This window comes from Peribacillus alkalitolerans, assembly GCF_010882125.1.
In the GTDB taxonomy this organism is placed as follows: Bacteria; Bacillota; Bacilli; order Bacillales; family DSM-1321; genus Bacillus_BN; species Bacillus_BN alkalitolerans.
Genome location: NZ_JAAGVZ010000008.1, coordinates 57,672 through 173,014, shown reverse-complemented (window position 1 = coordinate 173,014; position 115,343 = coordinate 57,672). Strand labels below are relative to the sequence as shown.

The window sequence follows — 115,343 nt, the reverse complement described above, 5'->3', positions numbered from 1 at the left end:
CAAGCACCCAAACGAATGCTTGCAGTTACTTCTTATTTATAATTTGAGACAAGGATTTCATATCCATTTTCATTTTCTTCTATGAAGCATCTGTTAGGTGAGCCTAAGATGTTTTTTATGCTGATAAAGTCTGAAACACATAAGCCCATATGGAGGGACAATAAAATCGTAAAATAATGGGCATAATGTTCAAAAAGCAAAGCTCCAGCGGATAGACAGGCTGTAATAATAATAAATGGAGATATTAGTGCCAAAATAAATAAATTTTTATGGATAGGTTCAGTTACTCGGATAGAAAAAATTGGGAAATACTTATACGGTCCCATATACCATTTAACCTTATCGAGATTTTTCATCAATGGTAAATAGTGCAACAGTTTATGAAGTGGGTATATAATCAATATGCCAAGGAATAACCAAACATAACGATCGTCATTCAATTTTTCTGGGTTTATTCCCACACTCAAAAAAGTGTATATGACTGCAAATGATAAAAGCATTGTTAATAATGATAAAATCATAATCTTAGGTAAGCCATATTGTTTTGAGAGATTAATGGATTTCCAGCAATTCATAAGTTGTTTACAGCCTCCAAAAGGCAAAAATTTAAAAATCACTTACATACTTTATTATGATTGAAGCAAAAAATCAATAACAAAATTTGATTACTAGCCATGTTTTTTTGAGTGAAATGGAAATCATCTTTTAGTTGGAAAAAGGAGTTTAAAGATGAAGGATTCCAATTTGGAAAAGCTTTACGAAAAGGTCGAAACATTGCAGTTTCATCAACAGTTAATGTTGATGATGTTAGGGGATGTAAAGGACCAGCTTTATGTATTAATTATTAAAAAGAATTTATCCAAACAGGAAGCAGAGGAACTTTTGGAATTATGTGAAAACGTGAGCAAAGAATACAAAAAACAAAAAGCGGAGGGTTTTTTAAATTTTAATCCGCTTCTGCAAGAACTGAATAATAAAATGAACTCTAAAATAACTATAAAAGAACTGGTTGAGGCCTGTAGGAAACAAGGAGTTTACACAGAAGTCATGAATGAATTCCATTCAAAGTTTGTTTAGCCCTTAACAGTCTCAACTTCTTTTTCAGGGTCAATCTTGGATAGTTTTCCGTTCTTTTCTTCAAATTCTTTATCGATGTTTGCAAACGATTTCTCAAAAATCTTCATGAAGTCCTCGCCATAAATATTCCGGATTATTGCCATCATCTCAATCATATCAGGAAAACGACCATATAATTCATGTAATGGAAGGGCACCTGTAAAGACAGCGTTCTTGTTAGGTTCGTAGGATTCCATTAATTGAAGAAGAATTTCTTCACCTTCAGATGTGATCTGGATGTAAGTATTTCGCTTGTCATTTTCTTTTTTTGAGAACTTCAATAACCCTCTTTCTTCTAGTTTCTTAGAGAAATTGAAAGCTGTTGAAACGTGCATCACACCGAACTTAGCCACGTCAGAAATAGATGCTCCGTTCAAATGATAAGCAATCCAAAGAATATGGTGCTCATTTATGTTTAAATCGTAGGGTTTAATCCATTGCTGCCAATCTTTTTCAATCGATTTCCATAAAGCCTTGCTAAGTTGTGCAACGCGTTGACTAAATAGCATGGCTTCTTTCATAGAATAATGTTTTTCATGCATATTAATACTCACCTACTTTTAGGAGTCTTTATTATTTATTATGACAATAAAGTATTAAATAATAAAGAAAAAATTAACGAAATTTTTAGAAATTTTAATGTTTTTTTTATTTGCTATTAAAATATAGGATATGTTGAGAGGAGGGAAGGAAAATCCCCCCTTTTTTTGTTAGTTGGTTTGCCCTTTTTCCATTTCATTTTCAGATGGTGCGGATACAATGTATTCAAGTTCACCTAAAGCATTTTCAATTTCTTTAATACGATATTGAATTTCATCTTTATGTGGTTCTATACTTTCTTTCCAAGTTTGGATTAGCACCTTTACATCAGAAATAAATAATTTGATGGTATCTTTACTTACCTTAGAGGCATGGACTGTTTCATCCTTCATATCCAAGATTCTTTGTTTAATTTCTAATAGAATATCATTAATTTCGTCCTTATTTTCTTTGATACGAATTCGTAAATCCTTACCCGATGCTGGAGTGTACATGAGAGTGCTTACTCCAGCCACCACTGCCCCAGTTAAAAAGCCAAGAAATAGAGATTTTGCCTTCATTATGATCCTCCTCGATTTTTAGCTGTTCTACATTTTTCTACAAAAGTGTAAAAAATCCTTTTTTTCTATAGAAACTTTTTTACAGTAGTCAGCTTCGATAATTTATTTGTTCTCTTGTTATACTTGTATATCACATTTAAGGAAAATTAAACATTCTTTACCTATCCTTACATTATATAAATATAGTATCTGTAGGCTAAATCATAATTTTATTCCTAGAGCATAATTATGTAGGAATGAGATAAGAAAGAAGGGACGGGGAAATGGAGAAGTTTTACTTATTTTTATTCTTTCTTGGTGCTGCAATGCTAACAGGCTCAATTGTCACCTTCTTACAATCCTTAAATGCAGGAGTTTATCCTCCCAAACAATTGATCAGGAGAAAAGCGGCTTTGCTGTGTGTAGCTGGGGGTATAGCATTATTACTTGCTATGTTTTTTAGGAAAGTTGCATGAAGAACTCACTTTTAGGCTATTGTTGATTTTCTACTCTGTAGATTCGAGTTGATGGAGCGAGACTTCTCGAAAATGTATTCGCATTTCCTTCGTGCGGTATATTCAGGATGCTAGTTCAAAGTGCTGCGGGAAAAAGGCTCCCGAACCGCCCGCGGAATGTGAGCGCGTCTCGCTGCAATCAACAGGCTAGATTAACAGAGCCTACAATTAAGTAAATCAAAAAGCCCTTGGCAAGGAGCCAAGGGCTAGAACTTTATTATGAATGGACTGTAGCAATTTTCGTTTTGTTAACGATTCCTTTTACAATTGGATAGATTACAATCATCGTAATAGTATTGACTGCCGCGGCTGGAAGAACGACTGCAGCGAACAAACCTACGAATGGTCCTGGTAATCCTACAAGTGCAAATGCAGATCCGAGGAAAATGACACCTGAAATGATAGTACCGATTGCTGTTAACAAGCCAACTGTAAAAATGGATTTTTGTAGTTTATTTATAACGAGTAATAATCCAAGGAATAAAAAGGCTGTCAAAAATTTATCAATGATATTAGGAAGGAAACCACCAGGGAAAGTTGTCGTTATGGCGGAAATCAAACCAGTGACAATTCCAAGTAACAGGACGTTTTTCTTCTCGGGAAACAAAATGATCCCCAAAAACATCATTGTAAGCATCATGTCTGGTTTCATTCCAAGGAAGAAACCTGGGACAATCGTGTGTAGTGCGGCTCCTATACCCACCAATAGGGATAGGGATACCAAAGTTTTCGTATTCATTTTCTCATCTCTCCTCAACTAATCTAGCTAACTATTTTGTTTCTCCAACAGTGCTCTCTATGCCTGTTGCGAAAAACTTATCATTATTATATTACACCTCATGTGAAATGAGTAGGGAAAAGTTTTCTTTCTTAAAATTTACCATAAAATTGGCAAGTTTTTCGCAATGCGTAAGCGGTACTGCATTGTAAATTGATGCTCTGCACCCTCCAATTGAACGATGTCCTTCTAGACCGATAAAACCAGACTTTTTCGCTTCTTCAAGAAATTTCTTAGTAAGTGTTTCATTCGGAAGAGTAAATGTCACATTCATGAAAGAACGACTATCAGCTTTGGCATGACCCTGATAGAATCCTTCACTTTCATCAATGGTCGAATATATCAATGCTGCCTTTTGTTCGTTCAATTTTTCAATGGCCTCGACCCCACCTTGATTTTTGACCCACTCTAATACGAGTGAAAGGAGGTAAATAGATAATGTAGGAGGCGTATTATACAGTGAATGGTTATCTGCATGTGTTTTATACTGGAGCATCGTTGGGATATGATTTAAATCTGTCTTAATTAGATCCTTTCTGATAATCACGACTGTAACTCCTGAGGGTCCAAGATTCTTCTGGGCACCTGCATAAATTAGCCCGAATTTAGTAATATCCAATGGTTTGCTTAGGATGTCGCTTGACATATCGGCTATGAGTGGAATATCACCAGTGTCAGGAAAAATTTTCCACTGAGTACCATAGATGGTATTGTTGGAAGTAACATGCACATATGCAACATCTTCTGGTGAATCAATGCTATGTACGAGAGGGATATGGGAATAACCCTGTTCTTTTGACGAAGCAGCAACCATTACATTTCCGAGCTTTTTTGCTTCGTGAAAGGCTTTATCAGCCCAGACACCTGATAATACATAAGATGCCGATTTACCTTCCGATAAAAGGTTCATCGGAATCATGGTAAATTGAAGGCTAGCACCGCCTTGAAGGAATAAAATGTCATATGTATCTGGTATATTCAATAATTCCCGTAATAGGTCGTGTGCTTTGTTATGAATGGCATCATATTCTTTACTTCTGTGGCTCAACTCCATGACACTCATGCCTGAATTGAAGATATCCAGCCATTCTTTGTTCGCTTTTTGCAGCACTTCAAAAGGTAATGCTGCTGGTCCGGCATTGAAATTGTACGCTCTATTCATACATTTGTCCTCCTCCACTTTTGTGCATTAAAGCAAAACGTTTCCATAATATTAACAGAAAATGAGGAGGTGTTGTTAGAAAAATTTGAGTACTTAGCTATCGTCAGGATTTGCTTGTTGCCATCTCCCCCTATGAATAGCTACTTATAGACTTTCGCAAGAAAAAAAACTTCGATGGGAAATCGAAGTTTTTGCAGAATTAAATATGTTTTCCGATAGAGTCAGCAATATTTTTCAAATCTTGTGGTGTGTATTCGCTTGTATGTGTTTTCCATACAGCACCGAAGCCATCATGATCACCATATCGAGGAAGTAGATGCAAATGATAATGGAAAACGGATTGGCCAGCTTTTTCGCCATTGTTGTTTAAAAGGTTCATGCCAATCGGTTGGAATTCCGTATTTATGGCATTTGCAATTTGAGGAACTACTTCGAAAATTTGTTTTGCTATTTCTGGAGTCAGTTCAAACACGTTTTCTTTATGTACCTTTGGTATAACTAGAGTATGTCCTTTTGTGACTTGGCTAATATCAAGAAAAGCCATTACGTGTTTGTTTTCAAAAACCTTTGCAGCAGGTATTTCACCAGCAACAATTTTACAAAAGATGCAATCGCTCATTACATAGTCCTCCTCGAAAAAGTTTGCCCTAATTTTACCACTTTTCACAAATGAGGAAAAGAAAACATTAGAAAACTTGGCTAGGCCAAGCCCAGCTGCTTGCGATTGCCTAGTTGCACTTATACTAAAATTGGCCACGACGTCGACTTACTTCTTTGCTGCCAATTTATGTTTTCTTAAAGTAAAATAAAAGGGCAGAATGCAACGACTTGTGCATCCTGCCCCCCTTGAGGAAGCAATGTCAGCATACGCTTAGACTAATCTCTCTGCGATCAACACCTCATTTATAATGTAAAATGATTTATGTGTGATTTAGAGTATCCTTTTTATCGTTCAAAGTAACCATCCCCTATGTTTTATAAGTTTATCAACGTATAAAATAGTAGATGTATTTAACAAACACCTCATTTGAGAGTTTATTTAAATTAGTTGAAGGTGATCCTCAAACTTACGAATGAACGTTTTTTCCATGCAAGCTCATCATCCCCTTGCGTTTTTGGAAAATAAAATAGGTTTATAAGTCGGCTTCAATGTCTTTAACAGACACCTCATTTCAATGGTTGAAATCCTATACTGGAACTTCTTAAGCCATTGCGCTGGTTCATCGCTTCCTCCTTAATTATGATGTCCGCTTCTTTGAAAAATAAACTATGGTTTTTTATGGTAATTTTACTGATATGAAAATTTCGTTTATGTCTGATAAACTAAAGGAACCAATATCATTTGGAAAGGAATGAATTTATGTCACTTCTACAAATACATAATCTAACGGGTGGGTATACGAAAACACCTGTGTTAAAAGGGATCAGTTTCGACGTAAAAGCTGGAGAATTAGTCGGTTTAATTGGTTTAAATGGAGCAGGAAAAAGTACGACAATTAAACATATTATTGGACTAATGGAGCCTAAGGGGGGAGAAGTGAAAATAAATGGGAAATCAGCCCATGAACATATTGAAGAATACAGACGGGAATTCACCTTCGTACCTGAAACGCCTATTTTATATGATGAATTAACGTTAGATGAACATCTGAATTTGACAGCAATGGCTTACAATTTGGATGAACAGACTTATAAAGAGCGTAAGGCAGTTTTACTGAAAGAATTTAGAATGGAAAAAAGGCTAACGTGGTTTCCTGCCCATTTTTCTAAAGGGATGAAACAAAAGGTAATGATCATGTGTGCGTTTTTAGTCCAACCCTCTTTATATATCGTGGATGAGCCGTTTGTTGGGTTGGATCCTTTAGGAATTCAATCTTTATTGGATCTAATGAAAAAAATGAAGGAAAATGGTGCAGGGATATTAATGTCTACCCATATTCTGGCGACTGCAGAAAAATATTGCGATAGCATTATCATTCTCCATAACGGGGAAGTGAGGGCAAAAGGAACATTATCCGAACTACGTGAACAATTCGGGATGCCTTCAGCTAGCCTGGACGATTTATATATAGAGCTAACGAAGGAAGAAAATGAAAATGATTAGCAGAAGGATCTGGAAGGAACGATTTCAGAATTATACGAAGGAATTAATGAAATACCTTCGATATATATTTAATGGACACCTTGTGTTTGTGTTGTTGATTGGGATGGGAGGACTTGCTTACTATTATAGCGAATGGGTAGCTACATTGGGGCCGGGCTTCCCAGCAGAATGGATTATGTCTTTTCTTCTTGCATTGGTAATTACAACAAGTCCCATCCATACTTTTTTGCGTGAACCTGATATGATCTTCTTGCTTCCATTAGAAAAAGAATTAAAGGCATATTTCCAAAAAAGTATAACAGCAAGCCTTATCTTAAATTCATATGTATCAATCCTGATTTTAGCGGCTCTCATGCCAATGTATGTACAAGTGTTGAACGGAAGGTTTGGTGATTTTCTATACCTATTCGTACTCATCTTCATTCTTACGTTCATCAATATGAAGATGAGATGGAACATCCTAAAGTTCCAATATAAATCGACCTTGTATCAAGATTGGATCATTCGCTTTACAGTGAATGGTGTATTTATACTTTTCCTAGTCACAAAAGCCCCATATTATCTGCTTTTAGTCATGTGCATCATCATTGGTGGTTTATGGTTAGCTTATGAAAAAATGGGCAAGGTGAAACTTTTGAAATGGGAAAGGATCATCGAGTTAGAAAACAAAAGGATGATGAGATTTTATCAAATTGCCAATATGTTTACAGACGTACCGAAACTAAGGAATAAAGTTTCACGTCGCAGATGGCTTGATTGGGTGCTTTCATTTATTCCTTCCAAACATGAATCGACTTATAAATATTTGTTTGCGAGGACTTTGCTACGTTCGAATGATTACGCAGGACTGTGGTTAAGATTGACGGTAATTGGCGGATTGGTGATGGCTGCTTTCCCAGCAATCTGGGCAAAATTATTGGCGGTCATACTTTTTCAGTATTTAACTGGGTTTCAATTACTTACAATCAGCAAGCATCATGATACGAAAATATGGCTTCAATTATATCCATTACAACAAAAGAAAATCATGAATGGTATCTCTGAGCTATTAACTATCAGTTTAGTTATACAGGGACTAATTTTGGCATTGGTTGCAAGCATTTCTTTCGGGATTATGCCAGCTCTAATCCTATTGGGTGGATGTATTGTTTTTGTCTTCATTTTTTCATTGTATATGAAGCGGAAATTATAGAAATGAAACCTATTTTACTCCACATCCGTAATGAGTAGTAGAGGAGTGAAATGTTATGGCACATTCATATAATCAAATAGTTATGCAAGAATTGACCATTTGGAAGAATCAATTTTATAAAAAATCAGGCATGATCCATCGATTTTCCAAGCAGGTTCAAAATAAAGTGAATGCAGTCATTCCTGAGAAGGCCCATCAAATAGTGACTGAAGCAATTAAAGGAATGGTCAAAACCACTTTGACTGGTGCCACCTATACAACGAAAAAGAAAGATGTCGAATTCCTTTCACTTGAAGAAATGGATAAATTGTTGCTAGAGAAAGTAAGCACATTTCGAAAGACAGCCATGATTGAAGGGGCTGGAACGGGTGCTGGTGGAATATTATTGGGATTGGCAGATTTTCCACTGCTCCTTTCAATTAAAATGAAATTCCTATTCGAGGCAGCGAGCATCTATGGGTTTGATACAAAGAATATGGAAGAGCGTGTCTTTATCCTTTATGTCTTCCAATTGGCTTTTTCCAGCGATGAAAGAAGAAGAGAAGTTCTAGATATTATTGAAAATTGGGAGGAGAAGAAAGAGGAAGTTTCGAACATGGATTGGCGTCAATTCCAACAAGAGTATCGAGACTACATCGATGTTGTAAAGTTCTTTCAGCTTGTTCCGGTGATTGGAGCGGCAGTTGGTGCCTATGCCAACTATCAATTGCTACAACAACTAGGAGAAACTACTATGAATTGCTATCGGATGAGAAGGTTGAGTCAATAGAGAGCAGTAAACATAAGGGATAGACAATTTATCCGTGACTTAATAAAAAGCCGAACCAATCGTGGTTCGGCTTTTTTGGTCATTATTTTGAGTGACTAGTAATCGCGGCAGTAGCAAGAGTTTTCGCCGCAATCAGCATTGCTTTTTCATCAATATCAAAACGTGGATGGTGGTGTGGGTATGGTTTTTCCACCCCTTCAGGTTTAGCTCCTGTGAAGAAGAAGGTACCTTTAACGTTTTGTAGATAATAAGCAAAATCTTCTCCACCCATATGGGCTTCTGCTTCAACGATATTTTTTACTTCTTTTACTTTTTCTGCACACGATACTATAAATTCTGTTTCTTCCAGGTGATTGACTACAGCAGGGTAGCCGTAGGAGTAGTCATACTCATACGTGCAATCGTTCGCTAAACAGATTCCTTTTAGGATTTTTTCGATTTCAATTTCGATAGCCTTTCGTACATCCTTATTAAAGGTACGAACAGTACCAATTAATGTCGCTCGATCAGCAATGACATTAAATGCATTGTCGGCTACAAACGAACCAATTGATACTACAGCGGAATCGATTGGATTGACTCTACGGCTAACAATTTGTTGTAAATGAATCACGAGCTGGGATGCTGCAACAATCGCATCTTTCGTTTTATGTGGTTGGGCGCCATGACCTCCTTGTCCTTGAAGTTTAATCGTAAATCGATCAGCTGCTGCCATAACGGGGCCAACTTTATATTCAATCGTACCTGTTGGGGTTAAAGACCATAAGTGAGTACCGAAAATCACATCGACGCCTTCTAAACATCCATCATCTATCATCGGCTTTGCTCCGCCTGGGGAATACTCCTCTGCATGCTGATGGATAAACACATACTCTCCTTCCAAGTCTTCTTTTAATGTATGTATCGCTTTCGCTAACATAAGCAATGTAGATGTATGTCCATCATGACCACAAGCATGCATTACGCCGGGAACTGTCGATTTATATGGGACATCTTTTTCATCTTGGATCGGTAGAGCATCAAAATCAGCACGGAGAGCGACGGTCTTTCCAGGTTTGCCGCCTTTTATCCTTGCTACAACTCCATTTCCACCCACATTTTCTCTAACGTCGACACCAAGGTTGTGATAAAAATCGGTAATATATTTTGCCGTTTTATACTCTTTAAAAGAAAGCTCCGGATGTTGATGTAAGTACCTTCGAATTGAAACCATTTCCTCATATGATGAGTCAAGAAGTGAATGCACTTTTTGTAACATTGAATCTCCCCCTGTTGAATTTATGTAATAGTAAAAATATTCTATTTACAATTATATCATGATTGCTTTCTTACTGACTCTTCTATCAATGTTTTTATTTCGATTTAATTTATATTGGGTAAGCTATATAAGTGGGAAAATTATGGTTGTCTAGAATGAATTGGAATTGTATCATTCAAGTATTGGAAAGAAGGGGGAGCATTATGAATCAGCACGTTGAGCAAAAAACAACTTTTACATACGTTTATTCAATATTATTAATTTTGTCAGCTGCATTATTTTTTTATTTGTTTACAGGCGTTAGGTCTGGAGTCGATTTTGGCTGGGAAGCATCGGTCCAATCTTATTTCCAAGCATGGAATGTTGGTGTAGGTAAGGAGTTTTTCCATTCCATGACCGAATTTGGTTCGAAAATAGTGATTGGCTCAGGTACATTAGTTTTATTGGCTTTCCTATGGTTTAAAAAACAAAATTATGTAGCAATGGCTATGGTTGTTTTAGCAGTGGCAGGTGGGGATCAACTAAATAAAGCAATAAAAAAACTTGTAGAGAGAGAGCGTCCTCTCATTGATGCTTCTATAGATGCTCTAGGTTATAGTTTCCCTAGTGGTCACGCGATGGTTGGATTTGTTTTTTATGTGGTAGTGGCTTACTTTACTACTATGTATATAAAATCAAAGAATTGGAAAGCGGCAATCTGGATTTGGGCATCGTTGATGATCTTAATCGTTGGATTAAGCAGAGTTGTGTTAAGTGCACATTACCCATCAGATGTATTGGCAGGCTATGCAATTGGTTGCTTGTATGTACTAAGTGTTTTAAAGGTTTACAAAGAACTATATAAATTTATGAGTAAGGAAAAACAAATATAAATTGAAAAACTCGAACATGCTACTGAAGTATGCTCGAGTTTTTTTATTTTACATCAAGAACATCGCAACTATGGTTGTGACGAAAAGTCCAATTGTTACCGGCAGAAGATTTCTTCGAGCCAGTTCAAAAGGGTCCACTTTACAGATGGCGGCAGCTGGTATCAATGCCCATGGCACTAATGTCCCACCACCTACCCAAATTGCTGAAATTTGACCAAGAGCGGTCAATGTGGCAGCGCCTGCTCCTATGGCTGTAGCAAACAGGTTAGCAACAGAACCAGCTAATGAAATCCCCGAGAAACCCGAACCATCGAGGCCAGTTATTGCGCCTAATGAAGTGAGAACAATCGCTGCCATTTCCTTGCTTAAAGGTACAGAATGGGCGAGGGCGACACCTAAATCGTTGACGATTCCATGCGAGGCTTGTGGAAGGTGTTCCCCTAATATTTTTATGAAACCTGAATCTCCAAGATAGAAGAATGCTGCGATGGGAATGACTGGCCCGAACACTTTAAACCCAAATTGAAATCCATCAATTAAATAAGTGGTGGTTTGCTCTAACCCTTTATTTTTATGAGCCATTAAAGACAGGATAATGAGAATGAAAATAGACGTTCCACCGATAAGTGCTGTAGCGTCTCCACCTTGTAGTTTCAATATAGACATTGCAACAACATCCAAAGCAAAAGCGATTGGAATGAGGATGGCAAACAATCTGCGTTGCGATTTCGTTAATAGGCTTTCATCTGCTTTTACGATATCCGAAGAATCTTCGATCACACTGCTATCAGCAGTAAGACGCTTCAATCGCATATCTCTTTTTAAGAAAAAGAAAGCGCATACAGTGGTAACTAGACCCATGACGAAAACAAGTGGGACGCTTGCAGCCACTACTTCACCGACTGGAAGGCCTGCTGCGTCTGAAGTTAATTTAGGTGCTGCCTGAATAATGAAATCCCCAGAAAGCGCAATGCCGTGACCGAACAGGTTCATGGCCATTGCTACTCCTAGTGCTGGTAAGCCAACACGAATCGCAACTGGAAGCAAAACAGCCCCAAGAAGAGCGACCGCTGGAGAAGGCCAGAAAAACCAAGAGATAATCATCATTAATATACCAATTGTCCAGTAGGCTAATCCTGGTGAACGAATTAACTTAGCAAATGGTGAAATCATCACATCGTTTATTCCTGTTTTAGTCAACACTCGACTCATAGCGACGATAATAGAAATGACAAGGATGGTAGGAAGTAGCTCAGTAATTGCATATATAAAACTATTAAAAATCCCGCTGATGGAGCCTGATAAACTTCCAGTCGCAACGATTGCTAATGTGAAAATCCCGGCAATACATATTAAGGAAGTATCTCTTCTCATCACCATAAACCCGATGATTAACACGATGAACAAAACATAAATCCAATGAAGAGCTGTTAGTTCAATTCCCATTAATGTTCCCCCTTTCAGAAGATAAGAAAGTTAAAAGAATGGAGATTTGCCAACTAAACAGAGGCAAATGCCCTAAATTCTTATCTACACAATATGAAAGGGAAAAGATAATGGTGTTTCGTTTGCGAAACATTTTTAGTGTGTACAAATCAGACTCTAGACGGATAAGGAACAAGCCTTAGATACGTTTCAAAGAAATCTTGTCTTTACTATGATATAAAGAGGAAATATGTGAGATTAGTAGAATCATACTACTAATGGAAGGAGAGGCTGTCTTTGAAGGAACAGACAATGAAGCAGGTCGTAATTGCAATTCTTTTATTTGGGATTGGAATGCTTCTTTTATTGGTAAATGTTAATGTCATTTCCTTGGAAATAAAACAGATTTTTGTCGAGTATTTTCCTTTTCTAGCATTAGTGGTTGTCGGATTATGGTTTATTGGAAGTTTTAAAAACCCATTTGGAATCAGGATGTTAGTAAGCTTTTATTTAACGGTATATTTTGCTTTACTGTCTTGCAGTATTTTAGGTTTAGTAGAATTTTCATCGGGTATGTTCTTAGATTTATGGCCTCTTTTGATTATTTTCATTGCATTGAAGATGCTGATTACTAAACGGGGATTTAGAGCAAGGATTTCATTTGATAAAAAAAATCCTTTTGACTCAAGAGTCAGGAGGAAAGGAGATATTGAACCAATTAAAGGGTTCTCAATTGGATCTGTCGAGATGGTTGATTCAAATTGGTCATTAGAACCGATGCGGCTGTATAAGATGATTGGGGATTATCACATTGACATAACGAAGGCTTTTATCCCCGACCGAGAAATTCCTATTTCTATTGAGGGCTGGATTGGAAATGTAAACATCGTCATACCTGAAAATTTACCTGTACGTATAGAGGCAAATGTGAAAATAGGTAATCTTGATATTTTTAACCATACAATCGCTCAAGCAAAAGGTGAGGGATATTCATATAAAACTGATAAATATGATGAAGCAATACAACGCTTGGATTTGAAGATTAATGTAAACATTGGTTCGATAAGTATTAAAAAGGTGTAAAGGGGGGGCCGAATTGAAGGGGTTACGTTCATTCTTTTTTCAAAGCTATATGATGTTCGCCTTGATTAGTTCCCTCGTCTTTTTCGTTATCATTCAAATGTATATATTATTAGCTCATAAACCAGTGGTTTCCTTGACTGCAGCCATCTGGCTGTCTGCATTGGTACTTGGGTTATTGCTGTCTCTAGCGGCGTACTTTGGAATTCGTAATGCATATATTTTGAAAAGGGGACTCTGCGAGGTAAATGCTTTTATCCAAACCCTAAGGAGTGGTCGCCTCTCTGAACGAATTACTAAATTTGATTCTGATGAATTAGGGGCTCTTTTCAAAGAACTAAATGAGCTTGCGGATTACATTCAGGAGCATGTTCGCTCCATTCAGAGATTAGCAGAAGAAAAAGCAAAGTTAGCGCAAAGTGCCCAAGCAGCTGCTGTTTTGGAGGAAAGACAAAGGATTGCGAGGGAGCTTCACGATGCAGTAAGCCAACAACTATTTGCTTTGAATATGATGTCGGCCACTACCTTGAAAACCTTTGATGATGAACCTGATCAGACTAAGCAAGTGTTACAAGAGATTTCATCCATATCAATGAAAGCACAAAGCGAGATGAGGGCATTACTTCTTCATTTGCGACCTATTGAACTATCCGAAGATTCATTAAGCGATGGAATAATAAAATTGCTTAAGGAACTGAGAGATAAAACAAATATGCAGTTCCAGGTCAGCATTGATGATGTATTCCATCTTTCTAAAAGTGCAGAGATGCATATTTTTCGAATTGTTCAAGAGGCTGTCACAAATGTAATCCGACATGCAGAAGCTACCAAGATTCAAGTGGAACTTAGTGAATGTGATTGCTTTGTACAGCTCTATATCAGAGATAATGGAATCGGGTTTAATCCGTTTGACGAACGAATGGCTTCTTATGGAATAAGATCCATGAAGGAGCGTACGGACGAAATGGGCGGGGTTTTTCAACTTCGATCAAAACAAGATGAAGGAACCTATTTGTTAATTAAAATACCTTTCAAAGCAGGTGAACGTGATGGGAGCCATCCGATTGGCAGTCGTTGATGATCATGAACTAGTACGGAAAGGAATGCTTTCCTTTTTGAAAACAGAACGAGACATTGAAGTGGTCGGTGAGGGTAGGAGTGGAAAAGAAGCTATCCAAATTGCTAAAAATGTGAAGCCAGATATATTCCTCATGGATTTATTAATGGAAGACGGAACCGGCATTGACGCGACTAAAGAGATTCTTTCTTTTTTTCCGAGTTGTAAGATCATTATTTTGACTAGTTATTATGATGAAAAGGAGGTTCTTCCTGCTATTGAAGCGGGGGCTTTTAGTTACTTATTAAAGACTTCCTCTGCATTCGACGTCCTTTCAGCCATTCGGAAAGCTTACAAGGGTGAATCAGTCATTGAACCTAGGGTGACTAATGTGATGATGAAGAAGCTTAGGAGTTCAGAAAAGAAACTGCACGATCAGCTGACAGATCGTGAAATGGACGTGCTTTTATGTATTGGAGAAGGAATGACAAATCAGGAAATTTCAGATGACCTTTTCATTGGTATCAAGACGGTCAAAACACATGTCAGTAATATATTAAGTAAGCTTGGTGTCAGTGACCGTACCCAAGCAGCGGTATATGCCAATAGAAATAACTTGCGGAAAATAAAATAATTGGGAACGAATTAATAACATTACGAAATCAAGTTTATGTTCTTCCCATTAATATAAACAAGCCCCAAAACCATAAAGTGTTTTGGGGCTTAATCATTTGAAGTTAAAATGCTTCGTCTTCCAATACAGGAACGATATATTTTGATATATACGATGATCCTGAGAATATCTTCGTTGTCGAAGTGGTTTCTTGGCCACCTTCTTTTTGGCTGTGTGAATGCGCGAATGATTGTGAATTTTGCCATTCATGGAATGACTTTTCATTTTCCCATTGTGTTAGAATGATATAGGTATCTGAATGAAGAGGACGAAGAATACGAATTGCCCAGAATCCAGGTTGATTCTCAATTTGGCCAGGACGATTCTTAAAACGATGTTCAAAGATAGGACGTCCTTCTTTTGAAACAGGGATATTATTCATTACAATAAATCCTTTTTGTTTCAGTTCACCTACAGCATCAACATATTCGTAACTCCTAGGTTGACTAAAAACGGATTTTTTATCATTTGTTTCGTGGACTAAAAGTGTACCTTCCGCGTTTTGAAGTAAATACATGTTTTCTTCACGGTGTTGGTCGAGCTTTTTACGTAAAAAATCGAATGTTCCTGAAGTAATATGTACGAACATTTTCTTCACCTCATCAATAGTCTGGACTACTTCATATTATCTATCCTTACCACTTGTTTAAGAATGATAAACAATGATTCTTTCTTAAGCTTGACCAGAAAGATTTTAGGGTATAAATAAACATAGTGTTACATATAGGAAAGTTCGTCAATTTATTGACAATCTGTTAGGTTATCTATACAACGATAGTAGAAAAGGCTATATTGATATCATATGTTACGTGTTCGAAATAATTTCTGTTTTGTTACTGCATGAAAGGTGGAAATTCTTAATGTCTATGAAAATTAATGACACATTTTTAAAAGCTGCTAGGGGCGAAAAGACGGATTACGTTCCTGTGTGGTATATGAGACAAGCTGGTCGTTCGCAGCCAGAATACCGTGCAATCAAAGAAAAGTATTCTTTATTTGAAATTACTCATCAACCGGAGCTTTGTGCGTACGTGACTAAACTTCCTGTTGATCAATATGGGGTAGATGCTGCAATTCTATACAAAGATATCATGACTCCACTTCCAGCAATTGGAGTTGATGTGGAAATCAAATCAGGAATCGGTCCAGTCATTTCTAATCCAATTAGGTCTAGAGCGGACGTTGATAAACTAGGGGAAATTCACCCTGAAACAGATGTGCCATATGTATTGGACACAATCAAGCTACTAACACAAGAACAATTGACTGTTCCTTTAATCGGTTTTGCAGGTGCCCCATTTACACTTGCTTCATATATGATTGAAGGTGGGCCGTCTAGAAATTATAACAAGACGAAGGCATTCATGTATTCTGAACCTGAAGCATGGTTCGCATTGATGGATAAACTTGCAGAAACAACAATTACGTATGTTAAATCGCAAATCAAAGCAGGTGCTAAAGCTATCCAGATTTTTGATAGCTGGGTCGGAGCTTTGAATGTGGAAGATTACCGCGTCTTTATTAAACCTGTAATGAATAAAATATTCTCTGCATTACGTGAAGAAAATGTTCCTTTAATTATGTTTGGTGTAGGTGCTAGCCACTTAGCTATGGAATGGCATGACCTACCGCTAGATGTGGTTGGTTTGGATTGGAGACTACCAATTTCTCAAGCACGTGAGATGGGTATCACTAAAACGGTTCAAGGTAACCTCGATCCTTCTATTTTGTTAGCTCGTTGGGAAGTTATTGAAGAACGTGCGAAGGCGATCTTAGATCAAGGAATGGCGCAGCCTGGATACATTTTTAACCTAGGACATGGAGTATTCCCAGAAGTAAATCCTGAAACATTGAAACGTTTGACTGCTCTTATCCATGAATACTCAGCTTCTAAACTTTCAAATTAATAATGAAACGGATTATCTGCAAAGATTACATTTTATGAGGTGAATGACCTTTGGAAAAGAAGAAAATGGGCTTGCTAGTCATGGCGTATGGTACTCCATACAAAGAAGAGGATTTGGAAAGATACTATACGCATATTAGACATGGACGTAAGCCATCACCTGAGATGCTTGAAGATTTAAGAAGCCGCTATGAGGCAATTGGTGGAATTTCTCCGCTTGCGAGAATTACACAAGAACAAGCTACCGCTTTACAAGATCATTTAAATGCCATTCAAGACAAATTTGAATTCAAGGCATATTTAGGATTAAAGCACATTGAACCATTCGTTGAAGATGCGGTTACTGCAATGAAGGAAGACGGATTAGAAGAAGCGGTAAGTATCGTCCTTGCTCCACATTTCTCAACTTTCAGTGTCAAATCTTACAATGGACGCGCTGAAAATCAAGCAAACGAGATTGGTGGTCCTAAAATTACATTTGTTGAGAGCTGGTATGATGAACCAAAATTCATTGAGTATTGGGTGAATCATGTAAATGACACGTTTGCATCTATGTCCGAAGAAGAACGTAATTCAGCTGCGCTGATTGTGTCTGCCCACAGTTTACCTGAAAAAATTCTACAAATGGGTGATCCATATCCAAATCAGCTACAAGGAACAGCCGATCTAATTGCTAAAGGTGCTGGGGTGAAAAATTATTATGTAGGCTGGCAAAGTGCAGGAAATACTCCTGAACCATGGCTAGGTCCTGATGTGCAGGATTTAACTCGTGATTTATTTGAAGAAAAGGGTTATAAAGCTTTCGTCTACACTCCTGTTGGGTTTGTGGCTGATCATTTAGAAGTGCTTTTTGATAATGATTATGAGTGTAAGGTCGTTACAGATGAAATTGGAGCTTCTTATTACCGTCCAGAGATGCCTAATACAGATTCACTATTTGTAGACGCGATGGCAACAGTAGTTTTGAACAAATTAGAGCAAGTATAAGAAAATAATAAAAAAGGCGATGAAACAGTTATGCAAAATAGACAAAGGGTAGTGGTAATTGGAGGAGGAATAACTGGGCTGACAGCTGCCTATTATTTGCAAAAGGCTGCCAGAGAACAACAACTTTCTTTAGACGTGACGCTGATTGAAGCAGCACCACGCCTCGGTGGGAAAATCCAAACAGTAGTAAAGGATGGGTTCGTCATTGAACGTGGACCTGACTCATTTTTAGAGCGGAAAACGAGCGCATCTCGTCTAGCAAAAGAAGTTGGAATGGATGGTAATCTTGTCAATAATACTGCAGGGAAATCGTATGTACTAGTTCATAATAAACTCCACCCAATGCCAGGTGGGTCCATAATGGGAATTCCAACCCAGATTGGGCCATTTGTCACAACAGGTCTTTTTTCACCTGTTGGAAAATTGCGTGCTGCTGCTGACTTTATCCTGCCTAAGTCAAAGGAAAAGAATGATCAATCATTAGGAGATTTCTTCAGACGTAGGTTGGGGGATGAAGTGGTTGAAAACTTGATAGAGCCACTTTTATCAGGGATCTATGCCGGTGATATCGATCAATTAAGCTTAATGTCTACGTTTCCACAGTTCTACCAAGTAGAACAGAAATATAGAAGCCTTATATTGGGTATGAAAAAAGCGACTCCACCTTCTCCCAAGGTAAAAGAGGAATCAGGTACTAAAAAGAGCAAAGGTATCTTTTTAACCTTTAAGTCAGGGCTACAATCTTTTGTCGATGCGATAGAGGGTCACTTAGATAATGGAAGTGTCTTAAAAGGAACAAAAGTAGAGAGAATTGAAAAACAAAACGATGGTCGATACCAGTTGGATCTTAACAATAAAGAAACCATTGAAGCAGATGCAGTGATTGTAACAGTCCCACATCATGCGGCAATGAACATGTTTTCAAATCCTACTTACTTCCAAGAGTTCAAGTCCATGCCAGCCACCAGTGTCGCTACGGTAGCAATGGCATTTGACGAGTCAGCAATCAAACAAGAAATCGATGGAACAGGCTTTGTCGTTTCACGCAATAGTGACTATACCATAACCGCATGCACGTGGACCCATAAGAAGTGGCCACATTCTACACCAAAAGGAAAAGTATTACTTAGATGTTATGTAGGGCGTGCGGGGGATGAAGCAGTTGTGGAATTATCCGATGAAGAAATCACAAAAATCGTTCTCGAGGACTTGAACAAAACGATGAATATCACAGCATCTCCTGATTTTGTTATCGTATCTCGTTGGAGGGACTCTATGCCTCAATATACGGTTGGGCACAAACAACGAGTGAGTTCTCTAAAGCAAAGACTTGAAAATGATTTACCAGGTATCATTACAGCTGGTAGTTCCTATGATGGTTTAGGGTTACCTGATTGCATTGATCAAGGAGAAGATGCAGTCGAAAAGGTTTTAAACTACTTAAAAAGTAGAAAATTTGCTAGTCTCACTAAATAATATAAATACAAAACGGCAGCCAGTCTTTTGGCTGCCGTTTTCTATCGAAAAATATTTAGAATATTTTTAATATTTTAGCGAGATTTTCTACGATTCCTACTACTTTTGTTATATGATAGAAAAAAAGAAAATCGCAAAGTGGGGGAAAAGTATGAATAGAAAAGAACGTCAGCTAGTCACAAAGAATGAGGGATTGCTAAAGTTTCGGGACGGTTTAGTTACTTTTTTCCTGAACATTTGTTTTTTTGCTTTCGTAGCTTTTATTATTCTTTATTTTCTGTCCTAAATTATTTGGTTGTATTAAGGAATAGTATATGATAGTATAAGTAACGTACTAAGTGACCGAATTGTTCAATTGGTCAGTTGGTCAATTGAGTTGTTGTGAGGTGGAAACATGGCTACTGACCGTAAGAGGCTTATTTTGGATGCTGCTACTAAATCATTCACTTTGTTCGGTTATAAAGCGACAACGATGGAACAAGTGGCAAAGCTTGCCAATGTAGGGAAAGGAACTATTTATAATTTCTTTATAAATAAAGAAGAACTCTTTAAGGAAATTGTCCATAGTTTGATCATTGACATGAAAGAAGCAGCTGAAGAAGTAATCAGTTTTGAAAAATCTTTCTTTGAAAATGTGCATGCGGCCTTGTATCGGATCCTTGAGTATAGGATGAAGCACCAATTTACCATTAAACTTCTTCAAGAGGAAAAGGAAATAGGTACTCCAGCTGTTGCTGAAATGGCAAGTGAAATTGAAAAGGCAATTGTCAGCTATATTAAGTCCCAAGTCGAGAATGCGATAGAAAAAGGGGAAATCACAAAATGTGATCCAGAGATTACCGCTTTTCTCATGCTGAAAATGTACGTTGCCATGATTTTTGATTGGGAAAAAAATCACGAGCCGTTAGACAAAAATGAAATTGCAAAACTATTTGAGCTATATATTTTTAAAGGATTATCTAATGAATAATAAAAGATAATCCTTATATTTAGCTCTAAAATGACCAGTTGAACAAATTGGTCATTTAGACAAATCCGAAAGGGGAAGAGATAAAATGAATAAATCATTCTCAGCTGAGTGGCGTTCCATTCTAAGAAATCGAAAACTGCTAATCCCCATTTTAGCAGTATTATTTATCCCGATTCTCTATAGTGGGTTGTTTCTGTGGGCATTTTGGGATCCTTATGAACAATTAAATGATTTACCTGTTGCAATTGTAAATGAGGATAAGGGTGCCGATTACAATGGTGAACAGCTTCATCTTGGCCAAGATTTAACGGAAAAACTGAAAGATTCCAAGCAATTCAATTTCCGATTTGTGGATAAAGATGCAGGTTATTATCAACTGAAAAATCAGGATTACTACTTATTAGTAGAAATTCCGGAGAACTTCTCGGAAAATGCTACAACACTCCTTGATGAACATCCAAAAAAGCTTGAACTTAAATATGTACCAAATGAAAGCTATAACTTCTTATCTGCCCAAATTGGTGAAACGGCAATGGAACGTATTAAAGCTTCTTTGTCGGAAAAAATTACTGAAACATACGCAGAGTCAGTGTTTGATAAGGTTTCAGAAATGGCAGATGGATATGGTACGGCAAGTGAAAATGCTGGGAAGCTCTACGATGGAATTAAAGAATTGAAAAATGGCACAAAAACATTGGAAGAAAATCTGCAGGTCCTAGCAGAAAAGCAAATTGAATTTGAAAATGGTGTAGGCAAGATTGATACCGGTACTAAACAGATTGGTAAAGGTACTGCTGATTTAGCTAGTGGACTGGAGCAACTAAGCGCCGCCCAAAGTAAGTTGTTTGATGGATCGAAGAAGATTGAACAGGGGCTTATATCTTCATCCAATGGAAGTAAACAGCTCTCAACAGGCATTCAACATGCTTATAGTTCGATGGACACTATGATTAATGGAACTAAACAGATCCAGTCAGGTGCTAATCAATTAAGCACGAATCTTAATAGTTGGGCTGACGAAGCAAACAAAGCGTCAATTGGAGCCAATAACTTAAATAATGGTGTATCTCAGCTACAAAAGCAATTACAGCCTTATATGGCATCATTGCCAGCTGATAAACAAAAAGAATTGAATGCTGCGTTAGCTCAAATCCTTGCGGGTAGCACCCAGCTGTCAGCTGGAACGGGAGAATTGGCAGGTGCAGCTAATCAACTATCAGCAGGAGCATCAACGATAGACGAAAAAATTGGTGAACTTTCCAAAGGTGAACAACAGTTACAAGACGGACTTGGGAAGTTGAACGAGGGTAGTGGGCAACTTTCATCAGGGCTTGCACAATTGGAAAATGGACAGAACGAATATGTTAATAACTTTAGCGTTTTCGGTACGAAACTAGGGGAAGCAAATAATGGAGCCAATAAACTGGCTAGTGGAGCTAATGAACTTTCCGGTGGAATGGATTCTTTAAAGAAAGGATCCGAGCAGCTAGCGGATGGTTCTGAAAAACTGGCAAGCGGGTCTGAGAAGTTGACAGATGGAAGCACAAAAGTTGAAGAGGGCTCCAAAGAATTCAAGGATAAACTTGGTGAGGCAGCCGAGAAATCCAAATCAGTTAATCCGAATGAAGAGAACTTTAATATGATGGCAGGTCCAGTTAAGGTAGAAAAAGCACCAGTAACGGAAGTTCCGAACTATGGTACTGGTTTTGCACCTTATTTCTTATCGTTAGGATTATTTGTCGGGGCACTATTATTATCAATTGTCTATCCATTACGAGATCCGGCAGTAGATCCAAAGAATGGAGTTGCTTGGTTCTTTAGTAAATATGGTGTGATGGCTGGAGTAGGTATTATTCAAGCTTTAATTGCGGCAGGAATCCTATTAGTAGGATTGGGGATTGAGGTACAAAGTGTTCCATTGTTTATTTTGTTCTCGGTTATCACATCATTGTCCTTTATCGCATTGATACAGTTCTTGGTGACAACGTTGGGGGATCCAGGAAGATTCGTTGCGATTATTGTCTTAATACTTCAATTAACGACAAGCGCGGGTACTTTCCCATTGGAATTAATCCCAAAACAATTGCAAATGTTCAATGCATTCTTGCCAATGACATATTCTGTTCAAGGATATAAGGATGTTATTTCAAGTGGTTTATTTGAAGGAATGTGGCATAATGCATGGATTTTAATCTCGTTCATGGTAGTCTTTATGGCAGGAACTTTAAGCTATTTCATCATAAAATATAAAAAAACAGATTTCACATCGAGCAATCAGGAGTCTGCTTTGGAATAGGAAAAACATTTTCACTCCAAAAAATAAACCAGTCGCTATTTAGGCGGCTGGTTTTTGCTATTCAGGACTCACCTGAAACGTATATAACAGACTGGTTATACACTTCGCAACATTGAGGGAGTATGAGTCAGCTTCAATTCTGACATCATAAAATATGGTGGTGACAAACTGCCAAATGAGTCAGTTTGAAATTCCTGGATTTAATGGGAGATATGACTGCATCCTTCACATTTGTTGCCATAGCACTCATGTTGTTCTTCAATTTTATTGCCGCATTCTGCACATTGTTTAGGTGGAAGATTTTTAAAAAATTCTACGCTGCTTTGAATCATAGTATTAACCTCCATAAATTCGAATTTTTAAAAAACTAATGCTGTGACTGATTACGATTTGATAAATGTTTTATTAATATTAGTGTATTATAACAGATGTAAATTGTCAACGGATGTTTTATAACAAAATTCAAAAAGATACAAAAATAGGCACAGTTATATATATTTAAGAGAGAAGTTTAATCGTAAGGAGGAAGGTCAATGAGATTAAAAATTGTAGGTTTTTGGGGAGGGTATCCGGCAAAAAATGCTGCAAGCTCAGGATATTTACTTGAACATGATGGATTCTATCTGCTAATCGATTGTGGTAGTGGTGTTCTAGCACAGCTGCAAAATTATATACATCCCACAGAGATTGATGCAGCTATCATCTCTCATTACCATCCCGACCATACTGCTGATATCGGTGTCTATCAACATGCTTTATTAATTCAAAAGTTTCTCGGTAAGGGAAGAGAAAATATCCCTATTTATGGTCATGCTGAGGATCAAGCCGAATTTGGAAAGCTAAGCTATAAGGATCTTACAAAAGGAGTGCAATACACCGACCAACAGACATTGACTATTGGACCATTTGAAGTTTCGTTACTTAGAACAAAGCACCCAGTTCCATGCTTTGCGATGAGAATCGAATGTGAAGGAAAAGTGCTCGTTTATACTGCCGATTCTTCCTATATTCCTGAGTTCACAGAGTTTGCAAAAAACGCTGATATTTTGTTATGTGAATGTAATTTTTATGCTGGAATGGATGGAAGTGGGGCTGGACATATGAATAGTACAGATGCGGGACAGCTGGCGAATGATGCAAATGTGAAAATGCTCATTCTGACACACTTACCTCACTTTGGAGAATTGAAGCAATTAGTCAAAGAAGCTTCACAAAGATTCTCAGGCACGGTCCGTCTTGCTGAAACAGGAATGGAGCTGGAGTTCCTACCTCATTAAAGGAATCTTAGGAGGAAATCATACATGTTGTTCATTGATAATAAAGGTATCACAGATCCACAAATTAACCTGGCGATTGAAGAGTATGCACTAAAAAATCTAGATATAGATGAAACTTATTTACTCTTCTACATAAATGAACCCTCAATCATTATCGGGAAAAACCAAAATACCATTGAAGAAATCAATACCGATTACGTCGAAGAAAATGGCATCAAAGTGGTCCGAAGATTATCAGGCGGAGGTGCTGTATACCATGATTTAGGCAATTTGAACTTTAGTTTTATTACAAAGGACGATGGAGAAAGTTTCCATAACTTTCGGAAATTCACCGAACCAGTTGTACAAGCCTTGGCTAAGCTTGGTGTATCAGCCGAATTAAGTGGTAGAAATGATATTTTGGCGGAAGGAAGAAAAATCTCAGGCAATGCACAGTTTTCCACTAAAGGGCGCATGTTTTCTCATGGTACACTCCTATTTGATTCTGAAATAGACGCTGTAGTATCCGCTCTGAAAGTGAAGAAAGATAAAATAGAATCTAAAGGTATTAAATCAATTCGAAGCCGAGTGGCCAATATTTCTGAATTTCTTAAAGAGCCTATCTCTATTGAGACATTCAGATCTTTACTGTTAGAATCCATTTTTGACGGAAAAGAAAATGTATCCCAATACGTTTTAAATGAGGAAGATTGGGAGAACATCCACCAACTATCTAAGGAAAGGTATCAAAATTGGGATTGGAATTATGGACAGTCTCCAAGATTTAATATCCAACAATCACATCGCTTCCCTGTTGGACAAATTGATATCCGATTGGATGTTAATAAAGGAATGATCGAAAACTGTAAGATTTTTGGTGATTTCTTTGGAGTCGGTGATGTTGCCGAAATAGAGGCTAGATTAGTGGGAAAAAGATACGACAAGTCTGCACTGAAAGATGCCTTGTGTGATCTTGATGTAAAACATTATTTTGGCAATATAACGAAAGAAGAATGGATGGATTTAATCTATTAGAGATTTTGAAAATAGAGGGCTGCCACTTGGCAGCCTCAGACTGTAGACAAACTCGAAGAATTTCGAGTTTGCCTACAGTCTTTTTTCTTTTACAATGAAAGAAGTTTAACTAAGAACTAGAGAAGTTGATTGCAGCGAAGGGCGAACGCTTTCCGCGGGCGTGGCTTGAGCCTCCTCCTTCGCTACGCTCGTGCGGGGTCTCAAGGCTCACGCTTTTCCCGCAGGAGTCGTCGCCCGCCGCTCCAATCAACGGTGTTTGTACATAATTTTAGGTGATAAGCGATGATGACGAAAAATCAAATCAATGAACGTGAACAATTAGAAATACTGGCTATTGAACAACTTGTTCCTCAAGACCACTTAGTCCGAAAACTCGATGCAGTGATTGATTTTACCTTCATCTATCCGTAGTCGAACACCTCTATTCTAATTTAGGACGTCCTAGTATTGATTCAGTTGGATTCTTTAAAATGACGTTTGTTCAATATGTGTTTGGCATTCGATCTATGCGTCAAACGATTAAAGAAATTGAAATGAAGTGTTAAAGTATACAACGACAACGAAGGAAGGGTACGTAGAAGAAGCAAACCATTTAAGACATTTTGATGAAATTAAACAAATATATGCAAAGCGTAAGGAAACGATTGAACGGGTCTTTGCGAATGCGAAGGAAAAGCATGGTATGCGTTGGACAACTCTAAGAGGATTAAAAAAACTGTCCATACAGGCGATGCATCCATGAATTTAAAGAAACTGGCAACTTGTACATGGAAAGTTGCTTAAGGGTGATTAATAAAGCTTAATGAACAGGTTTTTAAGTTGATTATTCAAGGACACTGGTTGATTGGAGCGGAAGGCGCTTGACTCCTGGGGGATTAGCGTTACAGGCGAGACCCCGCAGGAGCGGTAGCGACGAGGAGGCTCGGCGAACGCCCCCCGGAAAGCAAGCGGCTGGAGCGGAAATCAACCTTTTCGCCTACCATACATATCAAAAATGTCAAAAGGTATCGAGAGAGCGTACTCTCGATACCTTTTGTCGACAATCTGGGGCTGCCACTTGGCAGCCTTTTTTAGGTTCTTATTTGCAAAAGTTTTATATTTTAAGTCTTGAAGTCAAAGGAATTGCAAATAAGCCATAATGACTAAAGTGTAAACTAAACCTCCTAACCCAGTTTGGTGTTTGTAGTTGTTTTTGTATTAAGCCAAATTCTTAAACCCTGCATGCTTACAATTAAAATATTTAGTATTTTTTAATATTTTCAACTTTTCAATTCTTTTTGTTGAATGGTTGAATTTTATTACGCTATAATAATAAGTGGATAAAATGAGTGACCATTCATTCACTGTGCAAAAGGAGGGGAAAAATATGAATTTATCACTTCGCTTACAAGATACTGCCACCAAGAATCCTGATAAAATCGCTTACCATTTTCTAAATCAAAGTAATACATATGCAGAATTAAATGCTGCTGTTTCAAAGTTTGCAGATGGCCTTCAAAAACTAGGTGTTAAAAAGGGGGACCATGTTGCTCTAATTCTAGGAAACACTCCACATTTCATCATCGGAATGTATGGAGCATTACGCTTAGGAGCAACGGTAATTCCAGTCAATCCGATTTATACACCGGATGAAATCGCTTTTATTTTGAATAATGGGGATGTAAAAACGGTCATTACTTTGGATGTGTTAGTCCCATTAGCTGAAAAGATGAATCCAGTCCTACCAAAAGTTGAGCACTTCGTCATTTGTCCAACAGGTCAAGTAAATGGGGACATGGATCTCGAAGCTCTCACTATTTATCCAAAAATGAAATCGTTTTCAGACATTCTGAGCTGGGGAGATCTGTATTATCAAGGCCCTATTCTTGATGACGAAGATGTAGCAGTCATTCTGTATACCTCTGGCACTACTGGAAAGCCAAAAGGGGCTATGTTGACCCACAGGAATTTGTACAGTAATGCAAATGATGTAGCGGAATATTTAAAGATTAATAGTGATGATCGTGTCATTACTACCTTACCAATGTTCCATGTATTCTGTTTGACAGTCGTGCTGAATGCTCCACTTATGGCCGGAGGTACCCTTCTTATTGCACCGAAGTTTTCACCAAAGGACATTTTTGCGATTGCCAAAAATCATGAGGCGACAGTATTTGCTGGTGTACCGACGATGTATAACTTCTTATATCAATATGAAGAGAGCAATCCAGAAGATTTAAAGACTTTAAGACTTTGCATCTCAGGTGGTGCATCCATGCCAGTTGCATTATTAACGTCATTTGAACAAAAGTTTAATGTTCTAGTATCAGAAGGTTATGGATTATCAGAGGCTTCTCCTGTTACATGTTTCAACCCACTCGATCGTCCTCGCAAACCAGGTTCAATTGGGACAAACATCCTAAACGTTGAAAATAAAATTGTTAACGAATTGGGCGAAGAGGTTCCAGTTGGACAAGTAGGAGAACTGATTGTCAAAGGGCCAAATGTCATGAAAGGGTATTATAAATTACCTGAAGAAACTGCAGCTACGATTAAAGATGACTGGCTGTACACGGGTGATTTGGCACAAATGGATGAAGAAGGCTATTTCTATATTGTGGACCGTAAAAAGGACATGGTCATCGTTGGTGGTTACAACGTCTATCCACGAGAAGTAGAAGAAGTCTTGTATTCACACCCCGAAGTTGTCGAAGCAGCCGTTCTTGGCGTACCTGATCCAAACTTAGGTGAAGCTGTCCAAGCATTTGTAGTTAAAAAGAGTGCTAGTCTATCTGAGCAAGAACTACTGGCATATTGTTCTATGCATTTGGCAAAATATAAACTACCTACCGTCATTGAGTTTATTGATGAGTTGCCAAAGAATACAACTGGGAAAATTCTTCGTCGAGCGTTGAAGGATGCGGTATTGAATAAATAAAATAGGTTTAGAGAGTGCCTTGGAAAATCGTGCTTTGACGATTTCCAGGCACTCTTTTTATTTCTGACTATTAGGTATAAAAATGCAGGTTGGAAAAATTTCTTAAGATTAGATCATACTGGTTACAAATGGATAGATAAGGAAAAAATTTTTTTGACATTAATGCTTATAGATAAAAGGATATGGGAATAGACAATTAGAAACGCATATGCGAAATTGACATCGAAAGGAAGTGAGCTTACATGTCTTCAGTCTTATATGAAGTGAATTCATACATTGCCCATATAACGTTGAATCGTGAAAACACTTTGAATGCAATTGACCAATCCATGCTGCAAAGATTGCAAGAAGTCATCATAGATATTAGAAATAATAGTCAAGTACGAGTGGTTATCCTCTCTGGAAGTGGAGATAAAGCGTTTAGTGTAGGGTCGGACATAAAAGAAAGAAATGCTTTTTCGAATTCGGCCGCACTCGAACAGTCCACTCGTTTGAATGAATTCTTAAGGATGTTAGAGCAATTGCCACAGCCTACCATTGCAGCCATTAATGGTTATGCATTTGGTGCAGGACTTGAACTTGCACTTGCTTGCGACTTCAGGATTGCAGTTAATCACACTCTGATTGGATTTCCAGAAACGAGCTATGGGACCATACCAAGTGGAGGAGGAACACAACGTCTACCCCGACTCATTGGTGAGGCACGTGCCCTTGAAATGATACTGACAGGAAGGAGGATTTCAACAGTAGAGGCTTGCCAATTTGGTCTTATTCTTTATACTGTGCCAAAGACACAACTCGATGAAACTGCCATTGAATTAGCCAACAGAATTATATGTAATGCTCCACTTGCGGTCCAGAAAGCTAAGCTTGCCATTAAATCCGGACTTCAGTCAGACTTTTATTCAGGTTTGAGCCTCGAACATAAATGCTACGAAATGATTTTACCTACAAGAGATCGGAAAGAGGCACTCTCGGCTTTCATGCATAAAAGAAAACCTGTTTATTATGGATATTAATTTAAATAGTCCTAGTAATGATTAAATTTTTAAGTTTTCCTCCATATTTCCATTATTCTAATTGCAATTTATTTAATATTCTAAGAAAATAATAGAAAATTAGTTTAGTTGGAGGGATGGTCGTGGCTGTTCGTGCTGTAGATTCACCAGTTTCACATTTCAGACAAGGAACACAGGCAGGATTGAGCATTGCCATCGGTTATTTTCCGATTGCTCTGACATTCGGATTATTGGCAAAATCCACTGGTTTGTCCATGATGGAGACCGTGTTGATGAGTCTTATTGTGTTCGCGGGTGCTTCACAATATATTGCGTTGAACTTGATTTCACTTGGGACAGGTGTATTTGAGATTGTGTTGACGACATTCATTGTGAATATCCGCCATTTCCTTATGAGTACGACCTTAACGGAAAAAGTGGAAGAGGATACCTTGTGGGCAAAAATCACATATGCTTTTGGTTTGACAGACGAAACCTTCTCGGTGATTGCTACTAGAGAGGGGAAGGCAGCTACTGGTTTTGTCTTCGGTGTTATTGTTATGGCATATGGGAGTTGGGTCATTTTCTCGGGGATAGGCCATGTGTTTGGAGCGGGATTGCCACAAACACTCCAGGAAAGTATGGGAGTAGCTTTGTATGCGATGTTTGTCGGTCTGCTTGTACCTTCGCTAAAAGGGAATCGTAAGTATGCTTTCCTTGCATTGGTAGCAGCTGTTTTTAATACCATCTTTACTTTAGGAGAGTTATTTTCCACAGGGTGGTCGATCGTGTTGGCGACCTTATTATCTGCCATTCTGGTTGAATGGGTCGTATACATAAAGCAGAAGGGGGGAGTGGCACATGGACAGTAAAATGATTCTGTTGCTTATCATCCTCATGGGTTTTGTCACATATATACCAAGGATGCTACCTTTCGTTTTATTTAAAGGTAAGGAACTTCCACCTTTTATACAAGGAGTTCTTAAAAACATTCCTTACGCAACATTAGGGGCACTTATATTCCCAGGGATTCTGCTGTTTAGTGATGATTTAGTTTTCGGAATGATAGGTGCACTCGCAGCCTTTGCCTTTGCTTTTCTTGGAATGAATGTGATCGTCGTTGTCCTTGGATCCATTGCAGTCCTTAGTGCTTACACTTATTTGATTGGTTAGTAGTATAGGAACAGATCAAGTGGGAACCTTACATATTTTCTAGGTAATGTTCGTTACTCATTGAAACATAATAAGCTCCGCTTCCTGACTGAACAGGGCGGAGCTTTATTTAATCTATTTCTTTTATGATGGCATTGAAAACTTTCTCTTTATTAAAGCTTTTTTCACCCATGCCAAATACTTCAATGACGTGGTTGTCTTTATTTAACAGGTAAGTCGCGCTCGTATGGACAAATTGTCCTGTACCAGGATCACGGTATTGGAAGTTAAAGTTATCTGCAAGTTTTTTAACATCCTCATCATTTCCCCGTAATAAGTACCACCCAGGAAGTTTATCCATTTCAAACGTATTTGCGTATTCATGTAAAACTTCTTCCGTATCACGTTCCGGGTCAAAGGTAATCGTTAGGAACTCGACATCATTCCCGAAAACACCTTCATTCTCCAATTCATTTCGTAAGTGTTTCATTTGGAAAGTCGTATTAGGACATACATCAGGGCATTGGGTATACATAAATTCCACAAGTCTTACCTTAGGTTCCATATTTTTAAAACTGTATGCTCCACCTAGATGACTCTCTAAAGTCACTTCATCTGGGAAGTTCATTTTGGATTGTCGGTATTCTGTGAAATAATAAATGCCAGAACCTATTCCAATGACTAAAAGTAGAATAAACACTACATAATATTTTTTCATCTTTCCACCTCTATTAAGAAAAGATAAGTATTAGTGCTGTATGAATGTTGTTTATATATTAATCATACATGAGCGATCTAGATTTAGTTATGTCATTTATTGAAGATTGTTTGAACGTTTCGTGTTTGTCCCAAGATATTGTTCTAAGTTGGACAAAGTTATCTAAACTAATAGAAGAGGACAAAATATTAAAGGGGGGAGAACTATGGTAAGAAAGTCTGTTTCCTATGCTTTTTTTCTTTATTTATTATTGTCGGTACTAGTGTTCTTATATATTTTCAAATGGTCCGATACGAGCATACCTGCAGCATTTAAAGGAACTGCAGCAGATCCGGAAACGTTCATGAATGCAAGGGAATTATTATTAAGCGAGGAATATTCGGAAATACGAAATTATTTGTTTTTCCTGTCAACACCTTATGAATGGCTTTTTTATTTCGTCATTTTAGCGATTGGATTATCTAGAAAATTTGAGTCATCCGCGTTGCAGTTCAAATCTCGGATCCTACAAAATGGTGTTTATTTATTCTGGTTGTCCATTGTTTCCTATATTGTCGTATTTCCTTTTAACTACATTGGATATCAACTGTCTCGCAAATATAATATTTCTACACAAACCTTTTCCTCTTGGATGAAAGATGAGGTTATTGATTTTTGGGTGAATTTTGGATTAATGCTGATAATCATTTCGGTATTATTTTGGTTGATTCGTAAGAGTGCTAAGAAATGGTGGTTTTATGCTTGGTTATTGTCTATACCATTTACCTTATTTCTTATGTTTGTACAGCCTGTCCTGATTGATCCATTGTACAATGATTTTTATCCTTTAAAGAACAAGGAGTTGGAAGCAAAAATTCTAACAATGGCGGATAAGGCTGGAATTCCTGCAGAGCATGTCTATGAAGTGAATATGGCTGCAAAAACAAACAGCATGAATGCCTATGTCACAGGAATCGGCTCTAATTCTCGAATTGTCCTCTGGGATACAACATTGAACAAATTAAGTGAAAATGAAATACTTTTTATCATGGCACATGAAATGGCGCACTATGTTGAGAAACACATTTATTTCGGCATTGCAGGGTATTTACTACTTTCACTTGTAGGATTATGGCTCATATCCAAGTTAATGAACACGATTATTGCAAGATGGGGTCCTTTATTGAAAATCCCAAGTATCCAAAGCTTAGCTTCATTGCCACTGTTTTTCTTGTTATTGTCCGTTTTATCCTTCGCATCGAGTCCAGTCTCGAATGTGGTTTCAAGGTACCAAGAAACACGGGCGGATAATTACGCATATGAAATGACACAGGATGGGGAATCGGCAGTTAAGACATTCCAAGAACTTTCGAAAGCAGGTCTTAGTCAAGTCAAGCCTCCGTTATTGGTGAAAATTTTCCGCTATAGTCACCCTACGATGCTTGAGCGAATTTCGACGCTTGAAAAGAAAGGCCAAGATGTGGAATAGGTAATATAAGAAAATCCCGCCATGCTAATGGTGGGATTTTTGATTTGCTTTATTCTTTTTGACTTTACGATGTAAAGTAGCTGGAAATCAATTCTTCGAGCTTTTGAATTTCATTTTTATCAAAAAATTCTTCGTTTGATTTCAATGTTGAAATGGTGCTTTCAACGAGAAACAATCTTGGAGTTTTCGACTCCATTATCTCTGAATCAATGAAATCCAATAATTCGTTATATTTTTCCATTTCAGGTTTGTTCACTAAGTTATTTTTCAATGATTTTAAAGTGTGGTGCAGCTGCTTTTGCAATGATGAATGATTACAGTTCTTATTGTCTGGCAGCCATGAATCTAAAAGCTCTGGTGGGAATAGATGCTCCCCAGTTTCAGACACTTCGTGAACGATTTTTTCAATACGAGATACACTATATCGAATTACATTGTAAGAGTTAGTATTTGGTCCGTATGCTTTCAAATAATATTTAAAGTTATAGTTTAAGATTCCAATAAACATGATTGCACAATCCAATAAATACTGCTTCTTACTTTCCCCAAAAATATCTATGAAGCGTTTATAAATCCATCGTAGCAATCTCAAGTGCAGGTTTTTTATAAACGTTTTAAGATCCTCATCCTTCGAAAAGAACACCTCTTCAAAAAGTGATATTAATTTATTCTTTCGATTCGTCATCATTTGTAACTCGATTTGCTTAATGAAGATATCGATACTAGAAGGATCCTGCCCAATAAGCAACTCGTTTCTTTCTTGATCCAATTTCTTATATATCATTGTAAAAAGTGCGATTATTAACTCATTTTTAGATGAAAAATAATTATAAAAGGTTCCCTTCGATATGCCGCTATAATCCAATATATCTTGGATAGAGGTCGCTTGGAATCCTTTTTCAATGAATAATTGGTGTGCCATTTGGATGACATGTTGCTTTCGATCGTTCAAATAATCACCTTTTTCAATTAGACTCACGGTATAAAAAATATTATACATTAATTTTTTTATCCAGACAAAGTCGTTTAAATCAATATTTTTTGGGATTGATTTATTTGAACTGGTGGTATATGATGTTATTCTATAGAACGAAGGTATAATAAATTGAACTGTATGTATAAAAGGGGAGGACAAAATGGAACAAACAATAAAGAAAACCAATCGTCCGCCGTATGGTCTTCTAGCTGTACTGATGGTTGGAGCTTTTATAGCATTTTTAAATAATACGTTACTAAATATTGCCTTGCCTTCAATTATGAAGGATCTAAAAGTAGAAACGGCAACAGTTCAGTGGCTTTCAACTGGGTTTATGTTAGTGAATGGGATATTAATTCCAACCACTGCATTCTTAATCCAAAAATATTCTGTTCGACACCTATTCTTGGTTGCCATGGGATTATTTACGCTTGGGACCATCCTTGCAGGCTTTGCACACGCTTTTCCATTACTCTTATCAGGTCGTATGGTTCAAGCATCTGGTTCCGCAATTTTAATGCCATTGTTAATGAATGTGATGTTAACAAGCTTTCCTGTAGAAAAAAGGGGAGCGGCAATGGGGATCTTCGGTTTGGTCCTAATGGGGGCACCGGCCATTGGTCCAACGTTATCGGGCTGGATTGTGGAACACTATGACTGGAGAATGCTTTTCCATGTAGTGACACCAATTGCTGCAGCTATTCTGTTAATTGGCTTTTTCTTACTTAAAGATAAAAAAGATAAAGTAGATATACGCCTCGATATTTTTTCAGTGCTTTTATCAAGCATAGGTTTTGGCGGATTGCTCTACGGTTTTAGTTCCGCCGGTAGCAAAGGTTGGGATAGCCCACATGTGTATGGCACACTAATCGCAGGATTTATTGGGTTGGTTTGGTTTATTTATCGTCAATTAAATATGGATAAACCGATGCTTAACTTTACGATTTTTAAATATCCAATGTATGCATTATCAGCATCGATTTCTATGGTCATTACAATGGCCATGTTTTCTGGAATGATACTTTTGCCTATTTATGTTCAAACGATTCGTGGCATTTCGCCACTGGATGCGGGATTAATGCTGTTGCCAGGGGCCATATTGATGGCAATTATGTCGCCTATCACAGGTAGGCTATTTGACAAAATTGGTGGACGAATACTAGCAATCATTGGATTAATCATTACTGTTGTAACGAGTTATTATTTCAGCAAATTAACTCTTGATACAACCTATACTGAATTAATTATTTTATACTCTGTACGGATGTTCGGGATGTCCTTGGTGATGATGCCAGTTTCGACAAATGGATTGAATCAATTACCACCACGCTTCTATCCACATGGAACGGCAATGAATAATACCTTACAACAGGTATCTGGTGCCATTGGTACAGCATTGTTAGTCACACTCATGTCCAACCGTACTGAATCCGTTGCAAAAGATATGGCAGCAGATGCTATGAAACATGCAACAGGGCAACCTACTGCAGCTGCAATGGCTGAAATGAAACAACAAATTCTCATGAAATCCATGCTAGAAGGAATAAATTTCGCATTCTTTGTGTCTATCTTTATTGCCGCTTTTGCACTAGTTCTTGCCTTCTTTATCAAACGTGCAAAACCAGTGGAAGAGACAATAGAAGAGCAATCGACTGTTGGAAAAGTCAAAGGGAAATTGGCGAAGGTTTAGCATTTTATGTAATAAGAGAGGAGAAATCGTCCATGGATGATTTCTCCTCTTTTTATTTGCTTTATTAAGTTAATTACCGAATTGTTTAAGGACTTGGTTCAGTTCCGAACTAAATTTTAAGAACCTGTCTTGGTTTTTCTGGTCTAAAGCCTCGTCTATTTCTTTCAATAACATCTCTTTTTTGTATTTTAATATCGATTCATGAATTACCATTTCGATCAATAAGTTCTGGATGTAGGCTTCCTTTTGTTGTTTTTTATTCATGACAGCAGACTTCATTTGCTCCGAGTAGGATTTGTCGTTGTTCATGAAAACCACCCCTGACCTTTTTAATAGTATATGGAAAGAGGTTGAATTAATCAACGCAATATTTTAAATTTTACAACTATTATTTTTGAGTAAAAAAGGAATATTTTAATTTATTGAAAATTTTGTGAATTGAATTTATTGATGAAAATACTATGGTATAATCTGGATAAAAATGATTGGGAGAGATTTCTTTGAAAAAGGATTCATTTATTGAAGAATATGAAGTGACACCATATACACTTCTCATTAAACCTGTTCAATATGGACGAAAAACGTATTCACAAATCTTTGAATGGGAGCAAGAGTATATTTGTCCATATAAACCAATTGATATCATTAAGCGTAGCTGTGAGTATTATGGTTCTAGCTTCGAAGGGAGAAAAGAGGGAACCAGACATTTGACTGGTGTCACCCATAAATCACCAATTGCAGTCGATCCTGTCTGCTCAATCCTATTTTTCCCTACGACTTCGCCGGTCCGTTCCGAATGTATGTGGGTTTCATATGACCACATCATTTCGAGAGCGAAAACCAATAATGGTGAAACGGATATTGTTTTCAGAAATGGATGGAAGACCTCTTTGCCTATGTCCCCAAGCTCACTGGATAATCAGTTATATCGAACTGCATTACTGAAAAACCGCTATGTCCAGCGCATTGCTGAAACGGAAAGGAAATTTCTGTATGTCAACCGCAGTATACCTAAGACGAAGGAACACGAACAACCCTTTGCCTGACATGGGCTAATTTTCGAGTCTTTTATATAAATAAAAAATCATTAACTCCTCGACTTTATTTCGGATTCGAGGATTAAAGTAATTATGGTATTCTTCATAGCCTTTATAAAGGAAAAGGAACATAGTGAATGTATCATCCCTTTTGGTTTCCTCCACCTTTATATTTTCCTTCCGTAAATATTTTTTCACCTCGGATAACTCCGTTTGCACTACCCTCATTGCTGCTTCGATCAATTCCTTATAAGGTTTTTTTAACTTGAAAGGATTCTGGTTAATCAAAAACAAATCTTTATTCAATACCGTCAAAACCATAGGTAAGTAGATGGCTTGTTCAATCATGTCGCGGTCTCCGTCAGGTATTCTCGTCATACCGCTATCCTCCTTTTTTACTTGTTTGTCATTAGTATATCCTAAAATACATAAGATTAGAACATTTGTTCTTATTTTTAAGGGAGTAAAATATTGACACATTGGATTGTATGCAGGAAATAGGGGAATAGATGTATATTGCATAGTATGTTAATTTGGGTTATGAATGATATATGCAAATACAATAAATCAATTTATCTGAGGAGTCTGACTTGTGATTGAATGGTTTCAAGAATATTTCACATTAGAACATATAATGGAATTACTAAAAGAGTATCGTTCATTCGGTCCAATACCTGCCATTTTACTGCCCTTTTTTGAGGCGTTTTTACCCTTTTTACCTTTATTTGTATTCGTTATGGCAAACACGAACGCTTTTGGCTTATGGCTTGGATTCATCCTTTCCTGGATTGGGTCATGTGGAGGGGCAATCGTCGTATTCTTGATTGTCCGTAAATATGGTCATACTAGGGTTCTAACGATCATACGTAAAAATAAACAAGTGGAAAGATTGACTCATTGGTTGGACAGGCACGGTTTTGGCCCAATTTTCCTTCTTCTCTGCTTCCCGTTCACTCCTTCAGCGGTCGTGAATATAGTGGCAGGCCTTTCGCATATTAGTGTTCTGCAATATTCTCTCGCTGTACTAATTGGTAAATTGGTGATGATTTTCACAATAAGCTTTGTTGGATATGACATTCCTTCATTAATCAACCAACCGATTCGGACAGGCGTTGTATTAGTTATTATTTTTATTCTTTGGTATGTAGGTAAAAGAATAGAAGTAAGATTAAATAAAAGCGTAGAGAGGGATAATGGATAAAAAGGGATCATGTGTATCGTGGAGGGATGCTGATGACTGAAGAACGACCGAGTCTTTTTATAGAATGGCTAAAAGCGGCTGTATTGGGAGTCATCCTATTCTTAATTATGAATACATTCCTCTTTTCCAGTTATGTAGTGGAGGGCCAGTCGATGGAGCCCACGTTGGAGGAAGGAAATCGGCTCGTAGTCAATAAAATCGGATATCAGATAAGTGACATTGAAAGATTCGATGTCATTGTTTTCCACAGTGAAGAAGAGGAGGACTATGTAAAGCGGGTCATAGGATTGCCAGGTGATACTATTACATATGAAAATGATCAGCTCTACATTAATGGGGCAAAAGTGGATGAGCCCTTTTTGAAACCTTTTAAGGAACCACTTCTTGGACAAAAATTAACTGGGAATTTCACTTTAAAAGAATTAACCGGAAAAAAACGTGTGCCAGAAAACGCTTTGTTTGTCATGGGGGATAATCGTCTAGGCAGCAAAGATAGCCGTCACTTTGGCTTCGTACCCATTGAAGATGTCGTAGGAAAAGTGAACGTCAGGTACTGGCCGTTCAAACAATTTAATATGGAGTTTTAATGAAGAAACCAGTATCCTGTTTTGAAGTGGGTACTGGTTTTTGTTTGTGCTTGTATGAAATAAGTAACTTACATAAATTAACAAATCGGAAGCGTTGCTATCACAGAAATTTACAAGGGATTTTGATATACTGTAAGAGTACAAATTTGATAAATAATCGTAAACATATAGATAATTCAATGCAAAGCAAAGGGGATGCTCATGGGACTTCGATTTATTTTGGGCCGTTCAGGTTCAGGGAAGACGACAATGATGCTTAATGAAATCCGAGCGAGTTTGAGGGAGCATCCGGAAGGGACTCCAATTATTTATTTGGTCCCCGATCAAATGACGTTTTCTTCCGAGTATAAGCTTGTGACCACACCGGATTTATCCGGGATGATTAGGGCCCAAGTGTTTAGTTTTAGCCGATTGGCATGGCGTATTCTCCAAGAGACAGGTGGCATGACTCGCATCCATTTGGACAGTGTGGGAATCAATATGCTCATCCGAAAAATCATGGAGGAAAAGAAAGCTGAATTGAAGCTCTTTCAGCGTTCTGCCGAGAAATTCGGATTTATTACACAGATGGAGGAAATGCTGACAGAGTTCAAGCGATATTGCATTGAGCCTGAAACCATCAAAAGCTATTTAGAGCATTCATCTGCTAAGTCGGACGCAAAGAGTCTACATGACAAATTACATGACTTAGAATTGATCTATCAATCCTTTGAATCGGAATTATTCGGAAAGTATATCGATTCTGAGGATTACCTTCGACTTTTGGCTGAAAAAATTAGCGGTGCTCCTTCTCTACATGGAGCAGACATTTATGTGGATGGCTTCTTTAGTTTAACTCCACAGGAGCTGATGGTCCTTGAGCAGCTCATGAAAGTGGCGAAATCCGTGACAATTGGGTTGACGCTCGATCGCCCATTCCGTCAAGAACCACCTGAAGACCTCTATTTATTTAGAATGTCAGGGAATTTGTACAACCAACTCTACACGTCGGCTTTGGCAAATGATGTTCCTGTCGACCGAGACGTGATTTTACATGAAAATATGCGTCAAATGGAAAACGAAAGTCTTCGTCAACTTGAAGAGAATTTCAATATTCGGCCAGCCATTCCATTCAAAGGGGATACAGCAACGACAATTGTGCAAGCTGTGAACAGGCGTACGGAAGTAGAAGAAATTGCGCGGACCATTAACAAGCATGTGAGGCAGGATGGATATCGTTGGAAGGATATTGGAATCTTGCTACGAAATGGTTCGGCATATCATGATTTGATTACGACGATTTTTCATGATTACAAGATTCCCATGTTCATAGATGCAAAAAATGCGATGCTACATCATCCATTGCTTGAATTACTACGTTCAGCCTTAGAGACGTTGCAGACAAATTGGCGATACGAACCAGTTTTCCGTGCCATAAAGACGGAACTGCTTTTTCCTGTCGATGTCCGTAAAACCGTTATGAGGTCAAAAGTGGACAAACTAGAGAACTATGTATTATCCAGGGGTATTAAGGGGAATAGATGGACCTCAGATGAACCATGGGGATATCGTAGAATTCGAGGTTTGGAACTCGAAGAACGCGGTCAAACGACTCAAGAAAAAGAATTGGAACAAGAGTTGAATGATTTGCGCACCCTCTTTGCGGAACATATTATCAGACTTGGCAAGCGCCTTAAAAAGGCCCCAGATGGCCGGACGATGGCTGAGGCTTTGTTTCTCTTTATGGAAGAAGCAAAGGTTCCTGAAAAACTAGAGTTAATGCGCATGGAAGCGGAAGAGTCTGGGAAACTTGTGGTCGCAAGAGAGCATGAGCAAGCATGGAAGGGTATCATGGACCTTTTAGATCAATTTGTTGAGCTAATGGGTGACGAAAGCCTTCCTATGAAGCAGTTTGTTAATATTCTGGAATCTGGGATGGAGTCATTGAAGTTCTCCCTTGTTCCACCGGCAATTGATCAAGTTTTGGTTGCTAATTTAGATACATCCCGACTTAACGATGTAAAAATTGCTTTTGTGATGGGTCTCAATGATGGGGTCCTACCATCAAAAATCAACGAGGAAGGAATCTTCAATGATCGAGATCGAGATACTTTGCTAGCAAGCGGTCTTACCGTTGCACCAAGTTCGAAGATTCGTTTGCTCGATGAAGAATTTGCGGCATATCGAGCGTTCACGACTGGTTCAGACCGGCTGTATTTAACGTATCCACTTGCTGATGAGGAAGGAAAGTCAATCCTTGCTTCATCCTATATTAAACGAGTTAAAGAAGTCCTTCCTGAGGCACCGACTGTTTTTGTACAAAATGAATTGAATGACTTAAGGGAGAAGGATCAACTTTCCTATATGGTCAACGAGGAAGTGGCGATTTCATATTTGACTGCCCAGCTCGGGCAGAAGAAAAAAGGATATCCAGTTGATGCGATATGGTGGGATTTATACAATTATTATATGGAAAGCAATGAGCACCGCAACATGGCTCAAAAAGTGCTATCCAGCTTATTCTATGAAAATTGTACAAAACGACTGAAACCAGATACAACGAAAAAATTATATGGAGAAGATATATTCGCCTCCGTATCTAGGATGGAGAAGTTCAATAGTTGTGCGTTTTCTCATTTTGCCTCCCATGGCTTAAAGCTACAGGAGCGAAAAATATATCGCCTGGATGCGCCTGATATCGGTGATATGTTCCATGGCGCATTAAAAATCATTGCGGATTCCTTATTGGACCGAAATGTATCATGGGCCTCATTGAATCGTGAGCAATGTGCCGATTTGGCGAAAATGGCGATAGAGAGGTTGGCACCAAAACTTCAAAATCAGATATTACTAAGCTCGAATCGACATCATTATGTAAAGAGAAAACTAGAAAATGTCATTGGACGAGCTTCTTATGCTTTGAGTGAACATGCCAGAAAAAGTGGGTTTTCTCCTGTTGGATTGGAATTAGGGTTTGGAAGAAACGAGAAGCTGCCACCGTTAACATTCCAATTGGCGAATGGGACAAAGATGGAATTGATGGGCCGCATTGACCGAGTAGATAAAGCGGAAAGCTCAAATGGAACTTATTTGAGGGTTTTAGATTATAAATCGAGCCAAAAAGCTTTGAATTTGAATGAAGTGTATTACGGCCTAGCGCTGCAAATGTTGACTTACCTAGATATCATCGTATCGCATGCACCTGCATTAATCGGAAAGAAAGCCGATCCGGCAGGAGTTCTCTATTTCCATGTCCATAATCCGATGGTAAAAGGGAGCAAAATGCTATCCTTGGATGAAATAGAAGTAGAGTTAATGAAGAGCTATAAAATGAAAGGCTTGCTTCTAGAAGACCAAGAAGTATTACAAATGATGGATGATTCTCTTGAAGTAGGCACTTCAAGCAAATCATCGATCGTTCCAGCGGCCTTCACAAAAAACGGAGGCATTGCGAAAACTTCTAATGTGGCAAGTTTAGATGATTTCAATGCATTGAAACAGCATGTCCGAGGGATTTACCAACAGGCAGGAACTGAAATCGTGAACGGAAAAATCGATATAGATCCTTATAAATTAAAAGATCGTACGCCATGTACATTCTGTTCGTTTAAAAGCGTTTGCCAGTTCGACCCGACACTTGATGAAAATGACTATAGAAACTTAAAGACGAAAAAAGATGATGAATTACTAGAGGCATTAAGAAAGGAGGGAGTGATACTTTGAGTAAAACACGTATACCGGAAATGCCTGAAGGCTTAACTTGGACAAAGGATCAATGGAAAGCGATTTGGGCAAATGATCAAGACATTTTAGTTGCAGCAGCGGCAGGGTCTGGGAAAACAGCGGTTCTAGTAAATCGAATAATTAACAAATTGATTTCTCCAGAAGACCCTATAAATGTGGACGAACTCTTAGTTGTGACTTTTACCAATGCTTCAGCTGCGGAGATGAGACATCGGATTGCGGAGGCGTTAGAGTCAGCGATTAAGGAGAATCCGCATTCCCAGCATTTGAGAAAGCAACTGAGCTTGATAAACCGTGCTTCCATTTCAACTCTACACTCCTTCTGCCTTGAGGTTGTACGGAAATACTATTACATGATTGATATTGACCCTGGATTTAGAATCGCTGATAAGACGGAAGGCGAGCTAATCAAGGATGAAATGCTAGAAGAGTTATTTGAAGAACAATATAGCATTCCTGAAAATGAGGATTTTTTCCGATTAGTCGATGCCTATACAGATGACAGAAGCGATGGGGCATTGCAAACCATTGTCCGAACACTACATGAATTTGCTCGCTCAAACCCTGATTCAGAGGAATGGCTAAATAGGCTGATTGAGATGTATGACGTAAAAGAGGATACGGATATCGAAAGCCTTCCCTTTTATCCAAACTTAAAGTACGACATCATTCTTCAGTTACAAACAGCAAAGGATCTATTACATGAGGCATTGGCGCTTACGAAGCTTCCAGATGGTCCAGCCCCAAGGGCAGAGACATTTCTGAGAGACTTAGAGATTGTAGATTCACTTGAAAAAGCGATTGAAACTTCTTGGGAGAGTATGTATGTAGAAATCCAAGCCTATAGTCCTCCAAAGATCGCGACTATTAAAAAGGGTGAGTGTGACGAAGACCTGGCTAAGGAGTCACAGAAATTACGGGACAAGGCAAAGAAAACCATCAATAAGCTAAAAGACGAACTATTTAGTAGAAAACCTCAAAGCTATCTTAACGATATGGAAATGATCAAGGTTTTTGCAGAAACGCTTGTTGGACTTGTGCTAGCCTTCGACCATAAATATTCAGAAGCGAAAAAAGAAAAAGGAATCGTCGATTTTTCAGATTTAGAACATTTTTGCTTATCGATTCTTTCAGCAAAAGATGATCAAGGAAATCTCGTGCCATCCGAAACGGCTAAGGAATACCGACAGCAATTTAAGGAAGTGCTTGTGGACGAGTACCAGGATACGAACCTCGTTCAGGAAACCCTGCTTTCCCTTGTGACCAGAGATGGGGAATATACAGGGAATCTATTCATGGTAGGGGATGTGAAACAATCCATCTATCGTTTCCGACTGGCAGAGCCTAACTTATTTTTAGGGAAATACAATCGCTTTACCCATCAAGGAGAGCAAGCCGGACTGAAGATTGACTTGAATCAAAACTTTCGGAGCCGCAAAGAAGTATTGGCTGGAACGAACTTTTTATTTAAGCAATTGATGGGCGTTGCAGTCGGGGAAATCGAATACGACGAAGACGCGGAACTGAAACTGGGGGCTCCTTATCCAGAAGAGGAACCGTATCCGATTGAAGTAGTGCTGATTAATCAGAAGAAAGAGGAAGCGGAAGATCAAGAATTCGAAGTTGAGGATGATGGGGAAAGCCCACAAGAGTTCGAGGAAGAGGAGCTCGAGACCGTTCAGCTAGAAGCACGGATGATGGCTAACATCATTAAAAAGTCAATTGCTGAAAAGCGTCAAGTGTATGATACGAAAACGAAGTCATATCGCAGTATCATGTACCGTGATATGGTGATACTCCTTCGCTCGATGCCTTGGGCTCCTCAAATCATGGAGGAATTCAAGAAACAGGGGATACCGGTTTACGCCAATCTTTCCACAGGCTATTTCCAAGCGACTGAAGTAGCCATCATGATGTCATTACTAAAAATCATCGATAATCCACTTCAAGACATTCCGATGGCATCTGTGTTACGTTCACCTATCGTTGGATTGAACGAGGAAGAGCTTGCAGCCATCAAAGTGAGTGGAAAGCGGGATAGCTTTTTCGAGACATTAATAGATTTCTGTACCAATGGTGTGACAGAAGATAATGCAGATTTTTATGAAAAGGTCCTTGAATTTACCAAGCAGCTTGAAAATTGGAGGATGCAAGCAAGAGATATCCCATTGTCCCAGCTAATCTGGCAATTATATAGAGAGACAAAATTCTATGATTTTGTTGGAGGGATGCCAGGTGGTAAGCAACGACAAGCTAATTTACGAGCTTTATTTGACAGGGCAAGACAGTACGAATCCAGTTCGTTTAGAGGTTTGTTCCGATTCCTGAGATTTATTGAAAGAATGCAGGATCGAGGAGATGACCTTGGGGCGGCTCGTGCATTAGGGGAGCAGGAAGATGTGGTACGTTTGATGACGATTCACTCTAGTAAAGGTCTAGAGTTTCCAGTTGTCATCATCGGAGGGCTGAATCGTCAGTTCAATACGATGGATTTGAAAAAATCCTATCTTCTTGATAAAGAACTTGGCTTTGCATCCAGCTTTGTAAATCCAGATCTCAGAATCACCTATCCGTCTCTGCCACAAATCGCTTTTAAGAAGAAAAAGCTTCTTGAATTGATTGCAGAAGAAATGCGTGTCCTTTATGTGGCTTTAACAAGAGCAAAGGAAAAGTTGTACTTACTAAGTACTCTTAAGGATGCTGAGAAGAAATTAAAAGAATGGGAAAAGCTAAAAAATCATGAAGAGTGGTTGTTGAAGGACTATATGCGTGCTACCGCCAAAAGCTATATGGATTGGATAGGTCCAGCTTTGGCAAGACATCACCATTGTTCAGATCTTTTCTCGACACCTGGAAATCCCCTTATTCCTGAAGATATCACCTCCCATCCATCATGCTGGAAAACAGAGGTGGTTGAGGCGGCTTCTCTTCAAATCATCGGGGAAAGTGAAATAAACGGACACGTTGATTGGATGTCAGCAGTTCAAAAAGGTGAAACGGTTCATACCGAGTCAAGTTATAAGGAAGAGTTATATAAACAACTAGGCTGGGAATATGGAAGGTTAGATTCGACATACCATCGATCAAAACAGTCTGTTACAGAGCTGAAACGTCAAAAGGAAATAAGGGATGAGGCAAGTTCTACACAATTTTTACCTAAGCCAAAGCCCTTAAGTTTGCAAAGGCCTTCATTTATGCAAGAGAAATCGTTAACACCTGCAGAACGAGGAACCATTATGCACTTAGTCATGCAGCATATACCTTTTGAACAAGAAATGACGGTCCAAAGCATAGATGAATTTCTGAAACAGCTTATCGAGAAGGAATTCCTGACCCAAGATCAATTAAATGCCGTTCATATTCCGCATATCGTAACCTTTTTCCAAACTGAAATTGGTCAGAAAATGCAAAACCACAATACAAAGAGAGAAGTACCTTTCTCTATGTCGGTTTCTGCATCAGAAGCCTACCATGATTGGCAGGGGGAAGATGAACAGGTATTAGTGCAAGGTGTCATCGATTGCATCATTGATGATGGTGATGGATTGATCTTGCTAGATTACAAGACAGATGGAATTGAAGGTAGGTTCCAAAATGGGTTCCAAGGAGCGAAGGGGTTATTGCAAGCTCGCTATCAGATCCAAATTAATCTATATACAAAAGCAATCGAGAGCATTTTCAAACGACCTGTAAAGGAAAGGTATTTATTCTTTTTTGATGGTGCACATTTATTAAAGTTGTAAAATGAAAAAAGGATTCATCCTGCATGTCCTGCAGGATGAATCCTTTTTTACTTATCCTAAGTAGCGACTGCATTGTGTCATAAACATATTGTCACCATTTCTAATTAATTGGCCGTCCATCTCAATACCATTGCAGCGTTAAAAATGATGAGGATTTGTCCAAATTTATTAAAGGATTCGGAAGCAGCCTTCAGGAAAGCTGCCAAGAATCACAAAATCGAAGAAGGAAAGGAAAAAGGAGAAAAGGCAGAAAAAATAGATTAAAGATTTCCTAATATTGGTTGGTCAACTAAATTCGTGTCTAGGATATTATTTGCGCTGATTCCATTATTGGTAATGATGAATATTCCTGTATTGGCAGATCCGGAGCCTGCAACTGATTTAGTGGCGGACTTAGGAGATACTACGAATGTATCACCAAATTGAATGTTCCCCCCACTTATACTAACAACTTGTATGGGCCCAACAATGGCCGGCATAGCTATTCACCTCCTGATTGTTAACTTACATTATCATTTTCTAAATGACGAATATGTCTTAGCTTTACTTGCATTCTGATATGGCCAACATTACCTACCCCTAATATAGATGAAGAAGAAACGCCAAGAACATTAACATTTCCAACTTTAATCAGAGGATTTTTGTTGATTTTTGAAATGGTTAGATTCTCAGTGATTGGTAGAACAGGTGGGGGCACTGGTAAAGTGGCTTCATCCCCTTCAGTCCCATAAAATTGCTCTGTTTCACGCTGTATGGCCAATGCGGTAGAAGTACCGTCAATAAAACATACATCGCCAATTTGAAGCGTCGAAGAAAAAGATACAACCTTTACAATTAAACTTTCGACTTTTGAAGTCCGAGTTAACATACTATCACCCTTTTGGAACTAAAGGAACTAAAGGTCCGATAATCATTGATTCTGGTGGAGTATCGAATGCTGAAGATAATTGGACGGTATTTACATCGCCGATTAAAAAAAGTGCCGAACTTGCAACACCACTCACTTGAATGTTTCCAACACACAGGTTTTCATTCGTAACGTGAAGCTCCATAATTATGCCCCTTTCCTAAAATATAGTGTTTTCTCATGAAGGCAAATTCATAATAAAAGTTGATATTGCCTGTGAAATATCCGTTGTAATCATAGACGCGATTTTTTCATGGAGTAGATCCTTTTTAGGTACCGTTAGATCCTCAGGGGAACTTTGAGAAATATAGTAATCAATACGACTATCCAGTTGTTTTAATAAGTCCTGTTGTATGAATTGGACATAAGAATCATCGAGATTTCGTTGGAATTGTTGTGATAAGTCTTTAATGATAGATGGTACATTTTCTTGGATATAATTCTCTGTCTCGGCTTTCAATTGATTGAACAAGGATTTTCTAAACGGGACGAGATCCGCAGGGTTTAAATCTCCAGTACTGATGGTTTTCTTATTTACCGCAAATTCATCAATGCTCTGAAGGTCTGTTGGATTAAGACCGATATTTAAAGTTCCATCCAAGGTTTCCACTTTAAGTTGATCAAATTTATACTCAATTTTTTCTACATTGACCATTGGCTTGTTTTTTAACTCCACCATAGCTTTTTGTAATTCTGCCAATTGTTGTTCCAAAGAAGCGATTTTTCTCTCTTGTGCCTGCAAGTAGGCCTGCATTTGACAGGCATACGCATATAATTCTGAATGCATCGGTTCATCCCTCCACATGCTGCTCCATAGGGATAGCGATATACTTCTTTATCCTATGTCAATAAACATAGATAGGTGAATGCCTATTAATCGATCTCTTCTGAAATTATAGTTCCTTTAGTGGTGGGCAATGGAGCAGGCCCTGTATATCCCCCAGTATTAGAGAGTGTGGATAATGATTTAATGATTCCAGCGGTCCCAATTTGGAATACGGATGAGTTACTCACGCTTGTAATTTTAATCATATTAATGTGGATGGATTGTTGGATATAAAAATTCACGACCTATCACTCTACCTTTCTAAACATTAAATGTAATAGGCTGATCTACTTGATCTTGATCACTTGTGTTTGTAGAACTTACTTGATTGTATACAGAAAGTTTTTGTCCTGTATTAAACGATCCTGCACCTGCGAAGGTCTTTGCGACTGAGGCAGGGGCGATTTTATATACATCTCCAATATGAAAAACCCCGCTACTCCCGACACTCATTACTTGGACTGCTCCAACAATGGCAGGCATGACTTTCACCCAATCTAAGCTTTTTTTTCTATCCTATGCCTTTGTGAACAGAATGTGAAAGGTAGTGATGTTATATAACAGAATTTCGGTTTTATTTCTGTATCTATGAAAATGATTGTGATACTATATACTTAATTTAGAATTTTCGAAAAACGAGAGGTGTTATGTGATGAATGTCCCTTTAGTATTAAATGATTTTCTAGATCGTGCCGTGAAATTGTACGGAGAAAAAAGAGCGGTAGTATGTGATGACAGGAGCTTCACCTACAATGAACTAAACTTCAGGGTTAATCAGCTATCTCATGGATTAAAGGGGTTAGGAGTTGAAAAAGGGGATCGTGTGGCCTATTTAGCACCGAATACATTAGAGATGCTAGAAGGATTTTATGGGGTATTCCAATTGGGAGCCATCATGGTGCCACTCAATACTCGATTAAAGCCGGAAGACTATTTATTCATCCTAAACCATAGTGAATCGAAAATCTTGTTAGTTGATCAAGAATTATATTCACTCATTACACCTATTAAAGAAAAGCTTATAAGTGTCGAGCAGATTATTGTCCACTATAAGGACTCTGCAACAGAGGAATTAGATTATGAAGAGTGGTTATCTAAATATCCTGGAGATAGATTTGACAGGACGGAAGTGGATGAAAATGACGTTTGTAGTTTACTTTACACGAGTGGAACGACTGGTAATCCAAAAGGAGTCATGTTAACGCACCGTAATAACTATTTACATGCCATTACTACGATGCATCACCTTCGAGTTTCTGACCAAGATGTATACTTACATATCCTACCGATGTTTCATGTGAATGGATGGGGCGCTCCGTTTTATTACACAAGTAACGGAGCAACACATATTTGTTTGCGAAAACCAATGCCTAAGCAGATCTTCCAGGCGGTACAGGAACATAATGTTTCCGTAATGCATATGGCTCCAACTGTCCTCAATTCATTACTGCAGTATAACGAACAATATAGTCCTGAAGTCGAGCAACAGGTCCGTGTGGTCATTGCGGGTTCAGCACCACCTCCAGCGTTTGTCACGAGAGTAGAGAATGAATTGGGATGGGAATTCATCCAAGTATATGGGATGACCGAATCTTCCCCACTTAGTCTTGTGTCCACAATAAGGTCAGAACTGAAACATTTGCCATTAAAAGAACAACACAGAATGAAAGCAAAAGCTGGTCACCAAATGATCGGTACTGAAGTCCGAGTGGTAAATGAACATGGTGAAGAAGTGGCCAAAAACGGAGTCGAAATCGGGGAACTAGTAGTTCGGGGTAATGGTGTAATGAAAGGCTATTGGAAAAATGAAGAGGCCACTATGCAGACGATTCGAAATGGCTGGTTGCATACAGGAGATATGGCAACGGTTGATGAGTACGGGAATATTGATATAGTTGACCGGATGAAAGATATCATTATTTCGGGCGGAGAAAATATATCCTCTATTGAGGTAGAAGGGGTTTTATACGAGCACCCTGCTGTGGCAGAAGCTGCAGTCATTGCAGTCCCACATGAAAAATGGGGAGAAACTCCACATGCATACGTGGTATTAAAAAATGGTCAAACTTTAACGGAACAAGAGTTGATCGCTTTCTCCCGTGAAAAATTGGCCCATTTCAAAGCCATTACAAGTGTCTCGTTTGTACCAGAACTACCAAAGACCGGTTCTGGAAAAATCCAAAAAGTCCATTTGCGGAATGAATATTGGAAAACAAAAGGAAACTCAGAAAGATTTGTGAATTAAGAATGGGATTTACTTGAAAAAAGGGATGAACTTCAACGTTCATCCCTTTTTCTTTGCTGCTTTTCGAAACAGGTAAGCTATAGTGCAAAAGAATAAACAATTCTTAAGTTTCGACACCTTTCCAGGTTTGGACTTTATCCGTTTCTAAAATGCCAAGAGTGACATCTCCGATATCCTGATCTTGAAGTAGTAAATCGCGGACCCTGAATTTGATATCGTCCGCAACAGCTAGTGAATAGCCTTCCTTCAATTCTATATAACTTTCTACATGATATTTTCTACCTTCTTGAAGGATGCGAAGCTTGTTGATATCCACAACATCGGGGTCAGAAAGGATAATAGAAGCGACACGTTCTTCCACTTCGATTGGAGCAGCTACTCCAATCAATCCTAACGTGTTTTCGTAGCCGATTTTAATCGCAATCCCCACAAGCAAAATCCCAATTAAAAGCGTTCCAACACCATCCAGAAAGTACATTCCCGTAAAATGGGCCAATAATATTGACACGAGTGCCAACAGTGCACCGAAAGTAGCGATGATATCCTCGTAAAACACCAAACGAGTAGGTGGTGAAGCTAGTCCAACATTTTTAAAAGCAGTCTTCACTACTATCCGTACTCCCTTTGCATGGCTTCTTGTTTCATGAGCTATTTCCTTCATGGCCTTATACAGGATAAATCCGTCAATCAAAACAGCAAAAAGCATTACACCTACATTCAAAAGCAAATCCGTCGATTCTTTTGGGTGTTTGATCAGTTCCCATCCTTTATGTAAAGTTTCATAGGCCATGATGGAAATCACAATTACTGCGATCAACACAAATAGATTTATAACCCTTCCAAATCCTGTTGGAAAGCGTTTAGTAGGTGCTCTTTCAGCTAAAGCACTTCCGATAAAAACGAATCCTTGATTAAGGGCGTCCGCCAAAGAGTGTAAAGTAGTGGCCATCATTGCTCCGCTCCCACTAAGAGCTGCAGCGATTCCCTTTACAATGGCTAGTATCGTGTTCCCAAGTGCTGCAATTCCAGAGGATTTATTCCCTCTTTTTAAGAAATTAATTAAAGACATTTCCTCACCCCTTTTTCAATATTGCCTTATTTTTGGGATACCCTTTTGGTATTCATTTTAAAAGCAAATCCTTGATATTTTTTATTTCTTTTTTAATAGAAGAGAAGGGTAAAAGGAATTTTCTTCCGATGCTTAGATTGCTATAATCGGTAGAGTAGACAGAAATGGAGGAGAAGAAGTGAATTCATTAGGAGATAAAAGAATAGAAACAATAGATATACTAAGAGGAATTGCTCTTTTAGGTATTTTCCTTGTTAATATGCCTTCTTTTTTTAGTCCGGTTTTGCATATTGATCCCTATACCTATTATAAAGAAGGGATTGATCGGAATTTATCCTATGCAGTCGATGTGATCGCGCAAGCCAGTTTTTATCCATTATTCGCCTTTTTATTTGGATATGGTGCGGTTTTATTGGAAAGAAGCCTAGAGAAAAAAGGGATAAAGTTTCGAATTACCTACACACGAAGAATGATAGCATTGCTTTGCTTTGGCGTCATTCATGCTTTTCTAGTGTGGCATGGTGATATACTCATTAATTATGCAGTCTTAGGCTTGGTTTACTTATTGTTCCATAAGCTTCAAGGTAAAACATTGCTTTGGGTAGGGTCACTATTGTACATAATTCCTCAAATCATTATGAGTTTATTAGTGATTTTAGCTTCCTTTGTGACATCAGCAGGTGAAGATTCCTTTAAAAATCAACCAGATCTCATTAAACAATCAATTGAAATTTATCAAAATGGGACATTCATGCAAATCACACATCAAAGGTGGGAGGATTGGTATGCCACGAATGGTGGAGCAGTGGTCCTCATGTTCATTGCCATTCTACCTTATTTACTAGTAGGCGCAGGAGCTGCAAAAATCAAATGGTTGGAAAATCCAGAACGTTATCAAAAATCGCTTAAAATTACGATGTGGGTTAGTTTAGTAGGTGCTTTAATTTTTAAATTAATGCCTTATTATGCTGGACAAAAATTATCCCTCACCTTAGTACAAGATTTTATTGGGGGCACTTTTCTTACTTTCTTTTATATAACAAGCATCACTTTGTTGCTAAGAAAAGAAACTATGCAAAACATGTTAAAGCCATTATCTTTTGCAGGCAGGATGTCCATCACCAATTACTTAACGCAATCGGTAGTATGCAGCTTCATTTTTTATTCATACGGATTAGGCCTGTACGAACGCATTTCTTATACAACGGGTGTGGTTCTAGTGTTGGTCATCTATACTTTGCAAGTAGTATTCAGTAAATGGTGGTTACGTTCCCATACGATGGGACCAGTTGAATATCTATGGAGAACATTTACATACGGGAAACGTCCAAGATGGAAAAAAAGTAAGGAAGGGGAAGTACTATGAAATTAGCTACGGTTTCTTATGAAGGAAATGAGATAGTCGTGCACAAGGATGGGGGAAATGGAGATCTTTTGCATTTAAGCAGAGCTGCCCAGGATATGTCGGGTAGAGCTGATTTCCTGCCTGCAAATGTGCTTGGCATCATACAAGGTGGTGACCAGGTATGGGAGAATGTAGAAAAGGTAATCGAATGGTCCAAAGAAGGATGCGCGGATTCATGTTATCTTAAAGAGGATGCGGTTACTTGGAAAGCACCGATCCCTCGCCCTTTAAAAAATATCTTTTGTGTTGGTAAAAACTATGCTGATCATGCAATTGAAATGGGAAGTGCTGACGATATCCCTGAGCATGTTATGATGTTTTCTAAGGCTCCAACAGCTGTCATAGGCCATGAAGGAAATATTCCTTTACATGAAGAGGTTACATCGCAACTAGATTATGAAGGGGAATTAGCGGTTGTCATTGGTAAAGGGGGAAAGGCCATCTCCCATGAAAATGCTATGGAACATGTATTTGGATATACTCTGCTAAATGACATTACGGCTAGAGATATGCAAAGCAAGCATAAACAATTTTTGTTAGGGAAAAGTTTGGATGGGTCTTGTCCAATCGGTCCATATATCGTACATAAAAAGGTGATTTCAAATGTCCAGGATTTAAAAATTGAGACGAAAGTGAATGAAGAAGTAAGACAATGTGGTCATACTTCCCAATTTATATTTTCAATAGAGGATATCATCTCCACCATTTCTAAAGGGATGACGCTTGAAGCAGGGGACATCATTGCGACTGGTACACCTGCGGGAGTTGGAAAAGGATTCAATCCACCTAAATTCTTGAAAAAAGACGATATCATTGAAATATCAATAGATGAAATTGGAACATTGAAAAATTGGGTAAAATAGGAATTAGGGAATTAATCCGCCATGTGGATACTAAAATTTTCATGGTTTATTAAATGATATGGTAAGATGGGTATGAAAATGTACTAGGAGGATTCACAAATGACACACATGCATATTACGACTTGGGTGCTTGGCATAGTCCTATTCTTTGTTGCTTATGGACTATTAAAAAGTGGTAACCAAAAAGGTTACAAAATTACCCACATGATTTTACGAGTATTCTATATTCTAATCATCGCTTCTGGTTTATGGTTGATTATTTCAACAAACTGGACAGTCACCTATATTATGAAAGCATTACTAGGTGTAATTGTGATTGGATTGATGGAAATGGTGCTTGGCCGCACTTCAAGAGGCGAATTGAAGCCATTCTTCTGGATTTTATTATTCGTTGCATTGCTAGCTACGATTTATTTCGGATTAAGCCTGCCACAAGGGATTTATATTGGATAATTAGGCGCTTATTGTTTACGGAGATGTCTAGCTGCAGGCGCTATCGGCGAAGTACAGGATGTACAAGTTCTGACGAGTCACAGGACGTGGCGTTATTCGTCGGCCACGAGGTCATAAGCCAATCCGTCCGGAAGGTTAAAACCGACCTTCCAGCCGGCTCGTCTTATGCTTGTCGCACTTCCACAGGATGTGGTGGCGTCAGCGTTCGCCACAGGACGTGGCGGTTCTTAGCTGACGTTCCTCTCTACTTTGCCTTCCGCATTTCTGGTATTGTCTAGCTGCAGCGCCTAGCCCCTCGAGGTCACAAGCCAAGTGCCCTCCGGAAGGGAAAATCACCTTCCTGCGGGCACTCGTCTTGTGCTTGTCGGGGCTGATCAAGGCGCTTCCGCTTTTCGATGATGTCTAGCTTCAGGCGCTATCGGCGAAGTACAGGATGTACAAGTGCCGACGAGCCACAGGACGTGGCGTTATTCGTCGGCCTCGAGGTCATAAGCCAATCCGTCCGGAAGGTTAAAACCGACCTTCCAGCCGACTCGTCTTATGCTTGTCGCCGATGAGCAAGCGCCTTCCGCTTTTCGGACCACCAAATTTTTTTGGTGGTTTTTTCTATTTCTAAAGAAATTTACTTACAATTGTGATATTTTATATGAAAGAAGATTTTCTGACATTTTTCGGCAAGAGAGGTGATAATCTTGGCTAAAACGCTAAATTATTCATTTACCACAATTGAAGATTTAGAAGAATTTTTAATAGAATATGAGCTTCAGGATTATCCAAATATATTAGTCCAAATTTTCTCTGGCGAAAAGGACTTAACGAACGTAAAACAGATAACGAGACTATTAAATGAGTTTTTGCCTAAGTGTGTCATCATTGGATGTTCGACACTTGGAGAAATCATAGATGGACAAATTCAAGAAGAAAGCATTGTCCTTTCGATGACAATGTTTGATAAAACAAAGATTAAGAGCTGCTTAGTTAAAGGAGAAGAATTTGCTTCCGGCAAAAGGATCGGTAGGAAGCTAGTTTCTGAGCTTTGTGAGACGGGCTCCAAAGTTTTGATGGTTTTCCCCTCAGCATCCCTTGCCGATAAACATGGAGTTCTAGAAGGAATCCAAGAGGAAAGTCAAGATGTGACCATCATTGGTGGTGCTGCAGGAATTACTGGGCCTAACGGAGAATCATGGGTATTCGACGGGACAGAATTCCATGACAATGCGGTTGTGGCTGCGGTTTTAAACAACGAACATCTTACTGTACAAACCTACATAAATAACCATTGGAGAGAAATTGGTAAAACCTTTACCATTACAAATGCCAAGGATCAATTCATATATTCCCTCAATTCGAAAAAGCCTGTCCAGATATTGAAAAAATATTTAGGGGAAAGCTTCGTTAAAGGTTTGCCACAATCCGGTTACGAATTTCCTTTAGTGGCAACCCAGCGTGGTGAGTCACATGCTTATTTCATCATGGGTTCACATCAAAATGGAGCCATTGAAATCAATGGAAAAGTAAATGCGGGCGATGAGCTTTCCTTTGCTTATGCGAATATACCACAATTGATTAAACAGTCCATTGGTGATATGAAGAAATTGGTAAAGCAACCACCTGAAACCATGTTTCTCTATAACTGTGTAGCAAGAAAAAGGATGCTTTGGGATTATTCGAAAAAGGAAGCAGGGATGCTTCAACGAATTGGAAATGTATCTGGTTTTTTTGCCACTGGAGAATTTTGCTCAACAGGGGAAGGGAAATTGGCGTTAAGAGGGTATACAACTGTATTGATTGGACTATCTGAAAATAAACACGTTCCTCTTGAAAAAGTACCGGCATTTAAATATACGACTCCAATGACATTGGAATCGGTAAATACGCTTATACACTTAATCGAGGCAACATCTAGTGAAATCAAGGGCTTAAACGATGAATTGAATATTTCGGAACAGTATTATAAATCGTTGTTCGATAATCATACAGATTTTGTGTATTCTACAGATTTACATGGTAGATTTACGACAGTAAACAAGAGCTTTGAAACTGCTTTTGGGTATAGAAAAGGGGAAGTCCTTGGGCAAGTAGCATTAAAATATGTTCGTAAAGAGGACGTACAAAAGATTCGTATGCATTTTTACAGGACTCTAAAAGGGAAAGAGCAGCTGTATGAAGTGCAGATTGTGACAAAGAGTGGGGAACAACAGGCTTTCCAGATACGGAACATCCCCATTACAGTTGGCGGTGAAATCGTTGGCATATATGGGATTGGACGGAATATTACTGAGCAGAAGAAGATTCAACATGAAATTGAACAACTCTCAAATTTTGATTTGCAAACTGGATTGCCAAACCGAATTCGCTTTACTGAGCTATTGCAAGAACATATAGAACGGAATAAAAAGAAAAGACGCCAACTGGCAGTTTTAATACTTGATATAGATCGTTTTAAAATTATAAACGACAGCCTCGGCCACTTTGCTGGGGATAGTGTGCTGAATGTGTTGACTAATCGTATTAAGGAACATATGCCGTCTGGTACCTACATGGGTCGCTTTGGTGGAGATAAGTTCACATTGATGATGACAAAAAACGTCGATATGGATTCTATTCGAAAAGCGATTAACAAAATTCAGGTCGCATTAGGGCAGTCGATTTTATATGATGATCAAGAATTTTTCATAACAGCAAGTGTGGGTGTATGCATTTATCCTGAGGATGGCCAGGATGCTCACGATTTAATGAAGAATGCTGATACAGCCATGAACCGTGCTAAACTTGCAGGTGGTAATAGAGTATTCTATTATTCGAACGAAATGAACGAACAGGCTGTGCATCGGTTAGAAATGGAAAGCAATTTGCGTAGAGCTATCATAAATGAAGAATTCTACTTGTGCTATCAGCCATTGGTAGATTTGCCTACGGGGAGAATTTATGGAAGCGAAGCACTCATTCGGTGGGAACACCCGAACCTTGGACTCATTTCACCGGTTGACTTCATCCCAATAGCGGAAGAAACAGGTCTCATTTTAGATATCGGGGCGTGGGTATTGAAAACAGCTTGTAAACAGAATAAGGAGTGGCAATCGAAAGGACTTGGGGATCTAATCATATCGGTGAATGTCTCCGCGCATCAATTCCAACAACCAGAGTTCTTGCAACAAGTTCAACAAGCATTAGACGAATCAGGATTAGACCCAGAATATCTCCATTTAGAATTAACGGAAAGTGTCATGATAGGAAATATTCATTTTAGTATCTCGATCATGCAGGAACTTCAACAGTTAGGGGTAAAGGTTTCCATTGATGATTTCGGGACAGGATACTCTTCCCTTAGTTATTTAAAGAACTTGCCGATTGATTATTTAAAAATAGACAGGTCTTTCATTAACAACTTAAAGGACAATACATCAGATATCGCCATCGTTAAAGCTATCATTACCATGGGTCACGGATTAGCGGTAAAAGTGGTTGCTGAAGGTGTGGAATCGAAGGAACAGTTGGATATTTTAAAAGAGATGGACTGTCATTACGCTCAAGGATATTATATAGACAAACCGTTGAAAGTAGCGGACTTTGAAGAAGGTTTAAGGAAATCTCATATTTTGGTTTAAATAAAAAAGTGCATTTTAAATATGCACTTTTTTTATTTTGATATAAATGGGAGGATCTTGAAGGACTGAATAATCTGGAATATCGCCAAATCAATATACCTCTTAGCATTATTTATTTAATTTCTCGATGACAATGCGTTTTCCGGTATTCAATGTGAATTCAAACCGGTCATGCGCGTTCGAAGAGTAGACAAAATGATGCTGAACGGAGCAAATAGTTTCTCCATTATCAAAGATGAAAAAATTGACTCCTGATTTATACATTTCATCCCTTAGGAATGTAAGTTGATTGTAGCCATAAATGCAATCATAAATTGAAAAATCAAGGGAGTTCAATGTCATGATAAATTGGAAAAAAGAATCATCGTGCAATTCCTCAAGCAATCTTCCGAAGGAATACTGCACATGCTTTCTGATTTTCACTTCCTCTTGGTCGAACAAATGCACGATTTCCTTCGGGAGTTTAACAGATCCATCTTCCATCAATGTTCCACTTCGCCACCGATTACCTCTATATAGTTCCACCTCCTGATTGATGAATTCTTCAAGAGGGGAAGCCTCGTCAGTTTCATCATTAAAAAATACCCACTGAGAATTTATATATTCGACAATCCCTTCGTTATACGCACGGGATTGATGACTGATTAATTTAATCCTCTGTTGCCGATTCATATTTGTACCTCCATATGGATTGCCTCACCTACTTTTTTGACAAATTGCCGTAAAAACATACATGAGGCGATTCCTTCCTGCATTGTGTTGTTCTCGAATTAACTTCCCCCTTTTCAAATTTAGGACAATTAACCATTTAAACTATTCGTGCATAGGCTATCTTACATGCAGGATTGACTAGAAAGTAGATGCTTTTCGTTTTGGATAGAGAGAGGATGAATGAAATGTGCGGAATAACTGGCTGGGTAGACTTTACTCGTAATGTAGAAAATGAGAGACGAATTGTTGAAAAAATGACCGAAACGTTAAAGCGCCGTGGACCTGATGATAGCAACGTATGGACAGATACCCATGCATGTTTTGGACATAAACGGCTCACAGTCGTTGATCCAATCGGTGGAAGACAGCCAATGACCATCGAAAAGCTTAGCAATCGTTATACGGTTTGCTATAACGGAGAATTGTACAACACCGAGGACATACGAAAAGAGCTATTATTAAAAGGATATTCTTTTAAGGGGCATTCTGACACTGAAGTTTTGCTAACTTCCTATATTGAATGGAAAGAAAAGTGTGTGGATTTTTTTAATGGGATATTTGCCTTTGCTGTATGGGATGAGAAAGAACAGCAGATGTTTATCGGTAGGGACCGCCTTGGGGTAAAGCCTTTGTTCTATGCAAAGTTAAAGAATGGTATTTTATTCGGTTCAGAGTTAAAGAGTATTCTTGCTCACCCCGAAATGAAGACAGCTATAAATAGAGAAGGATTAGCAGAGATCTTTGGCCTTGGTCCTTCTAGGTCACCAGGAGCAGGTGTATTTTCTGGAATCGAGGAATTGAGACCGGGGCATTGCCTACAATTTTCTAAAAAGGGCATGAGGATTTGGCGGTATTGGAATGTGAAAAGTCGAGCACATACCGATAGTTTAGAAGAAACGGTTGTGAATGTAAGGGACTTAGTTCATGATGCAGTGACACGTCAGCTCGTTTCTGATGTTCCTCTATGCACATTTCTTTCTGGCGGAGTCGATTCAAGTGCCATCACAGCGATTGCAGCAAATGCCTATAAGCGAGATGGGAAACCTGCTCTTCACACATACTCCATTGACTACGAAGGAAATGATCAATTTTTTAAAGAAAGTGAATTTCAACCGAATTCAGATGGACCGTGGATCAAAAAAATGACTGATACTTTTGAAACCATCCATCATGGCTGTGTGATTTCACAAGAACAGTTAGCTGATTATTTGGTTGAGTCCGTACATGTAAAGGATTTGCCTGGAATGGCAGATGTAGATTCTTCATTATTGTGGTTTTGTAAGGAAATAAAGCAGAATTTCGTCGTGGGTCTTTCTGGTGAATGTGCAGATGAAATCTTTGGTGGGTATCCATGGTTCCATCGAACAGATGACTTGAATAGGGAAGGATTCCCTTGGATGCGATCAACATCACTTCGTTCACAATTACTGAAGGAATCATGGAGAGATAAACTGAACTTAGAGGAGTACGTTCAATCTAAATATCGTGAGAGTGTGCTAGAGACTCCACAACTTGAAGGGGAATCCAAGGAAGAAGCAAGAAGAAGAGAACTGTTCTATTTAAACATGGTTTGGTTCATGACCACACTGTTAGACCGCAAAGATCGTATGAGTATGGGGGCCAGCCTTGAAGTTAGGGTACCTTTTGCGGATCATAGATTAGTAGAATATCTGTGGAATGTCCCTTGGGAGATGAAAATGACGGGTCATAGGGAAAAAGGATTATTACGGAAAGCCTTAGAAGGAACTCTACCAAACGAAGTATTGTATCGTAAGAAAAGTCCATATCCTAAAACCCATAATCCAGCTTACACAAATAAAATAAAAATTTGGCTTCAAGAATGTTTGCAAGATAAAAACTCAGCGCTTCATGAATTTTTTGACCGTTCACAACTAGATGATATTATTCAGAGTGGAGGGGCTGCCTTTACAGTTCCGTGGTTTGGTCAATTGATGACAGGACCTCAATTACTTGCCCATCTTGGCCAGCTTCATGTGTGGTTTAAAGATTACAATATTAGTTTGATTGAATCGTAATTGAAAAGAGGTTGATTTCTAAAGGTTTAAAGGACCAGTAATGGAAAAAACATTTATAAACTAGAATAAAAGCAGTGGATTTCATACGGGAAATCACACTGCTTTTAGCTTTTTAAACTAACTTTAATAAACAATCAATAGTAGGTTAGCAATTGGGGTTTTGCGAAGGACTTTCAACCTACTATTTCTATTAGAATTTTTTGGGGAATTTATAAAAATGCAAATTTTTCTATTAAAAATAGTCATAAAGACTCGATTGGAGTTGGGGTTTTCTTTAGTACAATAAAGACATTAAAATTTCAAAGATTAAGAAAGGTGATTATCATGCTAGAGGGACAAATAATCAAATTCTATCGTGAACGTCAGAACATGATGCAGCAGGATTTAGGAATTGGCATCTGTTCGAGGACACATATTAGCAAAATTGAACGAGGATTAACAGAAGTCTCTCAAGAAACGATAGGATTGCTGTCAGAGCGGCTTGGCATTGATATGGAAATAGAAATTAAAACATACAATGGCATAGATTCCATTTTAAAAAAATGGCATGAATCGATCATTTTAAAACTGAAAACAAAGGCTAAGAATCTAAAGGAGCAATTAGAAGCTATTGCTCTGCTGCATATGCCGGATATTTATCGTTCCTATACGCTCGTACTCACAAGATATTATTTATTGATAGGACAGGGGCATCAAGCTACATCTCTAATTGCTGAAATGGACAAATGGTCTGATCTTTCACCATATGAAAAAAACATGCTTCTTCACATTAAAGGGATCAATGCATTGATGAATAAGGAATATTATAAGGCGATTTCATATTTTCAAGGAATCGATCTAACCTATTACAACAACCAAGAGTACTATTATCATTTGGCTTTTGCCTATCATTCTCTGAATTCACGAGTATTGGCTTATTATTTTGCCGAAAAGTCCCTGCGCTTTTTCACAGAAGTGCGCAGTTTTACGCGTATGATTGAAGCAGAAATGCTTATGTTGGTCCAAGTAGAGCGGGACGAGTTTTACGATCCAAAAGATACCGAATATCAAAGATTAATCGAGATGACAGAAAACATTGGATTAGACCATCAAAGAGCAATGCTGACTCACAATCTCGCATACCAAAAAGTTCGCCAAGGAAATTATGATAAAGCTAGTGAATACTATAAACAATCCATGGACATAAAAGACCCTCATACAGCCCTTCATATAGCCTCTTTGGAAGGATATATAAATGCATTAACGAAACAAGGATTGAAATCAACCGAAAAATTGCTCCAATTGGTCGAAAAGGGTATTGCTCTTTCTGAAGAAATAACAGAGCCAATCTATTTACATTTCTTCTATTTACATAAATACAATCTTCAAAACGAAAAAGAGCTTTACTACCATTACCTTGAAAAAGAAGCATTTCCTTATTATCAGAAAATGGCACATGTTCGCTTATCTGAACATTATGCGATAAAGTTGTTCGACTATCATATGGAAAAAGGCAATGTCGAAGAAGCAAATCAATACGCTGCGTATCTCGTGGAAAAATACCGTAGAAACGATAAATTTGCTTGATTTTTAAATTAATAACCTTAAGGAAATCGTGTTATACTTCGTCCATTATAAAGCAATCCATTTATTGGTCTGGCATTAGCTACATATATCATGCATCGGACAGTCGGAGAAAAAGAAGCTTGGCATAAGGAAATGCTTGAAACTATTCAAAACAGGTTTTGAATTTGTACCTATTTATATTGATTGGAACTTTTGACTCGCACAGATTTACCGTTCCTTTTAAGATTTTGGGTTCTAGATTTAGTAATTCTAATTATAACTGGCTGTATACTTGGATATACACAAGAGCTTCCTAATATGGCTCCAATTAAAAAAGTAATCAACAAATAAATTTACAAAAGTAAAGAAAACCATCTTAAAAGCATTTATTTTGCATTGAGATGGTTTCCTTTTTCGATTCTATTATAAAAAAGTATGATTAATTTCAAGATTGAGTTTAAATATTTATTTCAATTAATTATTTTTAATAATGTCTTTGTTATTATTAGTTGTTCGTTAACTCTTTACTATGAATAACTGATTTAATAACTTGTCTAACTCTTGACTACATTGAATGGTTTTGGAATGAAGAAATCCATACCGCTTATTAATATCAAATAATTCATTTCTCTTTTCCTCTATCTCATTCGTTATCTGTTTTAATAAAGTAGCCATCCCTATACCCCTCCGAATAACTCTCCAGTAAGATTTCTATCTTGTTGAGACTGCCGTATATAGCTGCCCCTTTGTAATCTTTTGCACATGATACAGTTTAATCAGCAAGAAGGTGAACGTCTTGATTTTTAAAGTAAGTTTATGATTAATTGAAAGCCGCGCCTCATTGTGTCACTTCGCTTGATTTTTTATACGCTCATGACAAATGGAGGGTCAACGCTCAAAACCAAAGTAACATCTGCAACCACTTTTATCTATTAATTCCTAAAGATTAGAGATATAAAGTGTAAAAAAACCAGCAACGTCATAATGAAGCGTCACCGGTTCTTGGTTATCGTGAAATCATCTAGGATCTATCTATAGTTTGCACAATAGATGTTATTACTACAGTTTCTGTACCTGTTTATGATCATTACATTACTCGTATAAAGCACCATCGTCTTTTTGTTTTGCTTTAACAGATAGATTAGCAGAGTATTTTACACCTTGATAATCATTCGTTGCTAACTCATCAAGCTTTACGCCAAATGAAATATCAATGTATTCATCTGCTTCTAAATTCCAGAATTTGTTGTCTTCCCCTGATTCTGCACCATCACCCAAAAGGATTTCTTTTTCGCCAACAGCTGCAGCGGACTTTTCTGGTAGGAAGCCTGCAATGATTTCGACTCCTTCTGCAATTTCAACAGACTCGCCCGAAGCTAATGAACGAGTTACTGCATTCGTACTTACTTTATTCGAAGTTACTTCATTCGTAGTTCCTTCGAATAATTCTTCTAATTTAATTTGTGATTCTTTTAATACTTCATCCGTTGGTTTCACTTTGTATTTAAGTGCAACATAGCCCACTTTGTACGTATCTAATGAAAGAGGTTTATCTAATGATTGCTGAAGTTTTGCTTGTAAGAATGTAGCGACCGTCCCTGTGTTATCAATAGTTAGAAAATCCCCAAATACTAGTTGTGATGGTGCAAAATTTTCAATTGCAACAATGCTCTCCTTAATATTTTCTCCATTATTAAGCTGCACAATTGCATTTGTGATTTCACCTTTAGCCGTTGTTTCAGATGTAAACCATGAATACGTTCCATAGCTTGCTGCAACTGCAATTGCACCTGCAAGGGTTGTACCTAACAACGCTTTCTTTGCTTTTACGATTTTCATAAAATATTTCCCCCCACTTAAAATCGTTTTTTATTTGGATGCAATTTCTTCATTCGTATGCTGTTGTTCTTTTCGGGCAAGACGTTCAAAAACCGTTAGACAGATGTAGCCTGTGAGAGGAATGGTGATTAATAGCAAAAACCCGATCGGACCGCTTGCAAAATCGGATACATATCCGAGTTTAGGTATTGCAGCTACTTGTTTTCCAATGAAATGATGCTTTGTGACAAGCATAGAATCCTCAACATTGTTGTTGTCACCTTTTGTTACCAAACCGGCTTGTCCTTCTTGTTCTTTAACATCTATTACTCTATGTGTAATGAATTTTGTATCTGATTCTTTAAAGGTTATAACATCTTTTACTTTTATATCTTCGTATTCTACTTTTTTAATAAATACAAGATCTCCTGACTGAAGATGCGGCTGCATACTATTAGAGAGAACCGTTAATGGTGTGTATCCAAAAAAACGCGGTAAGCTGCCGGGATTTTTACTAGATTGATACACCGTAACACCGATATAGACAGTTAATAGAAAAAAAATAAGTAAAATAGCATTTGAAAGCCATTTTGTTGTGTTTCTTTTCATAATTTTGCTCCTAACATCATTATTTTTCGTTGATTTCTTATTGTTATTGATGTCAGAAAATGAATATAATTAACGAAAATTACTATCGCTTAATTAACCCCTACCACTTTCGATCAAGAAATGTTTCTCAAACTTAGTGGTAGGGGAATTAATTAGTTTACAATTCGATGAATGACATGCATCCTATTTACTGAATCCCCAGCTCTTTCAAAATACTTTCTAATGTCTTGCCATCATGCGTTTCTTTTGCAGCTGGTGGATTTTCAGCATATTTGTTTTGTAATAAGTAATTCTCTTTAACAAAGTCGATGTCTTTCGCATCAACAGTACCATCAAAATTAATATCCGCCGCACGGTTGCTCGTCTGCCAAGATTTTTGAATTTCAATCGCGTCTAAAACATCAATGACGTTATCTTGGTTGACATCACCAGCTTTCATATTAACCAAATATGGGTAGATATAAAGATTTTGACCAAAAAGCTCACCCTTATATTCAAACCCAATCGGTTGTTTAGTTTGAACCACAAAGTGACCAGGTACTTTAATATCTAAAGTATATGGATCCTTGCTTAAAGGAAGCTTTCCTACACTGTAGTCTCCATCTACGCTGATTAATGGAGTGGCGTCAAAAGTAAATCCGCTTGAATCCTTGAGCTTTAGTGATGCCCCAGCCTTTATCCACTCTGTTGGAGAAGTGCGGAATCCGTCCGGCGTTACTCGGCCAGAAACGGCATTAAATTGCGGCAGAACCTCAAAATTGTAACCGGCGTTAAGTAGTTTGCTAGTTTGATTTTGACTATTTATTACAGTAGCCGTTGGATTGATGCTAGCCCCTAAAGTGAAGATTTCATCCTTTACCTTTACCGTAACATCCACAACTGCCGTATGATCGAATGTCAAATTGGAATCGTTAAAGACAACCTTTACCTCGTCTCCATTCACTGTTATGGTTGCTTTGTCTGAAACTCCATTCGCAAGTTTGGCATCGACTAAAATTGCCTTGCCAGATGGGTCTTTCAAGTTCCAAACCACTTCTTTCGCATCGCTTACATTATCCAAGAATAATTGGCCTTTAATCGTTTCACCTGTTTTTACTTTTTTGATATCGCTTTTTGCATACGTAACAGGTGTCCCTTCTTTGACAAAGAAATATTCTTTTGTTGGTACTAAATTACCGGCTTTATCAAATCCATCTAATGTATATCGCAGTGCTGGAACGGTTTCATCCAGGTTAACTACACTTGCCCATTTTCCGTCCTGATCCATAGAAATCGGATACAGAGGTTGCTTAGGGTCCCAATTAGGAAGCACCTCATTTGAAGATTGGTCGATATCTATTCCTGCTTGCTGCATTTCTGCCACGAGAGGATCGGTAATTTGAATATTGACTGGATACGTTTGTTGACCTGGTTTGTATTCAAGGAACGGAGACGGTCCATCTAAGGAACTTGTAAATGTAGGATCGTCAATATCAATGAAAACATCCTGCGCTTCATTCTTCACTGCTCCAGCTTGAGTTACAGAAGTAATATTCAACTTATAGTGGCCAGGTTTTGCATAACTCTTTTCTTTTGCAATTGGCTGTTTAGGGTCACCTGTAAATGCATAGTACGTCCCAGTAAAGAGTGATACGGTAACTTCGATACCCTTTGGAAGAATCTCTAAATCTGGCATTGTTCCGACAAAACCTAACTCTTTTCCTGTTTCTGCATCTTGCAGGGTGACATCCAATGTTTTCAAGGGTTTGATTACCGTAAGGTTGCCATAAGCAAGATAATGATAGTTAGGTCTCCGTCTCTCTGGATCTTGATCTAAATGTTTCGGTAAAATGGAATGCGAATAGAGATCTAAAGTATAGGCAGCATTATTTTCAATATAGAAATTAAATGGAATGCGATACTTATCGGATGAATCCTCTTTATTCGTCAGTACGATATACCCTTCGTATAGACCCCATTTTGCCGTCTTTGGCGCTGTCAAAAATACATTTTGTTTCACTTCTTTATTGGGTTGTACTTTAATACTTTTGCTGGTGCTAACGATAACGCCATTTTTACTCAGGCTGTTCGTATCATTTTTCAATATATTTTCTTCTACAGAAACAGTGAAATTTTTAGTGATGTCACTGTTGTTTGTGAAGCTTATGTTTTTACTCACACGAATATTGTCTCCTGACACTTCACGGTCGTAAAAGCCAAACATTATATCACCGGATGGATTTTTGACCTTCATGAAATCCTCACCATCTGGAATGAAGGTTTCATCGGTCACTTGCATTTTCATTCCACCATGAATGGCTTGATAAGGGTCTACACGACCTGCTCCCATTTCATACAAACTATACTCACCATTTAACGGATCTGCCGTATTCATAAGTATTGTTTTAATATCATCTGGATCAAGCTTCGGATTCGCCTGTAATAATAATGCGGCAATTCCAGCCGTGTGTGGGGTAGCCATCGATGTTCCGTCATGACGTGCATAGGCATATTTATAGTCTTCTTGATTTTTAGGGTTAGTAATGTAAGAAGGGACTGTAGAAAGCACGCTCACCCCAGGAGCAACGACCTCTGGTTTTATATCAAGAGTACCGTTGACTGGCCCTCTTGAACTGAAGTAAGCTAATTTATCTCCTTCGGTTACGATATCTTGCATATTGGAGAAAGTGAATGCTGTGTTCCCTTGAGCAATTTTCGCTTTTAATTCCTCACCTGCCGCTTTTGTAATAGAAAAAGTAGGAATGAAGTCAACGGATTCCCCTAGATTGGTGCCAATCTGTCCGTCTGCATTGTTATACATAATAACAGCGGCTGCCCCATATTGTTTTGCAAATTTGATTTTGTCAACGAGGGGAAAGTTCCCGCGTTGAACGAAAGCGATTTTTCCTTTAACATCTTTGTTTGCATAGTCATTTATTGAGCCTAGGCCTACATCGACAAGCTCAAGTGATTGCCCATTTAATGTGGAGAGATTATCTACATAGCTTCTTCCCATGCTGATGAGCTTAGTGGACCAGTCTCCTAAAATGCTGCCTGTAAATGAAGTTGTCTTAACAGGAACATCACTTGCTCCTACCGTTAAAGCTAGTGCAGCTGTACCTGGTGTACCCACCGTGTAGAAATCTGGACCTGCATTTCCTGCAGCAACAACAGCCGTCACACCACTTAACACAGCATAATTAATCGCGGTACTTAATGGAAAATACGGATCGTTTATATTTGCCCCTAATGAAAGGTTCATGACATCCATTCCGTCTGCCACTGCTTTTTCAATACCTCCTAGGATCGCTGAACCTGATCCGCTTCCATAGGGTCCTAAAACGCGGTATACATAAAGATCGGCATCTGGAGCTACACCTTCTACAGAAACTTCACTATTATTCTTATTTTGGCCTACAATGGTTCCAGAAACATGCGTACCATGCTCTGTGTAATAGGTTGTACCGCTAAAAGGATTTCTTTCAGGTCTACCCGATTTCTGCCAATCAGCATACGTTGCTTCCATTGGGTCGTTATCATTATCTACGAAATCATAACCACCTTTGTATGCATCCTTTAAATCCGGGTGGTTATAGTCAATCCCAGTATCAAGAACAGCCACTTTTACGCCTTCTCCGGTAATGCCTTCCTTATGCAACTTATCAATCTTTAAATAAGGAATACTCTCAACAGAAGTAGTAATTTTTCGATCAACATCTGTTGGAAGATCTTGCTTAATAGGATCAACCGTAAAGGTCTGGTTTTTATAAACAGCTTGTACCACATCAGATTCTAAAAGGAGCTGTACTTGATTGGCAGGCAATGTCATCGCTACGCCGTTATAAGCTTTTTTGAACGTCTGGGTGATGGAATTTGAAATGTTTTTTGATTTGGAGTTCTCTTGTGTCAAGTATTTTTTGATGTCTTCTTTAAAGGTTATGTGTTCTTTCTCTACTTTCGCAGCAGCGTCTTCAATTTTTAATGTTTTGCCTTTTGCAGCTGCTTCTAATACAGCTACTTTACCAGGGTTCGCTTTGAATTCGACAATGACGGAAATGTCTTCTTTCGACTGTAACTCCGCCTCACTGAATCCTTGCAGGCCTGTAGGCTTGTTCACTTCCAATTGATACAAAGCTTCACGTTGTTCCTTTGTCAAAGATGACAGAATGTCCGCTGTCTTAAGTTCTTGTGCTACTGCTTCAGTAGAGAGTACCGAATGAATAGGTGAGATTATTAAGCCTGCTGAAAATGCCACAGCAGCTGCTTTCTTGATTAATGAATTAAATTCCATATGACCCCCGCTTTCCAAATTGATAAAATTTCAGATTACTAGTAAGTAAGTATTCATTTCTAAAAATTATGAATATTACATTTATATCGTAATACCGTTTTTTATTAGTAGCTAGTGGGGTCTTGTCTGTGACTTTTGGGGTATCTAATTTTTCTTATCTAGTAAAATAGCTTAAATTTATAGCTGTTTTTGGTGCTTAAGAATTAAATACCCATAAATCGAAGTGGGGTTTTTTCTCTCATTTTCCGCCTTATTTCTACATTTAATAACAAATTTTTCCTATTATAGATTATTTTTCTTACTAAATTGGGAGTTTTCTTTCTTTTGCATGCCCATCGTACGAATGAAGAGTAATTTTATGAATATGGTGGCTGGCACCGGGAGATTTACAAATAAGGGTGACTACACCTAAATAGTAGTATTATAGGTTGGTGTACTATTCATTTTTTGAGAATAATATCTAAAGGAGTGTTAGGATCGTTCGTAAAACAGATACTCTTGAGAGAATTGTTATGGAAAAGCAAAATCTAGTAGACAAACTCGAAGATTTACGAGTTTGTCTACAGTCTATTTTCTTTTACAATGGGAGAGGTTAACTAAGAACTTGAGAAGTTGCTTTCCGCCACGGAGAACGCCCCCCTGAAAGAAAGCACCTGGAGCAGAAATCAACCTTTTCTTCTACAATACATATCAAAAATGACAAAGGTATCGAGAGGGAATACTCTCGATACCTTTTGTCGGCAATCTGACCATTATCATATTTTACAAATAAATAATTCAGTAACTCTATTATTATCTTTTTTTATACTTTAAGAATGTATAAATTGGCAGCAAAGAAGTAAGTCGACGTCGTGGCAAATTTTAGGATTAAAGTATAAGTGCAACTAGCCAATCGCCAGCGCTTAGGCTTGGCGCTAGCCAAGTTTTCTAATATACATTGATTTATGAGGGAAATCTGTTTTTCACTCAGAAAAAACTACGTTTCCAACATTTGGAATTAATTCATCTTATATCCCCTAAACATACAATCTCTTAATGGTCAATAGATTGATTTATAACCCCAACTCAAAATCTATATTAATAGTACGAATGATATAGATTTGCAAGGCTATTTTCTTTTAAATCATTTAGATTTATAAAAAAGCTCAGGACTCAAGTCCTTTACAAAACCCCATTTGTCACCACAGTCGAACAGATATACAATTCTACTAATTTCAATTTTACCCATTCATTTCCAACTAGAAACTACATGCCTCTACAGCTAGAAACTACATGCCTCTGATACAGAATCGGTAATTGGTAAGGAGGTGCCCCTTTTAACCTGTTAGCAATTTCTTAATTTACCCCATTCAACAATGAATCCTGCTTCAAGATATTTCTGTACTTATTCATTTCTACTAGGAGGATGTATGGTGAAAAAAAAGAAAATGAAGACGTTTTTAGCTGCCTCTTTATCTACGGTTGTTCTTGCTTCATCGTATTATAACGTAAAAGCCGATGATAAAACGACATTAGAAAAAACAATTGCGAATGCTGCTGTTGTTGATCGTTTAAGTGAATCTGACGAGAAAAAGGTCACCCTGATCACAGGCGACGTCGTTAAGGTTAAAAAGATAGAAAACGGCAAGAGTGTCATAGACGTGGAACCTGCCGATCAGAACGCTGCAGGTGTACAAGTGTTAACGATTGGTGAAGATACGTATGTCATACCAAAATCAGCTATGCCTTATCTGGCTGCTGACAAACTGGACAAGGATTTGTTTAATGTAACGAAATTATTAGAGAACGGCTATGATGATAAAAGTCTCTCTTCCCTTCCAGTTATCGTAGAATACACAGAGTCTACAGCGGGAGTTGTCCAAACAGAGGGATCCTTCCAAACAACGGGAGCTGACCAAAAAAAGAAGGCCAATCCAAAAGGAGCGAAAAGGGTTCGTGATTTAGAGAGTATTAATGGTGCCGCACTTGAAACATCTAAAAAAGAAGCGGATACGTTCTGGAAGGATATCACACCTGAGGCTTCCCAGAAAGCCAAACCTAAATTCGACCAGGGCATTGAAAAGATCTGGCTTGATGGTCGTGTGGAAGCGACATTAGACAAAAGCGTCCCTCAGATCGGTGCCCCGACGGCTTGGGAATCTGGTTTTACAGGTAAGGGAGTTAAAGTAGCGGTACTTGATACAGGAATCGATCCGAATCATCCCGATCTTGCAAATCAATTAGACGAGGCAAAAAGCTTTGTACCTGGAGAAACGGTTGATGATGTTGACGGGCATGGTACACACGTTGCTTCAACGGTATTAGGGACAGGTGCTGCTTCAGAAGGTAAGAACAAAGGAGTTGCTCCTGAAGCAAGACTACTAGTAGGGAAAGTATTAGATAACAATGGAGACGGTTTCGATTCATGGATTATTGACGGTATGGAATGGGCTGCACACAAAGCCAAAATTGTAAGCATGAGTTTGGGAGGCGGGGCAAGTGACGGAACAGACCCGCTGTCTCAAGCCGTAAATAGACTAAGTGAAGAAACAGGTGCACTATTTGTTATTGCTGCCGGTAACACCGGTGCTGAAGGAACCATCGCTTCACCAGGAGCTGCAGATGCTGCGTTAACGATCGGTGCTGTGGATAAGGCAGACAAAATTGCTTATTTCTCATCAAAAGGACCTCGTGTAGATATGGGATTGAAACCTGACCTGTCTGCACCAGGTGTTGGAATTGTTGCTGCTAAATCTGGACTATTACCAGGAAGCGGATCTTACATGAGTCTGAGTGGTACATCCATGGCAACCCCACATGTGGCGGGTGCTGCTGCGATCCTTCTGCAAAAGCATCCTGAGTGGAATGGAACTCAACTGAAAGAAGCGTTGATGAGTACGTCTAAGAGATTAGATTATTCACCTTACCATATCGGATCGGGCCGACTGGATGTACAAGCAGCGGTATTCAGCAGAGTGAGAGCAACTGGTTCCCTATCGTATGTGTTCAAATGGCCTAATAATAATGCTCAGCCTGTACAAAAAACGGTCACCTATACAAACGACAGCGATTCTGCTGTTACGCTAAATCTCCAAGCTGATTTTAAAAATGCAGATGGTAAAAATGCACCTGAGGGTATGCTGACGGTTTCCGAAAACCAAATCACTGTTCCAGCTAATGGTACAAAGACAGTAACCGTTACAGTAGATCCGAAGCTTGGTAACTTGGGTACTCGTTATGAGGGACAACTGACAGCCACGGATTCTGAAGGCAAGCAAGTGGCTCATACTTCAATAGGCATGATGAAAGAAAAAGAGAGGTATCCGCTAACGTTTAAGGCTACGGATCGTAATGGCAATCCGACTAATACGGGTTATCTATTTATTTTAAGCGAAGACGGGCAATTCCAGTTTGTATATGGAGACGGAACAACAGAAATTCTTTTACCACCTGGTACGTATTCGGCCATGTCTTATATGGAAGTGGATGATGAAACAGATCATAGTGGTGTAGCATTAGTCGGTAATCCTGAAATCAAGCTAGACGGTCCTCAAACTGTGGAACTTGATGCTCGAAAAGCAAAAGAAATTACAGTCGATACACCAAAGAAGGCAGAACCAAGCTTTCAGGAAATGGTATACAACCGACCCTTTGTTGATGGCAAACCAGCGTGGGTTGCATTTTTGTTATATCCATGGACCGACAAAATGTATGCTGTCCCAACAAAGGAAGTTACAACAGGAGAATTCGAATATTCGACTCGCTGGCGTTTAATAAAACCTTCCCTTGAGATCAATTTTAAAGGAAAAGTGTTGGATGATATACCGTTGCCGGGAAGTACACTTCTTGATGGTAAATATAACTTATCAACGGTTTATGCAGGAAAAGGAACACCAGCTGACTATGAGCGTTTGAAAGCAAATGGCAAAGCGGTTGTCGTGGATCGTAACACGGAAGTTACGCCTTCTGAGCAGGCCACTGCGGCACATGCAGCGGGTGCAAAGCTGTTGATTATCGTAAACAATGAAGATAAGGAATTCTATTGGTATGTAGGAAATACCACCGATTGGACGGACATCCCGCTTGCCGTTGCTGGAATCAGTAAGAGTGAAGGCGATGAAGTGATTGCAGCAGCACGTTCTGGCAACCTGAACCTGTTTGTTGAAGGTGAATCAAATCCATCATATTTATATGATTTGATGGATGTTCATCAAGATCAGATTCCCAATAATTTAAAATATGCACCATCTAACAGTGAACTCGTTAAGATCGACACGCGTTACAAATCAGATCGTGAAGCACCTGGTGAAGAATTCCGTTATGATTTCCGTCCGAATAGATTGATGGGCTTTAGCAGTAGGTATTTACAGAAACTACCTTTGCCTACTGTGCGAACAGAGTGGGTTTCAGTAGATAAAGATACTTCCTGGTCTCACCAAGCCAGCGTAGTAGACAGCTCATGGGAAGTTCGCCAGCCTTTAGTTACGTATAAAAAAGGACAAAGACTTCAGGAAGAATGGTTCTCTCCAGTAGTTCGTCCGCGTTTGGGTAAAGGCTATGAACCTCGCCGCCTAGAGGACGATTTAGGATTTTATATTCCTGCTTGGGCAGATTCTGGAAATGGCTCTACAGGTCATGTCAACAATGCAGAATCCGTAAAAAATCAAACACTTAAATTGTATCAAGGAGATACTCTTCTTCAAGAAGAAAAAGGACAAATTTTAATTTCAAATAAACCAGTCCCAGAAGAAAAAACACAATACCGTTTAGTGAGTGATGCAAAGCGAGACCCGAATCGTTGGAAAACATCATTGAGTACGCATACGGAATGGGCATTCTGGTCTCAAAAAGGCGAAGAATCCCAAACTTTACTCCCATTCTATTCACTGGATTATAAGGTTGATACCGATATGAATGGTAACGCACCTGCTGAACGTCCTGCTAAACTCGAACTATCTGTTGCAAAACTTGAAGGTGTAGCAGGTTACGGTAAGCTAGAAGGAGCGACATTAGAGGTTTCCTTTAATGAAGGTGAGTCGTGGGAGACTGTGAACCTCCAGCGTTCAGCCGATAACAAGTGGGAAGCCAAGATCAACAATCCGAAGAATGCTACGTATGTATCATTACGAGCAAATGCTTGGGATGATCAAGGAAATAAGATTTCTCAAGATATCATTAAGGCTTATGGGTTGAAATAAGTTTAATAGTCTATCCATCTGCAAATGATGGATAGGCTATTTTTATTGTTTTTGAATATAGCACCAATATAACATTTTATTAATCTTAGAAAGAGTGGGAATTAGTCCCAGGAAACAGCCGACCATCTCAGAGTTGTGAAAAGTACCTATGCAGGCTGCGAATCTGAATACAGAGAGCCTTCTTTGTAAGCATTCTCCTAATCATTAAATATCTGAATAGTCAATAAATTGATTTAAAACCCCAACTCAAAATCTATATTAATAGTACAATTGATATAGATTATCAACGCTATTTTATTTAAAAACATATAAATTATAAAAATACTCATGTCAAAAGTCCTTTATAAAACCCCATTTGTCACCCCAATCTAACAGATATACATTTAGGTGGTAATAGATTCGTAATCTATTAGTTTGAATGGAATGAAACAACTTAATTGATGAACATGCAGTTAATGTTGTAAGACTCATTGCAAACTCTATTTTTATAAGTTAATAGGGGTCAAGCAGTTAAGGGAAAGGAGAGAAAAGGGTTAATTAGGTAAATTCAATCTAAATATGGGGGGTATAAACATGATAAAAATCACAAAAAAATTGCTTGCATTGTCGACAGCTTTAATAATTACCATAAGTTCATTTGCTGCACCAGCTGGAAGTTATGGTAAGGCTTATGCAAAGGACAATATTGAGACAAGCTATAACCAGGAAGCTAAAGAAGTAGTAGAGAATAAAATAAGTGTAGAACTTAAAAAGGAATTTTCAAATAACTCTCAAACTACCTTTCTTGTAAAATTTAAGGATCAGGTAGATACAGTAAAGGTTGCTAATGAAGTTAAGGCTAAGAATAAGCATCTATCAAATGTAAAAAAAGAGTTAGTAGTTCGTTCATCAATCGTTTCTGAATTAAAAATTAAATCAGATTCATCACAGAGAAATTTGAGGAGGTATATTGAAAAAGAAAAGAGTAACGGAAATGTAAAGGATTCTAAGTCGTTTTACGTAGTAAATGGTATGGCAGTTACAGCAACAGAGGAAGTTATGAGAAACATAGCAGCTATGCCTGAGGTTGAAAGTATAAAACCTAATAGAATTACAAAGTTAATTGAGCCTGCAAAAACTACTGAAGCTGCTGTTCAAGCGACTAATAATGTAGAATGGGGCATTGAAAAAATTGGAGCGCCTGATGTTTGGGGCTTGGGGATAGATGGAACAGGAATAGTTGTTGGTAGCATAGATACAGGAGTTCAGTGGGATCACCCTGCATTAAAGACAAAATATAGAGGATATGACCCAGCTAATCCAGATAATCCAAATCATGAATACAATTGGTTTGATGCAACTGCAAATAACGGTTCAGCACCATACGATGATCTTGGTCATGGAACCCATACAGTGGGTACTATGGTTGGTTCAGAACCAAATGGTACAAATAAGATAGGTGTTGCGCCAGGTGCAAAGTGGATAGCTGTTAAGGCATTTACAGCAGATGGTGGAACAAATGAAGATTTAATAGAAGCTGGTGAATGGATGCTTGCTCCTAAAGATAAAAATGGAGTACCACATCCAGAAATGGCACCCGATGTTGTAAATAACTCATGGGGAGGCGGTCCTGAAGTAGATGATTGGTATAGAACTATTGTAAGAAACTGGAGAGCAGCAAATATATTCCCAGAATTTTCAGCAGGAAATACAACCCCATACAATCCTGGTGGACCAGGATCAGTTGCTAATCCTGCAAACTATCCAGAATCCTTTGCAACAGGAGCAACTGACATAAACAATAAGCTAGGCAACTTCTCATTAAGAGGGCCATCACCATATGGTGGAATACTTAAGCCAGAAATTTCAGCACCTGGAGTTAATATTAGATCCGCAGTTCCAGGAAGTGAATATGAGGGTGGATGGAATGGAACCTCGATGGCAGGTCCGCATACATCAGGACTTGTTGCATTACTTCTTCAAGTCAATTCATCATTAAAAATTGAAGAAATTGAAGAAATAATAAAGGAAACAGCAACTCCTATTACTGACTCTCAATATCCTACAACCCCTAACAATGGATATGGATATGGTGTTATTAATGCATTTAAGGCTGTAACATCAGTTATGACAGGACTATCTGAGATTAAAGGCCAAGTATCAGAAGATGCCGAGGATACAGTTCCACCAACATTTAACCATATACCTGTTACAGAGACATACGAAGGATTGGAACAAACATTAAAAATAGATGTACAGGATAATGTAAGTGTGGGGACAGTTGAGCTTCAATATAGAAATTCAGCAGATGAGTGGACAACAGTTGCAGCTGAAAGGAAAAGTGGGGACTACAAGTCAGGGAGCTATGAAACTGTAATTCCAGCTGATAGAGTAGTAGAAGGATCAAATCTATCTTACAGATGGAAAATTGTTGACTTTGGAAATAACGAGGTTACAAGTGATATCTATACAATACTTGTTAAAGATGCACTTACAATAGGATACTTTAATGATTTTGAAACAGAAATAACAGCATGGCAAATGCTCGGGACTGCTCAATGGCAGTGGGGAAAACCAACGACAGGACCTATGGCAGCAGCCTCGGGAGAAAAGGTTTTAGCTACTAATCTTGAAGGAACGTATTCAGAAAATCAAGTAATGGGATTGATATCGCCTGATTTTGTCCTGCCGCAAGGACATGCTTATTTACAGTTTGAAAATTGGTATGATCTAGAAGAAAAGATTGGCAAGGGAAAAGTTTTGGTTTCAACTGACGGCTATAAATATTATAGTGTAGCAGAATATACAGGTACTAAGACAGTCGGATACTCAAATGAAGAAATAGATTTAAGCGAATATGCAGGAAAGAAAATTAGTATCGCATTTCTATTTAATTCTAATACCTCCAATAATCATCAGGGATGGTTTATAGATGATTTTAGATTAACAGATAAATCTGCAGAAATAGGTAATACATCAGTTTTAAGCAATGGCCCTAAAGAACATATTAGCTTAACAGATCTACCTGCAGCATTAGGTGACATATCAGTTTTAAGCAGCAGCCCAAAACAACAAATAATAAATTCAGTGCAGACCAATGCTGAGATAGCGAGACTTCCATTATCAGCTACAGTATCTATTGTTGAAAATGGTCGTTCAACAAAAACAAATCCACAAGACGGGTCATATAGTTTCAAGGTTAAAGAAGGAGAGTATACTTTAAGAGCTGAAAAGTATGGATACTATCCACAGGATAAGAGGGTTCAAGTAGCAGCTAACCAAGTTCTTGAAAATACAAACATTACATTGGTTCCAATTCCTAAGGGAACATTAACAGGTAAAATCACAAATTCCCAAACAGGAAATCCGGTGAAAAACGCTAAAGTTTACCTAATTGAGGATGCAGCAGTAGCACCAGTTACAACTGATGCAGAGGGGAATTACTCAATAACTGCATATGAAGGTAAATATACAGTACAGGTTATAGCAGAGAACTATTTTGATGAGAGATTTACTGTAGATATTACGGGTAATGAAAATGTTACACATGATCTTCAGCAAAAACCGTTTATCAATTTTTCAGGAGAGATAGGCTATGATGATGGAACACCAGAATATTCAGTGGCTCAATGGGAACCAGGAGGTGGCTATGCAGTAAGAATGTCACTTCCAGAGGGACAGACCACAGGAATAGTAACCTCTGGATTATTTATGCTTGATGGAACATGGGGAAATACATTTAAGGTGGCAGTTTATGATGCAAGTGGAAAGGATGGATCCCCTGGAAAAATGATAGCAGGGCCGTTTAATGCAACTGCTTCTAGGGAGCAAGGGAAATGGACAGTCGTTGATTTATCCGCGCAGCAAATAGTTGTAACAGGCGATTTTTATATGGTTTTAATACAGGATAAGTTTGCTCCTCAAAGCCCAGCAATTGCATTGGATAAAAATTCAATAGCAGCACAAAGATCATGGCAGTTTATAAATGGTCAATTCACTTTAGCGAATAAAGATTACGGAAACATGATGATTAGAGCAACAGTTAAGCTTGGAGCACTAGCTCCAGTTATAACATCACCAGTGGACAACCCATATGTAAATAATGAAAAAGTAACAATAAAAGGTATGGCGGCTCCAGGAATGGACGTTCATATATTTAGCGGTGAGAAAGATATAGCAAATGGAAAGACAAATGATGATGGAAGCTTCTCAATTGATGCTGTACTTCATGAGGGAGATAATATTCTAAAGGCAAAAACTATTACAGAATTAGGATCTACTCCTTATTCGAAGGAAATAAAGGTTATAGTAGACAAGGCAGCACCAGTTTTAGAAATTACAAGCCCGCAAAATAACGCAAATATAAATGATCAGGTAATAACTGTATCAGGAACAGCTAAAGATGATTATTTAGAATATGTTGAAGTTAACGGAACAAAGACAGACATAGATTCAAATGGAAATTGGACAGCAAAGCTTATGTCCAAGGAAGGGGAAAATGTAATAAATGTTGTTGCTAGAGACAAGGCAGGAAATGAAACTGCTAAGAGCATAACAGTTAATGTAAAATACTCAATCCGTGAAATTAAAAATATAATGCCATCGAGTGATGTAATATTAAAGTCAGATCAAACATTAAAGGTTGAGTTCGACAGTGAGCCTGGATTAAAAAAGGCAGTATTTACAATTAACACTCCGATTAATGGCATAACAAGTGCAGTATCTGTGCCAACAGCAAGTTTAAGCACCTATGAAGTAGTTATGACAGAAGTAAAGGATGCAAATGGAAATGGCACTGGACACTATGAGGGCAACTGGACAGCAACTAAGAAGATTACATTAAACGGTGCACAAATAGTGGTAAAAGTAGAAGATAAGTATGGAAATTCATTAAGTTCCACGGCAGCAGGAAAGCTATATGTAAATAGCAAACCAAGTAGGAAATAATTATGAAAAAGTGTCAGGTATTTTACCTGGCACTTGAGGTTTCCTTTAATACAGGTGAGTCGTGGGAGTCTGTAAACCTAAAGCGATCTGCCGATAACATGGGAAACCAAGATCAACAATCCGAAGAATGCTACGTATGTATCATTACGAGCAAATGCTTGGGATGATCAAGGAAACAAGATTTCTCAAGATATCATTAAGGCTTATGGCTTGAAATAAGTTTAATAGTCTATCCATCTTCAAATGATGGATAGGCTATTTTTATTGTTTTCTGAATATAGTACCAATCAATTACAACGATTAGTAAATTTTAGAAAGCACAGGAACAGCCAACGGTCTCAGAATTGCGAAAAGTACCTATGCAGGCTGTGAATCTGAGTACAGAGAGCCTTCTTTGCAAGCAATCTACTAATCACAAAATATCTGAATAGTCAATAAATTTATTTAAAACCCCAACTCAAAATCTATATTAATAGTACAATTGATATAGGATTTCAACACTTTTTTATTTAAAAATATTTAAATCATAAAAATTACTATGTCAAAAGTCCTTGGTAAAACCCCATTTGTCACCTCGATCCAACAGATATACAATTCTATTAATTTCAATATTACCCATTCATTTCCATTATGAAACTACATGCCTCTACAGCAAGAAACTACATGCCTCTGATACAGAATCGGTAATTGGTTTAGGAGGTGCCCCTTTTAACCTGTTAGCAATCTCTTAATCTACTCTATTCAACCACGAATCCTGCATTAAGACATTTCTCAACAACTGTAATTTATTCATATCTACAAGGGGGAAGTTTGGTGAAAAAAAAGAAATTGAAGACGTTTTTAGCTGCCTCTTTATCTACGGTTGTTCTTGCTTCATCGTATTATAGCGTAAGAGCCTATGATAAAACGACATTAGAAAAAACAATTGCGAATGCTGCTGTTGTTGATCGTTTAAGTGAATCTGACGAGCAAACGGTCACCCTGATCACAGGCGACGTCGTTAAGGTTCAAAAGATAGAAAACGGCAAGAGTGTCATAAACGTGGAACCTGCCGATCAGAACGCTGCAGGTGTACAAGTGTTAACGATCGATGAAGATACGTATGTCATACCAAATTCAGCTATGCCTTATCTGGCAGCTGAAAAACTGGATAAGGATTTGTTTAATGTAACGGAATTATTAGAGAACGGCTATGATGATAAAAGTCTCTCTTCCATGCCAGTTATCGTAGAATACACAGATTCCACAGCGTCCGTAGCGAGAGCCTTCCAAACAAAGAAGGCCGATCCAAAAGGGGCAAAAAAGGTTCGTGAGTTAGAAAGTATTAATGGTGCCGCTCTTGAAACATCTAAAAAAGAGGCGAAGAAGTTTTGGAAGGATATCGTACCTGAGGATTCCCCAAAAGACCAATCTAACACAGCAGTATTCGATCAGGGCATTGAAAAGATCTGGCTTGATGGTCGTGTGGAAGCCACATTATCCCAAAGCGTACCTCAGATCGGTGCTCCAACGGCTTGGGAATCTGGTTTTACAGGTAAGGGGGTTAAGGTAGCGGTACTTGATACAGGAATCGATCCGAATCATCCCGATCTTGCAAATCAAATAGACGAGGTAAAAAGCTTTGTTCCTGGGGAAACGGCTGATGATGTTGACGGGCATGGTACACACGTTGCTTCAACGGTATTAGGGACAGGTGCTGCTTCACAAGGCAAGAACAAAGGAGTTGCTCCTGAAGCAAGATTGCTAGTGGGGAAAGTATTAGATAACACTGGAAACGGTTTAGATTCATGGATTATTGACGGTATGGAATGGGCTGCACACAATGCCAAGATAGTAAACATGAGTTTGGGAGGCGGGGCAAGTGACGGAACAGACCCACTGTCTCAAGCCGTAAATAGACTAAGTGAAGAAACAGGTGCACTATTTGTTATTTCTGCCGGCAACAAAGGTATTGCAGGTGAAGGAACCATCGGTTCACCAGGAGCTGCAGATGCTGCTTTAACAATCGGTGCTGTGGATAAGACAGACAAAATTGCTTATTTCTCATCAAAAGGACCTCGTTCTGGAGATATGGGATTGAAACCTGATCTGTCTGCACCAGGTGTTGGGATTGTTGCTGCTCGATCTGGACTAACATCAGGAAGCGGATCTTACATGAGTCTGAGTGGTACATCCATGGCGGCCCCACATGTGGCGGGTGCTGCTGCGATTCTTCTGCAAAAGAACCCAGAGTGGAACGGAACACAACTGAAAGATGCGTTGATGGGTACGTCTAAGAGATTAGATTATTCACCTTACCATATCGGTTCGGGCCGATTGGATATATCTGCTGCTGTACACAGCACTGTTCGTGCAACGGGTTCTCTGTTCTTCGGCTTTTTTAAGTGGCCAAACGCTAATGCACAGCCTGTACAAAAAACAGTCACCTATACAAACGACAGCGATTCTGCTGTTACCCTAAACCTCCAAGCTGATTTTAAAAATGCAAATGGCAAAAATGTACCTGATGGTGTACTAACGGTTTCCGAAAACCAAATCAATGTTCCAGCTAATGGTACAAAGACCGTAACCGTTACAGTAGATCCGAAGCTTGCTGACTTCGGTCGTTATGAGGGGCACCTAACAGCAACGGATTCTGAAAGCAAGCAAGTGGCTCATACTTCAATGGGCATGGTGAAAGAAGAAGAGAGGTATCCGCTAACGTTTAAAGCTAAGGACCGTAATGGTGACCCGACTGTTACGTATGTATACCTTTTAAACGAAAAGAATAAAAATGAACTCGAAATTATTGCTGTAAACGGCACAACAGAAACTCGTTTACCACCTGGGACGTATTCAGCCATGTCTTATATGAAAGTGGATACTGAAACAGATCATAGTGGTGTAGCATTAGTTGGTAATCCTGAAATCAAGTTAGTTGGTCCACAAACCGTGGAGCTTGATGCTAGAGAAGCAAAGGAAATTACAGCCGATGTACCAAAGAAGACAGAACCATTCTATCAGCGCATGTATTACTACCGTACACTTGGTAACCGAAAATTTGAAGTTGCTAATGTATTGTATCCTCCAACGATCGATAAAATGTATGCTGTCCCAACAGAGAAAGTTACGACAGGAACATTCGAATTTTCGAATCGCTGGCGATTAATAAAGCCTATCCTTGAGATCAATTTTAAAGGAAAAGTGTTAGATGATTTACTATTGGGGGGAAGTACACTTCTTGAAGGTAAATATAACTTATCTACGGTTTATGCAAGTAAAGGAACAGCAGCTGACTATGAGCATCTAGAAGCAAATGGCAAAGCGGTTGTCGTCGATTTTAACACGGATATTACGCCTTCCGAGCAGGCTGCTGCAGCACATGCAGCGGGTGCAAAGCTGTTGATTATCGTAAACAATGAAGATATGGAATTTGGTGCGTGGGTAGGAAGTGAAGATGGCAAGTCGATCCCGCTTGCCGTTGCCGGAATCAGTAAGAGTGAAGGCGATGAAGTGATTGCAGAAGCACGTTCTGGCAACCTGAAATTGCATGTTGAAGGTGAACCAAATACACCATATGTATATGATTTGATTGATCGTCATCATGACCAGATTCCAAATAATTTAAAATATGCACCATCTAGCAGTGAACTCGTTGAGATCGACACGCGCTACAAATCAGATCGTGAAGCACCAGGTAGAGAGTGGCGTGTTGATATTCGTAAAGGATCTACATCTGGGATAAGCTGGGATCAACAAATAGAGTTCCCTTCTGTTCGAAAAGAGTGGGTTTCAGTAGATAAAGATACTCTCTGGCTTCACCGTGCAGAAGTCTTAGACAGCTCTTGGTTTGTACGACATCCAGCTGTTTCGTATGAAAAAGACGGAAAATTGGATGAAGAATTTTTCTCTCCAGTAGTTCGTCCTCACTTGGGAGATAGCTATTACCCGTGGCCGCCTTACCGTTCTAGTAACTATTTAGAATTCGATATCCCTGCTTGGGCAGATTCAGGAAATGGTATGGGTCAAGTCAGCAGTACAGAATCCAAAAAAAATCAAACACTTAAATTGTACCAAGGAGATACCCTCGTTAAAGAAGGGAAAGGACAAACTTTATCTTTAAGTAAACCAGTCCCAGAAGTAAAAACACAATACCGTCTAGTAAGTGATGCAAACCGTGATCCGAATCGTTGGAAAACATCATTAAATACGCATACGGAATGGACATTCTGGTCTGAAAAAAGAAGAAACACTACTTTACTCCCACTCTATTCACTGAATTATAAAGTCGAGACAGATATGAACGGAAACGTACATGCGGCACCACCTACAAATCTCGAACTATCAGTTGAAAAACTGGTTGCAACAACTTTTGCTGATGTAGAAGGCTACGGAAAAGTAGAAGGAGCGACATTAGAGGTTTCCTTTAATGAAGGTGAGTCGTGGGAGACTGTGAATCTCGAGCGTACAGCCGATAACAAGTGGGTAGCCAAGTTCAAAAATCCGAAGAATGCTGAGTATGTATCATTACGAGCAACTGCTTGGGATGATCTAGGCAACAAAATTTCTCAAGATGTCATTAAGGCTTATGGCTTAAAATAAGATTAATAGCCTATCCATTTACAAATGATGGATAGGCTATTTTTATTAATTTAGCTCTGTTAAAATTACCCAGGAGTCAAGCGTCTTCCACTCCAAACAACAAACTACTTAAAATCAATAATGTACTTTAACAAAGCCATTAATTTAAAAGTATTGATTTGTCATTCGCTTTACTCTTCAATCTTGATGAGTAACAAACCCTTTTCTCATCCAAACCTTTGATTTCCATCGCCATAACATAAGTGAACCGCGGAACCATTCATCAGCTGCAAATGCAAGCCATATCCCAACTAGACCTAATTCGAAATATATTCCAAGTAGGTATGAAAGTGTGACACTGATGCCCCACATAGAGAGGATTCCCATGTATACGGGAAATTTTACATCACCAGCAGCCCTCAATGAATTGATGATTACCAGATTGAATGTACGGCCAGGTTCTAGTATGATCGTCAACCAAATTAATGTGCTACCAACAGCAATGATGGATTCATTAGATGTGAAAATGGATAATAGTTGTTTTGAAAAGAGCGAAAAGAGAAGGGAAGCCCCTAGTGTAATACCAAGTGCCAGCTTTAAACTCTTAATACAGCGAGCATATGCCTCTTCATATTTCTTTGCCCCGATTTGATGTCCTATCAGGATTTGAGTGCCTTGACTAATTGCGACTCCGAATAAGAATATGAACATCATCAGGTTTTGGGCATAAACCTTTGTCGTCAAAGCATTGGTACCAAGCATCGTGATAAAGTAAGTGATGACCATTTGAGATCCATTATAGGATAAATGTTCTCCTGCTGAAGGAATACCGATTTTTAATAAATCCTTAATGTGTTGTATCGGCATTTTCAAAATCTGATCAAATGGCAATTTTGTTGGAACGCGCTTCACTAATATAATCATAATGGCAATGAATCCTATTAAACGACTTACAGTAGTGGAAATAGCTACACCCTCGACTCCTAGAATTGGTAAGCCAAATGGTCCAAAAATAAACAAATAATTCCCGATGACATTCAAGATGTTCATTCCAATCGTGACATACATCGCATCTTTCGTATGACCATAGCTTCTAATAATTGCACCTGCTGTCATAATCAATGCTTGAACAAAGGAAAAGCCTCCAACAATGATAAGATAGGAATCTGCTTCCGCTAATAATTCAGAAGGTAAATCCATTAATTGAAGTAAAAATTCACTAGAGAAAAAGATGATGACACTTAAAACAAGACCGAAGATCAGATTGACCACAAGAGATACTACAGTTATCTGAGCGGCTGTTATTTCGTTTTTAGCGCCAAGATTCTGTGCCACTAAAATAGCTGTCCCAGTAGCCACAAAGCCAAACATCACAATTACTAGTGATAAAATTTGATTGGACACTCCAACTGCAGCCACGGATTGATCTGAATATTGACTTAGCATCAATGTGTCTGCATTACCCATAAGCATATGTAGGAAAATTTCTATGAACAATGGCCAGGTTAGGGCAAACAATGTCAATTTTTTAGTTGGTTTAGACATATTGATACTCCTATTAATCTAGTAGGATTCTTTCTAGTGGTAACTATTAGGGGAAGACCCATACAACTTCCTAACTAATGTTAAGGATGGGGTCTAACCCTAATAGTTACCTGAAAAGGTTATACGACATGAGAATCATGAAAAGCTAATATGCTGAATCCATAGGGTTCAAGCTGTACTTGAACAGAAGGGGATTCTAAGGCAAGTTCTTCTTCAGTCCAGAGGTTTTTGACGACAATCCCCTGCATAGACAGAGGTAGTTCAAAAGACTGAACTTGATCTGTTGGGTTGATGAAAACAAATACATTTCGATCATCTTGATATTTCTTGAACGCTACAATCTCGGTTTCCACACGATTTAAAAATTGGAGTCTTCCTTTGTTAGCAAGTAGCTTTTCTGATTGTCTTAAAGCGATTAATTTCTTTACATGGGTTAAAAGATCAAGATTTTGTTTTCCTGTATCCCATTCCATGCATTTACGGCAACCTGGATCTTGCTCACCAGTCATACCGATTTCGTCTCCATAATACATACATGGGGACCCCATAAAAGTATAAAGGAGAGTATAAATCAACTTCACTCGATTAATATCCTCATTACATTCAGTCAGTACTCGTGGAGTGTCGTGACTTCCTACCAAGTTAAAGGTAAAATCCATGACATATTGAGGATAGCTTTGGATTACAGATGTCATCGCATTCATGAATTGCTTGGCGTTGATAGTTTGTTTCGCTAATAAATTCAAAACATTAGTCGTGAAAGGGTAATTCATTACTGCATCGAACTGATCTCCCTGTAACCATGGCATGGAATCATGCCAAATCTCACCTAGAATATACAAGTCTTCTTTTTCTTTCTTGCAAGTGATGCGGAAATCTCTCCAAAATTGATGATCGACTTCATTCGCTACATCAAGGCGCCAACCATCGATATCGAACTCATTAATCCAGTAAGTTGCTACATTCAGTAAATATTTTTTCACTTCAGGATGCTGAGTATTTAACTTCGGCATTGCATCGACGAAGGCAAAAGCTTCATAGTTTGGACAATCTCCACCTTCTAAAGGAAGACTATGTGGATGGAACCAATCTTTATATGAAGAATCCTCTCCATTTTTCAATAAGTCTTGAAATGGAGGAAAGAAGTAACCGCTGTGATTGAATACGGCATCCAACATCACTTTAATCCCACGTTTATGACATTCTTGAACAAGTCTTTTCATATCTTCCTTTGTACCGAATTGAGGATCAATTTCGAGATAGTCAATCGTATCGTATTTATGATTTGAATGCGCCTTAAAAACCGGAGTGAAATAGATTCCGTTCACACCTAATTCAACTAAATAATCTAAATGGTTGATAACCCCTTCAAAATCGCCACCAAAGAAATTTGAGGTGGAAGGCTCAGCACTTCCCCAAGCTAAGGCACCTTTTGGATTGTTTAAGGGATTCCCATTTGCAAATCGTTCAGGGAAGATTTGGTACCATCTAGCATCTTTCACCCAATCAGGAGCTTGGAATATTTCGGACATGTGAAGATAGGGGTGACAGAAATAATAACCACTATCAGTTATTGCCTCAGAATAAAATCCTTTTTCATTATAAGTAATTGTTTCATCCTTGCTTTGAAGTTCAAAACCATATCGAAGACGTCGGTGTGGAGGTCTTATATGTACTTCCCAATAATCAAAAATTCCATCTGTTGCAGTCCATTCCATGCTTTCACGATGGAATACCCAATTGCCATCTTCCCAAATATATGGATCTCCATGTAGAAGCTGGATTTTTTCGACATCATCCTTTTTCGTTCGAATTCGTATACCTAGAGTATTTTCATCGATAATAAATGAGAAATTATGACCAGGTCTATGAAAAACTGCAGAAAGTTCCATCAAACCACCCCTTCATATAAGTATTGCAATCGTTTGCATAAAATACCAAAAAATATACCCTAAAACTACCATTCAGATTAACAAAACACACCCGCTAATTCAACCGTTACTTAATAGAAAATTTAAAAGAATGAATATAAGCAACACTTTGGCAAACCTTGTCATAAAAAAGTTGTTGTAAAAGAAGTAAAATTAAGTATAATAGGAATTAGAAATTGTGCAATCGTTTTCATAGAAACATCGCAAGAATTATGAAATGTAATAGTATATCTAATAGGTAAACAGAACTATTTATAAGTATTTATTTTTTTGTCCTATATTGATAACGTTTTCATTTCCGACAATTTTTGTAGTTTTGTGCAAACGGTTGTATCGAATATTACATTTTAGATATAAAAATTGGGAGGGTCAACAATGAAAAAAGCTTTATCAATGTTATTGATGCTAGTACTTTTAGTTGGCATGCTTGCAGCTTGCGGTCCTAAGCGTGAGGCAGAGCAAAAGCCTGCTGAAGGTAAAAAGGGAACAGAGCAAACTGCAGAAGAACCAAAACCAGAGAAACTAGTAATTTGGGAAGACAAAGATAAGAGTAAAGATTGGCTACCTGCTGCTATCAAGTCTTTCGAAGAAGAATATGGAATTAAAGTAGAATTCAAAGAATTGAACATGGCTGATAAAATCCGTGATCAATTACGTCTTGATGGTCCTTCTGGAAATGCTCCAGACGTTGTGACACTTCCACATGATCAAATCGGTCAAGTTGTTACAGAAGGTCTTATTCAAGAAATTAAAGTTGATGACGAAGTATTAAAAACATACAGTGACTCTTCAATCACTGCACAAATGTATGATGGAAAACTTTATGGTCTTCCAAAAGCTACTGAAACACCTGTTTTCATTTACAACAAAGCTTTAATGGATAAAGCTCCAGAAACTATGGATGATCTTTATGCTTTCTCTAAAGATTTCACTAAGGGTGGCAACTACGGTTTCCTAGCTCTTTGGGATAACTTCTACTTCGCACATGGTCCAATCGCTGGTATGGGCGGATATGTATTCAATGAAAAAGATGGCGCTTTAGATCGTGATGACGTTGGATTAAACAATGAAGGCGCTGTTGAAGGTACTGCTTATATTCAAAAATGGTACAAAGATGGTCTATTCCCTAAAGGTATCATCGGTGAAACTGGTGGAGCTGCAATGGACGGATTATTCAATGAAGGAAAAGCGGCTTCAGTGATGAACGGACCTTGGGCATTCCAAGGCATGAAAGATGCTGGAATTGACATTGGCGTATCAGCAATGCCTAAGCTTCCAAATGGTGAGCCAGTAAAAACATTTATGGGTGTTAAAGGCTGGCACGTGACTCAATTCACTAAAAACCCTTACTGGTCTACTAAGTTAATAGAGCACTTATCAAATGACGAAAACTCTAAAGCGCGTTTCGAAGCAGTACAAGAAATCCCAGCTAACGTTGCATTAGTTGAAGATCCAGTTATTGCTGATAACGAAGGTGCTAAAGCAGTTGCATTACAATCTCAATACGCTGTTCCAATGCCAAACATTCCAGAAATGGCTGAAGTTTGGGGACCAATGGCTTCTGCACTTCAAACAGTTGCATCACAAAAGGCTGAGCCAAAAGCAGCACTTGAAGATGCAGTTAAAACAATCAAAACTAATATTGAAACAAACCATCCAGCAAAATAAGTGGGTGACACAAGGTTGAGGCGATACCTTCCAATTGGAGGGTATTGCCTATCCTTATATACAAAAACTATAAAGACTTTTTCATCCTAAACGCGGCAAAATGCCGTTTTTAAAAGATAAATTAGGCAACCGTTTGCGCTAATTTTTTTCAATTTTAAGGATGTAATTTTTCTATTAGAATAGATAATATAAACGACTACAATTACTTTCTCCTATTTGCAGAAAGGGGAGGCTGAAGCCCATATGGAAGCTGTACAAACTGCTAATAAACATAGAAGAAACGCTGCTCTGCTTTCCATCATACCTGGATTCGGACAGTTTTATAATAAACAATTCGTAAAAGGACTTATCTTTTTAGTTTTAGCATCTTCGTTTGGCATAGTTTTTGCTGATACATTGAATATGGGCTTTTGGGGCCTATTCACACTAGGTGAGATTGCAGGACTTGATCATTCCATTTTCCTTTTAATTGACGGAATCATCGCCTTAATCATAACGGTTATAGGGCTAGGCATATATGCTTTAAATATCTTCGATGCTTATAAAAACGGCAAAAAGCGCGACTTGGGTATTGGCCTTCATTCCGTTAGGGAGCAATACCATAATTTAATCGATAATGGTTTCCCATACTTAATGATTACACCAGGATTCTTCCTATTAATCTTTGTAGTAATCTTCCCTATTTTGTTCGTTGCTTTATTGGCATTTACGAATTATGACCTCTATCATTCACCACCTGCGAAATTAGTGGATTGGGTAGCGTTCCAAAACTTCGTTGATATCTTCAAATTGGATATATGGAGAAAAACATTCTTTGGCGTTCTAGGTTGGACGATAGTATGGACCTTTGTAGCAACTACACTACAGATTGCTTTAGGAATCTTCCTTGCAATCCTAGTCAATCAAAAGGATCTAAAAGGTAAGGCGATCATTCGTACAATGCTGATTCTTCCTTGGGCAGTTCCTTCCTTTATCACGATTTTGATTTTCTCAGGCATGTTCAATGAGACTTTCGGTGTCGTGAATAAAGCGGTCCTACCTTTGTTAGGATTAGATGGAATATCATGGATGACGAATGAAATGTGGACACGTGTTGCATTAATATTGATTCAAACGTGGCTTGGTTTCCCATTCATATTTGCCATGACAACTGGGGTTCTTCAGTCGATTCCGGATGAATTGTATGAAGCAGCAACAGTGGATGGTGCAAGCATCATGCAAAAATTCTTTAAAATCACTTTACCTTTAGTGCTTTATGCAACTGCGCCAATTTTAATCACACAATATACATTTAACTTCAACAACTTTAACGTTATCTTCCTATTTAATGGAGGCGGACCTGCACTTCCAGGCCAAAATGCCGGGGGATCGGATATTTTAATTTCTTGGATTTATCGTTTAACGATGACGAGCGCTCAATATGGAAAAGCTGCTGCTGTAACGATGATTCTATCTGTAATTGTTATCTCCGTTGCACTATGGCAATTCAAGAGAACGAAGTCTTTCCAAGAGGAGGATATGATGTAATATGAGCATGAAAAAAAATAAACTCATCCGACTCACGATTTCTTATTTAATTATCCTTACAGTGATTTTTATCGTTGTATATCCATTGCTTTGGGTAATTGGATCTTCATTAAATCCAGGTCAAAGCTTATCAGGCTCTAGAATGTTCCCGGAGAATCCAACGCTTGCTCATTATAAGTATCTATTTGATCTTGACCAATCAAGCTACCTGCTTTGGTACTGGAACTCTATGAAAATTAGTGTTGCGACAATGGCGTTGACAGTCATTTCAGTATCTCTGACTGCCTACTCCTTCTCACGTTATCGTTTTATCGGGAGAAAGAATGGTCTCCTTACATTCTTAATCCTTCAAATGGTACCAAACTTTGCGGCACTAATTGCTATTTTCGTTCTAGCAAACCGTACTGGGTTGATTGATACACATCTAGGATTAATCCTTGTATACGTTGGAGGCCAAATCCCAATGAATACCTGGTTGATGAAAGGATACTTAGACACGATTCCTAAAGAACTTGATGAATCTGCAAAAATGGATGGAGCAGGACATCTTCGTATCTTCTGGCAAATTGTTATGCCATTAGCAAAGCCAATCATCGCGGTAGTTGCTCTATTCTCATTCATTGCACCTTTAGGGGACTTTATCCTTGCAAGAATCCTGCTCCGTACAGATGATAAACTTACTATGGCGGTCGGGTTGTATGAAATGGTAGCAAAGCAATTCGGAAATGAGTTTACCAAATTCGCAGCAGGTGCTGTGCTAATTGCAATTCCAATTGCGACATTATTCTTGATGTTCCAAAAATATTTCGTATCAGGTTTGACGGCAGGCGGTACAAAAGGATAATCTTAAAGGGCTAAATAGGTATTTTAAGGGGGAGCGGAAAATGAGAAAGTCATTATTTTCACTCATTTTAATTCCGTTTCTTCTTTTTTACGCCCTTCCTGTAGGTGCCGTCGAAAAAGAAGAACGTAAATGGCAGGATGAAACGATTTATTTCATAATGGTCGACCGTTTTAATAACGGTGATACAAGCAACGATTTTCAAGTTAATGTACAAGATCCAAAAGCATATAACGGTGGAGATTTTAAAGGCATCACCGAAAAACTGGATTATTTGAAGGATATGGGTTATACCACGATATGGCTAACACCTGTTTTTGATAATGAAGAAAAGGGTTACCATGGATACTGGATTCGTGACTTCTATAAGACAGAAGAACATTTTGGAACGATGGAGGAGTTCAAAAAACTTGTCAAAGAGGCACATAAACGTGACATGAAAGTCATTTTGGACTTCGTCGTGAACCATGTGGGTCCTAACCACCCATGGGTAAATGATGCATCCAAAAAGGAATGGTTCCATGAAAAACAACCAATAACAAATTGGAATGACCAAAAAGAAGTAGAAAATAACTGGTTATATGATTTGCCTGACTTAAATCAGAAAAATCCCGAAACAAGACAATACTTGTTGGATGCTGCCAAATGGTGGATAGAAGAAACTGATGTAGATGGCTATCGACTGGACACTGTTAAGCATGTTCCAAAGGACTTCTGGAAAGATTTTTCAAAAGAAGTAAAGTCAGTAAAAGAAGATTTTTATCTATTAGGTGAAGTTTGGCATGATGACTTGGGTGTTGTGTCTTCCTATCAAGCTTCAGGAATTGATGGATTCGTTGATTTTGCGCAAAACGAACATCTTCGTACTGCCTTTGCAAAGCCTGACAGCAGTTTAGCTTGGTTGTTCACTTCTCTAGACAGAAATAAGGCATTTTTTGATCGTCCTGAGCTAATGGGGAATTTCATGGATAACCATGATATGACACGTTTTACAAGGGAAATTATTCAGTATAAACAAAACCCTGGGACACGATGGAAATTGGCGCTTACATATCTATACACTGTCCCTGGAATTCCAATTGTCTATTATGGATCTGAAATTGCACTTGATGGTGGAGAAGATCCTGATAATAGAAGGTTTATGGGGTTTAAAGCTGATAAAGAATTGATTGATTATATTACTAAGTTAGGTGAGTTACGCCAGCAATTGCCTGCACTTACCAGAGGTAATCTGGAATTGCTACATGAAGAAAATGGGATGGCGGTATATAAACGTACCTATAAGAACGAGACGATTGTAGTGGCGGTTAATAATACTTCAAAATCTCAAAATGTTTCACTAAGCGAAGATACTTTGGCAAAAGACAAGGAATTACGTGGTCTTTTAGCTGGTGATCTTGTCCGTGAGAGGGATGGAAAGTATGAGTTAATCATTGATCGTGAAAAAGCTGAGATTTATGCATTGGCAGATAAATCAGGCCTGAATATTCCATACTTAGTGACTATGGGAGCCGTATACCTAGCTTTTGTAGTGTTTATCATTATAGTTTTAAAAAGGTCAAGAAGAGTAAAACCGGATTGATCATTAATAAAACGATTCAAAAGTCTATAACCAACTTAGAATCGGGAGGTATATAGGATGAATAAATATTGGTGGAAAGAAGCTGTGTGTTATCAAATTTATCCACGCAGCTTCATGGATAGTAATGGAGATGGAATTGGAGATTTAAAGGGGATAATCTCGAGACTTAATTACTTAAAGGACTTTGGCGTAGAAGTTTTATGGATTTGTCCATTCTTCAAATCCCCCAATGCTGATAACGGATATGATATAAGCGATTACCAAGATATATTAGATGAATTTGGGACCATGGAAGATTTTGACCTTTTATTGGAAGAAGCACATCAACGTGGGATGAAGGTCATTCTTGACTTGGTGATCAACCATACAAGCGATGAGCATCCTTGGTTTATTGAGTCTCGCTCTTCTAAAGATAATCCAAAACGGGATTGGTACATCTGGAGAGATGGGAAGAACGGTAAAGAACCAAACAACTGGGAGAGTATCTTCTCAGGAAGCGCTTGGGAACTAGATGAGAAGACGGATGAATATTATCTTCATTTATTTGCTGTAAAGCAACCAGATTTAAACTGGGAGAATCAAGAAGTTCGAAAAGCGCTATATGATATGGTCAACTGGTGGATGGATAAGGGCATTGATGGCTTCCGAGTGGATGCCATTTCCCACATCAAAAAACGTCCTAGTTTACCTGACATGCCAAATCCAAAAAAGATCGATTATGTTTCTTCCTTTGAGATGCACACAAATCAAGAAGGCATCCATGAATTCTTAAAAGAATTAAAAGAAGAAACGTTCGACAAGTACGATATCATGACGGTTGGAGAAGCAAACGGAGTGAAAATCGATCAAGCGGATGAATGGGTGGGAGAAAAGAATGGAAAGTTCAATATGATTTTCCAATTCGAACACTTAGGCCTTTGGGAAAAAGGAGATAACAATACAGTTGATGTGCTTGCATTAAAGGAGACTTTAACAAAGTGGCAATCTGGCTTGCATGAAAAAGGTTGGAATGCGCTATTCTTCGAGAACCATGACCAAGCACGTAGCGTATCTACATGGGGAAATGACGAAGAGTATTGGGCTGAAAGTGCAAAAATGCTTGGTGCGTGTTATTTCTTGATGCAGGGTACTCCATTTATTTACCAAGGTCAAGAAATTGGAATGACAAACGTCCAATTCGAATCGATTGATGATTATGATGATGTTGGAATGAAAAATTACTACAGAATTGAAACAGCTAAAGGTCGTTCCCATCAAGAAATCATGGAAATCATTTGGAGAAGTGGTCGTGACAACTCACGTACTCCTATGCAGTGGAATGATCAAGATAACGCTGGATTCACGACAGGGACTCCTTGGATGAAAACCAATCCAAACTTCAAAGACATCAATGTTGAAAAGCAATTGAATGATCCTGATTCCATTTATTCTTTCTACAAAGAAATGATTTCTCTTCGAAAAGACAATGAAGTATTCATATACGGCAACTATGAATTGTTAATGGAAGAAGATCCAGCTGTATATGTATATAAAAGAACCTATGGCGATCAGTCAGCAATTGTCCTTTGTAACTTTGGTGCAGATGAGCAAACGTTTGCAGTGGACTTGGAATCATATAATTTAGTATTGAACAATTATAAAAATGTCCAAGAAACACCAGCTGAAAATCTTACTTTAAACCCTTACGAAACTAGAGTTTATGTATTAAAATAAATGAATAGGCCTAAGTTGCCGGTAGCAGCAAGAAATTGTTTTGTTATTCAAAGTTCATTCTTTTAAATCAATGTAATAAGGGTGCAAATTTTATAATTTGCACCCTTAATAAACGGATGGATTGTAAAAATTTTCAATAAATAGATGATTGTTATGTAAGCGCTTTAGGAAAGGAGGAGTAGAGTAGAATGGCTATAACAATTAAAGATGTGGCCAAATTGGCAAAAGTAGCGCCATCAACCGTTTCTCGGGTAATTGCGAATAACCCTCGTATAAGTGAAAGGACAAAGGAGAAAGTACGTGAAGCCATGAATGAATTAGGCTATCATCCTAACTTCATTGCACGTAGTTTAGCGAATCAGTCCACACAGGTAATCGGATTAGTACTACCTAACTCGACAGATGTGTTCTTCCAAAATCCTTTTTTCCCAACCGTCTTACGTGGATTGAGTGAAGGAGCACATGAAAGACAATATGCCCTTCAAATCAGTACGGGAAAAACGGAAGATGAGATCTATGATGGCGTGGTGCAAATGGTCCAAGGAGGTCGTGTAGATGGAGTCATCCTTCTTTACTCTCGCATTGAAGACCGTGTTCTAACATATTTGAAAGAACGTAAATTTCCCTTTGTCGTAATCGGTAAGCCATTTAAAGATGTTGAGCAAATCACACATGTGGATAATGATAACTACAAAGCGACAAAAGAAGCGACGAAATATCTGCTAGACCTTGGACATAAGCAGATTGGTTTTATCGGCGGAGACTTGAATTTTGTCGTTACGATAGAACGTCTTTTAGGATATGAAAAAGCACTTCGAGAAGCTGGGATTCAAAGCAATGACGATTTTATTATCCACAGTCAGTTTCTACGCGAAGGTGGGCAAGAAGCGATTAGCAAACTTCTAAACCTTAAAAACCCTCCTACAGCATTGGTAGTAGCCGATGATCTTATGGCACTTGGTGTCTTAAATACATTGTCAGAAATGAATATATCAGTGCCAGATGATATCTCAATCTTGAGCTTTAATAACGTATTGTTCTCAGAGCTTTCCAAGCCTCCTCTGACTTCGGTCGATATTAATATCTTTGAGCTAGGCTATCAAGCTGCTAAAAGCTTGATTCAACTTTTAGAAAACCCTAAAGAGCCTGTGAAGCGACTCATTGTGCCTCACGAATTGGTAAAGAGGCAATCATGCGCGAATAATAGAGAAACTGTGACAATATAATAGAGGAATAAAGGTCGACTATCAGTCTTTTTTCTTTTACAATGAAAAAGTTAACTAAGAACTAGAGAAGTTATTGCAGCGAAGGGCGAACGCCCCCAGGAAAGCAAGCGCCTGGAGCGGAAATCAACCTTTTCGCCTACCATACGTATCAAAATGACAAAAGGTATCGAGAGAGCGTACACTCGATACCTTTTGTCGACAATCTGAGGTAGGCCTATCAGTCGACCTTTTTTACTGGCATGTTTATGAGTTAGTTAAAATAATGTAGTTTAGAATAATCCACTAGAGGTTCCGTTTTCGGGTGCTTTCTTAATAAATGACACAAGAATTGACGTATGAATTGGCATACGTCTTTTACTTTATTTATCAAGGTTTCTGCGGAATTTATTTAACTTTTACATAGCAATTGACATCATTTTTATGATGGACAATAAGTATTGTACAATTAAAAAAGACAGCCAAAACTGCTGTCAATTTCAGTGCCGTTTTGAGTACCAATAATATTGATCCTTCTTCAACTACCGGGGCAGCATTCCTGTAATGTAAGAATGGCTAACTCTTAGTTTGTTAAGAAATTTACCTATAGTAACGGAGGCAATCGCTGTGATCAAGGCTGTCATCTCAGCAGCTTTTTCTTTTGGTGCTAAAGGGGCAGTTTAGTGGAATAACAAAAATCCTAAAATTAAATGGGCATTGGGGATGAAAGAAGTGTGTGGGATAGATTTCGTAATGGCGGTTACCGTTAAAGAAGCAGAGAAAGCAGAAAAATATGTTCACTTTGATGAAAGAATACATGATTATTTAAGAAAAAGAGAAAACAATCAAAGTATCGACTTCAATTTATTATTAAGTTTAAACCCCTATGGGGATAAAATCATTTTTACTAAAGACATACCAGATTTAATAAATAACTGCGAGAAAATATTATTAAAATACAATTCGAAAGAAGATATTGAACGAGAAGTAAGGAACTTCGCTTCTGAACTAAAAGAATTTTGTAAAGAAGCTATAATTCTAAAAAAGCATATTTTCGCATTGGGTGATTGAGGCTGGAAAAAGGTAGATGCCCAGTAAGGCAGATATTCTTTTTTTTGCTAAAGGGCAGGTTGAAGAAACATTAATTAATTTCGACTTAGACGAATTATAATTAATGTTAGGCTGTGCTTGTAAAAAGGAGATTATAAAATGCCTGTGATTGAGCATCAACAATTTATTAAAGCACCTGTTGAAGTATGTTTTGACCTTGCAAGGAACGTAGATATTCATACTCAAACGACTTCTCAAACGAAGGAAAGAGCTGTTGGTGGAGTGACAAAAGGGTTATTAGAACAGGGAGATACTGTTACCTGGGAAGCCATTCACTTTGGTATTAAACAAAAGTTGACAGCCAAAGTGACATTAATGGAAAAACCTCATAAGTTTGTAGATATTATGGTGGAGGGAGCTTTCCAGTCCTTTGTTCATACCCATCGATTTATCGAGGAAGTAGATGGAACAATAATGATAGATACATTCCAGTATAAGTCACCATTCGGCCAAATTGGAGTTGTAGCTGACAAGTTGTTTTTGGAGAATTATATGAGGGCATTTATTGTTTCTCGGGCAAAGGCATTGAAAAATATTGCTGAAAATATGTATTAACCTTAATTAACAAAAGGGGCAGTTTAGCTGAATAAGAAAGATATCTGATTTTTCTTTGTACTTATTATGTTCACTATTAAATGCTATATTATGTAAAAAAGGACGTGTAATTTTTGTTAAGAATCCATTTTCTCTATCCTGCAATATCAATCACAGTAATATGGCTAATTCTAAAGGCTGTTAACATTCTTTTTATTAAAAAGAAATTTGAGTTAAAAAGAGAAGTAGTAAATCTGCTTTATTACATAAGTGTGATGGTTGTAATTGGACTAACACTTTTTCCACTTGAAATAGTTACTTCATCTGAGGAGTTCCCTGAGTTAAATTTGCCAAGTAATTTTGTACCATTTGCAAGTATCTACGAATTATTAAATAGTCATTATTATATGGTTTCATTAAAAAATATTTTAGGTAATATCATATTATTTGTGCCATTGGGTTTCATTCTCGTTTTAAAGTATAAGAGGATTAACAATTTGCGGAATGTTATTTTAGTAGGTCTATTAACTTCACTGTTAATTGAACTTATTCAATTAACGCTTCCTAACAGAGCTTTCGATATAGATGATATTATCTTAAATGCATTAGGAACTATGATAGGTTTCCTAATATGTAAAGTAATCAGAATTGAACAATCGTTTGGATTGAGTTCGATACCAAAACAAATAAACTAAGATTTTCTTGTTGAAATTGGAGAAGTTCCAGCTGCCATTTGGTGGCTTTTTTTTGAACTAAAGGGGCAGCATTCCTGTAATGACTGAAAATGAGATTTGAACAAAAAAATAACCTCTTGGTAGAATGAGAGAGTCCTGAAGCTGGCCAGCGAAAAGGACATTACTCAAATACCAGGAGGCCTAACATGAATTATAACCAAAATGAAAAGATTGCTCAAATTACTTCTCAGACTCTTATTATAGGTGTTGATATTGCCAAGTTCAAGCATGTCGCACGCGCGCAGGACTATAGAGGAATGGAGTTCGGGTCCCCTTGTTATTTCGATAATACTAAGCAGGGATTTCAACTATTTCTCCAGTGGATTTATCATTTGAAGCAAGAACAGAACATGGAAAAAGTGATAGTAGGCATGGAGCCTACTGGCCATTATTGGCTTAATTTAGCTCACATTCTAAAAGAGAATGAGATTAAGTTTGTAGCTGTAAATCCGTTGCATGTTAAGAAAAGCAAGGAACTCGACGACAATTCACCGACCAAGAACGATGTGAAAGATGCTAGAGTCATTGCACAGTTGGTCAAAGATGGGAGATACGCCGAACCTACGATTCCGCAAGGGGTTTATGCAGAACTCCGCGTGGCGAAAAAAATTCGTGATCTCTTAACTGATGACCTTCAAACGGTCCAGGGACAGATTCATAACTGGATAGATCGATATTTTCCAGAGTTCCTGAAAGTCTTTAAAAAATGGGAAGGGAAAGCAGCCTTGCAATTTTTAAGATTAGGAGTCTTACCGCATGAACTGATTGGTTTCTCTGACCAAGATTTATTGAATCATCTAAGAAAAGCAGTGAAGCGTAGTGTGGGACTGAACAAGATACAAAAGTTGAAACAAGCAGCCAATGAGTCCATCGGACTTCGCCAAGGCTCTACTATGGCCAAACTAGAGCTAAGCACCTTGCTTGATAAATATGATTTAATCCAAATGAAATTCGAAGAATTAGATATTCAAATTGATAAACTGATTGAACATATCCCGGGTGTCCAGCAAATGTTGGCGATCAAGGGTGTAGGAAGGGATACCGTTGCTGGATTCTTTGCAGAAGTAGGAGATTTGCAAGAGTATTCCCACCCTAGAAAAATCATAAAGTTGGCTGGGTTAAGCTTGAAGGAGAACACTTCGGGCAAACATAAAGGACAAACCAAGATTACTAAAAGAGGTAGGAAGAAGCTAAGGGCTCTCCTCTTCAGGGTTTGTATGATCTTGGTCGCAAAGAACTCAGCCTTTAAGGCACTTCATGCATACTACACCCAACGTCCAGATAATCCACTGAAAAAAATGCAATCACTGATTGCTTTATGTAATAAGTTAATCACTATTTTCTTTGCCATTGGGAAGAAACAATTCGAGTTTAGCGAAGAGAGAATGTTAAAGGATATCCCTCATATGAGAGAAAGAATGGAAGTTGAAATAGCCGCGTAATCTAGCGAAGAACACTTGAGTAGCGAGTAGTTTTTTGGTGTCATACGTCACGTACATTTGAAGCACGGATTAGTCAGCAAAGCAACTAAACTTCGGGCAGTGACCCTGTGGGGCAGCATGACTGACATCCACCTCATGGAAAGGTTGGACGAAGGAATTTGAGAGCGAAGACTCTGTGAGGCATGGGAGGGTTGACCTCCATGAGATATGTGGACATCCACCAGTGCGATCATATTTTTACTCATCCACCATTTTTTGTAAGTGAGTGGCTAGTGAGGTATGAGTCTTTTTGCTTCAAAGGCCCAAATTTATCCTTACGAGATAAATCCAACCACATTAATGACATATAACACCAAATTATCTAATTGTGAAATACTGAGAAAACCAGAGAAAACGGGCGATTTCGCTTTCTTTATTGAGGGAGTTTAGTTGAAGAGTGCTGTTTGACCTTTGTTCAACATTGGGCCATTTTCTTGAATAATAGAAGCGATCATTTGTAAGTAAATCGAAGTTAATTCAGAAGATGTTTTTACTCGATAAATTCAAGAAGAATAGAGGAGGATATATGGGGAAAATAATTGCAAACGTAAGCAACACATTGGACGGTATCTTTACGGGGCCAAAAGGTGAAGAAAACAACATGGTAAGCTGGGCAATGGCTGGCATCGTGGATTCCACAAATGATGGTCTTGTCATGTTCCAGAAGGCTGACGCAATCTTGATGGGGCGGGTCACATATGAAGGCTTTGCAGGATATTGGCCGTTCCAAGAGGGAGATTGGGCTGACGCCATGAATAAAACTCAAAAGTATGTAGCAACTAATAATAATGAGCTTACGGTAATTCACTGGGGAGACTACGATGATACCATTTCTCTGCTTAACTATAATGTAATGTCGAAAGTAAGGGAGCTTAAAAGAGAAATCAAGGGAGATATCATTGTTCCTGCGAGTGCAGGTCTTGTTCAAAGTTTGATTAATGCTAGTTTACTTGATGAACTCCGAATCATCATTCATCCGGTCATTTTGGGTAGCGGAAAACGTTTCTTCGACAACATAGAAACACGTCACGACATGAAGTTGATAGAAACCAAGCTTTACGAAACAAGTGGTTCAATGCTGATGCGGTATGAAACCGTCAAATAAAACGAGTTTTAAAAAAATGTCTGAAATTCCTGTAAATTTAAATCACCACGTAGTTCCAAATTGAAGAAATTGCTTTAATTAAATTCCATGATTATGAAGGATGTTAATACTAAAGATTGATACTTCTTTTCTTACCTTTTTTAGATTCGATTTTCTAGAATCGCTTTTCTAAATGAACTAACGGGGGCAAGAGTAAATGAGGGTGATCGCTGCGGCGATCTTTTTGTTTATTCGACTAACGGGGAGTTGAACAAGCATCAAGTGTATATACATTGAAGAAAAATCAAAAAATACTGAGGATAAAACCAGTAAAAAGGTTGTGGTATCCTTGGTCAAAAAGATTTCATTATTATTTTTTATTATGTTTTGTTTTGAGTTAACTTCTTCCCTATCAGTATTTGCGGAGACAAGTGAAAACACAGTGTCTGCAATACTGACTGCTAAGGTGACAACAACAATAAATCAATCGGAAGGACAAGGTACTCCAATAAGCAACGCTCGATTAATAGTAATAAATTCATTAGGGAAGATAATAGCAACAGAATTAACAAATTCCCAAGGGGAAGCAATAATACCTGTTACGGTCCCTAAAGACCCTAGATTCCCTATGAAGAATATGGGTGAGGTCACCGTAATAGCAGTTGCAGATGGCTATAACGAACATATTAATTTCAGTGTCCCAATCAATGAATTTAACAATAATACAGGAAGTGTTTCAATACCTCTTTGGCAGATAGACCCTAAGAGACGAAATGAACCGCAATTTCTCAATGGGAGTTATCATCGTTTTACTGTTTTTAAAATGCTTAACTATTATGCTGAAAAATTTGGACTTAAGAGACAAAATATCAAAGAAAAATCAATAATACCAGCTCCTTGGGGACCTTTATTAATCATTGATAATTAAAGTTTGACTTTGTACTTTATTAACTGCTGAGGTTTGATCCAGGAAGGATTAATGCTGTTTTTTTGAACTTACCTAATGTACTAAAGGGGGCGGTCATCCAGAAGGGTAATCGCTCTTTTTATTGAATTGAGATAATATGCATATAAGGTAATAAAGGTGTATATAAAGCTCCTTGTTGTACTAAAGGGGCAGTTTAGTTGAAGAAGAAGAAAAACGAATAATGCGTATTTGACTCTTTAGTGAACTAACAGGTCATACTAAGATAAAAAGGTGTGGCTTTATGAAACAAACATTTTTTCTTTTAACATCAATTTCTGTAATCATTCTTACAGGTTTTGTTAAGAAAGACCAAGACATATGCCTTCATTGTAAAGAATGCTATGATACCGCTTGGGATGACGGGTATAGGATGGGTTATGGTACAGGAACTGTAAATGAAAGGTATCGAATCGCAAGAAGCCTGATTCAATTAGGAAAAACGGATGAAGAACTTGTTCACATGATACCAACAAACTATGTGGAATTAAAGGACGTAAGAGAGCAGCTCAAACTCTATCATGGTTATTTTGAGTTTGAGGTATCAAGATACGAGAAAGCAAGAGCACTTTTAAAAGAAGGTAAATCAAACGAAGAGATTGTAGAAAAAACAAACTTAAATTTCTATGAATTAGAATTGGTGAAACAACAACTTAAGCAAAATAATGGAAAATTCAAATGGGAAGTGAGAACTAAGGGACTTAAGCGAAAGCGATAAGTCTTTGTGAACTTAACTAAAATATTGTGATTAAATGTACTTAAGCTAACAGGTGCAAGAGTTGAAGATTCAGCTGCCTTTTTTTGCGGCTTTTCTTATTGAAGTAAGGGCAGTTTAACTGAATAAGTTTATTGACAGAATATTATAATATTATATATAATAAGTTAAAATTTACCATAAACAAACACGATGATTAGGAGTATTAAGGAATTCTTATTGTTCAGAGAGCTACCGCATGCTGAAAGGTAGTCAATAATATTCCCCAACTCGCCTATGAGTGGTTAGACTGAAATGTAGGTCTAAACGGTGTATATCGTTAAAAAGATAATAAGATGGTTTGAATGTTATTGTATTATTTACAAACCAAAGAAGAGTGGTACCACGTTAGGTAAAGCCTATCGTCTCTTTTGAGACGATAGGCTTTTTATATTTTCAAACAAGAAAATGGAGGGAGTTAATATGAAGATTAGAGAAGCAATAATATCAGATGCCGAAGGGATAGCTAAGGTACACGTCGATTGTTGGAGATCCACATATAAAGGAATCGTATCTGATGTTTATTTAGAACGAATGTCTTATGAAAAAAGAACGCAAGCTTGGGTGCAAAACATTGCTAGAACTGATAATTATGTTTTAGTTGCAGAAAGCGAAGAGGGCAAAATAATTGGTTTTACTGATGGAGGAAAAAGAGAAACAAATCAAGTAGTTGATTCAGGCGATTTAACCTCTATATATATTCTTGAAGAATTTCAAGGTAAAGGAATAGGAAAAAGGCTTGTGGAGAAATTATTTACTCACTTTAAAGAGCTTGGATACAAAAAAGTATTTGTAGAGGTTTTAGAAGATAATAAATCGAGGTTCTTTTATGAAAAAATGGGTGCAAATCACTCTGAAACAACAACTGTTTTTATCCAGGGTGAAGAATTATATTTATCTATTTATGAGTGGGAAAATATAAATTCAGTACTTTCTCAAATTACCTAACCTCTTCTTCAAGTAGGGGCTCGATGATCCAGGAGGATTATCGTTATTTTTCTTGAACTAAGTGTATATGCTGCGTATTGAAGAAACGGGGCAGATTAGTTGAACATAATCTTGAGATTTTTCTATATTTAGCAAAGCAAGGAGTATTAAACAAAGGTTTAATGCTTCTTTATTTGTTAATAAAGTAAGTATTAGTTATAAAATCTAAAAACTAACCATGGTTTTATAAAATATTAGTTATAAAAAGTATAATTAAACTTTACTTTTAGTTAATTATAGTTTATTATGTTAAATATAGGGAGGCGGACTTATGAAAGAGAGCTTTGGTGATTCAATCTTAAACAAGGTATATGAATTCAGGGTGTTAAAGAGGATGTCTCAAAAGGATTTGGCAGATGCAGTTGGAGTTTCCAAACAAACTATTTTTGTTATGGAAAAGAATAATTACTCACCATCTTTAGTATTAGCCTATAGAATTGCAAAATTTTTTGAAGTAGATATAAATGAAATATTCTCATATGTTGGAAAGGAAGAGAACAATGATTAATGTTTTAGACAGATGGATGCTTGAAAGTGTAGTGAATTTTAATATTTTTGTAGGAATTATGATGATTATTTATGTAGGTTCTTTGCTGGCTCTATTTTTTGTGGGAAAGAAGCTTGGTAAACCAGACGAAAGAACGAGTGCAATCTATTTACAAATTACTTCAACAATGTTTATTACACAATTAATAGTGACTGGCATATTTATTTCATGGGTGGATCGTGATATTCAATATTTTCGACAGTTCTTACTCTTTTTCCAAGCAATCGTATTTTTGGTAGGTGCCATTCATTCGATAAGATTGTATAGAAAAGAATTTATTTAATGGTTCTATATGCCTTCCACTTGAAGGTATATAGAATAGCTTTTAGTGTCTTTGTACACCAAACGAGGCGATGATCCAGAAGGATTATCGCCTTTTATATTGAATTTAGACAATATTAATTGTCACTAAAGGGGCAGAATAGTTAAACAAAGGATTGTTATAATGTTTCTTGTAAAGATAAATTCGGAGGATAAAATGCTATCTAAAATAAAAGAACTTGTTAGCTATTTTTTATTTAAGGTTGGACTAAAATCAACACATGGTTCAGGAGGATGGACAGCATTTGCACCATTAACAATCGAACCCGAATATAAAATTGATTTAGAGAGAAAGCAAGTTACAGGGGTAGTAAAATATAATCAAAAGGTATATTTAACGGTTATTGTAGATGTTAACAATAATAAAACTGAGGTTAAAGGAAGTTTAAGAGGAATTTCGAAGTTAACACAACCGTTTAAAAAGAGTAACTACATAGAAATAATTGAATCCGAAGCTGAATTTTTTATTGAAAATGGAATAACAAGTCCAGAGGAATATTACAAAAATCGATAAGGGGCGTTAATCTAGGATGATTAACGGCCTTTTTTGTTGAAATCCTTTTTAACAAAAGGGGCAGGTTAGTTAATAATAGTATTAAGTTTCACTAGATTAGTGGTATTATTTGGTTAAATATTATAAAGGAGTATCGTTTTTAAATGAATAAATTTAGCGAGGAGCTTCGATTGTACTTTGAAAGTGTAGAACTAACATTCACACTTTTCCCTGATAAAACAACTAAGAGTTTCAAATCACTTGATAGATTCAACAGTTTTTTAGCCAAAGAGGTAGAATATTGGAGCAACTGTACTCAAGGTGAATCTGCAAGAATATCCGAATGTTTTAGACAGATTCATAACTACATAAACGATTCAATAAATCACCAAGAATCAAATATAGATTATTCAAAGAATCAAATTAACCAAGCAATAAATTTGTTAAAAACAAACAGTTTTCCAGTAGTTTTTTCAAGTACAGCGGTTGGAACTTTTATTAAGGGACGGTATGAATCTAGTTATCTTCAGGCAGATGCAGCAATACATTACCTTTTAAATTCACTTACTGCAGGTAACTTGCAAGCTCTTAATCATAGTCATTTGCAGTATAAAGATTATATGGATGGATTGTTCCTATCGATGTCATTAGATCATCCTGAAATTGCAACAACGATTGAAGAATCAGAACTTAATGCACTTGGAAATATAAGGGATAATTTTCAAGGCATTATCAATGATGTGGAATTAGAATACAATCAATTCTCTAATAATGTAACTAACTGGAAAGAAGAAATCATTTCATCAACAGAGGAATGGAAGTCAAACACAGAGACTGAACTTTCCTCATTTCTGCAAGAAAAGAAAAATAAATTAACTGAATTGGAAACTCTATATCAAGAAAAGTTACGCTTAGAGAGTCCCGCAACTTATTGGAAAAGATTAAGCGAGGATTACAACAGTAAAGGTATAATGTGGAAATGGTGGTCAATTTGTTCTGCGGTAATTTTTTCAATATTATTAACAATTCTACTTTTTAAATTACCGTCAGGTACAGCCAAAAGTGTACTTAGTGTTACGTCAGTAAGATCAATCCTTATTGTTACAGTTCTAATTTCCGTTGGTTATTTTATGGTGAATTTCTTTATTAAACTTTCAACAAGTGCTTTCCATTTATCAAAGGATGCAAACGAGCGTTATCAATTAACATATGTTTATCTGTCTTTGTTAAAGGAAGGAGCCGTATCCATAGAAGAGAGATCGATTGTACTTCAATCAATTTTCAGTAGAGCTGATACAGGTTTACTAAAAGGTGATTCAAGTCCTACATTACCTGATGGATTGACAACTCAATTATTTAAGAATGTAACAAAATAGTTTTTTTATATATTCTTATGAAACTCACTAGAAAGTTTCTGAATAATTTACTCCAACTAATGGGTGCTTTGATTAAGAAGGGATTAACGCTTCTATTATTTAAGTTATTAAAGTAACGGGGCAGGTTAGTTTAAGAAGGTAATAGGGTTTCTTTTGTTGAATTAATCCTTAATAGTGAAAATATGAGGTTATTTTATGTCAAATACAACTATTCAACAAAAACAAATATGCGAAAAATTTGGAGCAGATTTCTTCCCAGCAGATGTTACACTTCATGGAAAAACTTTGATAGGCATACCTTTCGATGCTTATTCATTTGAATGGAGGGTCTAGCCATGGGCATTAGGAATTATCTTATTGAAGGCGTTTCCTGCACCGGCAAAACTACGGTCTGCAATGAATTGCAGCGGCGCGGCTACCATGCCATTCATGGTGACCGTGAATTGGCTTATCAAGGCGATCCGCAAACTGGTACACCGACGGATAGCGCGACGCACGAGAACCACATTTGGCATGTAGATAAAGTAAAAGCTTTGGTCGCCAACCAGGATGAGGCGGTAACATTTTTCTGCGGTGGTTCTAGGAACTTTTTGAAATTCATAGATCAATTTGACGGCGTGTTTGTCCTCGAGGTCGACATTGACACATTGAACCGACGGCTTGACGAGCGACCGGAAAATGAGTTTGGCGGAAAAAAAACGGAACGGGAACTCATTGCGCGATTACACCAAACGAAAGAAGACATTCCGAAAAACGGAATTATAATCGACGCCACCGCACCGCTCGAGCACGTCGTTGACGAGATCCTCCGTCAAAGCGAAGAAAATAAACGGCAATGACAGTAACTTACGGCGCTAACGGGGACAAGAATTATGGATCCAGCTGTCATCTATGGCAGCTTTTCTTGTTTCGCTATCGGGGCAGGTTAGTTTAAGAACGATACACAATAACATTGATAATGATAGGATATTTTTAAAGACCGATATATTGATTGACAATTTAGTCGTTTAAATACAAATAAGGCTGTTACATTTACAATAAAGTTATTTAATTATGCCCGTTTTGTTAATCCACAATCGGATTCAGATCGTGGATTAACAAGGTAGAAAAGGATTAAACTTTATAAATATTTAATTTATTGTTTACTTAATCTAATTTGTTCAGCTTCTAAAAGCATGTTATATCTAAAATAATCTTCTATATTAGAAGAATACCAATTTTCCTCTAAATCAATTTTTTTATTCGGATCGAATTCCTCTTTATTTAAATGCCAAGTAGTGGCTTCACTGGGCGCTAATTTAGCTAATCCCATTTTTATTAATTCTGCGTTTATAAATAGGTCGTCTATGTAAATATGAACCGAATAACCATAACCTTGAAAACAAAATACTTTTCCTCTATGTAAATGATCTCTTAGATAATTAGTAACTAGTTCTTTTTTTCCGTCTAATATCTCTATATCCTCTAAAAAATGAGTATGATTTCTTTTTTCACCACTAAGTTCTTCTAAAAGATCAAAACGATCAACCTCAAAAATATTTAATCTTACAAAGTCAACTTCTAATCCATCTACATGACCGCAAGCGGCACCAGCATTCATTTTCTCATATTTAAAATATTTGAACTTCTCAACAGTTTGAGTTCTTAATTTATTAAAATCTGCAGTCTTTATATCAAACCCAGTTAAAATTTTTACTCCTTCAATCCATTTCTTTGAATTAAATTCTTTTCTAGCTCTTTCACCATCTTCCCAATCTTTACGTTCTCTTTCTGCAGCTTCCTTTTCTTCTTTAGTTCTAAAATCCCAACCACCCGTACCCTTACCTTTAATATGGACCATATATCTCATTCCTTAATTTAATTTAGTTTTAATATCATAAACAACCTACCAAAGCTTAATATAATAAATTAGATAACTAAAAAATACAATATTTTTTTCAACTGTAGGTACAATATCGAATAACCTTTAAATTTAAACCACTTTATTGTGATATTTTTAAAAGCGGTGAAGTATTTCACATCAAAAAATAAACACCTTTTTTTAACCCCATCCTTACTCAGAACCGGGTTTATTCATGTTAGTGGTTTAAAATTCTTCATATCGAAGAATCGCCCCGTTCTTTGAAGATCAATGCATATAATAAAACATCCTTTTTCGAACATAAGCTGTCGTTAGGATGACTTTTTTCTTAATAAACTAAAGGGGCAGTTTAGTTGAAGAAGGAAACTTTATTATTAAAACGAATTTACTTTATATTAGATATTATAGTGTAACAAAATTTCAATTCGTTGTTAGGTTTTAAAGGAGGGCTTTTATTGTTATTTGAAAGTGAAGCAAGAACATTCTTTGAAATAAGCATTTGGGTGATAAGTATTTTTTTAGTAATAGCTTCATTGATAAGTTTAAAAAATAGAACCTCTGGTGCTATATATTTTCTTTTATTTACAATTCTACATTTCATAAGTTTACTTGGTTTAATACATTTATTAAATACAGTTGACACTGACCCCGTAGTGGCTTCTGAACGGAATACTTTAAGGTTTTATGGATTTATTTTTCCTTGGCTTCTCTCAATGATTTTATTAATGATTGGTATATTTAAAAATAGAGTTAAACAATGAATTAATTCTTGTTCAAGTAAAGGGAGGTTAGTTGATTAACAATCGGCTCTTAAAGAAAGGAGCGAGGTGAAATTTTTAGAAATTTATTCTTTAATAAATATGATGTGTTTGCTAGGGAAATGGATTTTTCTGATTGGAAATCTGCTTCTGCAAATACATATTTTGTTTTCCGTATTCCAGATGATGCTCAATGGAGTGCCACTGAGCTGCCAATTAAAAAATGGGCAGTTTGGAATGACATAGGTCAACCACCATATTCATTTCAGGTTTTCTCATCTTGGCAAGAAGCAATCGCATTTTTAAGAAATATTTTTGAAAAAGAAGATTATGAAGAGAAAAACTGGGACCCAGAAGGGTTTGAACCAGGAGAAGACATATTCGTTAAACCGCCAGATAAAGACAAAAGAGACGATTAGAAGGATTAAAGTTTTTTTATTTAGGCGCTTATTGTACAAACGGGGCAGTTTAGTGAAAGAACAAATTCCTGTTGGAGGACTTGTAATAATGAATAGATACAAAGATATTATTGAAAAAATTAATCAGACACCAACGAATTATAACTTTAGTAAGCTGCCAGCAGAAAGCCTTGAAAAAGAATTATTATTAGGTGAAATCCCAATTGATTATATAGATTTCTTAAAGGAAGTAGGATTCGGTTCAATTTCTGAGGGTTATTTCATGTTTTATGAGGGGTTAATTCCAGCAGAGGAAATTTTCGATACAGACATTAACTCTGAAATAAAAAACATATTTTTATTTGGAGACAACTTCTCTGGAGATGCCACGGGATTTTTCCGAACTAACAATTGGGCAATTGTAGATATATGGCATGAGGATTTATCGATTATACCAAGGGAAGAAAAAACATTTGAGGAATTTGTAAATAAAGTTATTTCAAACGAACTTTAAGAAGAGCTTTGTTTATCTTATGATTAACCTTATTAAACAAACGGGGCAGGTTAGTTTAATAAGAAATAGTAAAATAGAGTAATAAACGCTGTTTGCAAAAGGAGATTTTATGAATAAAATTGAATTTTTCCAAGACTTAGAGGAGATTGTCGTTGACCCTTTGTTTATTGGTGAGAGTGAAGAAGATATAGACCAAGAAATAGCAAACAATACTTGGTCAATTTCTATTAGTAACGAATTAGCTGTTGAGCTGAGTTTAAAGGATTTTATGGATTTTTTCGAAAAAGTTATATCCAACAGACGTAACCAAATAACAAACTCAAAAAATCGACGGGGTATGCTTTTTTATGTTTGGTTCGATTGGCAAGGTGCACAAATTAGGTTTAATTTAATATCAGATTACGACTCTAAACTTCCATTTGGTTGTAATTTTGAAATAATAGAGAACCTTGAACCAATTATTGAAGAATTTCTAGGATTTCCATATCACAATGGGATCCCAATGGAAGAGATTACAAATGAAGATGATGAATGGGAAGATTCTAAAGAAAAAAACGAAGTTATAGACTCTTTGAAAGTTTTCCTCTTTAAAATAAATAGATAATGTTAATTCAATTACAGGACGGTGATCCAGAAGGATTATCGCTATTTTTATTAAGTAAGGATATTAAGCTCCTATTGAAGAAAAGGGGCAGGTTAGTTAAAGAAGGAATTACAATTAATCTAGAAAATCTTAAATTTCATAAAAACCTAAATACTAATAGATTAAAAATTTAAGGGGGAATTAGGATGGTTTCATTTTTCACTTCGTTTTTTGGGAATATATTTTTGATAACAATCATAGTTGGAGTTTTCTTGTTCTTTAGGCATTTACAAAAGAAATGATTCAATTATTATATCTGTACTATTGGTGGCGGTGATTCAGAGGAATTATCGCTCTTTATTATGGAATTATGATTAAATGATTCTATTGTAGAAACGGGGCAGTTTAGTTCAATAAATCGGAAGGGAAAAGGGATATAAAAAGGGAATTACTTGATAAACCATACTAAATAAAGGAGAGGTAGTTTATGAGTAAATCATTTATTGAACAAGTACATTATATTAGAATTCCGGTAAAAAATTTAGAGCAGTCTGCACAATGGTATAGAGATATATTAGGGCTTCAATTATTAACCATTACTGAGGATCCATTTGCCATTATAAAAGTTAATGAGGGACCTTTTTTACTTATCTTAGTTCCTACTGAAGATGATACATTTGCACATTTTACAATTGGTAATGTCCCAGCCTTTAGCATTGGTTTTACAAGTCCAGAATTATCTAAATTTCATACACACCTTATTGAAAATGGTGTTAAGGTTGAGGATATAAAAGAGGATAAAGGACATGCCTATTTCAACTTTTTTGATTTAAATGGCAATAAACTTCAAGTGCACTGGTAAGAAATATATATATAAAGGTAATATTTAGTGAAAGGTCACACTTAAACTAAAAGGGGCATTCTTTAATTAAGAATGCTTTTTTTCTTATTGAAGTAAAGGGGCAGGATAGTTCAATAAGCAATATTTAATATGTTTAATTTTTTTAAAAGCTAGGAGGGATAGAATGAAAAAATTCCGTGGAAAAAGGCGTTATTTTCGTAATTTATTGAGAGAGGTTGCAGTAGAGCAGTATGATTTAGACTTTGGAAAGGAAGGCTGGTTTAATTTATGGCATGCCCATCTTGATTTTTACGGGTTTGGGAATGATAGTTTGAGAATAAGAAGAGAGCATATAAAAGCACATATAGATTTATATAAAAATTTATTAAAAAAGCTCGAATCATTTGAAAAACCATACCAATCTTGGATTCTTATAGATGATGAAGATGCAGGTTCAGATGCAGTTTATATTCATACCCCTAATCCAAATAATGATGATTTCCCTCTTAAGGTAGAAAAATTGAATTGGAATTGCAAAATCCCTGTTACTTTCAAGGATTTAATAAATCTAGAGGAAAATAATGTGGCATATTATAAGTCAGAATCTGAAGGTGGGTACATTATCCAGTCCAAGCATCAAGGGATTAAATTGTAATTTCTTAATGAACAAAAGGGGCAGTTTAGTGAAATAAGAGTTATTAAAATGAACGACCTTTATTTTAACAATAGATATTCTCAATAGAAAACCATCATTTTGATCAATCATTTTTTCAAAGTGTTGGTTTTTTATTTGCAATAGTATAAGGGTTAAATGGTGGTTTTTAATCAAACATTAATTTAAAGAAACACTTTTCACGTTCTTTTCCAATATGTGTACATTTAACCATTTAAGTAAAACTGAAAAAAATTGATAATATTTCTGATAATCTATCCTAGGTTACTTTGAAAAAAGAAATCTAATACTACTAAAAGGAGCAGATTATGAGAAAGTTTACCATTAGAAAGAGTGTAGTATGGGTACTAGCTATAATGTTGGTTTTTACCTCTATCCCTTTCAATCAACTTGCTTATGCAGAAGACGAAACAACCAGTTCTCCTTCTGTAATAAAAGAAGAGACAGTTAAAGTCATTTCAGAAGAAGAGGGCGGTGAAAAGAAAGAGATTATCGAAGAACGGACAGATACTAGTAAAGTTTTTGATAATGGGGATGGTACCTTTACTAAAAACATCTATTTTGAACCTGTCCATTTAGAAGAAGACGGAGAATGGAAAGAGATTTCTCCTGAGCTTCAAACTGCAAATCTAGGCAACCAACAGGTTATTGAAACTGAAAAAACTACGTTAGAATCTACATTTCTAAAAAAAATGCAAAATGGTGAATATGCTACATTTCAAAAGGATACTGACTCCATAACATTTTCCATTCTGGAAGCATCAGGAGGACAACAGAGTGTTGCAGTCCAAGATGTTGAACCGGAATATCAAAATAATGAAATTATCCATAAAAACATATTTCCTAATATTGACTTAAGAAATTTTACTTTTAACGAAAATGTTAAAGAAGATTTAGTTCTACATTCCTACCAAGGTTTGAATACCTTTACATTCAAGTTAAGTACTTCTCTACATGCAAAAAAAGAAGAGGATGGGTCGGTTTCATTCTTCAAACAAAATGAGGATAAAAAAGTTTTTGCGTTACCGAAACCCTTCATGACAGATTCAAATATAGATCCACAATCTTCAGAAGCAGTGCGTTCTGAAGCAGTTGACTATCATATCGAGGAATTGCCTAATCAAGAGGGATATTTATTAACCGTTACCGCAGATGAAGAATGGTTATCTTCTCCTGAGCGTAAATTTCCTATTTATATTGATCCTACTACTTCAGTAGCAACTAGTACGGATGCTTTTGTTATGAGTGCTTATCCAACCACTAACTACGGCACTCCAACAAAAAAATGGGATTCTGGTCTTAATCAATATGTGCTAAAAGTTGGTTTGTATGATAGTACGACTGGTACCAACTATGCTTATTTGAAACAGGATATTTCAAAGATTGAAAATGCGATTATCGATAAGGCAATTCTTAATGTCCATGTTACTCATTCCTATTATCCAACAACTCCAACAGGATTATGGATAGATGAAGTAACAGGAAGTTGGGATGCTTCCACTTTAACGTGGAATAACAAACCAAACTCTACTAATATAGAAAAACAAGACGTAGTAAAAGATGAATGGGCATATTTTACAGTAACAAATACAGTAAAAGCTTGGGCCGCCGGTACGAAAGTAAACAATGGATTTAAACTACATACCAATGGTAATGGCCAGACCTACTGGAAGAAAGTTATTTCATCAGACAATACCACAAATAAACCTTATTTATCCGTTTGGTACCACTATGATGCTCCAGAAACACCGACTGTTTCAGCTGTTTCCAATGGACCTGGAACAGGTACAGGATATTTAAATGTAAACTGGAAGAAAGTAACAGGTGCGGAAAAATATAAAGTACAAATTTTTAATGGGAAAGATTACGAATCCATACTAGTTAATGGAGATGTAAATAGTTGGACATCAAAAGGGAAAAAGTTATGGCCTACTCAGGCACAAATTGATGCTGGGGAGTACAAATTAAGAGCAGATCAATCAGGAACTGAATTTGCCTTTAATCCTAATCCCGTTTATCAAAACGCGGCTGCCGATGGAGGAACGTATGGGACAAGAAGGAACTATGCGGTCCGTGTAATTGCAGTATTTCCAGGTGGGGATAGTCCTTGGTCAACCCCTGTTGTGGGCTACATGCCAATGGAACAACCTACTCAACTTACTGGAAGGCCATATTCTAACGCAATCCATGAAGAGTCTGGTTATGTTAATTTAAATTGGCATGAAGTAGAAGGGGCAGATGGGTATTACATTACCATGTATAATGGTACCGCATATGAAAGAGTTGGTAAGGTCGAAGATGGACAAACAACCTGGACAACTCAAAATAAAGGAATCTGGCCAACAGAATTACAAATAGCAGCTGGAGGTTATGCGCTTAACACTGATGGTGCAGGCAGAGAGTTAGCTTTGGACCCTTCTCCTGTATATAAAAATTCTGGAGGAATATACCCTACTAGAAAGAACTATTGGTTTAGAGTTCAAGCTTATAGTAATGCAGGACACCCGGATAGCCAAGTATCAGAAGCCTTCATGCCAACCATTCCAGGCCCAGAAGTTTTCCTCGGAATGGAAGATTATTGGTCCGGCATTGAAGTGAATGGCGGAACCGTTAATGCGGCAACAGGCAATTTAATGGTGTCAGAAACGGATATTTCTATTGATGGAAGAGGACCAGGATTAAGTATAGGAAGAACGTATAATAGCCAATCATCCATAAAAGGGATTTTTGGTATGGGATGGATCAGTGACGCTGAATCAAAAATGATCACTTCTGGTAATCAAGTAGACTACACAGATGATGATGGGACGATACACAGTTTCATTAAGCAAGCCGATGGCTCATTCAATGCTCCAACAGGTGTATATCTAGATTTAAAAGAAACGTCTACCGATTACGTTTTAACATCTAAAGATCAAACAAGTGTATATTTCGATAAGGCAACTGGAGTCCTAAAAGAAATCATTGATGCCCAAAAAGACAAAAACAAGACTGTCTATAATTATACGGAAAATCGCTTATCGTCTATTGTAGATGCTTCAGGAAGGTCATTGACCATTGAATATAACCCTGAAGGATTAGTATCAAACATTAAAGACCCTAAAGGAAGAAACACTACCTTTACTTATAAGAATGAACGATTAGAAACAGTAACGAATCCAGAAGGTGAAGTTACTAAATACGAATATGATACCAATGGTCTTTTAGTAAAAGTGTATAGTCCAACACATACTTCCGAAAAGCCAGTGGTTACAACTTACAAATATAAAGCAGATAAGAAATTTGAAAGTGTAACGAATCCAAAAGGAAAAGTTACAACCTTTACCTACTTTGTTACAAATCGTACATTAGTCATTACAAACCCTAAGGGTAATCAAACATTCATTCAATATAATGCAGCTGCGAATCTTGTGAGACAAATTGATGCCTATGTTCCTGGTAATGTAGATCCGAATAACAATTTAGAAACCCAATATGAATATTTGGGGAACAACCTGGTTAAGTCGTGGGATCCGAAAGACATCGGTAAGGGAGCTACTGAGTCATATGAATACGATCAAAATGGGAATGTCAAAAATGCTACGGATAGTTATGGGACAGAAGTATATGAGTATAACAGCAATAATGATGTAACCCAGGTTACTGATACAGAGGGGGATATAACCAACATTGCTTACGATGGGTTAAATCCTATATCAGAAACAGATGATGCAGGTGCTGTATCTTCAATTGCTAAATATGATGATTTTGGGAATGAGATTGAATCCAGCTCTTCATTAGCCGTTGGACATAACTTAGCTGGTAACCCAAGTTTTGAAACTAACTTGGACGGATGGAATGTTTCACTTGTTAAAGATACGGGTTCTGTCACACAGGTCGCTCTCCCTTCAAGTGACATTAAGGGCCTAGGTGGGAAACAAGCTATACGTATTACAACGAATTCTTCATCTACTGCAAATGAAATTGGGTATGCTGGGGTTACACGAGAGATTAATGTAGAACCGGATAAAACCTATACTGTGAGTGCAAAAATTAAATCTCTAGATTTGAAAAATGCCAATGCATTTATCAATGTGCAACTGTTGAATGGCAGTTCTCATGTAAGTTGGGCCGATCATCGTTACTCGGCTTTAACAGGGACTCAAACTTGGTCAAAAAGACAAGTAACCTTCAAAACTGGCAGCAATGTAAATAAAATTAAGCTTTACTTAGAAGTGGATCACCGAAATCCATCCTCGTCAGGTGAAGCATGGTTTGATGAAATCCAAGTTGAACAATCTGATGTTTCATCTTCATTTAATCCGTATGTAAATAGTAGCTTTGAAGATGGTGTTACAGGCTGGGTTAAAAGTTCTGGGCTAGGTGAAGTTGATGTAACGGGTGGTTTTAATGAAACATCGGCTTTAAAAATGACAAGAACCCTAACGAGTCAATCCGCCATTCAATACAGGCAAACAATAGACCTAAATCAAGAGGAAGCAGCACCTGTCACAATAACTGGTTTATCCAAATCAGAAAATGTAAAGAATACCGTTGATAATGGCCCTAACAAAGACTATTCTTTATGGGCGAAAGTTGTTTATATTGATGGTACTTTTGAAGACAAACAAGCTCTGTTTCCTTTAGGAACTCAGGATTGGAATCGTTCAGCAGTATATTTGAATTCAGATAAAGCCATTAAAAGTATTGATACGTATGTTCTTTTTAGAAATAATAACACGGGAACGGTTTGGTTTGATGGAATTCGTTTAGTGGAAGGAAATATTCTAGAAAAAACAGTATATGATGAAAAGAAAAATTATGCTGAAGGTATCACGGATGTCTTAGGTCGAAAATCTACGAAATCTTTTGACGAGATAGGAAATTTAATATCTGAAATTAATCCTCGGGGATTTCAAAAAACTTTTAATTATGATTTAAATAACCAATTAAAATCTTTAGTGCTTCCAAATAATTCTGTAGTTAATTATGTATATGATAAAAACGGCAATAACAAAGTAAAAACTATTGAGTCTTCCGTAGATAATAAGAAACAGGAATTCCATTATGAATATGATGAAGATGATAAACTGATTTC

Annotated in this window: 94 protein-coding genes, 2 pseudogenes and 1 other annotated feature (1 of these 97 only partly in view); of the genes and pseudogenes, 67 read left to right on the top strand and 29 right to left on the bottom strand. The window is 37.6% G+C overall.

The annotated features are described in order from the left end of the window. Positions 1-32: 32 nt before the first annotated feature. A complete protein-coding gene (locus tag G3O09_RS11855; protein WP_163101699.1) occupies positions 33-575 on the bottom strand; it encodes a DUF3267 domain-containing protein in 543 nt (180 codons plus the stop codon). A 154-nt stretch (positions 576-729) separates the two neighbouring features. Between G3O09_RS11855 and G3O09_RS11850 the strand changes: the two genes are divergently transcribed. Then, positions 730-1,077 carry a DUF1878 family protein gene (locus G3O09_RS11850; protein ID WP_163101698.1) on the top strand — a complete coding sequence of 116 codons (348 nt, stop codon included), beginning with the start codon at positions 730-732 and terminating at the stop codon, positions 1,075-1,077. On the opposite strand, the gene G3O09_RS11845 is transcribed toward G3O09_RS11850, so the two are convergent. Both G3O09_RS11845 and G3O09_RS11840 read right to left on the bottom strand, forming a co-directional pair. Continuing rightward, the gene (locus G3O09_RS11845) at positions 1,074-1,658 is read right to left on the bottom strand and encodes an HTH-type transcriptional regulator Hpr (protein ID WP_163101697.1); all 585 of its coding nucleotides are present in this window, start codon (positions 1,656-1,658) and stop codon (positions 1,074-1,076) included. The two genes, G3O09_RS11850 and G3O09_RS11845, sit on opposite strands and share 4 nt — an antisense overlap. Positions 1,659-1,826: 168 nt before the next feature. Next, complete coding sequence (locus G3O09_RS11840) at positions 1,827-2,216, bottom strand: YtxH domain-containing protein (RefSeq protein ID WP_163101696.1); 390 nt, start codon at positions 2,214-2,216, stop codon at positions 1,827-1,829. Positions 2,217-2,479: 263 nt separating this feature from the next. Here G3O09_RS11840 and yhzF point away from each other — a divergent pair, with 263 nt between their 5' ends. Continuing rightward, a complete protein-coding gene (gene yhzF, locus G3O09_RS11835; RefSeq protein WP_163101695.1) occupies positions 2,480-2,671 on the top strand; it encodes a membrane protein YhzF in 192 nt (63 codons plus the stop codon). 256 nt (positions 2,672-2,927) lie between these two features. On the opposite strand, the gene G3O09_RS11830 is transcribed toward yhzF, so the two are convergent. From G3O09_RS11830 to G3O09_RS11820, 3 genes are all read right to left on the bottom strand, one after another. After that, positions 2,928-3,449 carry a tryptophan transporter gene (locus G3O09_RS11830; protein ID WP_163101694.1) on the bottom strand — a complete coding sequence of 174 codons (522 nt, stop codon included), beginning with the start codon at positions 3,447-3,449 and terminating at the stop codon, positions 2,928-2,930. Positions 3,450-3,540: 91 nt separating this feature from the next. Next, complete coding sequence (gene serC, locus G3O09_RS11825) at positions 3,541-4,650, bottom strand: 3-phosphoserine/phosphohydroxythreonine transaminase (protein ID WP_163101693.1); 1,110 nt, start codon at positions 4,648-4,650, stop codon at positions 3,541-3,543. Between the two features lie 199 nt (positions 4,651-4,849). After that, the gene (locus G3O09_RS11820) at positions 4,850-5,269 is read right to left on the bottom strand and encodes an HIT family protein (RefSeq protein ID WP_163101692.1); all 420 of its coding nucleotides are present in this window, start codon (positions 5,267-5,269) and stop codon (positions 4,850-4,852) included. A gap of 741 nt (positions 5,270-6,010) precedes the next feature. Here G3O09_RS11820 and G3O09_RS11815 point away from each other — a divergent pair. Genes G3O09_RS11815 through G3O09_RS11805 form a run of 3 tightly spaced genes read left to right on the top strand, consistent with a single transcriptional unit; the run spans position 6,011 to position 8,715 of the window. After that, the gene (locus tag G3O09_RS11815) at positions 6,011-6,754 is read left to right on the top strand and encodes an ABC transporter ATP-binding protein (protein ID WP_163101691.1); all 744 of its coding nucleotides are present in this window, start codon (positions 6,011-6,013) and stop codon (positions 6,752-6,754) included. After that, entirely contained in the window at positions 6,747-7,946 is a 1,200-nt protein-coding gene (locus G3O09_RS11810; RefSeq protein ID WP_163101690.1) for an ABC transporter permease, read from the top strand. The genes G3O09_RS11815 and G3O09_RS11810 overlap by 8 nt, the downstream gene beginning before the upstream one ends. Before the next feature lie 55 nt (positions 7,947-8,001). Beyond that, positions 8,002-8,715 carry an EcsC family protein gene (locus tag G3O09_RS11805; protein ID WP_163101689.1) on the top strand — a complete coding sequence of 238 codons (714 nt, stop codon included), beginning with the start codon at positions 8,002-8,004 and terminating at the stop codon, positions 8,713-8,715. Between the two features lie 82 nt (positions 8,716-8,797). Here G3O09_RS11805 and G3O09_RS11800 read toward each other — a convergent pair whose 3' ends face one another. Further along, a complete protein-coding gene (locus G3O09_RS11800) occupies positions 8,798-9,973 on the bottom strand; it encodes a M20 family metallopeptidase (protein ID WP_163101688.1) in 1,176 nt (391 codons plus the stop codon). Between the two features lie 203 nt (positions 9,974-10,176). Here G3O09_RS11800 and G3O09_RS11795 point away from each other — a divergent pair, with 203 nt between their 5' ends. Next, complete coding sequence (locus G3O09_RS11795) at positions 10,177-10,845, top strand: phosphatase PAP2 family protein (RefSeq protein ID WP_163101687.1); 669 nt, start codon at positions 10,177-10,179, stop codon at positions 10,843-10,845. Between the two features lie 48 nt (positions 10,846-10,893). Here G3O09_RS11795 and G3O09_RS11790 read toward each other — a convergent pair whose 3' ends face one another. Beyond that, entirely contained in the window at positions 10,894-12,291 is a 1,398-nt protein-coding gene (locus G3O09_RS11790; protein ID WP_163101686.1) for a hypothetical protein, read from the bottom strand. 276 nt (positions 12,292-12,567) lie between these two features. Here G3O09_RS11790 and liaF point away from each other — a divergent pair, with 276 nt between their 5' ends. Genes liaF through G3O09_RS11775 form a run of 3 tightly spaced genes read left to right on the top strand, consistent with a single transcriptional unit; the run spans position 12,568 to position 15,041 of the window. Beyond that, complete coding sequence (gene liaF / locus G3O09_RS11785; protein WP_163101685.1) at positions 12,568-13,353, top strand: cell wall-active antibiotics response protein LiaF; 786 nt, start codon at positions 12,568-12,570, stop codon at positions 13,351-13,353. Positions 13,354-13,366: 13 nt separating this feature from the next. Next, entirely contained in the window at positions 13,367-14,428 is a 1,062-nt protein-coding gene (locus tag G3O09_RS11780; protein WP_240338418.1) for a sensor histidine kinase, read from the top strand. Further along, positions 14,400-15,041 carry a response regulator gene (locus tag G3O09_RS11775; protein ID WP_163101684.1) on the top strand — a complete coding sequence of 214 codons (642 nt, stop codon included), beginning with the start codon at positions 14,400-14,402 and terminating at the stop codon, positions 15,039-15,041. The genes G3O09_RS11780 and G3O09_RS11775 overlap by 29 nt, the downstream gene beginning before the upstream one ends. Before the next feature lie 103 nt (positions 15,042-15,144). Here the strand turns inward: G3O09_RS11775 and G3O09_RS11770 are convergent, their stop codons facing one another. Next, positions 15,145-15,669: an antibiotic biosynthesis monooxygenase family protein gene (locus G3O09_RS11770; RefSeq protein WP_163101683.1), complete on the bottom strand. Its 525-nt coding sequence runs from the start codon at positions 15,667-15,669 to the stop codon at positions 15,145-15,147. 271 nt (positions 15,670-15,940) lie between these two features. On the opposite strand from G3O09_RS11770, the gene hemE reads away from it, so the two are divergent. The 5 genes from hemE (at position 15,941) to G3O09_RS11745 (ending at position 22,715) form a co-directional block, all read left to right on the top strand. Then, on the top strand, positions 15,941-16,987 hold the full coding sequence (gene hemE, locus G3O09_RS11765) for a uroporphyrinogen decarboxylase (RefSeq protein ID WP_163101682.1): 1,047 nt from the start codon (positions 15,941-15,943) through the stop codon (positions 16,985-16,987). Between the two features lie 50 nt (positions 16,988-17,037). Further along, complete coding sequence (hemH, locus tag G3O09_RS11760) at positions 17,038-17,973, top strand: ferrochelatase (protein WP_163101681.1); 936 nt, start codon at positions 17,038-17,040, stop codon at positions 17,971-17,973. 30 nt (positions 17,974-18,003) lie between these two features. Next, complete coding sequence (gene hemY, locus G3O09_RS11755) at positions 18,004-19,449, top strand: protoporphyrinogen oxidase (protein WP_163101680.1); 1,446 nt, start codon at positions 18,004-18,006, stop codon at positions 19,447-19,449. A 394-nt stretch (positions 19,450-19,843) separates the two neighbouring features. After that, complete coding sequence (locus G3O09_RS11750) at positions 19,844-20,419, top strand: TetR/AcrR family transcriptional regulator (RefSeq protein WP_163101679.1); 576 nt, start codon at positions 19,844-19,846, stop codon at positions 20,417-20,419. An 85-nt stretch (positions 20,420-20,504) separates the two neighbouring features. After that, positions 20,505-22,715, top strand: coding sequence for a YhgE/Pip domain-containing protein (locus G3O09_RS11745; protein ID WP_163101678.1), 2,211 nt, complete (start codon positions 20,505-20,507; stop codon positions 22,713-22,715). Between the two features lie 200 nt (positions 22,716-22,915). Here the strand turns inward: G3O09_RS11745 and yhfH are convergent, their stop codons facing one another. Then, on the bottom strand, positions 22,916-23,047 hold the full coding sequence (gene yhfH, locus G3O09_RS11740) for a protein YhfH (RefSeq protein WP_163101677.1): 132 nt from the start codon (positions 23,045-23,047) through the stop codon (positions 22,916-22,918). 201 nt (positions 23,048-23,248) lie between these two features. Between yhfH and G3O09_RS11735 the strand changes: the two genes are divergently transcribed. From G3O09_RS11735 to G3O09_RS11705, 8 genes and pseudogenes are all read left to right on the top strand, one after another. Then, on the top strand, positions 23,249-23,992 hold the full coding sequence (locus G3O09_RS11735) for an MBL fold metallo-hydrolase (protein ID WP_163101676.1): 744 nt from the start codon (positions 23,249-23,251) through the stop codon (positions 23,990-23,992). Between the two features lie 24 nt (positions 23,993-24,016). Continuing rightward, complete coding sequence (locus tag G3O09_RS11730) at positions 24,017-25,006, top strand: lipoate--protein ligase (RefSeq protein WP_163101675.1); 990 nt, start codon at positions 24,017-24,019, stop codon at positions 25,004-25,006. Between the two features lie 282 nt (positions 25,007-25,288). Then, positions 25,289-25,539, top strand: a pseudogene (locus G3O09_RS23005) (transposase); the annotation flags it as partial. 32 nt (positions 25,540-25,571) lie between these two features. Further along, positions 25,572-25,789: pseudogene (locus G3O09_RS23000) on the top strand (transposase); the annotation flags it as partial. Between the two features lie 583 nt (positions 25,790-26,372). Continuing rightward, complete coding sequence (locus tag G3O09_RS11720) at positions 26,373-27,923, top strand: fatty acid--CoA ligase family protein (RefSeq protein ID WP_163101674.1); 1,551 nt, start codon at positions 26,373-26,375, stop codon at positions 27,921-27,923. 242 nt (positions 27,924-28,165) lie between these two features. After that, a complete protein-coding gene (locus tag G3O09_RS11715; protein WP_163101673.1) occupies positions 28,166-28,942 on the top strand; it encodes an enoyl-CoA hydratase-related protein in 777 nt (258 codons plus the stop codon). 122 nt (positions 28,943-29,064) lie between these two features. Beyond that, positions 29,065-29,793 (top strand): AzlC family ABC transporter permease, encoded by a 729-nt coding sequence (locus tag G3O09_RS11710; protein WP_240338417.1) that lies wholly within the window; start codon positions 29,065-29,067, stop codon positions 29,791-29,793. Then, a complete protein-coding gene (locus G3O09_RS11705; RefSeq protein WP_163101671.1) occupies positions 29,783-30,094 on the top strand; it encodes an AzlD domain-containing protein in 312 nt (103 codons plus the stop codon). The genes G3O09_RS11710 and G3O09_RS11705 overlap by 11 nt, the downstream gene beginning before the upstream one ends. Before the next feature lie 109 nt (positions 30,095-30,203). Here G3O09_RS11705 and G3O09_RS11700 read toward each other — a convergent pair whose 3' ends face one another. Beyond that, positions 30,204-30,791, bottom strand: a complete 588-nt coding sequence (locus G3O09_RS11700) for an SCO family protein (RefSeq protein WP_163101670.1) — start codon at positions 30,789-30,791, stop codon at positions 30,204-30,206. A gap of 205 nt (positions 30,792-30,996) precedes the next feature. On the opposite strand from G3O09_RS11700, the gene G3O09_RS11695 reads away from it, so the two are divergent. Beyond that, the gene (locus G3O09_RS11695; RefSeq protein ID WP_163101669.1) at positions 30,997-32,259 is read left to right on the top strand and encodes a M48 family metallopeptidase; all 1,263 of its coding nucleotides are present in this window, start codon (positions 30,997-30,999) and stop codon (positions 32,257-32,259) included. 64 nt (positions 32,260-32,323) lie between these two features. On the opposite strand, the gene G3O09_RS11690 is transcribed toward G3O09_RS11695, so the two are convergent. Beyond that, positions 32,324-33,259 carry a TetR/AcrR family transcriptional regulator gene (locus tag G3O09_RS11690; protein ID WP_240338416.1) on the bottom strand — a complete coding sequence of 312 codons (936 nt, stop codon included), beginning with the start codon at positions 33,257-33,259 and terminating at the stop codon, positions 32,324-32,326. 136 nt (positions 33,260-33,395) lie between these two features. Between G3O09_RS11690 and G3O09_RS11685 the strand changes: the two genes are divergently transcribed. Further along, positions 33,396-34,925: a DHA2 family efflux MFS transporter permease subunit gene (locus G3O09_RS11685; protein WP_163101667.1), complete on the top strand. Its 1,530-nt coding sequence runs from the start codon at positions 33,396-33,398 to the stop codon at positions 34,923-34,925. A gap of 69 nt (positions 34,926-34,994) precedes the next feature. On the opposite strand, the gene G3O09_RS11680 is transcribed toward G3O09_RS11685, so the two are convergent. After that, positions 34,995-35,234: an IDEAL domain-containing protein gene (locus tag G3O09_RS11680; protein WP_163101666.1), complete on the bottom strand. Its 240-nt coding sequence runs from the start codon at positions 35,232-35,234 to the stop codon at positions 34,995-34,997. Between the two features lie 191 nt (positions 35,235-35,425). Between G3O09_RS11680 and G3O09_RS11675 the strand changes: the two genes are divergently transcribed. Next, on the top strand, positions 35,426-35,971 hold the full coding sequence (locus tag G3O09_RS11675; protein WP_163101665.1) for a competence protein ComK: 546 nt from the start codon (positions 35,426-35,428) through the stop codon (positions 35,969-35,971). Positions 35,972-35,977: 6 nt separating this feature from the next. Here G3O09_RS11675 and G3O09_RS11670 read toward each other — a convergent pair whose 3' ends face one another. Continuing rightward, the gene (locus G3O09_RS11670) at positions 35,978-36,340 is read right to left on the bottom strand and encodes a YhjD family protein (protein ID WP_163101664.1); all 363 of its coding nucleotides are present in this window, start codon (positions 36,338-36,340) and stop codon (positions 35,978-35,980) included. Positions 36,341-36,596: 256 nt separating this feature from the next. On the opposite strand from G3O09_RS11670, the gene G3O09_RS11665 reads away from it, so the two are divergent. The 4 genes from G3O09_RS11665 (at position 36,597) to addA (ending at position 45,216) form a co-directional block, all read left to right on the top strand. Continuing rightward, complete coding sequence (locus G3O09_RS11665; RefSeq protein ID WP_163101753.1) at positions 36,597-37,163, top strand: TVP38/TMEM64 family protein; 567 nt, start codon at positions 36,597-36,599, stop codon at positions 37,161-37,163. 32 nt (positions 37,164-37,195) lie between these two features. Further along, positions 37,196-37,750, top strand: coding sequence for a signal peptidase I (gene lepB / locus G3O09_RS11660; RefSeq protein WP_163101663.1), 555 nt, complete (start codon positions 37,196-37,198; stop codon positions 37,748-37,750). Positions 37,751-37,951: 201 nt separating this feature from the next. Next, entirely contained in the window at positions 37,952-41,452 is a 3,501-nt protein-coding gene (gene addB, locus G3O09_RS11655) for a helicase-exonuclease AddAB subunit AddB (RefSeq protein ID WP_163101662.1), read from the top strand. A 20-nt stretch (positions 41,453-41,472) separates the two neighbouring features. Beyond that, positions 41,473-45,216 carry a helicase-exonuclease AddAB subunit AddA gene (addA, locus tag G3O09_RS11650; RefSeq protein ID WP_163101752.1) on the top strand — a complete coding sequence of 1,248 codons (3,744 nt, stop codon included), beginning with the start codon at positions 41,473-41,475 and terminating at the stop codon, positions 45,214-45,216. Positions 45,217-45,476: 260 nt separating this feature from the next. Here addA and G3O09_RS11645 read toward each other — a convergent pair whose 3' ends face one another. From G3O09_RS11645 to G3O09_RS11620, 6 genes are all read right to left on the bottom strand, one after another. Next, positions 45,477-45,695, bottom strand: a complete 219-nt coding sequence (locus G3O09_RS11645) for a spore germination protein (RefSeq protein WP_163101661.1) — start codon at positions 45,693-45,695, stop codon at positions 45,477-45,479. A 20-nt stretch (positions 45,696-45,715) separates the two neighbouring features. After that, positions 45,716-46,084, bottom strand: coding sequence for a spore germination protein GerPE (locus G3O09_RS11640; protein WP_163101660.1), 369 nt, complete (start codon positions 46,082-46,084; stop codon positions 45,716-45,718). A gap of 4 nt (positions 46,085-46,088) precedes the next feature. Further along, positions 46,089-46,268 (bottom strand): spore gernimation protein GerPD, encoded by a 180-nt coding sequence (locus tag G3O09_RS11635; protein ID WP_163101659.1) that lies wholly within the window; start codon positions 46,266-46,268, stop codon positions 46,089-46,091. A 33-nt stretch (positions 46,269-46,301) separates the two neighbouring features. Further along, a complete protein-coding gene (gerPC, locus tag G3O09_RS11630) occupies positions 46,302-46,910 on the bottom strand; it encodes a spore germination protein GerPC (RefSeq protein ID WP_163101658.1) in 609 nt (202 codons plus the stop codon). A gap of 86 nt (positions 46,911-46,996) precedes the next feature. Further along, a complete protein-coding gene (locus tag G3O09_RS11625) occupies positions 46,997-47,191 on the bottom strand; it encodes a spore germination protein GerPB (protein WP_163101657.1) in 195 nt (64 codons plus the stop codon). A 19-nt stretch (positions 47,192-47,210) separates the two neighbouring features. Further along, on the bottom strand, positions 47,211-47,432 hold the full coding sequence (locus G3O09_RS11620) for a spore germination protein (protein ID WP_163101656.1): 222 nt from the start codon (positions 47,430-47,432) through the stop codon (positions 47,211-47,213). Positions 47,433-47,601: 169 nt separating this feature from the next. Between G3O09_RS11620 and G3O09_RS11615 the strand changes: the two genes are divergently transcribed. Beyond that, positions 47,602-49,194, top strand: a complete 1,593-nt coding sequence (locus tag G3O09_RS11615) for a long-chain-fatty-acid--CoA ligase (protein WP_163101655.1) — start codon at positions 47,602-47,604, stop codon at positions 49,192-49,194. A 103-nt stretch (positions 49,195-49,297) separates the two neighbouring features. On the opposite strand, the gene G3O09_RS11610 is transcribed toward G3O09_RS11615, so the two are convergent. Continuing rightward, complete coding sequence (locus G3O09_RS11610; RefSeq protein ID WP_163101654.1) at positions 49,298-50,263, bottom strand: cation diffusion facilitator family transporter; 966 nt, start codon at positions 50,261-50,263, stop codon at positions 49,298-49,300. A 178-nt stretch (positions 50,264-50,441) separates the two neighbouring features. Here G3O09_RS11610 and G3O09_RS11605 point away from each other — a divergent pair, with 178 nt between their 5' ends. From G3O09_RS11605 to G3O09_RS11590, 4 genes are all read left to right on the top strand, one after another. Beyond that, entirely contained in the window at positions 50,442-51,629 is a 1,188-nt protein-coding gene (locus tag G3O09_RS11605; protein ID WP_240338415.1) for a DUF418 domain-containing protein, read from the top strand. Further along, positions 51,626-52,531 (top strand): fumarylacetoacetate hydrolase family protein, encoded by a 906-nt coding sequence (locus tag G3O09_RS11600; RefSeq protein ID WP_163101653.1) that lies wholly within the window; start codon positions 51,626-51,628, stop codon positions 52,529-52,531. The genes G3O09_RS11605 and G3O09_RS11600 overlap by 4 nt, the downstream gene beginning before the upstream one ends. Before the next feature lie 99 nt (positions 52,532-52,630). Next, complete coding sequence (locus tag G3O09_RS11595) at positions 52,631-52,984, top strand: YisL family protein (RefSeq protein ID WP_163101652.1); 354 nt, start codon at positions 52,631-52,633, stop codon at positions 52,982-52,984. 692 nt (positions 52,985-53,676) lie between these two features. Further along, entirely contained in the window at positions 53,677-56,592 is a 2,916-nt protein-coding gene (locus G3O09_RS11590) for a bifunctional diguanylate cyclase/phosphodiesterase (RefSeq protein ID WP_163101651.1), read from the top strand. Between the two features lie 108 nt (positions 56,593-56,700). Here the strand turns inward: G3O09_RS11590 and G3O09_RS11585 are convergent, their stop codons facing one another. Beyond that, positions 56,701-57,264 (bottom strand): DUF2777 family protein, encoded by a 564-nt coding sequence (locus tag G3O09_RS11585; protein WP_163101650.1) that lies wholly within the window; start codon positions 57,262-57,264, stop codon positions 56,701-56,703. 224 nt (positions 57,265-57,488) lie between these two features. Here G3O09_RS11585 and asnB point away from each other — a divergent pair, with 224 nt between their 5' ends. Both asnB and G3O09_RS11575 read left to right on the top strand, forming a co-directional pair. Continuing rightward, on the top strand, positions 57,489-59,339 hold the full coding sequence (gene asnB / locus G3O09_RS11580) for an asparagine synthase (glutamine-hydrolyzing) (RefSeq protein WP_163101649.1): 1,851 nt from the start codon (positions 57,489-57,491) through the stop codon (positions 59,337-59,339). A gap of 324 nt (positions 59,340-59,663) precedes the next feature. Beyond that, entirely contained in the window at positions 59,664-60,905 is a 1,242-nt protein-coding gene (locus G3O09_RS11575; RefSeq protein WP_163101648.1) for a helix-turn-helix domain-containing protein, read from the top strand. Between the two features lie 495 nt (positions 60,906-61,400). Here G3O09_RS11575 and G3O09_RS11570 read toward each other — a convergent pair whose 3' ends face one another. From G3O09_RS11570 to G3O09_RS11555, 4 genes are all read right to left on the bottom strand, one after another. Beyond that, entirely contained in the window at positions 61,401-61,559 is a 159-nt protein-coding gene (locus G3O09_RS11570) for an aspartyl-phosphate phosphatase Spo0E family protein (protein ID WP_240338414.1), read from the bottom strand. Positions 61,560-61,976: 417 nt separating this feature from the next. Next, positions 61,977-62,723 carry a hypothetical protein gene (locus G3O09_RS11565; protein WP_163101647.1) on the bottom strand — a complete coding sequence of 249 codons (747 nt, stop codon included), beginning with the start codon at positions 62,721-62,723 and terminating at the stop codon, positions 61,977-61,979. A gap of 30 nt (positions 62,724-62,753) precedes the next feature. After that, positions 62,754-63,311, bottom strand: a complete 558-nt coding sequence (locus G3O09_RS11560; protein WP_163101646.1) for a signal peptidase I — start codon at positions 63,309-63,311, stop codon at positions 62,754-62,756. 187 nt (positions 63,312-63,498) lie between these two features. Then, positions 63,499-67,581 (bottom strand): S8 family serine peptidase, encoded by a 4,083-nt coding sequence (locus G3O09_RS11555; RefSeq protein ID WP_163101645.1) that lies wholly within the window; start codon positions 67,579-67,581, stop codon positions 63,499-63,501. Between the two features lie 1,409 nt (positions 67,582-68,990). Here G3O09_RS11555 and G3O09_RS11550 point away from each other — a divergent pair. The 4 genes from G3O09_RS11550 (at position 68,991) to G3O09_RS11535 (ending at position 82,265) form a co-directional block, all read left to right on the top strand. Continuing rightward, positions 68,991-72,758, top strand: a complete 3,768-nt coding sequence (locus G3O09_RS11550) for a S8 family peptidase (RefSeq protein ID WP_163101644.1) — start codon at positions 68,991-68,993, stop codon at positions 72,756-72,758. 573 nt (positions 72,759-73,331) lie between these two features. Next, complete coding sequence (locus G3O09_RS11545) at positions 73,332-77,684, top strand: S8 family peptidase (protein ID WP_163101643.1); 4,353 nt, start codon at positions 73,332-73,334, stop codon at positions 77,682-77,684. Between the two features lie 2 nt (positions 77,685-77,686). Further along, entirely contained in the window at positions 77,687-77,851 is a 165-nt protein-coding gene (locus tag G3O09_RS11540) for a hypothetical protein (protein WP_163101642.1), read from the top strand. A 646-nt stretch (positions 77,852-78,497) separates the two neighbouring features. Then, positions 78,498-82,265: a S8 family peptidase gene (locus tag G3O09_RS11535; RefSeq protein ID WP_240338413.1), complete on the top strand. Its 3,768-nt coding sequence runs from the start codon at positions 78,498-78,500 to the stop codon at positions 82,263-82,265. A gap of 177 nt (positions 82,266-82,442) precedes the next feature. Here the strand turns inward: G3O09_RS11535 and G3O09_RS11530 are convergent, their stop codons facing one another. Both G3O09_RS11530 and G3O09_RS11525 read right to left on the bottom strand, forming a co-directional pair. Continuing rightward, positions 82,443-83,789 (bottom strand): MATE family efflux transporter, encoded by a 1,347-nt coding sequence (locus tag G3O09_RS11530; RefSeq protein ID WP_163101640.1) that lies wholly within the window; start codon positions 83,787-83,789, stop codon positions 82,443-82,445. A gap of 119 nt (positions 83,790-83,908) precedes the next feature. Next, entirely contained in the window at positions 83,909-85,681 is a 1,773-nt protein-coding gene (locus tag G3O09_RS11525) for an alpha-glycosidase (RefSeq protein WP_163101639.1), read from the bottom strand. Between the two features lie 414 nt (positions 85,682-86,095). Between G3O09_RS11525 and G3O09_RS11520 the strand changes: the two genes are divergently transcribed. The 20 genes from G3O09_RS11520 to G3O09_RS11425 all read left to right on the top strand — a co-directional run bounded on the left by G3O09_RS11520 (position 86,096) and on the right by G3O09_RS11425 (position 105,477). Further along, entirely contained in the window at positions 86,096-87,388 is a 1,293-nt protein-coding gene (locus tag G3O09_RS11520) for an extracellular solute-binding protein (protein WP_163101638.1), read from the top strand. A 243-nt stretch (positions 87,389-87,631) separates the two neighbouring features. Beyond that, positions 87,632-88,915 (top strand): carbohydrate ABC transporter permease, encoded by a 1,284-nt coding sequence (locus tag G3O09_RS11515; protein WP_163101637.1) that lies wholly within the window; start codon positions 87,632-87,634, stop codon positions 88,913-88,915. A gap of 1 nt (position 88,916) precedes the next feature. After that, positions 88,917-89,759: a sugar ABC transporter permease gene (locus tag G3O09_RS11510; protein ID WP_163101636.1), complete on the top strand. Its 843-nt coding sequence runs from the start codon at positions 88,917-88,919 to the stop codon at positions 89,757-89,759. A 40-nt stretch (positions 89,760-89,799) separates the two neighbouring features. Continuing rightward, positions 89,800-91,338, top strand: a complete 1,539-nt coding sequence (locus G3O09_RS11505) for an alpha-amylase family glycosyl hydrolase (protein WP_163101635.1) — start codon at positions 89,800-89,802, stop codon at positions 91,336-91,338. A gap of 57 nt (positions 91,339-91,395) precedes the next feature. After that, positions 91,396-93,051, top strand: a complete 1,656-nt coding sequence (locus G3O09_RS11500; protein WP_163101634.1) for a glycoside hydrolase family 13 protein — start codon at positions 91,396-91,398, stop codon at positions 93,049-93,051. Positions 93,052-93,239: 188 nt separating this feature from the next. Beyond that, positions 93,240-94,277, top strand: coding sequence for a LacI family DNA-binding transcriptional regulator (locus G3O09_RS11495; RefSeq protein WP_163101633.1), 1,038 nt, complete (start codon positions 93,240-93,242; stop codon positions 94,275-94,277). Positions 94,278-94,985: 708 nt separating this feature from the next. Then, the gene (locus tag G3O09_RS11490) at positions 94,986-95,324 is read left to right on the top strand and encodes a hypothetical protein (RefSeq protein ID WP_205439648.1); all 339 of its coding nucleotides are present in this window, start codon (positions 94,986-94,988) and stop codon (positions 95,322-95,324) included. 138 nt (positions 95,325-95,462) lie between these two features. Continuing rightward, complete coding sequence (locus G3O09_RS11485; RefSeq protein WP_163101631.1) at positions 95,463-95,918, top strand: SRPBCC family protein; 456 nt, start codon at positions 95,463-95,465, stop codon at positions 95,916-95,918. 113 nt (positions 95,919-96,031) lie between these two features. Further along, positions 96,032-96,592, top strand: coding sequence for a VanZ family protein (locus tag G3O09_RS11480; RefSeq protein WP_163101630.1), 561 nt, complete (start codon positions 96,032-96,034; stop codon positions 96,590-96,592). Between the two features lie 185 nt (positions 96,593-96,777). Beyond that, entirely contained in the window at positions 96,778-98,073 is a 1,296-nt protein-coding gene (locus G3O09_RS11475) for an IS110 family RNA-guided transposase (RefSeq protein WP_163101629.1), read from the top strand. A 565-nt stretch (positions 98,074-98,638) separates the two neighbouring features. Beyond that, complete coding sequence (locus G3O09_RS11470; RefSeq protein ID WP_163101628.1) at positions 98,639-99,217, top strand: dihydrofolate reductase family protein; 579 nt, start codon at positions 98,639-98,641, stop codon at positions 99,215-99,217. Between the two features lie 328 nt (positions 99,218-99,545). Further along, positions 99,546-100,124, top strand: coding sequence for a peptidase associated/transthyretin-like domain-containing protein (locus G3O09_RS11465; RefSeq protein WP_163101627.1), 579 nt, complete (start codon positions 99,546-99,548; stop codon positions 100,122-100,124). Positions 100,125-100,404: 280 nt separating this feature from the next. After that, positions 100,405-100,878, top strand: a complete 474-nt coding sequence (locus G3O09_RS11460) for a hypothetical protein (protein ID WP_163101626.1) — start codon at positions 100,405-100,407, stop codon at positions 100,876-100,878. Positions 100,879-101,058: 180 nt separating this feature from the next. Beyond that, positions 101,059-101,287: a binding site (T-box leader), on the top strand. Positions 101,288-101,337: 50 nt separating this feature from the next. Further along, positions 101,338-101,862, top strand: coding sequence for a GNAT family N-acetyltransferase (locus tag G3O09_RS11455; protein ID WP_163101625.1), 525 nt, complete (start codon positions 101,338-101,340; stop codon positions 101,860-101,862). A 310-nt stretch (positions 101,863-102,172) separates the two neighbouring features. Further along, positions 102,173-102,409, top strand: coding sequence for a helix-turn-helix transcriptional regulator (locus G3O09_RS11450; protein ID WP_163101624.1), 237 nt, complete (start codon positions 102,173-102,175; stop codon positions 102,407-102,409). Further along, complete coding sequence (locus G3O09_RS11445; RefSeq protein ID WP_163101623.1) at positions 102,402-102,731, top strand: 6-aminohexanoate hydrolase; 330 nt, start codon at positions 102,402-102,404, stop codon at positions 102,729-102,731. The genes G3O09_RS11450 and G3O09_RS11445 overlap by 8 nt, the downstream gene beginning before the upstream one ends. A gap of 195 nt (positions 102,732-102,926) precedes the next feature. Beyond that, entirely contained in the window at positions 102,927-103,283 is a 357-nt protein-coding gene (locus G3O09_RS11440) for a hypothetical protein (RefSeq protein ID WP_163101622.1), read from the top strand. 143 nt (positions 103,284-103,426) lie between these two features. Further along, entirely contained in the window at positions 103,427-104,638 is a 1,212-nt protein-coding gene (locus G3O09_RS11435; protein ID WP_163101621.1) for a DUF6161 domain-containing protein, read from the top strand. 195 nt (positions 104,639-104,833) lie between these two features. After that, positions 104,834-104,971 (top strand): hypothetical protein, encoded by a 138-nt coding sequence (locus tag G3O09_RS11430; protein ID WP_163101620.1) that lies wholly within the window; start codon positions 104,834-104,836, stop codon positions 104,969-104,971. Between the two features lie 2 nt (positions 104,972-104,973). Continuing rightward, on the top strand, positions 104,974-105,477 hold the full coding sequence (locus tag G3O09_RS11425) for an AAA family ATPase (RefSeq protein ID WP_163101619.1): 504 nt from the start codon (positions 104,974-104,976) through the stop codon (positions 105,475-105,477). A gap of 296 nt (positions 105,478-105,773) precedes the next feature. On the opposite strand, the gene G3O09_RS11420 is transcribed toward G3O09_RS11425, so the two are convergent. After that, positions 105,774-106,478, bottom strand: a complete 705-nt coding sequence (locus G3O09_RS11420; RefSeq protein WP_163101618.1) for a hypothetical protein — start codon at positions 106,476-106,478, stop codon at positions 105,774-105,776. A gap of 476 nt (positions 106,479-106,954) precedes the next feature. On the opposite strand from G3O09_RS11420, the gene G3O09_RS11415 reads away from it, so the two are divergent. The 7 genes from G3O09_RS11415 to G3O09_RS11385 all read left to right on the top strand — a co-directional run. Beyond that, positions 106,955-107,260, top strand: a complete 306-nt coding sequence (locus G3O09_RS11415) for a hypothetical protein (protein ID WP_163101617.1) — start codon at positions 106,955-106,957, stop codon at positions 107,258-107,260. A gap of 119 nt (positions 107,261-107,379) precedes the next feature. Then, positions 107,380-107,676, top strand: coding sequence for a hypothetical protein (locus G3O09_RS11410; RefSeq protein ID WP_163101616.1), 297 nt, complete (start codon positions 107,380-107,382; stop codon positions 107,674-107,676). A gap of 52 nt (positions 107,677-107,728) precedes the next feature. Further along, entirely contained in the window at positions 107,729-108,169 is a 441-nt protein-coding gene (locus G3O09_RS11405; RefSeq protein WP_240338412.1) for an SMI1/KNR4 family protein, read from the top strand. Between the two features lie 109 nt (positions 108,170-108,278). Continuing rightward, entirely contained in the window at positions 108,279-108,773 is a 495-nt protein-coding gene (locus tag G3O09_RS11400) for a hypothetical protein (RefSeq protein ID WP_205439647.1), read from the top strand. Positions 108,774-109,239: 466 nt separating this feature from the next. After that, positions 109,240-109,614 carry a VOC family protein gene (locus G3O09_RS11395; RefSeq protein WP_163101615.1) on the top strand — a complete coding sequence of 125 codons (375 nt, stop codon included), beginning with the start codon at positions 109,240-109,242 and terminating at the stop codon, positions 109,612-109,614. Positions 109,615-109,777: 163 nt separating this feature from the next. Further along, the gene (locus tag G3O09_RS11390; protein WP_163101614.1) at positions 109,778-110,248 is read left to right on the top strand and encodes a hypothetical protein; all 471 of its coding nucleotides are present in this window, start codon (positions 109,778-109,780) and stop codon (positions 110,246-110,248) included. A gap of 326 nt (positions 110,249-110,574) precedes the next feature. After that, positions 110,575-115,343 carry the 5' portion of a DNRLRE domain-containing protein gene (locus G3O09_RS11385; RefSeq protein WP_163101613.1) on the top strand. The gene runs 1,858 nt beyond the window's last position, so the window shows 4,769 of its 6,627 coding nt (coding positions 1-4,769); the start codon lies at positions 110,575-110,577; its stop codon lies off the right edge, out of view.

Coding starts and splice junctions, on each gene's coding strand:
- G3O09_RS11850 (WP_163101698.1), top strand. CDS start 730: ATGAAGGATTCCAATTTGGAAAAGCTTTACGAAAAGGTCGAAACATTG.
- asnB (WP_163101649.1), top strand. CDS start 57,489: ATGTGCGGAATAACTGGCTGGGTAGACTTTACTCGTAATGTAGAAAAT.
- G3O09_RS11530 (WP_163101640.1), bottom strand. CDS start 83,789: ATGTCTAAACCAACTAAAAAATTGACATTGTTTGCCCTAACCTGGCCA.
- G3O09_RS11585 (WP_163101650.1), bottom strand. CDS start 57,264: ATGAATCGGCAACAGAGGATTAAATTAATCAGTCATCAATCCCGTGCG.
- G3O09_RS11485 (WP_163101631.1), top strand. CDS start 95,463: ATGCCTGTGATTGAGCATCAACAATTTATTAAAGCACCTGTTGAAGTA.
- G3O09_RS11475 (WP_163101629.1), top strand. CDS start 96,778: ATGAATTATAACCAAAATGAAAAGATTGCTCAAATTACTTCTCAGACT.
- G3O09_RS11410 (WP_163101616.1), top strand. CDS start 107,380: ATGGATTTTTCTGATTGGAAATCTGCTTCTGCAAATACATATTTTGTT.
- G3O09_RS11805 (WP_163101689.1), top strand. CDS start 8,002: ATGGCACATTCATATAATCAAATAGTTATGCAAGAATTGACCATTTGG.
- G3O09_RS11645 (WP_163101661.1), bottom strand. CDS start 45,695: ATGCCGGCCATTGTTGGGCCCATACAAGTTGTTAGTATAAGTGGGGGG.
- G3O09_RS11450 (WP_163101624.1), top strand. CDS start 102,173: ATGAAAGAGAGCTTTGGTGATTCAATCTTAAACAAGGTATATGAATTC.
- G3O09_RS11555 (WP_163101645.1), bottom strand. CDS start 67,581: ATGGAATTTAATTCATTAATCAAGAAAGCAGCTGCTGTGGCATTTTCA.
- G3O09_RS11700 (WP_163101670.1), bottom strand. CDS start 30,791: ATGAAAAAATATTATGTAGTGTTTATTCTACTTTTAGTCATTGGAATA.
- G3O09_RS11745 (WP_163101678.1), top strand. CDS start 20,505: ATGAATAAATCATTCTCAGCTGAGTGGCGTTCCATTCTAAGAAATCGA.
- gerPC (WP_163101658.1), bottom strand. CDS start 46,910: ATGCATTCAGAATTATATGCGTATGCCTGTCAAATGCAGGCCTACTTG.
- G3O09_RS11815 (WP_163101691.1), top strand. CDS start 6,011: ATGTCACTTCTACAAATACATAATCTAACGGGTGGGTATACGAAAACA.
- G3O09_RS11730 (WP_163101675.1), top strand. CDS start 24,017: ATGTTGTTCATTGATAATAAAGGTATCACAGATCCACAAATTAACCTG.
- G3O09_RS11820 (WP_163101692.1), bottom strand. CDS start 5,269: ATGAGCGATTGCATCTTTTGTAAAATTGTTGCTGGTGAAATACCTGCT.
- G3O09_RS11495 (WP_163101633.1), top strand. CDS start 93,240: ATGGCTATAACAATTAAAGATGTGGCCAAATTGGCAAAAGTAGCGCCA.
- hemE (WP_163101682.1), top strand. CDS start 15,941: ATGTCTATGAAAATTAATGACACATTTTTAAAAGCTGCTAGGGGCGAA.
- G3O09_RS11540 (WP_163101642.1), top strand. CDS start 77,687: ATGAAAAAGTGTCAGGTATTTTACCTGGCACTTGAGGTTTCCTTTAAT.
- G3O09_RS11830 (WP_163101694.1), bottom strand. CDS start 3,449: ATGAATACGAAAACTTTGGTATCCCTATCCCTATTGGTGGGTATAGGA.
- G3O09_RS11620 (WP_163101656.1), bottom strand. CDS start 47,432: ATGCCTGCCATTGTTGGAGCAGTCCAAGTAATGAGTGTCGGGAGTAGC.
- G3O09_RS11455 (WP_163101625.1), top strand. CDS start 101,338: ATGAAGATTAGAGAAGCAATAATATCAGATGCCGAAGGGATAGCTAAG.
- G3O09_RS11460 (WP_163101626.1), top strand. CDS start 100,405: ATGAAACAAACATTTTTTCTTTTAACATCAATTTCTGTAATCATTCTT.
- G3O09_RS11690 (WP_240338416.1), bottom strand. CDS start 33,259: ATGTATAATATTTTTTATACCGTGAGTCTAATTGAAAAAGGTGATTAT.
- G3O09_RS11545 (WP_163101643.1), top strand. CDS start 73,332: ATGATAAAAATCACAAAAAAATTGCTTGCATTGTCGACAGCTTTAATA.
- G3O09_RS11695 (WP_163101669.1), top strand. CDS start 30,997: ATGGTAAGAAAGTCTGTTTCCTATGCTTTTTTTCTTTATTTATTATTG.
- G3O09_RS11595 (WP_163101652.1), top strand. CDS start 52,631: ATGACACACATGCATATTACGACTTGGGTGCTTGGCATAGTCCTATTC.
- G3O09_RS11750 (WP_163101679.1), top strand. CDS start 19,844: ATGGCTACTGACCGTAAGAGGCTTATTTTGGATGCTGCTACTAAATCA.
- addA (WP_163101752.1), top strand. CDS start 41,473: ATGCCTGAAGGCTTAACTTGGACAAAGGATCAATGGAAAGCGATTTGG.
- G3O09_RS11510 (WP_163101636.1), top strand. CDS start 88,917: ATGAGCATGAAAAAAAATAAACTCATCCGACTCACGATTTCTTATTTA.
- G3O09_RS11635 (WP_163101659.1), bottom strand. CDS start 46,268: ATGGAGCTTCACGTTACGAATGAAAACCTGTGTGTTGGAAACATTCAA.
- yhzF (WP_163101695.1), top strand. CDS start 2,480: ATGGAGAAGTTTTACTTATTTTTATTCTTTCTTGGTGCTGCAATGCTA.
- G3O09_RS11445 (WP_163101623.1), top strand. CDS start 102,402: ATGATTAATGTTTTAGACAGATGGATGCTTGAAAGTGTAGTGAATTTT.
- G3O09_RS11715 (WP_163101673.1), top strand. CDS start 28,166: ATGTCTTCAGTCTTATATGAAGTGAATTCATACATTGCCCATATAACG.
- G3O09_RS11855 (WP_163101699.1), bottom strand. CDS start 575: ATGAATTGCTGGAAATCCATTAATCTCTCAAAACAATATGGCTTACCT.
- G3O09_RS11680 (WP_163101666.1), bottom strand. CDS start 35,234: ATGAACAACGACAAATCCTACTCGGAGCAAATGAAGTCTGCTGTCATG.
- G3O09_RS11810 (WP_163101690.1), top strand. CDS start 6,747: ATGATTAGCAGAAGGATCTGGAAGGAACGATTTCAGAATTATACGAAG.
- G3O09_RS11840 (WP_163101696.1), bottom strand. CDS start 2,216: ATGAAGGCAAAATCTCTATTTCTTGGCTTTTTAACTGGGGCAGTGGTG.
- G3O09_RS11430 (WP_163101620.1), top strand. CDS start 104,834: ATGTCAAATACAACTATTCAACAAAAACAAATATGCGAAAAATTTGGA.
- G3O09_RS11390 (WP_163101614.1), top strand. CDS start 109,778: ATGAAAAAATTCCGTGGAAAAAGGCGTTATTTTCGTAATTTATTGAGA.
- G3O09_RS11575 (WP_163101648.1), top strand. CDS start 59,664: ATGCTAGAGGGACAAATAATCAAATTCTATCGTGAACGTCAGAACATG.
- addB (WP_163101662.1), top strand. CDS start 37,952: ATGGGACTTCGATTTATTTTGGGCCGTTCAGGTTCAGGGAAGACGACA.
- G3O09_RS11685 (WP_163101667.1), top strand. CDS start 33,396: ATGGAACAAACAATAAAGAAAACCAATCGTCCGCCGTATGGTCTTCTA.
- G3O09_RS11610 (WP_163101654.1), bottom strand. CDS start 50,263: ATGTCTTTAATTAATTTCTTAAAAAGAGGGAATAAATCCTCTGGAATT.
- G3O09_RS11395 (WP_163101615.1), top strand. CDS start 109,240: ATGAGTAAATCATTTATTGAACAAGTACATTATATTAGAATTCCGGTA.
- hemY (WP_163101680.1), top strand. CDS start 18,004: ATGCAAAATAGACAAAGGGTAGTGGTAATTGGAGGAGGAATAACTGGG.
- G3O09_RS11775 (WP_163101684.1), top strand. CDS start 14,400: ATGGGAGCCATCCGATTGGCAGTCGTTGATGATCATGAACTAGTACGG.
- G3O09_RS11560 (WP_163101646.1), bottom strand. CDS start 63,311: ATGAAAAGAAACACAACAAAATGGCTTTCAAATGCTATTTTACTTATT.
- G3O09_RS11735 (WP_163101676.1), top strand. CDS start 23,249: ATGAGATTAAAAATTGTAGGTTTTTGGGGAGGGTATCCGGCAAAAAAT.
- G3O09_RS11800 (WP_163101688.1), bottom strand. CDS start 9,973: ATGTTACAAAAAGTGCATTCACTTCTTGACTCATCATATGAGGAAATG.
- serC (WP_163101693.1), bottom strand. CDS start 4,650: ATGAATAGAGCGTACAATTTCAATGCCGGACCAGCAGCATTACCTTTT.
- G3O09_RS11525 (WP_163101639.1), bottom strand. CDS start 85,681: ATGGAACTTTCTGCAGTTTTTCATAGACCTGGTCATAATTTCTCATTT.
- G3O09_RS11550 (WP_163101644.1), top strand. CDS start 68,991: ATGGTGAAAAAAAAGAAAATGAAGACGTTTTTAGCTGCCTCTTTATCT.
- G3O09_RS11505 (WP_163101635.1), top strand. CDS start 89,800: ATGAGAAAGTCATTATTTTCACTCATTTTAATTCCGTTTCTTCTTTTT.
- G3O09_RS11600 (WP_163101653.1), top strand. CDS start 51,626: ATGAAATTAGCTACGGTTTCTTATGAAGGAAATGAGATAGTCGTGCAC.
- G3O09_RS11470 (WP_163101628.1), top strand. CDS start 98,639: ATGGGGAAAATAATTGCAAACGTAAGCAACACATTGGACGGTATCTTT.
- G3O09_RS11440 (WP_163101622.1), top strand. CDS start 102,927: ATGCTATCTAAAATAAAAGAACTTGTTAGCTATTTTTTATTTAAGGTT.
- G3O09_RS11790 (WP_163101686.1), bottom strand. CDS start 12,291: ATGGGAATTGAACTAACAGCTCTTCATTGGATTTATGTTTTGTTCATC.
- G3O09_RS11425 (WP_163101619.1), top strand. CDS start 104,974: ATGGGCATTAGGAATTATCTTATTGAAGGCGTTTCCTGCACCGGCAAA.
- G3O09_RS11705 (WP_163101671.1), top strand. CDS start 29,783: ATGGACAGTAAAATGATTCTGTTGCTTATCATCCTCATGGGTTTTGTC.
- G3O09_RS11770 (WP_163101683.1), bottom strand. CDS start 15,669: ATGTTCGTACATATTACTTCAGGAACATTCGATTTTTTACGTAAAAAG.
- yhfH (WP_163101677.1), bottom strand. CDS start 23,047: ATGATTCAAAGCAGCGTAGAATTTTTTAAAAATCTTCCACCTAAACAA.
- G3O09_RS11515 (WP_163101637.1), top strand. CDS start 87,632: ATGGAAGCTGTACAAACTGCTAATAAACATAGAAGAAACGCTGCTCTG.
- G3O09_RS11500 (WP_163101634.1), top strand. CDS start 91,396: ATGAATAAATATTGGTGGAAAGAAGCTGTGTGTTATCAAATTTATCCA.
- G3O09_RS11435 (WP_163101621.1), top strand. CDS start 103,427: ATGAATAAATTTAGCGAGGAGCTTCGATTGTACTTTGAAAGTGTAGAA.
- G3O09_RS11570 (WP_240338414.1), bottom strand. CDS start 61,559: ATGGCTACTTTATTAAAACAGATAACGAATGAGATAGAGGAAAAGAGA.
- G3O09_RS11400 (WP_205439647.1), top strand. CDS start 108,279: ATGAATAAAATTGAATTTTTCCAAGACTTAGAGGAGATTGTCGTTGAC.
- G3O09_RS11665 (WP_163101753.1), top strand. CDS start 36,597: ATGGAATTACTAAAAGAGTATCGTTCATTCGGTCCAATACCTGCCATT.
- G3O09_RS11640 (WP_163101660.1), bottom strand. CDS start 46,084: ATGTTAACTCGGACTTCAAAAGTCGAAAGTTTAATTGTAAAGGTTGTA.
- G3O09_RS11720 (WP_163101674.1), top strand. CDS start 26,373: ATGAATTTATCACTTCGCTTACAAGATACTGCCACCAAGAATCCTGAT.
- G3O09_RS11520 (WP_163101638.1), top strand. CDS start 86,096: ATGAAAAAAGCTTTATCAATGTTATTGATGCTAGTACTTTTAGTTGGC.
- G3O09_RS11615 (WP_163101655.1), top strand. CDS start 47,602: ATGAATGTCCCTTTAGTATTAAATGATTTTCTAGATCGTGCCGTGAAA.
- G3O09_RS11565 (WP_163101647.1), bottom strand. CDS start 62,723: ATGAAAATCGTAAAAGCAAAGAAAGCGTTGTTAGGTACAACCCTTGCA.
- G3O09_RS11670 (WP_163101664.1), bottom strand. CDS start 36,340: ATGACGAGAATACCTGACGGAGACCGCGACATGATTGAACAAGCCATC.
- G3O09_RS11845 (WP_163101697.1), bottom strand. CDS start 1,658: ATGCATGAAAAACATTATTCTATGAAAGAAGCCATGCTATTTAGTCAA.
- lepB (WP_163101663.1), top strand. CDS start 37,196: ATGACTGAAGAACGACCGAGTCTTTTTATAGAATGGCTAAAAGCGGCT.
- G3O09_RS11795 (WP_163101687.1), top strand. CDS start 10,177: ATGAATCAGCACGTTGAGCAAAAAACAACTTTTACATACGTTTATTCA.
- G3O09_RS11420 (WP_163101618.1), bottom strand. CDS start 106,478: ATGGTCCATATTAAAGGTAAGGGTACGGGTGGTTGGGATTTTAGAACT.